Origin of the sequence: Pseudoalteromonas atlantica (assembly GCA_007988745.1) — a bacterium.
In the GTDB taxonomy this organism is placed as follows: domain Bacteria; phylum Pseudomonadota; class Gammaproteobacteria; order Enterobacterales; family Alteromonadaceae; genus Pseudoalteromonas; species Pseudoalteromonas atlantica.
Genome location: BJUT01000007.1, coordinates 1 through 115343 on the forward strand (window position 1 = coordinate 1; position 115343 = coordinate 115343).

Annotated in this window: 106 protein-coding genes and 1 pseudogene (1 of these 107 running past the window's edge); 45 read left to right on the plus strand and 62 right to left on the minus strand. The window is 40.4% G+C overall.

Annotated elements, in window-relative coordinates; translation table 11 throughout:
• The 23 genes from PAT01_RS05170 to tagH form a co-directional block, all read right to left on the minus strand.
• Nucleotides 1–626, minus strand: a 626-nt coding sequence (locus tag PAT01_RS05170; RefSeq protein WP_318299739.1) for a DUF6531 domain-containing protein, incomplete at its 3' end; no start/stop codon positions are given.
• Nucleotides 626–1477, minus strand: coding sequence for a hypothetical protein (locus PAT01_RS05175; RefSeq protein ID WP_154945054.1), 852 nt, complete (start codon nt 1475–1477; stop codon nt 626–628). The genes PAT01_RS05175 and PAT01_RS05170, both read right to left, overlap by 1 nt.
• Nucleotides 1474–2499 (minus strand): hypothetical protein, encoded by a 1026-nt coding sequence (locus PAT01_RS05180; protein WP_154945056.1) that lies wholly within the window; start codon nt 2497–2499, stop codon nt 1474–1476. Before PAT01_RS05180 ends, PAT01_RS05175 begins: the two co-directional genes overlap by 4 nt.
• A gap of 2 nt (nt 2500–2501) precedes the next feature.
• Nucleotides 2502–2792 (minus strand): PAAR domain-containing protein, encoded by a 291-nt coding sequence (locus PAT01_RS05185; protein ID WP_096042749.1) that lies wholly within the window; start codon nt 2790–2792, stop codon nt 2502–2504.
• A gap of 37 nt (nt 2793–2829) precedes the next feature.
• Nucleotides 2830–3186 carry a hypothetical protein gene (locus PAT01_RS05190; RefSeq protein WP_024032868.1) on the minus strand — a complete coding sequence of 119 codons (357 nt, stop codon included), beginning with the start codon at nt 3184–3186 and terminating at the stop codon, nt 2830–2832.
• A gap of 7 nt (nt 3187–3193) precedes the next feature.
• Nucleotides 3194–5071 (minus strand): type VI secretion system Vgr family protein, encoded by a 1878-nt coding sequence (locus tag PAT01_RS05195; RefSeq protein ID WP_154945058.1) that lies wholly within the window; start codon nt 5069–5071, stop codon nt 3194–3196.
• Nucleotides 5072–5145: 74 nt separating this feature from the next.
• Nucleotides 5146–5625 carry an Hcp family type VI secretion system effector gene (locus PAT01_RS05200; RefSeq protein WP_055015742.1) on the minus strand — a complete coding sequence of 160 codons (480 nt, stop codon included), beginning with the start codon at nt 5623–5625 and terminating at the stop codon, nt 5146–5148.
• Nucleotides 5626–5863: 238 nt separating this feature from the next.
• Nucleotides 5864–8467, minus strand: coding sequence for a type VI secretion system ATPase TssH (gene tssH / locus PAT01_RS05205; RefSeq protein ID WP_154945060.1), 2604 nt, complete (start codon nt 8465–8467; stop codon nt 5864–5866).
• Between the two features lie 22 nt (nt 8468–8489).
• Complete coding sequence (gene tssG / locus PAT01_RS05210; RefSeq protein WP_096042746.1) at nt 8490–9479, minus strand: type VI secretion system baseplate subunit TssG; 990 nt, start codon at nt 9477–9479, stop codon at nt 8490–8492.
• Entirely contained in the window at nt 9476–11302 is a 1827-nt protein-coding gene (gene tssF / locus PAT01_RS05215) for a type VI secretion system baseplate subunit TssF (protein WP_138576591.1), read from the minus strand. The genes tssG and tssF overlap by 4 nt, the downstream gene beginning before the upstream one ends.
• On the minus strand, nt 11299–11784 hold the full coding sequence (gene tssE, locus PAT01_RS05220) for a type VI secretion system baseplate subunit TssE (protein ID WP_138576594.1): 486 nt from the start codon (nt 11782–11784) through the stop codon (nt 11299–11301). Before tssE ends, tssF begins: the two co-directional genes overlap by 4 nt.
• A 17-nt stretch (nt 11785–11801) precedes the next feature.
• Entirely contained in the window at nt 11802–12578 is a 777-nt protein-coding gene (locus tag PAT01_RS05225) for a type VI secretion system accessory protein TagJ (protein ID WP_096042743.1), read from the minus strand.
• A 2-nt stretch (nt 12579–12580) separates the two neighbouring features.
• Entirely contained in the window at nt 12581–14107 is a 1527-nt protein-coding gene (gene tssC / locus PAT01_RS05230) for a type VI secretion system contractile sheath large subunit (RefSeq protein ID WP_138576596.1), read from the minus strand.
• A 36-nt stretch (nt 14108–14143) separates the two neighbouring features.
• Entirely contained in the window at nt 14144–15634 is a 1491-nt protein-coding gene (tssC, locus tag PAT01_RS05235; protein WP_055015749.1) for a type VI secretion system contractile sheath large subunit, read from the minus strand.
• A complete protein-coding gene (gene tssB / locus PAT01_RS05240; RefSeq protein WP_055015750.1) occupies nt 15631–16134 on the minus strand; it encodes a type VI secretion system contractile sheath small subunit in 504 nt (167 codons plus the stop codon). Before tssB ends, tssC (PAT01_RS05235) begins: the two co-directional genes overlap by 4 nt.
• 16 nt (nt 16135–16150) lie before the next feature.
• A complete protein-coding gene (gene tssA / locus PAT01_RS05245) occupies nt 16151–17263 on the minus strand; it encodes a type VI secretion system protein TssA (RefSeq protein WP_096042741.1) in 1113 nt (370 codons plus the stop codon).
• 221 nt (nt 17264–17484) lie between these two features.
• Nucleotides 17485–18282, minus strand: coding sequence for a PP2C family protein-serine/threonine phosphatase (locus PAT01_RS05250; protein WP_138576598.1), 798 nt, complete (start codon nt 18280–18282; stop codon nt 17485–17487).
• Nucleotides 18275–19003 (minus strand): type VI secretion system-associated protein TagF, encoded by a 729-nt coding sequence (tagF, locus tag PAT01_RS05255; protein WP_024032881.1) that lies wholly within the window; start codon nt 19001–19003, stop codon nt 18275–18277. The genes PAT01_RS05250 and tagF overlap by 8 nt, the downstream gene beginning before the upstream one ends.
• Entirely contained in the window at nt 18985–22494 is a 3510-nt protein-coding gene (gene tssM, locus PAT01_RS05260) for a type VI secretion system membrane subunit TssM (protein WP_138576600.1), read from the minus strand. The genes tagF and tssM overlap by 19 nt, the downstream gene beginning before the upstream one ends.
• A 10-nt stretch (nt 22495–22504) precedes the next feature.
• The gene (gene tssL / locus PAT01_RS05265) at nt 22505–23785 is read right to left on the minus strand and encodes a type VI secretion system protein TssL, long form (RefSeq protein ID WP_138576602.1); all 1281 of its coding nucleotides are present in this window, start codon (nt 23783–23785) and stop codon (nt 22505–22507) included.
• Nucleotides 23786–23805: 20 nt separating this feature from the next.
• Nucleotides 23806–25134, minus strand: coding sequence for a type VI secretion system baseplate subunit TssK (tssK, locus tag PAT01_RS05270; protein WP_138576604.1), 1329 nt, complete (start codon nt 25132–25134; stop codon nt 23806–23808).
• A 14-nt stretch (nt 25135–25148) separates the two neighbouring features.
• On the minus strand, nt 25149–25613 hold the full coding sequence (gene tssJ, locus PAT01_RS05275; RefSeq protein ID WP_024032885.1) for a type VI secretion system lipoprotein TssJ: 465 nt from the start codon (nt 25611–25613) through the stop codon (nt 25149–25151).
• Between the two features lie 15 nt (nt 25614–25628).
• Complete coding sequence (gene tagH / locus PAT01_RS05280; protein WP_138576606.1) at nt 25629–26903, minus strand: type VI secretion system-associated FHA domain protein TagH; 1275 nt, start codon at nt 26901–26903, stop codon at nt 25629–25631.
• Between the two features lie 495 nt (nt 26904–27398).
• Here tagH and PAT01_RS05285 point away from each other — a divergent pair, with 495 nt between their 5' ends.
• Entirely contained in the window at nt 27399–29372 is a 1974-nt protein-coding gene (locus tag PAT01_RS05285) for a serine/threonine-protein kinase (RefSeq protein WP_138576608.1), read from the plus strand.
• A gap of 134 nt (nt 29373–29506) precedes the next feature.
• Nucleotides 29507–29863, plus strand: coding sequence for a PEGA domain-containing protein (locus tag PAT01_RS05290; RefSeq protein ID WP_024032889.1), 357 nt, complete (start codon nt 29507–29509; stop codon nt 29861–29863).
• 38 nt (nt 29864–29901) lie between these two features.
• Here PAT01_RS05290 and PAT01_RS05295 read toward each other — a convergent pair whose 3' ends face one another.
• On the minus strand, nt 29902–30285 hold the full coding sequence (locus PAT01_RS05295; protein ID WP_154945062.1) for a DUF1294 domain-containing protein: 384 nt from the start codon (nt 30283–30285) through the stop codon (nt 29902–29904).
• 53 nt (nt 30286–30338) lie between these two features.
• On the opposite strand from PAT01_RS05295, the gene PAT01_RS05300 reads away from it, so the two are divergent.
• Entirely contained in the window at nt 30339–30869 is a 531-nt protein-coding gene (locus PAT01_RS05300) for a hypothetical protein (protein WP_154945064.1), read from the plus strand.
• A 63-nt stretch (nt 30870–30932) separates the two neighbouring features.
• Here the strand turns inward: PAT01_RS05300 and PAT01_RS05305 are convergent, their stop codons facing one another.
• Nucleotides 30933–31475, minus strand: coding sequence for a carboxymuconolactone decarboxylase family protein (locus PAT01_RS05305; RefSeq protein WP_029773647.1), 543 nt, complete (start codon nt 31473–31475; stop codon nt 30933–30935).
• A gap of 132 nt (nt 31476–31607) precedes the next feature.
• Here PAT01_RS05305 and PAT01_RS05310 point away from each other — a divergent pair, with 132 nt between their 5' ends.
• Nucleotides 31608–32195: a TetR/AcrR family transcriptional regulator gene (locus PAT01_RS05310; protein ID WP_024032893.1), complete on the plus strand. Its 588-nt coding sequence runs from the start codon at nt 31608–31610 to the stop codon at nt 32193–32195.
• Between the two features lie 96 nt (nt 32196–32291).
• On the opposite strand, the gene PAT01_RS05315 is transcribed toward PAT01_RS05310, so the two are convergent.
• The 5 genes from PAT01_RS05315 to PAT01_RS05335 all read right to left on the minus strand — a co-directional run bounded on the left by PAT01_RS05315 (nt 32292) and on the right by PAT01_RS05335 (nt 38405).
• Nucleotides 32292–34412 (minus strand): methyl-accepting chemotaxis protein, encoded by a 2121-nt coding sequence (locus PAT01_RS05315; RefSeq protein WP_004587028.1) that lies wholly within the window; start codon nt 34410–34412, stop codon nt 32292–32294.
• Nucleotides 34413–34511: 99 nt separating this feature from the next.
• Nucleotides 34512–35729, minus strand: a complete 1218-nt coding sequence (arsJ, locus tag PAT01_RS05320) for an organoarsenical effux MFS transporter ArsJ (protein ID WP_029773649.1) — start codon at nt 35727–35729, stop codon at nt 34512–34514.
• Nucleotides 35730–35760: 31 nt separating this feature from the next.
• The gene (locus PAT01_RS05325; protein WP_024032896.1) at nt 35761–36771 is read right to left on the minus strand and encodes an ArsJ-associated glyceraldehyde-3-phosphate dehydrogenase; all 1011 of its coding nucleotides are present in this window, start codon (nt 36769–36771) and stop codon (nt 35761–35763) included.
• Between the two features lie 38 nt (nt 36772–36809).
• Entirely contained in the window at nt 36810–37163 is a 354-nt protein-coding gene (locus PAT01_RS05330) for a metalloregulator ArsR/SmtB family transcription factor (RefSeq protein ID WP_004587025.1), read from the minus strand.
• 357 nt (nt 37164–37520) lie between these two features.
• A complete protein-coding gene (locus PAT01_RS05335) occupies nt 37521–38405 on the minus strand; it encodes a LysR family transcriptional regulator (RefSeq protein ID WP_154945066.1) in 885 nt (294 codons plus the stop codon).
• A 162-nt stretch (nt 38406–38567) separates the two neighbouring features.
• On the opposite strand from PAT01_RS05335, the gene PAT01_RS05340 reads away from it, so the two are divergent.
• The 3 genes from PAT01_RS05340 (at nt 38568) to PAT01_RS05350 (ending at nt 41963) form a co-directional block, all read left to right on the plus strand.
• Complete coding sequence (locus PAT01_RS05340) at nt 38568–39188, plus strand: glutathione S-transferase family protein (protein ID WP_154945068.1); 621 nt, start codon at nt 38568–38570, stop codon at nt 39186–39188.
• 82 nt (nt 39189–39270) lie between these two features.
• Nucleotides 39271–41406: an FAD-binding oxidoreductase gene (locus PAT01_RS05345; protein ID WP_154945069.1), complete on the plus strand. Its 2136-nt coding sequence runs from the start codon at nt 39271–39273 to the stop codon at nt 41404–41406.
• Between the two features lie 89 nt (nt 41407–41495).
• Entirely contained in the window at nt 41496–41963 is a 468-nt protein-coding gene (locus tag PAT01_RS05350) for a nuclear transport factor 2 family protein (protein ID WP_154945071.1), read from the plus strand.
• A 275-nt stretch (nt 41964–42238) separates the two neighbouring features.
• Here PAT01_RS05350 and PAT01_RS05355 read toward each other — a convergent pair whose 3' ends face one another.
• Nucleotides 42239–42667, minus strand: coding sequence for an organic hydroperoxide resistance protein (locus PAT01_RS05355; RefSeq protein ID WP_154945074.1), 429 nt, complete (start codon nt 42665–42667; stop codon nt 42239–42241).
• 135 nt (nt 42668–42802) lie between these two features.
• Here PAT01_RS05355 and PAT01_RS05360 point away from each other — a divergent pair, with 135 nt between their 5' ends.
• Nucleotides 42803–43261, plus strand: a complete 459-nt coding sequence (locus tag PAT01_RS05360) for a MarR family winged helix-turn-helix transcriptional regulator (RefSeq protein WP_154945076.1) — start codon at nt 42803–42805, stop codon at nt 43259–43261.
• On the opposite strand, the gene PAT01_RS05365 is transcribed toward PAT01_RS05360, so the two are convergent.
• Nucleotides 43250–44149, minus strand: coding sequence for a LysR family transcriptional regulator (locus PAT01_RS05365; RefSeq protein WP_257125177.1), 900 nt, complete (start codon nt 44147–44149; stop codon nt 43250–43252). The two genes, PAT01_RS05360 and PAT01_RS05365, sit on opposite strands and share 12 nt — an antisense overlap.
• Nucleotides 44150–44262: 113 nt before the next feature.
• Here PAT01_RS05365 and PAT01_RS05370 point away from each other — a divergent pair, with 113 nt between their 5' ends.
• The 3 genes from PAT01_RS05370 to astB all read left to right on the plus strand — a co-directional run bounded on the left by PAT01_RS05370 (nt 44263) and on the right by astB (nt 48138).
• On the plus strand, nt 44263–45273 hold the full coding sequence (locus PAT01_RS05370; protein WP_154945078.1) for a zinc-binding alcohol dehydrogenase family protein: 1011 nt from the start codon (nt 44263–44265) through the stop codon (nt 45271–45273).
• Nucleotides 45274–45275: 2 nt separating this feature from the next.
• Nucleotides 45276–46379: an L-dopachrome tautomerase-related protein gene (locus PAT01_RS05375; RefSeq protein WP_154945080.1), complete on the plus strand. Its 1104-nt coding sequence runs from the start codon at nt 45276–45278 to the stop codon at nt 46377–46379.
• Between the two features lie 412 nt (nt 46380–46791).
• The gene (astB, locus tag PAT01_RS05380; protein ID WP_154945082.1) at nt 46792–48138 is read left to right on the plus strand and encodes an N-succinylarginine dihydrolase; all 1347 of its coding nucleotides are present in this window, start codon (nt 46792–46794) and stop codon (nt 48136–48138) included.
• Nucleotides 48139–48223: 85 nt separating this feature from the next.
• On the opposite strand, the gene PAT01_RS05385 is transcribed toward astB, so the two are convergent.
• Nucleotides 48224–49078, minus strand: coding sequence for a mechanosensitive ion channel family protein (locus PAT01_RS05385; RefSeq protein WP_154945084.1), 855 nt, complete (start codon nt 49076–49078; stop codon nt 48224–48226).
• Between the two features lie 346 nt (nt 49079–49424).
• Between PAT01_RS05385 and PAT01_RS05390 the strand changes: the two genes are divergently transcribed.
• Both PAT01_RS05390 and PAT01_RS05395 read left to right on the plus strand, forming a co-directional pair.
• Nucleotides 49425–50423: a DUF4382 domain-containing protein gene (locus PAT01_RS05390; protein WP_154945086.1), complete on the plus strand. Its 999-nt coding sequence runs from the start codon at nt 49425–49427 to the stop codon at nt 50421–50423.
• A gap of 228 nt (nt 50424–50651) precedes the next feature.
• Nucleotides 50652–51332 carry an SDR family oxidoreductase gene (locus PAT01_RS05395; RefSeq protein WP_096042718.1) on the plus strand — a complete coding sequence of 227 codons (681 nt, stop codon included), beginning with the start codon at nt 50652–50654 and terminating at the stop codon, nt 51330–51332.
• 117 nt (nt 51333–51449) lie between these two features.
• On the opposite strand, the gene PAT01_RS05400 is transcribed toward PAT01_RS05395, so the two are convergent.
• Nucleotides 51450–51713: a Txe/YoeB family addiction module toxin gene (locus tag PAT01_RS05400; RefSeq protein ID WP_154945088.1), complete on the minus strand. Its 264-nt coding sequence runs from the start codon at nt 51711–51713 to the stop codon at nt 51450–51452.
• A complete protein-coding gene (locus PAT01_RS05405) occupies nt 51706–51960 on the minus strand; it encodes a type II toxin-antitoxin system Phd/YefM family antitoxin (protein ID WP_064387155.1) in 255 nt (84 codons plus the stop codon). The genes PAT01_RS05400 and PAT01_RS05405 overlap by 8 nt, the downstream gene beginning before the upstream one ends.
• 131 nt (nt 51961–52091) lie before the next feature.
• On the opposite strand from PAT01_RS05405, the pseudogene PAT01_RS05410 reads away from it, so the two are divergent.
• Nucleotides 52092–52314 (plus strand): annotated as a pseudogene (locus tag PAT01_RS05410) (short-chain dehydrogenase); the annotation flags it as partial.
• A gap of 123 nt (nt 52315–52437) precedes the next feature.
• Here the strand turns inward: PAT01_RS05410 and PAT01_RS05415 are convergent.
• Both PAT01_RS05415 and PAT01_RS05420 read right to left on the minus strand, forming a co-directional pair.
• The gene (locus tag PAT01_RS05415; protein WP_138685243.1) at nt 52438–52818 is read right to left on the minus strand and encodes a VOC family protein; all 381 of its coding nucleotides are present in this window, start codon (nt 52816–52818) and stop codon (nt 52438–52440) included.
• Between the two features lie 231 nt (nt 52819–53049).
• Nucleotides 53050–53580 (minus strand): GNAT family N-acetyltransferase, encoded by a 531-nt coding sequence (locus PAT01_RS05420; RefSeq protein WP_154945090.1) that lies wholly within the window; start codon nt 53578–53580, stop codon nt 53050–53052.
• A gap of 236 nt (nt 53581–53816) precedes the next feature.
• On the opposite strand from PAT01_RS05420, the gene PAT01_RS05425 reads away from it, so the two are divergent.
• Entirely contained in the window at nt 53817–55130 is a 1314-nt protein-coding gene (locus PAT01_RS05425) for a M20/M25/M40 family metallo-hydrolase (RefSeq protein WP_154945092.1), read from the plus strand.
• A gap of 15 nt (nt 55131–55145) precedes the next feature.
• Here the strand turns inward: PAT01_RS05425 and PAT01_RS05430 are convergent, their stop codons facing one another.
• Nucleotides 55146–56045, minus strand: a complete 900-nt coding sequence (locus PAT01_RS05430; RefSeq protein WP_064387159.1) for a LysR family transcriptional regulator ArgP — start codon at nt 56043–56045, stop codon at nt 55146–55148.
• Between the two features lie 105 nt (nt 56046–56150).
• On the opposite strand from PAT01_RS05430, the gene PAT01_RS05435 reads away from it, so the two are divergent.
• Nucleotides 56151–56753 carry a LysE/ArgO family amino acid transporter gene (locus tag PAT01_RS05435; RefSeq protein WP_024032917.1) on the plus strand — a complete coding sequence of 201 codons (603 nt, stop codon included), beginning with the start codon at nt 56151–56153 and terminating at the stop codon, nt 56751–56753.
• A gap of 59 nt (nt 56754–56812) precedes the next feature.
• On the opposite strand, the gene PAT01_RS05440 is transcribed toward PAT01_RS05435, so the two are convergent.
• From PAT01_RS05440 to PAT01_RS05450, 3 genes are all read right to left on the minus strand, one after another.
• Nucleotides 56813–57610, minus strand: coding sequence for a response regulator (locus PAT01_RS05440; protein WP_004587007.1), 798 nt, complete (start codon nt 57608–57610; stop codon nt 56813–56815).
• A gap of 121 nt (nt 57611–57731) precedes the next feature.
• Nucleotides 57732–58448, minus strand: a complete 717-nt coding sequence (locus PAT01_RS05445; RefSeq protein ID WP_154945093.1) for an SIR2 family NAD-dependent protein deacylase — start codon at nt 58446–58448, stop codon at nt 57732–57734.
• Entirely contained in the window at nt 58445–59461 is a 1017-nt protein-coding gene (locus PAT01_RS05450; RefSeq protein ID WP_154945095.1) for a Kelch repeat-containing protein, read from the minus strand. The genes PAT01_RS05445 and PAT01_RS05450 overlap by 4 nt, the downstream gene beginning before the upstream one ends.
• A 427-nt stretch (nt 59462–59888) precedes the next feature.
• Here PAT01_RS05450 and PAT01_RS05455 point away from each other — a divergent pair, with 427 nt between their 5' ends.
• The 3 genes from PAT01_RS05455 to PAT01_RS05465 are packed head-to-tail and all read left to right on the plus strand — an operon-like array spanning nt 59889 to nt 64528.
• A complete protein-coding gene (locus PAT01_RS05455) occupies nt 59889–61949 on the plus strand; it encodes a TonB-dependent receptor plug domain-containing protein (protein ID WP_154945097.1) in 2061 nt (686 codons plus the stop codon).
• Between the two features lie 8 nt (nt 61950–61957).
• The gene (locus PAT01_RS05460) at nt 61958–62491 is read left to right on the plus strand and encodes a YfiR family protein (protein ID WP_095206797.1); all 534 of its coding nucleotides are present in this window, start codon (nt 61958–61960) and stop codon (nt 62489–62491) included.
• Between the two features lie 3 nt (nt 62492–62494).
• Nucleotides 62495–64528, plus strand: a complete 2034-nt coding sequence (locus PAT01_RS05465; protein ID WP_154945099.1) for a bifunctional diguanylate cyclase/phosphodiesterase — start codon at nt 62495–62497, stop codon at nt 64526–64528.
• Nucleotide 64529: 1 nt separating this feature from the next.
• Here the strand turns inward: PAT01_RS05465 and PAT01_RS05470 are convergent, their stop codons facing one another.
• From PAT01_RS05470 to trhP, 5 genes are all read right to left on the minus strand, one after another.
• Complete coding sequence (locus PAT01_RS05470; protein ID WP_154945101.1) at nt 64530–65165, minus strand: methyltransferase family protein; 636 nt, start codon at nt 65163–65165, stop codon at nt 64530–64532.
• Nucleotides 65166–65263: 98 nt separating this feature from the next.
• Nucleotides 65264–68191, minus strand: a complete 2928-nt coding sequence (locus PAT01_RS05475; protein WP_154945103.1) for a TonB-dependent receptor — start codon at nt 68189–68191, stop codon at nt 65264–65266.
• Nucleotides 68192–68659: 468 nt separating this feature from the next.
• Nucleotides 68660–69985, minus strand: a complete 1326-nt coding sequence (locus PAT01_RS05480; RefSeq protein ID WP_055255596.1) for a methyl-accepting chemotaxis protein — start codon at nt 69983–69985, stop codon at nt 68660–68662.
• Nucleotides 69986–70116: 131 nt separating this feature from the next.
• Nucleotides 70117–70371, minus strand: coding sequence for a YfhL family 4Fe-4S dicluster ferredoxin (locus tag PAT01_RS05485; RefSeq protein ID WP_154945105.1), 255 nt, complete (start codon nt 70369–70371; stop codon nt 70117–70119).
• 8 nt (nt 70372–70379) lie between these two features.
• Nucleotides 70380–71771, minus strand: coding sequence for a prephenate-dependent tRNA uridine(34) hydroxylase TrhP (trhP, locus tag PAT01_RS05490; protein ID WP_154945106.1), 1392 nt, complete (start codon nt 71769–71771; stop codon nt 70380–70382).
• Nucleotides 71772–71988: 217 nt separating this feature from the next.
• Between trhP and ndk the strand changes: the two genes are divergently transcribed.
• The 9 genes from ndk to der all read left to right on the plus strand — a co-directional run bounded on the left by ndk (nt 71989) and on the right by der (nt 82797).
• Nucleotides 71989–72420 carry a nucleoside-diphosphate kinase gene (ndk, locus tag PAT01_RS05495; RefSeq protein ID WP_004586996.1) on the plus strand — a complete coding sequence of 144 codons (432 nt, stop codon included), beginning with the start codon at nt 71989–71991 and terminating at the stop codon, nt 72418–72420.
• A 184-nt stretch (nt 72421–72604) separates the two neighbouring features.
• On the plus strand, nt 72605–73735 hold the full coding sequence (locus PAT01_RS05500) for a dual-specificity RNA methyltransferase RlmN (protein ID WP_004586995.1): 1131 nt from the start codon (nt 72605–72607) through the stop codon (nt 73733–73735).
• Between the two features lie 126 nt (nt 73736–73861).
• Nucleotides 73862–75733, plus strand: coding sequence for a type IV pilus biogenesis/stability protein PilW (gene pilW / locus PAT01_RS05505; RefSeq protein WP_154945108.1), 1872 nt, complete (start codon nt 73862–73864; stop codon nt 75731–75733).
• Nucleotides 75730–76626 (plus strand): RodZ domain-containing protein, encoded by an 897-nt coding sequence (locus PAT01_RS05510; protein ID WP_154945110.1) that lies wholly within the window; start codon nt 75730–75732, stop codon nt 76624–76626. Before pilW ends, PAT01_RS05510 begins: the two co-directional genes overlap by 4 nt.
• Before the next feature lie 5 nt (nt 76627–76631).
• On the plus strand, nt 76632–77750 hold the full coding sequence (ispG, locus tag PAT01_RS05515) for a flavodoxin-dependent (E)-4-hydroxy-3-methylbut-2-enyl-diphosphate synthase (RefSeq protein ID WP_064385766.1): 1119 nt from the start codon (nt 76632–76634) through the stop codon (nt 77748–77750).
• 396 nt (nt 77751–78146) lie between these two features.
• On the plus strand, nt 78147–79427 hold the full coding sequence (gene hisS, locus PAT01_RS05520; protein WP_154945112.1) for a histidine--tRNA ligase: 1281 nt from the start codon (nt 78147–78149) through the stop codon (nt 79425–79427).
• Nucleotides 79428–79446: 19 nt separating this feature from the next.
• The gene (locus PAT01_RS05525) at nt 79447–80067 is read left to right on the plus strand and encodes a YfgM family protein (protein WP_154945114.1); all 621 of its coding nucleotides are present in this window, start codon (nt 79447–79449) and stop codon (nt 80065–80067) included.
• A gap of 10 nt (nt 80068–80077) precedes the next feature.
• Nucleotides 80078–81256, plus strand: a complete 1179-nt coding sequence (bamB, locus tag PAT01_RS05530) for an outer membrane protein assembly factor BamB (RefSeq protein WP_004586989.1) — start codon at nt 80078–80080, stop codon at nt 81254–81256.
• A 74-nt stretch (nt 81257–81330) separates the two neighbouring features.
• Nucleotides 81331–82797, plus strand: coding sequence for a ribosome biogenesis GTPase Der (gene der / locus PAT01_RS05535; RefSeq protein WP_004586988.1), 1467 nt, complete (start codon nt 81331–81333; stop codon nt 82795–82797).
• Nucleotides 82798–82904: 107 nt separating this feature from the next.
• Here the strand turns inward: der and PAT01_RS05540 are convergent, their stop codons facing one another.
• Both PAT01_RS05540 and PAT01_RS05545 read right to left on the minus strand, forming a co-directional pair.
• Entirely contained in the window at nt 82905–83405 is a 501-nt protein-coding gene (locus tag PAT01_RS05540) for a TFIIB-type zinc ribbon-containing protein (protein WP_138576650.1), read from the minus strand.
• Nucleotides 83406–83438: 33 nt separating this feature from the next.
• Entirely contained in the window at nt 83439–84026 is a 588-nt protein-coding gene (locus PAT01_RS05545) for a DUF4202 domain-containing protein (protein ID WP_138576652.1), read from the minus strand.
• A gap of 217 nt (nt 84027–84243) precedes the next feature.
• Here PAT01_RS05545 and PAT01_RS05550 point away from each other — a divergent pair, with 217 nt between their 5' ends.
• The 4 genes from PAT01_RS05550 to PAT01_RS05565 all read left to right on the plus strand — a co-directional run bounded on the left by PAT01_RS05550 (nt 84244) and on the right by PAT01_RS05565 (nt 88646).
• The gene (locus PAT01_RS05550; RefSeq protein WP_138576654.1) at nt 84244–85971 is read left to right on the plus strand and encodes a DUF885 domain-containing protein; all 1728 of its coding nucleotides are present in this window, start codon (nt 84244–84246) and stop codon (nt 85969–85971) included.
• Between the two features lie 50 nt (nt 85972–86021).
• Nucleotides 86022–86729 (plus strand): winged helix-turn-helix domain-containing protein, encoded by a 708-nt coding sequence (locus PAT01_RS05555; protein WP_154945116.1) that lies wholly within the window; start codon nt 86022–86024, stop codon nt 86727–86729.
• A 155-nt stretch (nt 86730–86884) separates the two neighbouring features.
• Nucleotides 86885–87223, plus strand: a complete 339-nt coding sequence (locus PAT01_RS05560) for a hypothetical protein (RefSeq protein WP_054981643.1) — start codon at nt 86885–86887, stop codon at nt 87221–87223.
• Nucleotides 87224–87338: 115 nt separating this feature from the next.
• Nucleotides 87339–88646, plus strand: coding sequence for a DASH family cryptochrome (locus tag PAT01_RS05565; protein ID WP_138576658.1), 1308 nt, complete (start codon nt 87339–87341; stop codon nt 88644–88646).
• 26 nt (nt 88647–88672) lie between these two features.
• On the opposite strand, the gene PAT01_RS05570 is transcribed toward PAT01_RS05565, so the two are convergent.
• Nucleotides 88673–89749 (minus strand): YeiH family protein, encoded by a 1077-nt coding sequence (locus PAT01_RS05570; protein WP_154945118.1) that lies wholly within the window; start codon nt 89747–89749, stop codon nt 88673–88675.
• Nucleotides 89750–89886: 137 nt separating this feature from the next.
• On the opposite strand from PAT01_RS05570, the gene PAT01_RS05575 reads away from it, so the two are divergent.
• Nucleotides 89887–90765, plus strand: a complete 879-nt coding sequence (locus tag PAT01_RS05575; protein WP_138576662.1) for a LysR family transcriptional regulator — start codon at nt 89887–89889, stop codon at nt 90763–90765.
• Between the two features lie 64 nt (nt 90766–90829).
• Here PAT01_RS05575 and PAT01_RS05580 read toward each other — a convergent pair whose 3' ends face one another.
• The 7 genes from PAT01_RS05580 to PAT01_RS05610 form a co-directional block, all read right to left on the minus strand.
• Nucleotides 90830–91216, minus strand: a complete 387-nt coding sequence (locus tag PAT01_RS05580) for a hypothetical protein (protein WP_104643810.1) — start codon at nt 91214–91216, stop codon at nt 90830–90832.
• 213 nt (nt 91217–91429) lie between these two features.
• Nucleotides 91430–91888, minus strand: a complete 459-nt coding sequence (locus PAT01_RS05585; protein WP_058550506.1) for a thioredoxin family protein — start codon at nt 91886–91888, stop codon at nt 91430–91432.
• A 71-nt stretch (nt 91889–91959) separates the two neighbouring features.
• Nucleotides 91960–93924 (minus strand): hypothetical protein, encoded by a 1965-nt coding sequence (locus PAT01_RS05590; protein WP_138576664.1) that lies wholly within the window; start codon nt 93922–93924, stop codon nt 91960–91962.
• 156 nt (nt 93925–94080) lie between these two features.
• Complete coding sequence (locus tag PAT01_RS05595; RefSeq protein WP_138576666.1) at nt 94081–95715, minus strand: DUF6892 domain-containing protein; 1635 nt, start codon at nt 95713–95715, stop codon at nt 94081–94083.
• A gap of 64 nt (nt 95716–95779) precedes the next feature.
• Nucleotides 95780–96253 carry a hypothetical protein gene (locus PAT01_RS05600; protein WP_104643806.1) on the minus strand — a complete coding sequence of 158 codons (474 nt, stop codon included), beginning with the start codon at nt 96251–96253 and terminating at the stop codon, nt 95780–95782.
• A 69-nt stretch (nt 96254–96322) separates the two neighbouring features.
• Complete coding sequence (locus PAT01_RS05605; protein WP_138576668.1) at nt 96323–96709, minus strand: hypothetical protein; 387 nt, start codon at nt 96707–96709, stop codon at nt 96323–96325.
• A 103-nt stretch (nt 96710–96812) separates the two neighbouring features.
• Complete coding sequence (locus PAT01_RS05610) at nt 96813–97712, minus strand: LysR family transcriptional regulator (RefSeq protein WP_104643804.1); 900 nt, start codon at nt 97710–97712, stop codon at nt 96813–96815.
• A gap of 166 nt (nt 97713–97878) precedes the next feature.
• Here PAT01_RS05610 and PAT01_RS05615 point away from each other — a divergent pair, with 166 nt between their 5' ends.
• From PAT01_RS05615 to PAT01_RS05640, 6 genes are all read left to right on the plus strand, one after another.
• Nucleotides 97879–98556 carry a glutathione S-transferase family protein gene (locus tag PAT01_RS05615; protein ID WP_104643803.1) on the plus strand — a complete coding sequence of 226 codons (678 nt, stop codon included), beginning with the start codon at nt 97879–97881 and terminating at the stop codon, nt 98554–98556.
• Between the two features lie 43 nt (nt 98557–98599).
• Entirely contained in the window at nt 98600–99727 is a 1128-nt protein-coding gene (locus PAT01_RS05620; protein WP_138576670.1) for a zinc-binding dehydrogenase, read from the plus strand.
• A 222-nt stretch (nt 99728–99949) separates the two neighbouring features.
• Nucleotides 99950–102508 carry a CotH kinase family protein gene (locus tag PAT01_RS05625; RefSeq protein ID WP_154945120.1) on the plus strand — a complete coding sequence of 853 codons (2559 nt, stop codon included), beginning with the start codon at nt 99950–99952 and terminating at the stop codon, nt 102506–102508.
• A gap of 77 nt (nt 102509–102585) precedes the next feature.
• On the plus strand, nt 102586–103500 hold the full coding sequence (locus PAT01_RS05630) for a polyphosphate polymerase domain-containing protein (protein WP_138576672.1): 915 nt from the start codon (nt 102586–102588) through the stop codon (nt 103498–103500).
• Nucleotide 103501: 1 nt separating this feature from the next.
• Nucleotides 103502–104089, plus strand: coding sequence for a DUF4956 domain-containing protein (locus tag PAT01_RS05635; RefSeq protein ID WP_039037236.1), 588 nt, complete (start codon nt 103502–103504; stop codon nt 104087–104089).
• A 1-nt stretch (nt 104090) separates the two neighbouring features.
• The gene (locus PAT01_RS05640) at nt 104091–105182 is read left to right on the plus strand and encodes an OprO/OprP family phosphate-selective porin (RefSeq protein ID WP_138576674.1); all 1092 of its coding nucleotides are present in this window, start codon (nt 104091–104093) and stop codon (nt 105180–105182) included.
• 105 nt (nt 105183–105287) lie between these two features.
• On the opposite strand, the gene PAT01_RS05645 is transcribed toward PAT01_RS05640, so the two are convergent.
• Nucleotides 105288–105773, minus strand: coding sequence for a hypothetical protein (locus PAT01_RS05645; RefSeq protein WP_138576676.1), 486 nt, complete (start codon nt 105771–105773; stop codon nt 105288–105290).
• Between the two features lie 200 nt (nt 105774–105973).
• Here PAT01_RS05645 and PAT01_RS05650 point away from each other — a divergent pair, with 200 nt between their 5' ends.
• Nucleotides 105974–106645 (plus strand): alpha/beta fold hydrolase, encoded by a 672-nt coding sequence (locus PAT01_RS05650; protein ID WP_138576678.1) that lies wholly within the window; start codon nt 105974–105976, stop codon nt 106643–106645.
• Nucleotides 106645–106935, plus strand: a complete 291-nt coding sequence (locus PAT01_RS05655; protein WP_138576680.1) for a hypothetical protein — start codon at nt 106645–106647, stop codon at nt 106933–106935. The genes PAT01_RS05650 and PAT01_RS05655 overlap by 1 nt, the downstream gene beginning before the upstream one ends.
• 528 nt (nt 106936–107463) lie before the next feature.
• Here the strand turns inward: PAT01_RS05655 and PAT01_RS05660 are convergent.
• Both PAT01_RS05660 and PAT01_RS05665 read right to left on the minus strand, forming a co-directional pair.
• The gene (locus tag PAT01_RS05660; RefSeq protein ID WP_138576682.1) at nt 107464–107736 is read right to left on the minus strand and encodes a hypothetical protein; all 273 of its coding nucleotides are present in this window, start codon (nt 107734–107736) and stop codon (nt 107464–107466) included.
• A 196-nt stretch (nt 107737–107932) separates the two neighbouring features.
• A complete protein-coding gene (locus PAT01_RS05665) occupies nt 107933–108760 on the minus strand; it encodes a metal-binding protein (protein ID WP_138576684.1) in 828 nt (275 codons plus the stop codon).
• 236 nt (nt 108761–108996) lie between these two features.
• On the opposite strand from PAT01_RS05665, the gene PAT01_RS05670 reads away from it, so the two are divergent.
• The gene (locus tag PAT01_RS05670) at nt 108997–109482 is read left to right on the plus strand and encodes a hypothetical protein (protein WP_029772835.1); all 486 of its coding nucleotides are present in this window, start codon (nt 108997–108999) and stop codon (nt 109480–109482) included.
• A 27-nt stretch (nt 109483–109509) separates the two neighbouring features.
• Here the strand turns inward: PAT01_RS05670 and PAT01_RS05675 are convergent, their stop codons facing one another.
• Entirely contained in the window at nt 109510–110715 is a 1206-nt protein-coding gene (locus PAT01_RS05675; RefSeq protein WP_154945121.1) for an anhydro-N-acetylmuramic acid kinase, read from the minus strand.
• A 147-nt stretch (nt 110716–110862) separates the two neighbouring features.
• Here PAT01_RS05675 and PAT01_RS05680 point away from each other — a divergent pair, with 147 nt between their 5' ends.
• From PAT01_RS05680 to PAT01_RS05690, 3 genes are all read left to right on the plus strand, one after another.
• Nucleotides 110863–111351: a GNAT family N-acetyltransferase gene (locus tag PAT01_RS05680; protein ID WP_154945123.1), complete on the plus strand. Its 489-nt coding sequence runs from the start codon at nt 110863–110865 to the stop codon at nt 111349–111351.
• Between the two features lie 177 nt (nt 111352–111528).
• Nucleotides 111529–112557 (plus strand): NADP-dependent oxidoreductase, encoded by a 1029-nt coding sequence (locus tag PAT01_RS05685; RefSeq protein ID WP_154945125.1) that lies wholly within the window; start codon nt 111529–111531, stop codon nt 112555–112557.
• Nucleotides 112558–112605: 48 nt separating this feature from the next.
• Entirely contained in the window at nt 112606–113223 is a 618-nt protein-coding gene (locus tag PAT01_RS05690) for a glutathione S-transferase family protein (protein ID WP_154945127.1), read from the plus strand.
• 67 nt (nt 113224–113290) lie between these two features.
• On the opposite strand, the gene PAT01_RS05695 is transcribed toward PAT01_RS05690, so the two are convergent.
• Both PAT01_RS05695 and PAT01_RS05700 read right to left on the minus strand, forming a co-directional pair.
• Nucleotides 113291–113599, minus strand: coding sequence for a YkgJ family cysteine cluster protein (locus PAT01_RS05695; protein WP_171036109.1), 309 nt, complete (start codon nt 113597–113599; stop codon nt 113291–113293).
• Nucleotides 113600–113644: 45 nt separating this feature from the next.
• Nucleotides 113645–115343, minus strand: partial view of a RecQ family ATP-dependent DNA helicase gene (locus PAT01_RS05700; RefSeq protein ID WP_154945129.1) — the 3' portion only. It continues 230 nt past the right edge of the window; the window shows 1699 of its 1929 coding nt (coding positions 231–1929); its start codon lies beyond the right edge, outside the window — the gene reads right to left on this strand; the stop codon is at nt 113645–113647.

Genomic DNA, 115343 nt, shown 5'->3' on the forward strand with positions numbered 1-115343 from the left:
CCGTGGCGCCAACCATTACCCATTGTTGTGCATACATCAGCATGAGATGAGCGATACAAACGTCGCCACACTAATTGGCGACTGCCTGCTAGGGTAAAATCGATAAGCGGGAGAATTTCTTCGCCAGAGAGCATTGAAACCGGATCTGAGCGGCACTCTTGATTTGTAATGGGCTCTTCACTTGCGGTGTTATTACTTGCACCACCCGTATTTTTAGCGGGTGCTTGCGATGCGCTTTTACCTGATGCGGTTGAGCTTGATTTATTGCTCGACTTTTTGCCCGCTGAGCCACTATTAGTATTATCGCTTACTTGAATGGCCGACTTTGCTTTTTGGTGGAAACACGTTACTGCGCCACTTACTAAGGCTTGGGTAAGTACGCTTGCGGTTTCGCGAGCTGATGCGCTGCGTGGGCAGTTAACGCCAGCACTATTTAATAAATTAATTACGTCGAGGCGTTTGGCAGCGTCACCTGTTAACGCACCACCAATTTGAGCTATTTGTTGTTTAGCCGTTTCAGGGGTGTTTGCCACACTTGGCGCATAACCTGACGGCGTTTGGCCTTTGCCAGCAACTAGGCAAATGGGGTAACTCGTTCCTTGTAAAACAACCGTATTACTTTGCATTAGTTGTGTACTTCCTCACTTATCCATAAGTATGATGCTGCGGCCTGATATTTTGATTGTTCTTGAGAAATCACTAAAGCGTGTTTAAAGTGATTTACAATAGCCGGGCTTGAGGTCAATTGATATAAATTGACGAGTCCTTCAAGCGCACCAATTTTACCTAATTTGTAATTAGGTAATTCATAATGTGTATGCTCATTAATTAAATTACTGAGCAATTGTAAATTAGTCAGCCATACATCACTTTGCTGATGTATGCCGTTGCCAGGTGCAAATATAAGATCTATATGGTCTTTATTATCCTGTGCGATTTTGGAAAATATACCGCCTAGTTGGTCGTGCTTTATAAAATCTATTGAAGGAGCAAATTCATGACTAGTTTGCATCCAGCCAATTTGAGCCGTTTCAATAGTCGCGAGTGCACCACCTACTCCTAAGTATACCCACTCATTGTTTTTATCGGCTTTATAGGTAGCATCAATGGCTATCACGTTTGCCTTATGCCATTTTTTTTGCACCGCCAACTGCACTAACGTATTAGCACCAACAGCGCCATAAAATAATAAGTGCTCTACATGCTCAGGGAACAACTGTTTAAAACTTTTTGCTAAAAGCTGCTTTAACTCATCTTGGTACGCAAGTGCTGGCAATAACCATACAAGTGGCAAGTTTGAGTCTTCTACTTTTGCAAAAAGTTCTTTCGCTTTTACTATGCAATCATAAATACAGGCATTCCATGATTGCCAAGTAATACCGCTAGGTGGGTTTGGGTTATCTGCATATAGCAGTGTATCTATGTCTTGCGACAAAGGCGTAGAAAAACAGCTTACGTTTACATTAAACGCCTTCATGCTTGCGCCTCTGCTTTTACATTTTTAGCCATCGATTTGTAGTAAGTATACAAATTAAATATTGCTTGGCTATAACAGTCCATTGCCGACATTTCTATTGCGTTTAACCTTTTATTAAGAGATTTTCCAGCTACAAACCTTTGTAAGCAAAGCTCCTCCTCGTATTTAGGCCAGTTTTGCTGTAACTGCTGTTTAAAAGCCACTAGTGCTTGCTGTTCAGCATTAAATGCACTTACTTGAATGTCATAGCTTACGAGTAAATCGAGCTTATCACCGAGCATTCGCCTTATTAAGGCAATAATAGCTGTTGGGTTTTCTACTTGGTTTAACGACATACACGCTAAGGGCACTAGCTTTACATAGCCACTTTGTAATAGCACATGTAACGTGTCATCTACTGTTAAAACATTGCTTGCGTAATTACTTAATGCGTTTACTTGTTCCCAACTTAGTGATAATAAAAAAAGCGACATTAACGGTGAATTAACAAGCTTACTTTTACATAGCTCATCAAACAAATGTTTTAGCACTTGTATGTTTGCATTAGAGTTGAATGCACTGATAAGCGCCACTGTTTCGGCTGATGTTGCCTCTTGTTCGGTGCTATCAGCCAATGCAAAATAAATAGTATTTAAGTCAATTAATGCAATTAAATTAAAGCTGTGTTGCTGTAATAAAACTTTATAAATAACAGCCTTTGCTAAGTCATGCAGGGATGAGCTGTTGAGCAACGAGTTTATAAAAGCCAGGTTAATTGTTTGCGGTAAATTAGCCATAACCTCTATACATGCCTGCGCAGTCACATCAAGGCTTTGCTCACTCGTTACTAACGTATTAATTAAAGTTAAATCGGGTTGTGTAAAGTGTTGAGGAGTATTATTTTTTTTAGCGGTTAGCCACGTTGTTTCTAACAGCTTTTTTTTAAGTGTTTTTACATAACCTACAGAAGTAAACGGGCAGCACTGCGCCTTACTAATACAGAGCAATTGTGCTTGATGATTACTTATGTAAGTAGACAGCAAGGTTAGCCACCTATTAATACAGTAGGGTTACCAACAACAATTTTTCCGCCGTGGGAGCTATCATCACCCATTCGAGCTGCGGGTTTACCGTTAATTTTTACGCTACCAGAGCCTGACTTTATGCTGTCGGGTGGGCCAATACACACTAACATATCGCCTTTACGTGCTGCGGGCATGCTACCTATTAATACATTAGTTGAGCCTACCACAACAGGGCCGCCAACATGCGGGACTGTACCTGTGGTTTTAGGGCATACATGCATATGACCAATTGTAGCTGCGGGCTTACCCATAAAGACTCCTTGTCTTATTTACTTTTTGACAATAAAACTAATCAAATAAAGGAATAATTAATAATTTACTTTGAGAAACTAAACCCGATAAGGTATCAACTAATTCTGCCTTACTATAATCCGAAATTGATACCGGGCTTTGTAATGCGTACTGATATAAAGCAGCTATGGTATCTTCACTATTTAAAGCATTATGTAAATTACTTAAAAACTGATTAGCATAATAACCATCCATAGCTTTTAAATGCGTTAATGCAGGATTTAGCAATGGATCATCTGGCCTATTTATTGGCAAACAAATTAAATACGGCAAACCGTAACGGCAATATACAACGTAACCATTATTATTAATGCCATTTCTATGCCCTGTATAAAAGCTATTTATTATTTCCATAACTGCACTAATTTAATTTAATCATGCCGGCAGATAAAGTAATGGCGCTACCATCAACTTTAACGTTACTGCCTTTAATGTCTATATTAGTGCCTTCTATAGTTATATTACCGCTGCTGCTCATTTTAATTTGTGCAGAGCCTGTTTTAATTACTATTTCGTCACCGGCTTCAATATTAAGTGTTTTACCCACTTTTAACGTGTCGTTTTCACCTATATCGTCACTGCGATTTTTAGCCACTTTTAGTGTTTCATTATTGCCAATATCAACTTTTCGATCGTTGCCAATTTCAATATTATGGTCGTGATCTGTTTTGTCGTTTTGGTCATTTTTTACGTAAAGCTGCTTATCTTTTTCTGCTTGAATATAAACCAGCTCGCTGCCTTTTTTATCCTCAAACCTTAGCTCATTAAAGTTATCGGCTCCGCCTTCTTTAGTAGAGCGTGTTTTAATACCACTTTGTGTTTTTTCGCCAGGCAGTGCATACGGAGGCATTAAATCTGCGTTGTACACTGCTCCGCTAATAATTGGTTGGTCTGGGTCACCATTTATAAAGTCTACAAGTACTTCTTGGCCTACCCGAGGGAAGAAAAACGCTCCCCACTTTTTACCTGCCCAGTTTTGCGCAACACGGATCCAACATGAACTTTTTGAATCTTTTTTACCTTCTCGGTCCCAGTCAAATTGCACTTTTACGCGACCATATTGGTCAATCATTATTTCATCGGCGCTGTCGCCAGTTACGATTGCCGTTTGCACACCGTTTATAACTGGTTTTTTCTTATTTATTTGCGCTCTGTAGGGTATATCTTTGGGTACACATTCAAAATGGTTCGAGTACACTTCTTCAGCACTTGATTGCAATGCACCCGATTGATTAGGTATTGTTATTGACGTCATCATAGAGGTAATGACAAATGTTTTACCTTCAAGACGTGGGTCTTCGTGCTTTTTAAAGCTAAAAAGTTTACCCACAGTGAATGAGCGACAGTCACTGCGACCACTAGAAAGCTTCATGTCTCGCTGTAATGACTCAAGCTGAACAGATGCTAAGTTAGCTGCACGCGGGTGGCACTCTTGCTCGCCAGTATATTCAAAAATTTCTGATACTGATTGCGTCGGGAGCTGTGGGTTTGCTTGCTCTCCGTCTGGGTAGCGTGATGGCTGCTTAAAGTCGTAACCAACGCGTTTAAAGCTGCCAGGTGCAATGCTTAAACCGCCCTGCCAACGCGATACGTGTGATTCGCTTAAATGGCCAGTTGAATAAACAACTTTAGCTTCGTCACATACCTCGTATGCAGTTATATCATCTGCAAGTACCAGTGTGTGGTTGCTATTGGTGTGCTCAAAAAAGTAAAAAATACCTTCTTGCTGAAAAAGTCGTTGAATAAAGTCAAAGTCTGACTCTTGGTACTGAACACAGTACTCGTATTTAGGGTATGTCTTGCTGGTTTTATCACTAAAGGCAACATTATGTTGACCAAATAGGTCAGCAAATATTTCTTTAATAGTTTTCTTTTGGAATATTCGGCTGTTTTTACGATTGCGCATTGATGCTGCGAACGGAACGATAGTTGCCTGATAATCTATATAGTTTTTTTGTTCTTCTACATCAGCTGTGCGGCTACCATTTGATACTAAATGACTTACTATTCCGTGATAGTAACGTTCACCACCGCCTTGAGCATTTTTTACTTTAATAGATACAGGCTTACCTACTAAATCTTCGTGCGCTATTTGTTTACCAATCGTGTACATATTGGCAGACATAACAAATAAATCTGACATTGCCTCTTGGGCAACAAATCGGGTTAAATAGAGGGCATCTTTACCAGCAGGGGTGCTAATTTGAATTACGTTATTATCTTGTGTTGCTTGTTGCATTCCTTGCCTTTCCCATCCTAAAGATCAAAAAAAGCTCTGAGCAAAAGCTCAGAGCCATTATAAGGTAACAAAAATTACATTTGTTGACCTTTAACACCGCTGTAACCGTATACAAGTGGAGCAGTAATGTTATTTTTGTCGTCTGTTGGAGTAACAGTCATCATCATTTCTGTGTAGCTGATAGTGATTGTTTCAATAGGACGATCGTTTTGAACTGATACAGAGTAGCTAGAAATCATTGCATCTGTAAGTTCGATTTTCATGATTTCTTCAACTTTATCACCTTGCTTAGTGATATGGAAAATAGCTGGAAGGCCTTTACCAATAGTTGCTTCTTTGAAAAGATCCGGAGATGCTTTATCTTGAAGTTTAGTGATAGTTACATCGCCAAGACGAGTAGAGCTAGACTCACGGTCCATTGCTGTACCAGTTGCTGCACTAATTTCACGGCTTACATTCCAATCTAAAGATAATACTGTGATTAAATCTTTGAAAGACTCAGCCGTAGTTTCGCCTTTGATTGGACCGTATTTTAAATATGTATTTGCTTGCATTTGATAATGCTCCTTTTAATTAAACAATGTTATCCATTTAGACTGGATTATTTACTTTGGTTTCCCAAAAATTCCTTTGAAATCATTATCTTTAATACAGCAATGAAAAGGCCTTCAGATTCCTTTCCTTAGATGAAGACAATGTCTCAAAAATTCCATGTAGTGAATTAAGGCAACAAAATTATAATACCCTAAAATCAAAGAAACAACCTTAATACAAAGTTAATTTAAATAAACTTTAATTTAACTCAATATTAAATTCATTATCTTTTACAGCCAACTTTATACTATTTATTTTTTTATCATCAATCATACTAGAAAGTAAAACTTCAGATAATAATGGTAATAATTTATTTTGCAAAATAGTGTGTATGTTCCTAGCACCGGACCCTGCATTTTGGCAATTATCAATTATATATTCTATTACGTCATTTTCATATTTAAGCTCAGCATCGTAATGCTTGTTAACGCGTTGAACAATTTTTGCTATTTGTAATGAGGCAATTTCTGAAAGGATATCGTCACTTAGTGGGATGTACGGAATTACATTAATACGACCTAAAAAAGCAGGCTTAAATGAAGCGAGTAAATCATCTTGTAATGCTTTTAATAAGCCTTTAATACTTGGCTTACTTTCTTCGTCTTCAAATAAGCTCATGGTGGTATCAGTACCCACATTTGAGGTCATAATTATAATTGTATTTTTGAAGTCGATATCTCGACCTTCACCGTCTTTTATTGTACCTTTATCAAATACTTGATAAAAAATATCTTGCACACCAGGATGTGCTTTTTCCATTTCATCAAGCAGCACTACGCTGTATGGTTTTCTTCTTACGGCTTCGGTTAATATGCCACCTTCGCCATAACCTACATACCCAGGAGGTGAACCAAGCAGTAGTGATACTTTATGCTCTTCTTTGAACTCAGACATATTAATAATGGTGACATTTTCTTCACTGCCATACACTTCTTGTGCAAGCGAAAGTGCAGTCTCGGTTTTACCTACACCACTTGGACCTGCCAACATAAAAATACCGTTAGGTCGGCTTTCATCTGCTAGTTGGGCGCGAGATGTTTGCACTACCTTAGCGATTAAATCTAACCCATGGTCTTGCCCTACAACACGTTTTTTCATTTGCTGTGCAAGGTTTAAAATGCCATGTATTTCATCTTCGTGCATTTTACCTACAGGTATGCCAGTCCAATCTGATATAACCTGTGCAATAAGCTCTTCATCCACTTGCCAATGAACCATATTATGTTCAAAAGCAGTTAACTTTTCTTTACTCTGCTTAAGATTGGCTAAAATTTCATCTGATGAATTTTCTTGATCTGAGTTAATAGACTCGAGCGCCTTATTAAGCTCAGCAACAATTTCTTTTTCTACTTTAAATTGCTCTGTTAATGGCGCTAACTGCTCTTCAATAGTTACAAGTTCAGTTTTAAGTGTGTCTAGCTGCACTGAATGATCTAAACCTGTTTTCTGTTCACGGTGTAGCATCTGCACTTGTGTTTCTATTTCGCTTAATCGATTTACAAGTTGCTCTATAGTGTTTGGTGTAGAGGCTTGGCTCATTGCCACCCGCGCGCAGGCAGTATCTAATAATGCCACCGCTTTATCGGGTAGTTGCCTTGCCGTAATATAGCGATGCGATAAGTGCACTGCACTTTCGAGTGCTTGTTCAGAAATAAATACTTTGTGGTGTTTTTCCATTACGGGCACTAAACCACGTAACATAGCCACTGCTTTTTCTGGCGTTGGCTCTTCTACTTTTACCACTTGGAAGCGGCGTGTTAGAGCAGCATCTTTTTCAAAAAACTTTTTATATTCAGCCCACGTTGTAGCAGCAATGGTTCTAAGTTCGCCGCGAGCAAGTGCTGGTTTTAATAAGTTAGCAGCATCGTTTTGGCCTGCGGCTCCACCGCTACCAATCATTGTATGAGCTTCATCAATAAATAAAATAACCGGGTTAACTGAATTTTTTACTTCGTTAATTAATGATTTAAGACGATTTTCAAACTCGCCTTTCATACCTGCGCCAGCTTGTAATAGTGCTAAATCTAAGCTGTGAATTTTTACATTCTGCAGCACGGCCGGTACATCTTTTTGTGCAATTCTTAAAGCTAAGCCTTCAACTACGGCTGTTTTACCTACACCCGCTTCACCGGTTAAAATAGGGTTGTTTTGACGGCGTCTGGTCAAAATATCAACCATCTGGCGAATTTCGAAGTCGCGTCCTAAAATAGGATCTATTTTTCCGGCTTTTGCTTGAGCAGTTAAATCAACAGTAAATTGGTCAAGGCTCGGGGTTTTAGAGTTTGTAGCCGATTGGCTAGCCGTGTTTTGTACTGAATGATTACGCTCTTGCGATTGAGCAACTATTTCTGGCCACGCATGAAGCAACTGCCCTGGCTCTATTTTATTAAATAACTTACTGCAACGGGTTACTAAGCTAGATAAGGTATCGTCTTTTACAAGCGTATAAATAACGTAGGCACTGCGAATGTGATTATCTGTAAACTCAATACTGGTACTTAACCAAGATTGCTTTAATAAGCTAGTAACATGTACAGATAAACTAGGTGATGACTCACTACCGGTTTTAAACGCTTCTAAAGATTGATTTAAGTCTTGTTTTACTTTTTCAATATCAATGTCAAAAGAGCCAAAAATAAGTCTAACATCATCTAGTTGTTGCTCAATCATGGCAAGTAACCAGTGTTCAAGCTCCACTGTAAAGTGGCTTCTGCTATTACAAATTGCAACCGCCGCCTCTAGGCTTTTTCTGCAATCAGGGCTTAGTTTTTCAACTAATTTATTGAGTGTCATCGAAGACATACAGTGTTCCTTTTAATTTTAATTATCCCTTAAACGATAACTTAGTAGGGTTAGATTTTGATTTGTTATTTTGTACTGCTAAAAAAGAATTAATTCCAAGTTGGGCTTTATCCTCTAAAAGCTGGGCTGTATCTAAACATGTAAAATCAGCTTCAATTATTAAACGAAACTGAATAGAGTTTCCTATATAATCTTTTGTGATTTTTTTTGCCAATTGAAACAACTCACCCCTTGGTAAAAGTTGTTTGACTTTGCAAGGCTTATTGGGTTTTATATGCACTTCTATGCTAGAAGACACATCCCATACCTGCTTACCTATCACTGAATCAACCCCGAGCCGCGCATGTTGACCCTCATACATAACTTGACTAGCTAAAGCCGTTTGTTCTTGCAACTTTAGCTCATACCACTGACCAACCATCTGATTTATTTTTACTTCACAGCCAAGATAAGAACCAAGCACACTTTGTAAGTCAAAAGCATTGCGAATTTTTCGGCTGTACAAACCTGAAAAGTGCAACTGATGTTCATTATACCCACCACTTAATAGCCCCAACATTTGAGTATACGGGTCTTTTTTTTTGTCGTTATTTATATGATTTAGTGAAGGTTTATATTTTTTCCAAGCTCGGTAATACAAAGAAATCAGGCGATGGTTAAACATGTCATAAAAATCGCGCATGGTTGTGTCTTTATAGCGCAGCCTTTGCATAACCAGTTCGCTATAAAATTGCGGTAATGCACCAGAGCAGCCAGTTAACCCCATAAATGACACCTGTATATTTACTTTATGCAAGCCATCTTCAAAACCAGCTTCTTCAAGCTTAGTAATTGAATTTCCCGGGTAGCCAAACTTTTGTGTTGCCGTAAATTTTATTAATTCTTGTTTTGGGTTGCTATCGTAGCCAACGTGGCGATAATCAAAGCCACGCTTTTTAAGCTGGTTTTCAATTATGAAAACCGCTTTATAAAAATCGACTTGAGAAGCTTGGGCGATCAGTTGCTTTATCATAATAGTGGTCTGTCACCTACGCGCGCAGGCCACTGATAATATATTTGCTCTTGCTCTTTTAAACGCAAGCTCAAACGTGTGTAACTATTTATAGCGGCAAACTGAGCAAAGAAATGATCCAACACTGCGGCAAAAAAGAACATGCCACTGCCCGAAAAATCATCGTTAGCAAAAGTAATTTCTATTTCGCTGCCAGTTACAAAACTTACCCTGCCTTTTTGAATAACACGCGCGGTTGCAGGCTCAATACTAACGCGATATATATTATCTATTAGCCCTTTGGTTTGAGGCGATGCTCTAAAGTCATATAGACGAAGTACTTCTTTTAATTTATTACACGCATCTTCACCGCTAAACGTATCGAGTGTTAAATGATTAACAAGCTGCCAGCGCGTTGCATCGGCTAATACGGGTCTAACTGCATGTGTAAAAGGTGCTAAACAACGAATTTTTTTAATTACATCGCCGCGCTCTGGCATCAGTAATCCAAGCTCATCATCGCCAAATGGCATACTTGCAGGTAAATTACGGTTGCTACACTGTGCGCGTACAGTGAGTACAGAGTTACCTTCACCATATTCCATAGCGCTGTTTTCAAATTTAGCATCTACCAATGACATAAATGTCTCGGTGCCAGACTCTACATAACCGCCCGCCCACGACGCTGTTTCTCTTCTTATATGCCAAAATAGGTCTTCGTGACCTTGATAATTTGGATGAGTTTGACCATAAAATGGCGCAACGACTTGTTTATTACCTTTGTGATCAAACGCTATAACCTCTGAAATACCAATCACTTCAGAAATTTCTGAGTCCATATAACGCGGTGCAAGTTGATACTCGTATTCACTTATCTCAGGGCGAATTGGCTCAAGTTCTTGTTCAAATAAGTTAATTATTGGCGTGCACCCGAGTAAAAACATATCCTCATCAACCTGTTTCTCAAGCTCACTTGACTCAGTATCAAGGTATATATAGATATCACATTTGTTGGCGTTTTTAGGTAATGCGCCGCGTATACCTTCAAGTTCAAAAAAACGAAACTTCTCAGGAAAAGTAAAGTTTTCGACCAATAAACGATAACCGGCAGCAGAGCGCTGAGAGTAAGGCACAACCGCTTCGTGTGTTTCAAACCCGACCGCTTTTAATTGGTTTTTTGATAAGTATTTAATGCCTTCTACGCCATTATCTATGGCTATACCAATGCTGTGTTTGAATAACAGTTCGTACACTTTAAGAGTATGGTGCCACTGCCCGTTTATATATACGCGAAGTTTTTCTAAACCAGTTTCTGCAAGCGAAACGCCCTTGTATTCACCGGTTAGCTCTAACTTAAATATAGACTTTGCCTTTTCATGCCAACGCGGCTTAGGCGCTACAAAAGGGCTGTTATCAAACTGGGCTTTAGTGATTTCAATGGGCCAAAGGTAGGTTTCGTAACAGGTTTGAAACTTACATTGCTTCATAGAATCAACGTTAGTTTCAACTTCACTTGCTCTTGGGATGACAACACCCGCGGTTGAAAGGTTTTCGGCTTCTAATTTTACAATCGACATAGAAGGGATAGGTGCTTGATAATCTGGTAGCATCTGCCCTAATAAAGCATCCGTTAATTCAGGAAAACTGTCATCTAGCTTTTGTCTAATATTGGCTGTTAAAAATGCAAACGATTCAATAAGCCGTGATACATGAGGGTCTTCAACATGATCTTCACTAAGCTTTAAACGCCCAGCTACTTTTGGGTATTTCTCAGCAAAGTCTTTACCTAAATGACGCACAAATGCTAATTCACGATTGTAATATTTTAATAATCCATCGTTCATAATGATGCCTCAATAATCTTCATACCTAAATTTACGGGCTCTACCTCAGAATCAAAGCTTATAAATTCTGGCTCAGGATCAGCGTATAAAAGCGCATTAATACGCAAGTTTAAAACGCGATTAACCGGTACTTCTTCATCAGTAAATACTTCAACTTCTAAAAATCGTGGCTCAAATTTTAAAATAGTGTTTCTAACTGTCTCGCATAGCAGTGCTCGACCTTCGTGAGAACTGACCGACATACTTGAAAAATCGGGTAAACCGTACGATAAACACGACGTTGAAAGCTCACTATATTGTGTAGGCCACGTATGCCACTGGATTCGGGCGTTAAGCAGTGCTTCTATATCTCTTCGCACACTTTTACGTAGCTCACTTATTGTGATCCCCTCTGTACGCGATGGTGCATCTTGAAAGTCAGGTTCATCATCAATGAGCCTGTCTAAAATTGATGCCTGAAGCTGCTGCTTATGTTCTATCATTTTTGCTCAAATATAAATTATGCTGCTTCTACAGCATTAACTTTTAAATTAGGAATTGTGATCGCCTCATCATTAATAAATAGCATTTTCATGCCTTTACCAATAATGAATTCATCTTTGAGTTCAACCCAATCAGAGACCTGACCTAATTTTTCAAGGTCCGATTCAGCATTGGCATAGACAAGGGGTAAGTGTGCTGTACCTGAAGGGCCTTCTTTAATCGTTATTTCAACACGTAGCCAAATACTTTCTAATACTGAACTTACAGGCTCTACCTTTAACGACTCAATTTCATCAAAATTTGCCAAGTAAAATTCACCATTTGTGCCTAGAACTTCTAAATAAGGATTTAATGTATCGTCCAAGTCGCGTGCCACAGACTCTGCATCATTTAACGAACTTACTCTTAAGGTTTCCATTTGTGCAGAAAGCTCAGCGGCTTCGTCTATTTCACCATCTAACAATGCCACATGCATTTTTAAAAACAATGTGTCTATCTCATCAGCATCATGAAATAATTTAGGGATCCCTTTACCTTTGTAAAAGTCTATTCGTGATTGCTGAGCACGGATCAAATGTCTAAGATTTACAGCACCGACAGCAAACTCAGGATTCTTTTGAACCATAAAGTCGAGTTGTTTATCAGCTTTTTCAAGCTCACCATTTATACAAAGTAGCTCAGCGTAGCTACTTCTGATATCAAAATTTAAAGGCTCATCTTGAAGCTCTGCAGCACATAGGCTAAGTGCTTCAGTTAATTTTCCCTCGCGGATTAAGCTGTGTATTTTCTTCATGGTTATTCCTTTATTTTGTGATGAGGACTGAGCTCTGTTATTAATTTAATGCTCGAGACCATTTGATCTAATTGAAAATGGGGTTGTAATTGTAAAACAGAAAAAAAATGACCCGGATTTGCTTTGTTTTCACTTACTTTAATGCGCGCATTGCTCAGTGGGTATTTACTTCTGATTTGCTCTGATGCAGAGTCTGATGCGGTTGTATAGTTATTTATCCACGCTTGTAAATCACGCTCGCATGCATGAGCATTTATGTAAGAGCCCACTCTATCGCGTGCTAATATTTTTAAATAATGTGCAAAGCGTGAAACACATAAAATGTATTGCAACATAGATGAAAGGCGCGCATTAATATTAGCTGCGCTGGATTCGTAATTATTTGCTTTTTGTACCGATGCGTTGCTATAAAAAACGATGTGCTCTGAGTTAGTAACTGATGATGCTGGGATAAATCCAAGTTCAGAAAACTGCTTTTCAAATTTGCTAGTCACCAATAAATCGAGTGGCGGTTTTGCCTCTTTTTGGTAGGTATCGTTTGCAAAACTATCTTTTGCAAGCCCTGTAACTAGTCCTTTTGACACTTTTCCTGGCTCAATACCTCTAATATGCCCAAACCAACCACTATCGCAATAGGCTCTAATTATTGTTGATACAAACTGAAATGCAGCGTTACCCCATAACATATCTGTTTCGGGGCTTTTAATTTGTTCTTTAAAGTAAAAATCTTGATGGCGTTTACCATCGTTAGTGTAAGGTGCTCTGACTAAAACGTGCGGTAACGTTAAACCAACAAAGCGTGCCTCTTCCATTGATCTAAAGCTTTGCCATTTTACATATTCAGGTTGCTCAAATTGATTGAATAAATCTGCGTAGTACCCTAGATCAGAAAAGTTATCTGCGCCAAAAAGGTTTGGAGACGCTGAACATATAAATGGTGAGAATGCAGCAGCTGCAGTGCGCGAGATTTCTTTAATAGTATCAATGTCGTTATAAATAGTGCCATTAGAGGGCATATTACTAATTTCGTAGTCGCCAATTACCACACCAAAAGGCTCGCCACCGGCGCTATCAAATTCACTTTGATAAAGTAATTGAAAAAAGTAACTTTGGTCGAAATCTATTGCTTTATTGACATCTTTAGAGAGGGTTGCCCAATCACAGTTTAGTACCTTTATTTTTACTTTATTTTCTTTGTCAAATTGCTCTGTTTGAAGGGTTAACCAATATAAACTCCGCCAGCTTGCTTCTAACTTTTGAAATCGCGTGTGGTGAATTATATTATTTAGTTGCTGAGAAATTAGTTGGTCAAGTTCTACAATTATTCTTTGTAAATAAGGACCAAGCGATTCTTTGCTCCAAGAAATGGGAGAATCAGAAGAGCCTTCAAGCCACAATAACAGTGCCTTATCTAAGTTTTTTTCATATAGAAAACGCTCTAATAAAGCATCATTATCGCTAATTCTAGACTGCGACTTTTGATGAAAAGCGTAGTTTTGATTTATAAATGAAAACTCTTCGTGATTCATTTTACTGCATTATCCTTAACGCTAAAGATTGGCTAATTAACCAATCTCTGGAATTTTAGCTACAAGGCGTAATGAAGAAGTAAGTTCTTCCATTTGTAGCCAAGGTCTTAACCATGCCACTGCGTTATAAGCACCTGGCTGACCTGGTATTTCTTTAACTGATACTTTCGCATCGGCTAACGGGTAGCGTGCTCTGATATCTTGACCACCACCCTCTGTCGCATTTACGTATGATAAAATCCAACGGTTTAGCCATGACTCAACATCTTCTGCTTCCATAAAGCTACCAATTTTATCACGCGCCATCACTTTTAAGTAATGTGCAAAACGAGATGTGGCCATTAAATAAGGTAAGCGTGCTGAAATTGCAGCATTAGCTGTTGCATCAGGCGTTGAATATACTTGTGGTTTTTGACAGCTTTGCCCACCAAAGAAAACAGCGTAATCAGTATTCTTGTAGTGACATAAAGGTAAGAAACCAAGTTTACTAAGCTCTGCTTCACGACGATCTGTTATGCCAATTTCCGTTGGGCATTTAAGATCCGGATCACCATCATCACTTGTGAAAATATGCGTTGGTAAGCCTTCAACTTTACCGCCACCCTCAGCACCACGAATCGCAGTACAAAAACCGTATTGTGAAAACGCCTTGGTCATATTAGTGGCCATTGCGTAAGCTGCATTACTCCAGCAGTAGTCACTATTTTCGGTACTTACTGAGCGCCCTGCTTTTGGTTCAACTTCAAACTCTTCATAGTTAAACTCTTCTACAGGTTTAGAAGCTGCACCATAAGGTAAACGTGATAAGAAGCGAGGCATAGTTAACGATACAAAACGTGAATCATCGCTGTCTCTGAACGAGCGCCACTTTGTGTACTCTAATGATTCAAACACTTTTTCTAAATCTCGAGGTTTAGTTAACTCTTCCCAGTTATCAAAGCCGAATAAAGAAGGTGACGAAGCTGCAATAAATGGACAGAAACCAGCCGCTGCCACGTTCGACATTAAGCTTAACGTTTCAACATCTTCTGGGTGGTTAGTAAATTCATAGTCGCCCACAATTGTGCCATAAGGTTCTCCGCCTGGTGTACCAAACTCAGATTCGTAAATCTTTTTAAATGTTTGGCTTTGGTCAAACTCAACTGCTTTACTCAAATCTTTATGCAATTCTTTTTTCTTCATGTTTAAAACACGAATTTTAAGCGTTGAGCTCGTTTCAGAATTCATTACAAGGTGGTGTAACCCACGCCAAGAACCTTCTAGCTTTTGAAACTCATCGCTATGCATGACAACACTAAGCTGTTTTGATATTTTTTGATCAATTAATTGAATTGCTTCATTAAATGTCACAGTCATGTTTTTATTCCATTGAACTGTGCCTTTTAATGCCTCTTCAGTTAACGTTTTAAGAAGCTCTTCTGCGCGACTTGCATCAGTTTGCTTAGTAGCACCAATTGCTTGCTCCAATAACGATGAACTTGCCTCAGCTGTTGACTCTAATTCAGTACTTAGTTGCTCTGCACTCATTTTTCAGTCTCCTCTAGCTTAAGTTCCTTAGCGATAGAATCAAGGTTCGAAGTATTACTTAATACTTCTTCTAAAACATTTTCTAGCTCTTCTGAACGGTCAATCTTAGTCATTAGATCGCGTAATTTATTACGCGTTTCCATTAGTTTACGCAATGGTTCAACCTGATTCACAACAGCCGCAGGCTCAAAATCTTCAATCGATTTAAAGTTAAGACTAACATTAAATTGAGAGTCATCTTCACTTAAAGTGTTTTCAACAACTAAATTTAATGAAGGACTCATACGCTTCAAAACATCATCAAAATTATCACGATCAATCTGAATGAAACGTCTATCTTTTAATGGCTTTAAAACTTCAGTGTTATCTCCTGAGAAATCCCCCATTACACCAACAACAAATGGTAATTCTTTTTTTACTGCTGCACCCTCAGTTTCTACATCATAGGTGATGTGAACGCGAGGCTTACGTACTCGTTTTAATTTATCATGGATACTCATAGAGAACTCCTTTTACTTATGTTTCAGTTTCGCTGATCTTAATGCCAGACAACTTAAAGTACCCGGTCCTAGCATCACTATCTGTTATCAATTCATTTAATAATTCAGGCAGCGATAATTCGCTCCATCGAATCACTTGTTCTATCGTGTAAGACATTGGAGAATGCGGTTCGGTTTTTCTAAAAAACGCCGCTATTTCTTTAAGCTTATTTATTGCATTCTCACGTGAATCAATTGCTTGGCTAATGGCCTTTTTAGGCGCCTCAACTGCATCCTGCTCTTCACCGTTTTGAGTGAGTTGCTCTTGTGTTTGCTCTGATATCAACGCCTGTTCAGCTGCAACAAGTTTGTCTGCAGCAATATGGTTAACAGCCGCCAAACTTACCTCAAGCGCTTGTTTAATATTTGAGGTAGGTTGCGGTTGCCCCGTCACTTTATCCATCACGTCACTAAGCTGGGCAAACTCAGAAATCGCCTCTTCAATATCTTGTTTTAATGTTACAAAAAATTCTGTACTTGTCTCTGCAGCACTTTTTTCGATTAATTCAAAATCAACCGCGCCCTGTGCTAGCTTTTTCTCTCTTTTGTCATCATTAAGCCTCGAAATATCATAGCCTTGCTGATACTCCCAAAATGTAAAAGGGTCTAAGCTAACACTGTCGGTTAAAAGTATGCTTTTAATGGGGATAATCAGAGTCCCCTCACCTGCGGAACCATTCAATCCGCCAAGCGCTGATACTTTGTCTGAAATTTCATCGTCTGCATCAAGGGAGGGATATAGCGCGTCAAAATAATTATCTAATAATTGGCTGGCCACTTTAAAGCCAAAAGCAAGTCCTTTAAAACCATGAATTCGACAAAGGGCTTCAATAAACCACGCTAAATACTCAATATCTTTGCTTTCTGTTTTTAGCGCGTTGCTGCATTGTTCTAATAAAGGTAACCAGTCGCGGGCAAGTGATGAAATACCCTCCTCGTCTACTAGCGCGTTTCTTTCTGCGGCACGAAGTTGGTTTCTTAAATCTTTTAAGGCGTAATAAGTCGACGTAGGAGAAACATCCGAGCGCGGGTCTAAGCCTGCGATTTCAGTTTCAGAAATAGGGGAAATATACTCTTCAAATACAAACATTCCGTCGTCCTAATAATTATCCATAAAACTCCAATAAAGCGGAGTGGATTTCATATTACATTCTTTATATTAAAATACAAGCCCAGTTACAATTGAGTTTAAATCTTAATTGTTGTTTTTATAAAAATAATTAAAATATAATATACTTAATCAATCCATGCCGGAAATTAAAGTAAAAACTCTAAATCAAAAAAGATAGTATTCTTTATATTTAAGATTAACTACTTAGTAAAAAGTGGAATTGTAGCTTCATCTTGAATTTTGTATGTTTCCGATTTGCTACTAAAATTTTCATGGCCATATTTAATTATAATAAAGGTAACATTATCGCGTGCACCTCTAACTAAAGAAGAATGCATTAGCGCCATACCTGAATCAATAATACTATTAGGTTCTAATGACAAACATATTTCTTCATCAGACAATTCGCCTGTTAAGCCATCTGAACAAAGTAAGAAAATATCATTAATATTTGCTTCACCTTGTACTACATCTACTTTAACTTCGTCTGTAACGCCGACAGCACGGGTAATCACATTCGAAAGCGGGTGCGTTTTTGCTTCCTCAACTGAAATTACGCCTTCATCGATAAGATCGTTCACTTGGCTATGGTCCCGCGATATTTGCTGTAATTGACCATTTCGTAGCATGTATGCCCGGCTGTCACCTACCCATAAAACGTAATATTGATTATCTTTTATAAATAAAGCAGTTACTGTACTGCCCGCTGTTTTGCTTCCTAAGTACTGAGCACTGTATTCATTTAATTGACGATTTGCATCTTCAATAGCTGAAACAATATGCGAAACGCTAAGCGTAGCTAGTGTCTTTTCTTCAACTTTTGCTCTAATAACATCTACGACTAGTTGGCTTGCAACTTCACCCGCTTCATGTCCACCCATTCCATCAGCTACTACCCATAAGTTATGGCTATTAATTTCAACATGAGAGTCTTCATTTAATTGCCTAACTGCACCGCGATGAGTTATTGCGTAACTTGTACTTAAATTGCTAATCACTATTTTTTACCTGTGTGTAATTCCATTCCCAATGTTTCCATCGGCCATCTAACATAGCAGCAACTTGGTTAACAGGCGGTAGTCCTGAAGTAACAAGCATCATAGGCTTTATATTGCATGAACCGTGTGTCCACCAAACACTATAATCACCATGCTTTTTATATAAAAGTGCATGAAGGGCGTCTTTTAAAACATCACTTGATAGCTCATCACCTGAGAACTCAAATGCTTCACCTTCTTTATTTTTGTCGCTAGAGGGAGAAATACTAAGCTGCTTTTTAGGCGCTATAAGGGTGCTTATCGATTTAGCAACGTCTTTTCGCCAAGTAAAAAGGTCAACAGAGCTATCGAGCACTTTAAGTACTGTGTCTTCGTACTCTAAGGAGAAAACGCCCGAATTTAATACTTCTATCGGCGCAACTTCTAATGTACTGGCCACTGTAAATGGATAATGACGCCCTACTGCATCCATGCTCGGTAACAGAGTTCCCATTACACCTTTATCACCGACAATATTTGGCGATAATGCAAAATGCCATACAGGGCCTGTTAGGTAGTTATCTTGCCAATTGTCACCCAACTGTTCTTTGCTTACAGCAATAGCTGCTTGCAGCCATTGCTCCCAGTGCTCTGAAAATTCTTTCGAAACGCTGTCTTGAACAAAGTCCCCTAAGCTAGGGACTTTGCCAAGGTAGCCTATATTTATAATCGGGTCGGACATGAAAACTTCTCTACACTTTTATTCCAAAATGGATGTCTAATTGATTTTGGCAATAGCTCAACTTTTGCGTTGTTACCCATGAGAGAAAAATGTAACTCTAAATCCTCACGTGTTTTTGCTCTTTTAGCGCTTAACTCATCCAACATGCGATAAAGCGACCATTCACCTTGGTAAGTTGTATTTACAGAGCGGCCTCCATTAGGTGGAGTGAATACAACTCGCGTTTTACTTTGTCCACTTGCGCCTGGCCAAACAAAGTTAGTAACTCTTAAAGGGCCATGGCGGTAAATCATTGATTGACCGTCAATTTCAATCATTAAGCTCGATGTAGTTTTATCCAACGATAGCGGACGTAAGCCAAACTCAATTCTAGGTGTTGCACTTCCACCATCGAAGAATACCATTTGAATTTGATGGGCTAGTTCAAACATGGCTAAAGTATCAGCGCTTATGCCAATGTCTTTTTCAAACTTCCATGGACTCGAACTCATATCCACACTTGGCGCTACATAGTTAGTGAAGAAGCTATCAATAGTGCCATCTGGTCCAAAGAAGCGTGTAAAGTCTTTCATATTCACTTCTTTTTGTGCATAAGGAGAGAAAGGGTATCGGCCCACAATAGCTGCGTTGTACTCACGTAAAACTTGGCTTTTCCAAATCTCATTTAGGTGTCTGTTAGCGCTATTTTTAGTGATATTACTGGTATCTCTGCTTATATCTAATAACCAGCTATTAAATGGGTAAGGTAGATCACGGCTTTGGAACTCAAGCTGGCGAATGAAACTTGGTTTACTTTTTCCACTGATCTGATCTTTTATCGAAGATTTTAATTGATCACCTCTATCAAGCTTAGTGAGATATACATTAAGCTCTCTGAGGTTTTTCTGAATGTTATCTAATTGCTGAGCATCAATATTTATAACATCCTCAAACGCTTCTTCAACCTGATAACCTGGTAGTTTAATGTCAAACTTAGGCGCTTCGTCAGGTAAAAAACGTTTAATTCTGTTAGCTTTAGTTTGCATTGCAATTTCAGCGGCATTAGCGGCAACTTTACCCGCTGCTTTTTGATTCTCTGACACCGGCAGTTTGGTTAGTTGCACATTTTTTTGTACAGCCATAATAATGTTTTTAATCGGTGCTTCTGAGCCTGCAAGTACATCAGTAATATTCACCCCCTCAGCAGGTGAGCTGTACTGATTCAGGCTTAAATCGTCGATAAATGATTGCCAAAAGAAGATATAATCTTGGAAATAACGCTGCTCTAATTTCTTTTCAATTTCTTCTTTAGAAATATCATAGGTGCCCGTAGCTTCCTCGCCATATACCCAGCTGCTTGCCATCAAATTACCAAGCATTTTACTTTTTTCAACATTAAAAATGCCGTGAAAACCGTTAAAGGTATATAAACCAGGAATACTTCGAGTCAGCTCACCGTTGTTTCTGAATGTGAATTTTTGCGCGCTTTCAAAACTAATAATGTCTGTTAATCTAAACGGCGGAATGCTGCTATCAAGAAAATCAGCTTGTAGGCGTTGGTATGCTCTTTCGGCTATTGGTAACTTAGTTAACTCAGCTCTAGCTATACGCACTGCTTGATTATCTATTTTTGTTTGACTAACCCCCAGCTCTAATAAGGCAGCAATGTGGTTCATTAACTGGTCACGAGTTAGCGCATTTTTATCACCTGGTAGGTTTCTTTCAAGGTATGCATTAAACCAAGCCGAAATGTCTTCACTTTCAAAGTACTCAGGTTGGAATAGCATTAAATAGCACTTTAGCGTCTCGTATAAATAGCTAAGGTGCTCTGGATGCGCTTCCATTTCTTTAATTAACGTATTGGCTATATAAGGTTCTAAATACGTTTGTAGAGACCTGTTATAGGCTTGTGTAGATGACTGTTTAATTTCATTAAGCTTATTAAAACCTATCGACTGAGATTCATCGTCATCAACTAACGCAGGATTGTTAGCTGGTAAGTTTCTTAGCGCATTGAGCCTGTCGTTTAATACTAATAAGTTACTTCTATCAAACGAGGCTCCATCTAGCTCCTGATAATTTTCAATGGCTTCATCTGTAGCAGCCATTAAATTATTATTCCATGCAAAGCTAAAGTACCACGAAATAGAAAAACCAATTACCGCAATACTGGCTAAAGAAATACTACCTACTCTCAGCCATTTGTTTTGCTTATCGTGATGTTTGTTAGTACTTGCTAGGTTTTGCTCAGGGAAAATCACACCTTCTAAAACGTTTTTAATAAAGAAGCTTTTCGATTGATTTATATAGCTAGAATCTGCTGAGTTTACATCATTTAAAAAACTAGCTGGCTTCCCTTCTTGAGTTGCACTGGTCAAATACACGCCCCTAAACATAGGGAGTTCTTCATACGCGTTAGGGGTAAAAATTTCTTTTAAAAACGCATCGCCCACACCTTGAAGCACACGAAGTTGTCTCGGAAATTCAAAAATTTTGGCTCGTATTTCTTCATTACGCTCGTTAATCAACCTACGATTAAGCATTTCTGTCAGCTTTGAAATTAACGCGTGAAACTCTTTATTAAACGCTTCAACTTGAGTGTCTTTATCTAGGTCTAACTCAAAAGTAACCCCCCAAACTTGCTCGCATTCCTCTTCTGTAAGCTCGCCAAAAAACTCTCTAAAACCTTCAATTAAATCAACTTTAGAAAGAATGACGTATACCGGAAAAGTCATACCCAACTGATTTTGTAACTCTTGTAAGCGCTGTTTAATTGCGCGGGCATGCAGATTACGCTCTGTTTTAGTTTGACTCATGAGCTCAGAAATACCCATGCTGATCATTACACCATTAATGGGCCGTAGAGGGCGGTATTTGCGTAAGAGCCCTAAAAAGCCTTCCCAGGCGCGCGAGTCATGCTTTGCGTGGCTACTTTGTGTTGTGTATCTTCCTGCGGTATCGATAAGTACGGCTTTATTAGTGAACCACCAATCACAGTTTCGTGTACCACCAACACCATGGACTAAATCAACACCTAACTTATCTTTTAACGGATAGTCTAAGCCTGAGTTATTAATAACTGTTGTTTTACCGGCCCCTGGCGGGCCAATCATAATATACCAAGGTAATTGATATATATTTTTACCTTTAAATAGCTTTACATCTTTGAGTAAATTGATAGCTTCATTCATGCGATTTTTTAACGTGGTGATCTCTTCATTCACCTCGTTACTGCTCGACTCATCGCTTTCAATTAACTCATCGGCCATTTTCTCATCGCGTTTGCTTTGTTGCGTTAAGCTATAAATTTTGGTGATAGCAAACACTAAAATAACAAACAAAATAGTTAATAGCCGTGCTGCTACGCTCTCTAAAGGTATATAGTCGGCAATCGCGATAAGCGGACCACCAAACCAAATTAATAAAGATAACGCCAAAAAGCCGATAATTAACATGGCTGTTTTAGAAGTGAGTACGTAAGTAATTTTTTTTATTTTGTGTGAAAAACTCATGTCAGCCTCATTAAAATAATAAATCGATTTCAATTCGTCGGTTTAGTGACCGAGAAGCTGAATCTGAATTGCTGGCGATAGGCTCTGCTGCACCTTTACCCTCAGGCCATAAACGGCCACTTAGGTTTGTACTTTTAGCCATAGAATTGGCAACTTGCGTTGCACGCGCTAATGATAGATGCCAATTTGATGGATATTTATCGGTACGGATAGGCGTATCATCGGTATGTCCAGTAATTAAAATACGGCCTTTTGTCCCTTCTAAACTACGTGCTAGCTTTTCTAAAATAGGTTGAATGGACGGTAATAATTTCGCATCGCCTTGATTAAATAGACTTTCATTATTTATTGAAATTCGTATACGGTCTAGATTTTTCTTTACTGTAACAATCCCCATCTGAATTTCTGTTTGCAGTAACTGCTCAAGTACTAATAACTGCTTATCTTTTTTATCTACACTTTCGTTTTGCGCTATAGGATGAATAACAGCCAGCTTATCGTTAAGTGAAGTAACGCCATCGTTGAGTTTCATGTTGATAAATAAGTAAACCATTAACAGCACTAAGCCCAGCACTGAAAAAATCACCCAAAGCGGAACTTGATTTCTAAGCTCTACGCCAGCGGCAACACGCTGCTTCCAATTAGGTGAAAGTTTATTGTTCAATGGGCCATCTAATTGATTTAAAAGGTGATACATTTGAGAGCGATATTCTTCTATTTTGGTATCGCCACCGTTGTCTAGCCTGTATTTACCTTTAAAGCCTAAGTTTAAGCAATGGTACTGCAACTCAATAAATTGTTTGTGCTGTTCAGGTTGAGCCAGTGCATTATCAAGCAGGGTGTAAAAGTATTCACCGCCAAACGTTTCTTTATGAAACGTCGATAGTAAACTCTCATCAGCCCACTCCATTGAGCTCCATTTAGAATTTAAAACTGATTCATCTAAAATCGCACACAAGCAGTAACGCGAGTTAGTGATTACATCTTTAGAAAGCCCCTGGTTGCGCACTTCAACTTCAAAGCGCTTTACAGCCTCAACACAGCGATGCTTTAAAGCAGCAATATTTGTCATCTCTTTAGCTTGGCTAATCGAAATTACTATTGAAAAACAATCTGTAGCCGCTTCTAAAAGTGGGTTTTTAAAAATTGAAACTTTAGACGTATTAGCAACACTGCTGGCAACTGGCTCAACAGACATCACTGTTTTATCAGCATCGTTATCAACATTCGGAGTGTTTGAAGTGTCACGCCCTAGTCTACCAGGGCGAGGTTTTATAATGGTTTCATCCATTGAAACTCTTCCTTTAAAAGTTAGGTTCTAATTGCCCAAAGGCTTATTTGTAGCTCTGGGTAATTGCCCGATAAGTGGATAGCGATACCACCACTTGAACGAAGTTTTTCCCAATGTTCACCCTGCTTGTTTAACTCAAAGTAATGAAAACCCGCATGGTATGGGATTTGGCGCGGTGCCGTTGGTAAGTTACTAATGGTAATACCAGGAATTTGGTTATTAACTAAGTCACGTATGGTTTCTACACTACCAATCTTAATTTGTGAGGGCAGTATTTTGCGCAGCTCTTCGTGCGGTACACTTGCTTTGATCGCTAAAACAAATTGTGCCGAGTTAAGTACAGATTTATCTTTTAGTGCGCCAAACGAAATACCAAACTTGCTTTGCTCTAATTTAATTTCTGTCGCAGTTTGTTCAATAACATGACTTAAAGATTGATATAAAAAATTAACTACTTCAGAAAATACTTTGCCCAAATTTTCATGATCGTACTTAGGCAGCTTTGGTACTCTTTTATTCGCAGTACTAAAAGTAGATAGCTCGCCAGCAAGCTCAATAAGGCGGGTATAAAATACATTTGGGTGGAGGTTATTCACGCTAAGTAGATTGTCAAAAACAGCATCGTATTTATTAAGGGTTTGCAGCATGATAAAGTCGGCAACAGAGGTACTCCCTGCATAACCTTGGCATAAACGCACAGAAATACTCTCTGCACGCTGTTTTATCATAGAGCCTATTTCTCTTACTAAACCGAGTAACGGCTTGCATTGACCTACTTTTAAAGAGGCAGGTATGTATTTAGTGTCAAGCTTAATGCTTCCTTCATTGCTTACTTCAATAATGCGCGCCACAGGTAGCAAAATATACCCAGCGAGATCATCAGATGAAAGTACAAGCTTGCTATAAATTTTAGCAACCTGAATTACCTCTTGAGATTGAGCTCCCAAAGAGTCGTCACTAACTGTTAGATCATTTAGCTTATAGCGCGTGACGATATTTTCATCCAGCGCTGAAATATTAATACCACTGTTTTTGATTGCCGGGATAGCAAGGTATACCACCTCATCATACACGTCTTTACTAACCACTAATGGCTCAGGTAAAGGAGTAGACTGTGGCATTTCAATTGGCAGTAAATCAGGCGTAATAGCACTTAAAGACTCAAGGGCAAACTGTCCTGAGTTCAATAATTGTGTGTCTATACTTATATCAATTATGCCCCATGGATCAGATAAATTCCCATTGCATAATTGATTTATTAAGTTAGAAAAATGCTTATCTGATTGTTGAAAATGTTGCGGCCTTAAGAACATCCCTTCAGTCCACGCAACACGAGTGTTATCACCCATTTTACAAATCCTTTTTATCGCTCTCTCATGTATGTTGCAATTGCTTCAACATTCACATCTATATCGTCATAGCCTGTTGGGTCAACCTCTATAACGGCCCTCCACCTTGCTTGGTCGATATCTCTATAGGCCACAACAACACCCACATAACGGGTATTTCTGTTAAGGCTCATTTTGTATTTTTGTACTGAGTTTGGTTGTAGCTCTAACTCATCTTTTTTAAGTAAATCTGGACCCAGTAGCTTTTCAGGCGTTTCGTATAAGCTAAAAAAGTCCTGCGTATCAAAAATTGTTCGTGAACTAAGTTCAAATATTTTCATAACAACTGGCGACGGTCTCTCTGATGTGTCTGGGTTTACATCTTTAGAAACATTAATAATTAAATCAGTTGAAGGCGGCACTATTTTATTTACGGTGGTACACCCAACCGTCAAAAAGAGTAGGCTAATGCTCATAAAAAAGAGCTTAAGTTTAGACATTATTTACTTTCCTTCCTAAAACGTTTCTTGAGTTTTATCATTGTAAGCCTTTAAAAAATCGTCAGATAACGCCATAGCGCCTTTAGCATTAACATCATGCGCTAGCTCTTCATGAAGGCTTTGGTATATCTTCCAACATTTTGCTTCTGACTGGCCTGGAATAATCTTTAATACATTAGAGTTTTCATTTACTTGCTGGGTGATCTGCTGGGGAGAAACCTGCTCTAAAATCCCTTTAAGTACACCATCAGCTCCTGCTAATAAAGCATGTTCATGTCTTCGTGTATCAGTAAAACTTTCTTTAATCGATTCACGAGACGACAGGAAGCTTGCACTATTTCTTATGAATAAATTCTGAATAACATCATCAATATCAGCAGAAAATTTTATAGGGTTATTTTGCTTTGTTTGAAACATGGTTTGATTCAAACGTAATTGATTTTTTACCAATGCTCGTTGTCTTAATGACTCCATCAGCTCGTTTAATAATAAATTTAAACTTTGCCCCATTTCAAACCACAACTCTGGTGTATTGAGGGCATTTTGAAGCTCAGTTTTAACACCTAAACCTTTTAAAAACGCCTCCGATAAAGCGGAATTAGCGCTTGCGGTACTAGCGTGTGTTTGCGCTTGTTTTACTGGCTGCTTAACGGGTTCTGGTGTTTTTTGTGGCTCAACTTTAACGGGTTGTTCTGCCACTGCAACATCATCAAAATGGTTTTGCGGTGAGACTGACACATCAGGGTTCATTAAATGTGATAACCCATCCCAATTTTCAGGAATTTGATTATCAGGCTGTGCCATGTTTTCTTCTTTCATTGAAACAGCAGGCATTGACTCATCTAAAATAGATTCATTTAAAAATAAGTCACTTGAAGAAAAATTATCTATTGCAGGTGCCGGGGCACTATTTCTTAGTGCAAAGTCATCCGTATTTGGGCGTGCTTCATTGTATGCTGTCGTAGATTGAGAATCAGCTAACTCGACCTCAATTTGAAAGTCCCCCACTGTAATCACATCACTGTGTGCTAAACGGTGTTTATTACCTTGACCAAGCGCAGACACGCCAAAATTAACAAACGTTCCGTTAGTAGAGGTATCGTATAAGTAAAACGAATCCCCTTCTTTTTCAATACGGCCGTGTTGGCTAGAAATTATTTTTTCAGGATCAGGCAAGTGCCAATCGCACGCTTCCGAGCGGCCAAAAATAAGAGAGTGTTTAGTTGTTTTAGAAGCTTCAATTTCAGGCGAGAGTCTATGATAACTAGTTATATTTAGTATCAGTTCCATTTGATAAGTTAGTCCCATAAATCTACATTTTTATTAGGATAAAGTAGAAGCGAAACTATTGTCAACATTGAAATTAATATATAAAAATATACACATATATTTAAATTTGAAGACAATGATAAATCTAATAAACCTAAAAACATGAAATCCAATAATTAAATCACCGTTTGAATGTTCCTTTTCCAGCACACTGTAACAAATTTAATCCCAAACAAAATAAAGTGATAAATTACCGATGAATGTACCTTTTACGCCTTTTACAGCGCTTTTACAGCGCTTTTAAGCACGTTATTTTTTAAGTTTAAAAATAAAAACAAATTTTAAGTTAGTTAAAACAGGCGACATAATTAATTTTGTATGAAACTTCTACGCTAGAAAGATTGCTAAAGTAATCTTTTTTTGTAAAAATACTGCCGTTATCAAAGGGAGAATTGATAAAAACGATAAAAATTCACCTTTGCAATTATTTATATATACACAATAAAAGGATTTATAATGAGCGGTATCAATAATTCTAACGATAAAACTCAGATAGCGTCGCTTGATTCAAATCTCAAAAAACCCCAAGCTAAAAATAAGCTCAATCTAATTGGCAAAAAAATATCTGCTCGTTACTTGGTTGAAGAATTAATTGGCCAAGGCGGTATGTGTTATATCTATCGCGCAAGGGATTTATTTTTAGAAAGCCCAAGCCGCCCTGAAGTGTTTGTTGCGATAAAGGTGTTACTCGAAGAGTTTTCACACTCAGAAGAGGCCATCACTCTCCTAAAAGATGAAACCACTAAAACACAACGGTTAGCTCACCCTAATATAGTTAAAGTCTATTCAGCAGGTTCAGATGGCGATCTTCACTATGTAACAATGGAGCTTGTTGAAGGCGAAACACTTGAGCAAATAATAAAAAGAAATAAACCCACTGGCATGGTGTTTAAAAAAGCCAAAGTAATTTTAGAGCAGTTAGCTGATGCACTGATTTACGCGCATGCACGCGGTGTTATCCACAATGATTTAAAGCCATCGAATATTATTTTTGATTCTAACGGCAACTTAAAAGTACTTGATTTTGGGATTGCAAAACATAAAACCATTGAAGATGCCTATGCTGTTCAAAACCAACAAAATGCCGCAGTTGTAGGTGGTTACACCCCCACCTATGCAAGCCCGGAGCAACTTAAAGGTGCAGAAGCATCAGTTAAAGATGATGTATTTTCTTACGCATGTATAGCCCTTGAACTATTAAGCAGCAAACATCCATTTAACCGCGTAGCAGCTGATAAGCTAGCAAAAGAGACATCGGCAAAACGCCCTAGTAACTGCCCATTATGGTTGTGGGGTAGCTTAAATAAAGCAATTGCATTAAACGCTTCTGATAGATTAAGTTCACTCGACCCCATTACTGCTAAATTAAACCATAATTACAAACCAGCTATCGCACTAGTAGCAAGCTTAGTGGTTGCTACAGTATTAGCAGGGCAATATTACTTATCTAACGATAACAATGTAAAACAGCTCGAAGCAAAATTAGATAATGCTCAGGCTATAAATCAGCAAGTAAAAACGTGGATGTCGTGGAGTGGCCCAAGCATACTCGATAAGCTTTCTGAAATACCGCCGCAATACGAAGTTTTAAAGCAAGGCTTATTGCGTGTAAATCAAGAGAGTGTTTTGCAAAGCTTTGATGGTATGGCTAATCAGCTAAATAATAGTGGTGATAAGTTTAAGAACTTCGACGAAACAATAGATGTATACACTCAAGCGCTTGAATACTACCCAGATTCAGAAAAGCTTTCTGTGCAACTGGAAAGCATTTTAAGAGAAAGACAATCTATTATTTTTGATATTACATCGCGAATTAATTTACTTTTAGAGCAATCTCGTTATAACGAAGTTGATAACAATAGTATTCCTCAGTTAATTCTTGATTTACATGAGGTAGATAAAACTTATGTTTATCAAGTATCTCCTACCCACTTCGAAAACTACAAAAAAGCGTTAGAAAACGCAATCGCTAAAGATGATGTAGTCACTCAAAGTTCTTTAATATCCGTTGGTAAAGCCATTTTGGATAAAAAACAGAAATCTGAAGTTAGCTTTGAAAGTTTACTACAAAGAGAGTCTGCAATAATCGCGTTAACTGATTATCAAGATAAACTTAATCAAGGTAAGGAGGTAGTCTTCCCTTCAAATGCTGCTTTAGTGTTTTATGAACAACGCTTCGAACGCTATTCTAAGCAACTAACTGTTATAGATAAATATAAAGATTTAATTGCACTAGAGGAGTTAATTGACTCAGAGTCGACTATTTTGCCCAATGATTTTCCTTTATTAGTATCTATCAGGCAAGAATTGTCAAAGCGCTATATCACAATGGCCAATAGCTTAATGAAAAAAAGAATGTATCGAACAGCTGAAACATTAGTTGAGCGAAGTGAAGCTATAACAAAGTCCTTAGATAGTATTATGCTGTAGCACCATTAGTGTATTTGAAAGTTTTTAAATAATAAATATAAAAGCTATGAATTTAGGAAAGACAAATATTATCTACTTTATTACTTCCTTACTTTCATGGCCCTATTTTAAAATAATAATTTTACGGAGCTCACATGAAAAAAATAACCGCACTTGCAGCATTACTCATCTTAAGTGGCTGTGCAAACACTTCAAATATGAATGAAACTGAACAAAAAGTTGAAGACAATGTTGCCGATGTTCAGGCTGAAGTAGCCGAAGTGGTTGCTCCAATCTCACTTACCGTAATTACTAACCCTAATGACGCTCGCGTACGTATTATGAATATCAAACCGGTATACCAAGACGCGATCGAACTAAAAGAAGGTGAATACGATATTGAGGTAAGCAAACCAGGTTACCAAACTTATCGTAAGTGGGTTGTGGTTGATAAAAAAACCATACTTACAGTAGAGTTAGATGAAGTAGCCAAAACTGAAGCTGCAAACTAAACACCGTGTAAAATTGTATTTATGCCTTTAAATATACATTAATTTAAAGGCATAACTCTCACGTTTTCTGCAAAAAATGTAATAGCCCCTATTACACTCACATTCCCAAAAATACACAGCCATAACACCACTATAAAACGACGTTTTTGCGATTTATGCCTAAGCCATTGCTGTGCAATGAGTGCGCCGGGCCAACCGCCTAGTAACGACAGTAACTGAAGCGTGCGCTCGGGTGTGCGGTTTACTTTTTTATGCGCTGATAGTTTAGCTTGTCGTTTATCCCATGCGTACATTATAAAAGTAAAAAAGCTTAAACCTGTAAAGTAGCTTGGTATATAAATGCTCATATTATAAAGCCAATGAGCTTGCCATACTGCGACCAAAAAAAGCAGTGCAAAGGTGATTAATGTTTTCTTTATCAATTCATGATCGCCTATACTAAAAAGAGTTAAACCAAAATAATAAGAGCCAAATTATGACATACTTTAAAGCCCTATTTTTAGTATTATGCTTATACGCCTTTAATAGTTACGCCACTGATACCCCAAGCAACCTTGATAAAGAACTCGCTGTATTTAAACCTTATTTAGGTACATGGCAGGCCGATTTTGACGTACCTAAAGGTGCAAAACCTGTACAAGATGTTGGCCACTGGGAGCGCGCATTAAATGGTAAAGCTATACATACCAAGCACTCTATTAATGAAGGTGAGTATGGTGGGGAATCAATGATTTTTTACGACAGTAAAAAAGAGTCATTGATGTTTTACTATTTTACTACCGCAGGTTTTTACACAAAAGGCACCATGAAAGTGCTCAGCCCTACCCAATTTGTAGCGTATGAAGAGGTAACAGGCAGTAAAGAAGGTATTACTAAAGTGCGCTCGATCAGCGAGCTAAAAAACGATACGTTTGTAGTTTCAACTTCTTATTTAAAAAAGGGTGAGTGGACTAAGCCCGAGCAGCGTACTTATACACGCAGCACTAAAGCCGTTAAATTTAAATAATGGCCATTCGCTTACAATACAAAAAGGCAGCCTAAGCTGCCTTTGTTATTTATAAAACCGCTATTATTTAGCAAACTTTTTAAATGGTTCGTCAACTGGTGTATCAGCAAGGTGGTTAGTGTAGTTGCTCATTACTTTTTGCGATAAGCCTACAACAATTTCTAGTAGTTGCTGTTTACCGTAACCTGCTGCAAAAAACTTTTCAATTTGCTGATCGCTAATTACGCCGCGATCGCGTGTCATTGCAAGCGTTGTTTCACGCAGTGTTTCAAGTTTTGCATCTGCAAGTGGTGTTTTGTTTACTAGGGCATCAACAATATCTTGGTCTACATTCATTGAAGCGGCAATTGCGCTGTGTGCTGGTACACAGTAATGACACTCGTGCTCAACATTAATTGTTTGCCATACCACAGTTAGCTCTTCTGCGTTAAACGAGGTGTTTTGAAATAACTCGTGCAGTACTTGGTAACCTTTAAGTAGCGTAGGCGCTTCGGCCATTACGGCATGAAGGTTAGGTAACATGCCAAATGCTGCTACTGAATCAGCCATAAGCGATTTTGACTCTTCTGGTGCGTTGTCTTGAGTATATAACGTAAATTCTGCCATATTCTGCTCCAATAAATTAATGTGTTTGAGTAACCTGGTGTCAGGTTAAGTAACTTCGAGACACATACTATTTGATTTTGAGCGACTGTTCAAGTTAAAATTGAGCATACGTTCAAAATAGTTGAGAATAAAATGGCAAACAAAGTTAAATTTGAGCGCGATAATGTAATTCGCGTTGCAAGCCAATTGTTTTGGGAAAAGGGGTTTAACGCCACCTCAACCCGCGATTTACAAGAAGCCATTAACATGCGCCCAGGCAGTATATATGCGGCGTTTGGCTCTAAAGAAGGCCTATACAGCGAGTCTTTAAAAGACTACACAGTACAAATGAAAAGCCAAATTGACGGGTTTTTAGCAAGTTCTGACTCTGTTTTAGGTGGTTTGCGTGCGTTTGTAGAAAACGTAATTATTAAAACCAAAGACTGTAGCCCAAGTGCTATTTGTATGTTGGTAAAAGCAAACAGCGAATTTGCAGAAAAAGACGCCTCGTTATACGAGCTAAGCCTAGATCTATCAGCAAAGTTTGAAGCCTACTTAACCACCTTGTTTGCTCAAGCTATTAAAAATAATGAGCTAAGCAGCAACCTTACCGCGCTTGAATACGCGCAATTTTTTCAGGTGCAATTTACTGGGCTGCGTGGCTATTTTAACCGCCCAGGGGTTGAGCAATTAGCGCAGCCAATGATCAACCAAATGTTTGCCTTGATCAAAAAACTATAACGTTCCGCATTACTAACTTCTAAAAAGTCTCAACTAAAAAAGCGGCTAATTCGTGTGAATTAGCCGCTTTTTATATTTGCTAGGGTTGAGCTTTACTTACGTTTTAAGTTTATTAAGCTCGCTATCTTGCTGCGCTACCAGTGCATTAAGCGCTTCGCTACTATCGCCCGCCTGAGTCGATAAATCAGCAAGTTGCGATGCAGCATCTGAAATAAGCGTAAGGTTACGGTTTATCTCTTCGGTTACTAAGCTTTGTTCCTCAGCTGCGGTGGCAATGTGGGTAATTTGATTAGTAATTTCATCTACTTTTACTACCACACTGTGCAGCGCGTCAAACGCTACTGAGGTTTCGTCTACTGCGCTTTGCGCGCGTACTACGCCTTTTTCAATTACGGTTGATGCATTACCTACTTCTAACAATAAGCTATCTATAAGTTGGCTAATATCATCGGTAGATGAGCGTGTTTTAGACGCCAGTGCACGTACTTCATCGGCAACTACCGCAAAGCCTCTACCGTGCTCGCCAGCGCGTGCTGCCTCAATGGCGGCATTAAGTGCAAGTAAGTTGGTTTGCTCTGAAATGGTTCTGATCACATCTAAAATTTGCGTAATATCTTTACTACGCGAAGCCACTTTTTCAACCGCTTGGTTAGCTTCTTTTATTTCTTCAGACATGGTTTTCACTTGGCTCATAGCCGATGACAAGCTCGACTCACTGCTAACCACTAAACCATTTATTTCATCCGCTTGTTGAGCAGATTGCTCAGAGGCTCTGGCAACTTCAAGTGCGGTGGCGCTCATTTCGTTCATAGCGGTCACTACACTTTCAATTTCTTGAAACTGCGATTGCACGTTATGCTTGGTATCAATAGCAATATGTTGTGCTATTTCGCCTTGCTGTTTTGTTTGCGACGATACATCTTTAAGCTCTGCAATTAGGCCACGTAGCTTAGCTAAAAAGGCATTAAAACCACCCGCAAGCGCAATCAGCTCTGCGTGGGTATCTACATGGAGTGTATGAGTTAAGTCACCTTCTGAGCTGGCAAGGTTATCTACACGTTGTTGAATTTGCTCAAGGGGTGCAACCACAGTGCCTACTACTACTTTCATAATAATAAAAGCGATTAAAGCAATAACAGCACCGGTTATTAAAATAACAACACCGAGCTGATTGGCCGAGTCACTCATGTTTTTAGCTAAGGCATTAGGCCCCTCTAGCGCTAAATTACTTGGCACTTCAATAAGTAGGCTCCACTGAGTGTTAGCCAGCTTAATGTTAATTGGGTAGTTAACTAAATACTCGCTAGGTGTTTTAAAAAGGCCATGTTGCCCTTTAAATTTAACCAGCTCACTGTAAGTATTGCTACTAACTGCCTCTTTAAATGGGCGGCCTAATTTAGATTTATAATGACTGCTGCCTACAATTAAACCTATATCACTTAAAAGTGTTACTTTTGCTTGGCCGTTATAAAGTTCGTTCGAAAGTTTTTCGGTTAAGCCCTGAAACGTAGGGAGCGTTAAATCAACGCCTGCTAAACCAATAAAGCGGCCCGATTTAGTAATAGGTACGGTTAATGAGGTAAGCATAACCGAATCGCCAGAAGGTATTTCGTAAAGGTAAGGTTCCATAATACAGGGCTTAAGTGTATCTTTTGCGCATAAATACCAATGCGCTTCACGAATACCAAATTCGTTTAACGAGGTCAGGTATTTATCGGCAGCGTTAGCTACTTTTTGCTGCTCAATAATGCCGTTTTGGTCACGCGTTATATATACTTCTAACGTGCCATCGCCATTAACTGAGTGTTTATATCCTTGCTTAAATTGCGCGTCTTGCCCATCAAAGGCATTGGCTTCAAACTGCGAATAAATTGACGATAAAAACCGATTTTTTTCAAGTATAGAGCGGTTAATGCTCACTACCGTGTCGCGGTCTAATGTTTGAGTATTAGCCGCATCACCAAGTAATGCAGCTAATGAGTTTGGAATTCGGTAAGCTTCGTTGATAAATCCGGCAATTTTCTCGCCGTAAGCAGCCGCGTTTGCGTTAAGCTTTTGCTCAACTTCGGCCACGATATAATCTTCAGATTCTTTAGCGAGCGCCTCGCTGTTTGATGACATTTGCCACCATAAAACCCCAGAAAGTACTAATACTGTTAAAAATGTACTCCCTACAGTTATCCATAATAACTTTTTTGCTAACGTGAGTTCTCGCACTTAAATTACCTTTTGTTAAAACACCCCTACAGTTTAATATACAAACTGCATCAAGCCATCAATAACATAAAATAATTTAAGTTTTTTGAACAATTAGGCCTAACGCTTGGCCAAAATAGCAGTGGTTATCGTGGCACCTATGAGTAAAGCAACGCTCACCCACAAACACGCTACAAAGCCATAAACCTGAAACACCCACCCCGAAAGCACTGTGCCCAGTAAACGCCCCATGGCATTGGCCATATAATAAAAGCCAACATCAAGCGATACACCATCGCTTTTAGCAAAGCTGACAATTAAGTAACTATGCACAGATGAATTAACGGCAAATACACCGCCAAAAATAAGCAAACCTATAATTAGCGTGGCATGCACGGCCACATCAAGTTGCATAAAAAGAGCTAATAGTGCTGTTACACCACTTAGCAGCAACACCCATAAATAAGCATGTTTAACGGTATCAACGTTTGAGTTACTGGTGCCGGTAATACGCGGCGCTTGCGATTGCACACCACCGTAGCCAATTACCCAAAGTGCCATAAAGCCACTTACCCACCAAAAGTTCCAGTTAAACTGCTGGGCTAAATAAATAGGTAAAGCCACTACAAACCATACATCACGCGCGGCAAACAAACATAATCGTGCTGCACTTAATAAATTTATTGCACGGGATTTAGAAAATAGCTCTTTAAACTTAGGCTTATTTTTAGCCTTGCCCATGTCGCCTTTTAAAAATACAACGCTAATAATCCACGCAATAGTGAGTAATAAAATTAGGGCTTTTAAAGCACCTACAAAACCCAGTACCGTAAGGAGTAAACCACCTAAAAAGAAACCGACCCCTTTTAACGCATTTTTTGAGCCCGTTAAAATAGCCACCCATTTATAGAGCTGGCCTTGGCCGCTTTCTCCCTCGGGCACTAAGTGTTTAATGGCGCTTTTGGCGCTCATTTTATTTAGATCTTTTGCTATGCCGCTAAGCGCTTGCGCCGCCATAACATAAGCCACGGTGAGCCATTCACTTGGCGCACATAACATGGCAAGCGCCATTATTTGCAGCGCCAAGCCAAAGTTCATGGTTTTATTAAGGCCTAAATGAGCCCCTAGCCAACCGCCCACTAAATTGGTGATCACACCAAAAATTTCGTAAAACAAAAACAGCATGGCAATGGCCAGCGCACCATACCCTAACTGATGAAAATGCAGCACCACCAGCATACGTAGTGCGCCATCGGTTAAGGTAAATGCCCAGTAATTACCGGTAATTATTAAATACTGTTTTATTGCTGTAGGTAAATTAGCGAGTTGCTCAAACATGGTTAACGCCCTTAAAACCTTTAATTAATGGTTAAACCAAGTCACTTTTAGCAACTTTAAGCATAAGCTCGGCAGTACGATTAGCGTAGCCCCATTCGTTATCGTACCAAGCGTATAATTTAAGCTGGGTATTATTAATAACCATGGTAGAGAGCGCATCAATAATGCTACTGCGTGGATCGGTTTTGTAATCAATCGATACCAGCGGTTTTTCTTCGTAACCTAATACGCCAGCAAGCTCGTTTTTAGACGCCTGAGCAAACCATTCATTCACCTCAGCGGCAGTTACACCACGCTCAAGCTCAAATACACAGTCAGTAATCGATGCGTTAGTTAAAGGTACGCGCACGGCATGGCCATTTAACTTACCTTTTAGCTCAGGGAATATATGCGTAATGGCTGTTGCACTACCGGTTGTGGTAGGTATTAAACTTGTCCCGCATGAACGAGCACGACGTAAGTCTTTATGTGGCGCATCAATAATAGTTTGGGTATTGGTAATATCGTGAATAGTGGTCATTGAGCCGTGCTTAATGCCTACTTTTTCTTGCAGTACTTTTACAATAGGCGCTAAACAGTTAGTCGTACACGAAGCCGCAGTCACAATTTTGTGCTCATCTGGGTTATATAAATTATCGTTAACGCCCATAACCACATTTAAAATGCCGTCTTCTTTTACCGGTGCGGTTACCACAACGCGCTTAACACCTTGTGCTAAATATTGATTTAACAGCTCAGTGGTTTTCATTTTACCGCTGGCTTCTATCACTACATCGCAATCAGACCAATCAGTATCGCTAATGGTTTTGTTATTGGTAACGGCAATAGTGTGTTTACCCACACTAAAGCTATTCTCGTTTGCTGTAACGCTGTGCGCTAAACGCCCGTGCACTGAGTCAAACTCTAATAAATGGGCATGTGTTTTAGCATCGCCCGCTACATCGTTTACTTTAATAAATTCTACTTCTGGCCACTCTAAAGCTGCGCGCAGTGTTAAACGTCCCATACGGCCAAAGCCGTTAATACCTACTTTAATTGTCATAATAAATACCTTTAGTAAAGTTATATCAATTTGCTTAATTAACAGCAGCTTGCTGCACGCTCTGGGCGATTACCCATTGCATTGAGTCGATTTAAATCGTCGTTATAAAACGCAGAATTTTCGTTTCGTGTTTGCGTTAGTACGCTAAGAGCCCATTGTGGCAGGGCTTTATTAATACTGTAATACACCCATTGATTTTGCTTACGATCGCTCAATAGGCCACATTGCCTAAGTTGCGCTAAATGGCGCGACACTTTAGGTTGGCTCAGTTCCAGCGCAGCAACAAGCTCACACACACATAGCTCTTGCTCATGGCTAATTAATAACATGGCTTTTAAGCGCGTATCGTCGGCTAAGCATTTGTAAAATTGAAGTGGGTTGAGTTGTTCCATAGCATCCTCGTTTAGTTAGTGTGCATACAATAAAACAAAATTAGAATATATGAAATAGTGAATATACGATTTTTCGTATATTTATTTGAAAGCCCGCTTCAATTAATGTGATCTCTAGTAAATTGCAGCGCACAAAAAAGCCCAGTGGCAAACCCCTGGGCTTTTGTAACGTTTTAGTATGAGCATACTTGTTTTATCGCTATTGCCATTTAAAGCCTTATGCTAACAAGGTATTTACGCAGATCTGTGCGATAAAAAGATGCCCTACGCTTTGCTCTATTTCACGAGCAAAGTCTAAATCAATAAGCAGATACGTTATACATTGTGCCTGCACAGTAGCTATTGAGGTAATTACCACTAAGTTGCAAAAGAAAGCGCAAGATGATCAAGTAATGCTCGTATTCTTGCCGGTAAGTGGCGGTTTGAAGCATACACTGCGTTTAATTCCAATATGCTTGCTTCGTAGGGTTCGAACAGTAACTGCAATGAGCCGTCTTTTACGTAAGGCTCTGTCACGTATTGTGGGCCCATGCCTATTCCCAGCCCTTGAGAAGCCATGTGGGTTACTGCTCTGGGAGAGTTAGAAGCAAAATCGCCGCTAACATTAACGGTGAACGTATTGCCATCTTCCTTGAACTTCCAGTTTTCTGGGTCGTTTTGAGAAGTTTGCAATAAACAATTGTGTGTCGCCAGCGCACGGGGATGCCTTGGTTTGCCATTGCGCTTTAAATAATCAGCAGAGGCAAAAAAAACAATACGCATATCCATCAATTTTTTTGCGATCAGCGTTGAATCCTTCAACGGCCCAAACCTCACAGCAACATCCACACCTTCATCGATAATAGCCACATACTGATCAGACAGGTTCAACTCAACATTAATTTTCGGATGCTTGGCTAAAAATGGGGCCAGTGCATCAACTAATTTAGTACTGCCAAATGCGGTAGGTGCGGTTAAGCGAACTGTGCCAGACAGATCAGACTGCCGATGCTGAATGACATCTTCTAGCTCTTCAAATTGTTCCAACAAAGGTACACATCGTGCAAAGTATGCCTTCCCCGTTTCAGTTAAGGTAACACTGCGCGTAGTACGGTGGAACAACAAAGCACCGTGTTTTTGCTCCAGCTGAGCAATGTATTTACTCGCCAGTTTAGTGCTTATGCCTAATTGCTTGGCACCACCTGTAAAAGATTTTTGCTTTGCCACCGCAATAAAGGTGCGCATGCCGTCAATGGTATCCATAAAACCTCGTTTAATATCCCAATCAATTTATGAACATATTGTACATAGTGATTCCATAAATCAATGTATTGTACATAAGAAATTTAGCGCCTATTATTTGTTCGAACGCCAAGATAAGCCCAAACAAGGCCAGTTAACCTTATACCTAACAGAGGATCTATTATGTCAAATGCAGTCAAAATTCATTCGTTCCCACTTTCAGGCCACGCTCAGCGTGTCGAGTTATTTGCGAACATCGCTGGTATCGCCCACCAAGTGATCAATGTTGACTTAGCCAACGGCGAGCACAAAAAAGCCCCCTTTCTAGCCCTAAACCCTGCGGGTCAAGTACCCGTATTAGAAGACGGTGACACGGTTATCAGTGATTCAAATGCCATTCTGGTTTACCTAGCACGTAAATACGCGCCGAACTATTTACCTACCGATGCCGTGCTTGAAGCCCAAGTGCAAAAGTTCTTGTCATTGGCGGCAGGAGAAATTGCTTTTGGCCCGTGCAATGCGCGCTTAGTTACCGTGTTCAACGCAACCTTGGATGCTGACTTTGCGATTGCTACAGCCCACAACGTGTTGAAAAAACTGGATGCACATTTAGAGGATAGAGCGTTTTTGGTAGGAGAAAGCCCGAGCATAGCCGATATCGCTATTTATACGTACACAGCCCATGCTCCTGAGGGTAATGTGTCCTTGGCTGAGTACCCAAATGTTCGTCGCTTTTTAGCAAATGTAGAGGCACTAGATGGGTTTAAGCCAATGGCAACGACTAAAGCAGGTCTCGTTGCCTAACCTATTGACTTACCTTTTTTGACTGGGCGCTAAGCCCAGTCATACCAATCAAGCAAATTAACTTACCCGTATTGGAGGCCCCATGGAACCAAGCAATCGCTATGCTCGATTTCACGATGGTGAACGTCAGTTGCAAGCCAGTGTAGGTGCTCTGGAGCAGATGGACAATATTGGCCGTCGCGCAATCCGCCCATACATGCCAGATCAGCATAGGCAGTTTTTCCAACAACTGCCGTTTATGGTGCTGGGTAGTACAGCAGATAAGGGGCAACTTTGGGCGTCAATTTTACCTGGAAAGCCCGGCTTCGTGCAGTCCCCTTCCCCGACTCAGCTCACAGTAAACACCCCAATTTTATCAGGTGACCCATTAGCTACAGCAATCACACAAGGTGCTCGATTGGGTTTATTGGGACTGGAAATGTCGACCCGGCGTAGAAACCGCGTCAACGCTTGTGTTACCAGCGCAACGAACAACCAGTTTGCTTTAGAGGTTGAGCAATCTTTTGGCAATTGTCCGCAGTATATTCAAACTCGCGACCTTCACTTTATCCGTTCGCCAGATGCGCCATACAAGGCCCCGCGCGCTGAAACGTTTTTTGAACTAAGTGATAGCCTAAAGGCCTTTATCCGCCAAGCGGATACGTTTTTTGTTGCCAGTTCTGCGGGTCACGAACCTTCAAACGAAGTAAACCGTCAGGTATCTGCCCGTAATGCTATGGGGGTTGATGTGTCACACCGTGGTGGCATGCCAGGTTTTATAAAGGTTTACGAAAACACCCTCACCATTCCTGATTATGCAGGAAATAACTTCTTCAATACGCTGGGAAACTTCTTAGTCAACCCCAAGGCAGGGTTATTGTTTGTTGATTTTACCAGCGGCGATGTTTTTATGTTAACCGGCACGGTTACCTTGCTGGCGAGTGACTCACCGATAATTAAAGGGTTTCAAGGTGCGCAGCGCGGCTGGCAATTTACCCTAACCCAAGGGGTTACATTAAAAGCGGCACTGCCATTTCGCGCTCAATTCGACAGCTATTCTCCCAATTCTGAAGCAACGGGTACTTGGTCACAGGCAGAAGCAATCGTTAAAGCACAAGCTAAACGCAACCAGTGGCGAGCATTTACCGTCAGTAAAACCGAAGACGAAAGCAGTACAATCCGCTCATTTTATTTACAGCCTAAAGATGACTCTCCCGTACTGCCATTTTCCCCAGGGCAACATTTAACCCTGCGTATTAAACAGCAAAACTCTGACAGTTGGATTGTGCGCAATTACACTGTATCCAGTGCCCCATCGCAAAGTGCTTATCGTATTTCAGTAAAACGTGAAGAGTATGGTCTGGTATCAAGTACCTTGCATTCTCGAATATCGATTGGTAGTGAAATACAGATTAAAGCACCAAGCGGCCATTTTTTTATCGATAACACACATCAGCGCCCAGCCATTTTAATAGGTGCAGGTGTTGGCATTACACCAATGGTGGCCATGGCAAATGATGCACTTAATGAAGGTATTCGCACTCGCTATATCCGCCCGATGGCAGTTATTCAAGCGGCCAAAAACAGTGAGCAACGCGCTTTTTATGCAGAGCTGAGCAACATTGCAAAGCGCAGCGCTGGGCGTATTCAGTATTATTCTGTATTAAGTCAGGCGCACAGCAATCAAACGCAAAACGCTATTGTGTCGAACGATTACACTTCCCAAGGGCGAATTAGCCAAAGCTTGGTAATGGACGTACTTAATGCAATGGCCACAGAGCATAGCGTCGATTTCCCATCGCTGTTCGACAAAGACTTTTATCTGTGTGGCCCCCAAGGTTTTATGCAAAGTATGTATGACTTACTGATCAGCATTGGGGTAAAAGATGAAGATATTCATGCCGAAGCGTTTGGGCCATCGTCTTTACTTCGCCAATCAGCAGATACCAGCAAGCATGCTGAGCTAGAGGCTGAATCCGCTGTGATAAAATTTGCTCACTCGGGTATTGAACAAAGCTGGAATAAAGGTGATAACCCCTTGCTAGAGGTGGCCGAAAGCAAAGGACTTACGCCACCATACAGTTGCCGCAGCGGCCAATGTGGCTCATGTGCGGTTAAACTAAAAAGTGGTGCTGTAACGTATCGCACCAAGCCAAGTGCGCATATTGACGCATCAGACGTATTGTTATGCTGCGCGGTACCAGCGAAAGATTGCGACACTGTTATATTAGATTTGTAGCTCAATTAATCAGGCTAATATTCAAAGTCACTTATTGATGAAACCTATACAAGTTATTCAACGTTACTTTACCCAAAGAGGATTTAAACATGAGTACACGCCCACCACTGCCCCCTTTTACCCGCGAAAGCGCCATCGAAAAAGTGCGTCTAGCAGAAGATGGCTGGAACAGCCGTAACGCTGAAAAGGTATCACTTGCTTATACAGTGGATACCAAATGGCGTAATCGCAGCTCTTTCGTGAACAGCCGTGAGGAAGCCGCTGCATTTTTAAAAGGTAAATGGAAAAAAGAATTGGAATATAGGCTGATAAAAGAGTTATGGGCTTTCACTGAAAATCGTATTGCCGTGCGTTACGCGTATGAGTGGCACGACGACAGCGGCAACTGGTTTCGCTCCTACGGCAACGAAAACTGGGAATTCGATGAAAACGGCTTAATGCAAAACCGCTTCGCTTGCATCAACGACTTACCCATCAAAGAATCAGAACGCAAATTCCACTGGCCCCAGGGGCGCCGCCCCGACGATCACCCAGGGTTATCGGAGTTAGGGTTGTAAGCACACCCAATACAGGCGATACAGACGATAAAGCCAGCCCTCTATCGGCGTTCTTGCAGAACGCCTTAACCCTTTTCATCCTCCCAACATTTTTCAGCATTAAAGAGCTGCTTACTTAATCACTGCAAGACAAATACAGCTGTGTCAGTTGCTGGTATATGGGTTAATTTAATCATGCTGTTTTCATATATTTATAACGTTATTGAATAAACTTTGCTTACAAAAAAGCCCAGTGGCAAACCACTGGGCTATTACAATGCTAAGTGATCAGTTAATTAAATAACCGAAAGTTCAACTTCAATATTACCGCGTGTAGCGTTTGAGTATGGGCATACTTGGTGTGCTTTATTTACCAGCTCTTGCGCCGCCGCTTTATCTATATCACCGAGTGATACAGCTAATTTAACTGCAATGCCAAAACCGCCTTCAATCGCGCCAATAGATACTTCAGAGTTAATGTGTGTATCACTTGGTAGCGCAATTTTTTCGCTACCGGCTACAAATTTTAGTGCACCAATAAAACACGCTGCATAACCAGCTGCAAATAATTGCTCTGGGTTTGTGCCTTGTCCATCGTCGCCACCTAGCCCTTTTGGGGTTGATAAGTTTACATTTAAACGGCCATCGTCTGATTTAGCTACACCTTCACGACCACCGGTTGCAGTCGCTTTTGCTGTGTAGGCAACGTTTTGTAATACATTCATAGTGAACTCCAAAGTTTATCAATTAATTTAGTTTGCATGCAAAATAATAGGACAAGTAATTAGAGATTGCAAATACTTTGCATGCAAATTAAAATGTTTTGTGAGTTGAAGGTATTAACGCACTAGGAGTTAGGTATGTCATTTGAGCAATTAAAATTAAAAAATCAGCTGTGTCATAGGTTATATATGGCATCAAATAGCATTGCACGTGCTTACCGTGAGCCTTTAGCTGCACTTAATTTAACGTATCCGCAGTATGTAGTAATGATGGCGCTGTGGGAGCAAGACAAAATAACCATAGCGCAGCTAATAGATAAAACCGCTATTGATGGCGGTGCTATGACTCAAATACTCAAAAAAATGACCGAAAAGTCTCTGCTGGCTGTTATTAAAGATGAGCACGATAAGCGTAAGCGCCTAATTCAGCTTACCCAAAGTGGGCAAGCCCTTAAAAACGAAGCTGCTGATATTCCAAAAACTATATTATGTAAGTTTGAAAGTGTAGAGCCCACACAAGCCAAACATCTAATGCAGCTGCTTGATTTAGTAATAAGCGATTTAACAACTAAAAACGATGATGAGTTAGCCAACTAACGCAGTTATTTTTTGTTGAATAAACGCCCTAAATGCGCTGATGACTGGGGTCATTTGGCGCCGATCGGCGTACATCATATAAAGCGGTAGCGGATCACTTTGCCACTCGGGGCATAAATGAACGAGCTGCCCACTTGCTAAATCATCAATTACATCTAAGTACGACTTATACGCAATGCCTTTGCCCTCTAGCGCCCAGCGCCTAACCATTTCGCCATCGTTTACTATGTGTTGGCAATTTAGCTGTACTTTTTGCACTGCGCCATTTTTATAAAATCGCCACTCTTTAAACACCTCGCCAAAGCGCATAAAGGTAATGGTGGTGTGCTGCGTTAAGTTAAGTGGATGTGTAAGCAATCCATTTTTAGCAATATACTCAGCAGAGGCCACTAAAATACGCGCATTATTTAAAAAAAGTGGCGCTGCAATTAACTGCGAATCTTTTGGTACACCAAAGCGCAGTGCAATATCAATTGATTGGCTGTAAATGTCGCTTACTTCGTCACTTAAGTGCAGTTTAAGTTTTACATGCGGGTAGTGTGCTAAAAACTCATTAAGCCATTCACTTAGTTTATTGCGCCCTAAGTCGCACGGGGCCGATACCTGTAGCGTTCCCGTTACTTCGCCCACTGCGGTTTGTACTGCAGCTACCCCTTGTTGAATAAGCGAAAGGGAGTCTTTGGCGTAACTTAAAAACTGCTCCCCTGCCACACTTAAGCGTAAGCTGCGGGTAGAGCGAATAAACAGCACGTTTCCTAAGTCTTTTTCTAGGCGTTTAATAGCAGCACTTACCGCGGCTGGAGTTTGCTCGTTTTGCCGTGCAGCTTCAGAAATACTGGCGCAACTAGCTACATCTATAAAAGTTTGAATATCGTTAAATGATCGCATATTTTCAATTAAAATTTGAAAGTGCTTTAGTTTTTCATGTCTTTTTCTATTTTTCAACTGAGCTATAGTGCTTATAAGTTAAAAACACTTGGTTAAAATCATCAGGAACGCACATGAAAGCATTTGGCTACACCAAAAACACTAAAACGCTTACAGCAAGCTCTATACAAGCAATTGAGCTTGATACCCCAACAGCCAGCGGGCACGACCTACTTATTGAAGTAAATGCTATTTCGGTAAACCCTGTAGATACAAAAATACGTGCAAATGTAGCGCCAGAGCAAGGCTACAAAGTATTAGGCTGGGACGGCGTAGGCGTTGTAAAAGCCGTTGGCGAGTCGGTATCGTTATTTAATGTGGGAGATCGTGTATTTTACGCTGGCGATTTATCGCGCCAAGGCAGTAATGCGCAATTTCAATTAGTTGACGAGCGTATTGTAGGCCGTGCGCCTAAAACATTAACCGACGCACAAGCCGCAGCGCTGCCGCTAACCAGTATTACCGCCTACGAAATGCTATTTGATCGCCTGCAAGTGCCTAAAAATAAGCAAAATACTCAGCAATCTATTTTAGTTATTGGCGCCGCAGGTGGCGTTGGCTCTATTTTAGTACAGCTTGCCAAGCAACTTACTGGGCTAAAGGTGGTAGGTACTGCATCACGCGAGCAAAGCGTAACTTGGCTTAAAGAGTTAGGAGCGGATCATGTACTCAATCATACTAAAAACTTAAACGAGCAGCGCAAAGAACTGGGTTTAGCTGAGTTTGATTACGTTATTAGCTTAACCCATACCGACCAATACCAAGATCAAATAGTTGAGTGTATTAAACCGCAAGGTAAATTTGCGCTAATAGATGACCCTTCATCGTTCGATATTTTAAAGTTTAAGCGTAAATGTATATCGGTGCATTGGGAGTTTATGTTTACCCGCTCGCTATTTACTACCGCCGATATAACAGCGCAGCACACCTTACTTAATGAAATTAGCGAGCTGATAGACTCAGGTATACTTAAAACCACGCTTGGGCAAAATTTAGGCCCAATAAACGCTGCTAATTTATATAAAGCGCATCAAATTTTAGAATCGCACACCTCACGCGGTAAACTTGTTTTAGAAGGCTTTTAAGCATGAACCAGATTAAAAAAATACTTTTAGCAGCAGCCTGCAGCACCGCATTTTTAACCAGCAGTGCATTTGCTAATACCCAACCTACGCACACCGATTTAAAAACAGTTGCTACATTTGATGCACAACACCCACCGGGTAATATTGCTATTACGCCATCGGGTCGTAAGTTTTTATCGGTACATGGTTTTTACGGCCAAAAACAAAAAATTATGGAGCTATTAAGCGATGGCACCACCAAACCCTACCCTAATGAAGAATGGGCATACGCGTACAAAAACGGCAAAGGCTTTTACGACGTACTTGGCATAAATGTATCTGCCGATGGCGTGTTATGGATGCTTGATACATCAGGCCCTGATCATGCTGGGCGTTTAGTCGGTTGGGATACCAACAAAGAGCAGCTGCATAAAATAATTTATTTAGCTAAACCCACCATTACCGACACCTCGTTTTTAAACGATTTAGTTATCGATAATAAACACGGCGTTGTATACATTGCCGACACCGCACAAGGCAGCCAAGCCGCTATTATTACCGTAAATTTAAAAACAGGTGAGGCGCGCAGAGTATTACAAAATAGCCCATACACCACAGCCGAAAACATCGACATGGTCATTGAAGGGCGCACCATGAAACTAGGCGGCCAACCAGCACGTTTAGGCGTAAACCCAATCACACTCGACCCAAGTGAACAGTGGCTTTACTTTGGCTCTATGTCTGGCACATCGGTTTACCGTATTGCCACAAGCGATATTAACAATAAAAGCCTGAGCGCAAGCGCCCTTGAAAGTAAAGTAACGCGTTACGGCACTAAACCAATTTCAGATGGCATTATTGTTGATGGCGGCGGTAATGTGTATGTTACCGACATAACCAACGGCGCAATTGGTGTAGTAAAACCAAGCGGTAAATACCACGTATTATATAAAGACGAGCGCTTAAGCTGGCCTGATGGCTTTAGTTATGGCGCCGATCATAAAATATATTTTACCGTAGATGAGTTACACCGCTCGCCAGTATTAAATAACGGTAAAAATGCCAGCCAAGGAAAATTTAGTGTGCTGTCGTTCGACCCACTAGTAAAGGGTAAAGTAGGGCGCTAAATACAGCGTATAAACCATACGCCACGCACCCGCTGCGTGGCTTTTTGGTGCAACTTTTAAGCCTTTTAGCCCCAAAATGGTGCTAAGCGCTCAAAAGTTATTTTTAGTGTTTTAATAAATATCTGATTTGTATTCATAAAATATTCAATTAACAGTTGGCATAATTCTTCCACAGTACAGATGTGTTCAGTGAAACTTTCAAGGAAAATACCATGGCTAACCTATACCACACCCTTTACCTACTATGGCGTTTAGACATTAGCGTATGGCAGGTAAACGATCCGAGCAATACCCATACCACGTGCGACAAAGAGCGAGTTTACAGCCGATAAATTTCGTATTTATAGGCTTTGCAAGCGCGGCCATTGCGTTGTATTGTTAAGTAACTAAAAACAATATGATTGGAACGTGTATGCACGCCTTAGAAGCAAATTTTGATGGCTTAGTTGGCCCTACTCACAACTATGCGGGTTTATCGTATGGTAACGTTGCCTCGTTAAATAATGCGGCAAGTTTTTCAAACCCTCAAGAAGCTGTGTTACAGGGCCTTGAAAAAATGAAAGCCATGCACGACAAAGGCCTAACACAAGGTGTGTTTGCGCCCCATGCACGCCCCGATTTAAACGTACTACGTCGCTTAGGTTTTACCGGCAACGACTCGCAAGTTATTCATAAAGCATTTAAAGCCGACCCTATTTTATTGCGCGCGTGTTATTCGGCCTCTGCAATGTGGACCGCCAATGCCGCTACTGTTTCTCCATCGCCAGATACCCTCGATGGCAAAGTGCATTTTACCTCAGCTAATTTAAACAATAAGTTTCACCGCTCGCTAGAGCCTGCTACAACTACCCGCTTACTAAAAGCCATGTTTAATAACGATAGCTACTTTGCACATCACACGCATTTACCCGATCAGGGCTTTTTTGGCGACGAAGGCGCGGCTAACCACACCCGCCTTTGCGACAGCCACGGCGAGCAAGGCCTAGAAATGTTTGTATTTGGTGCAAGTGCCTTTAACAGCCAATTACCAAAACCGGCTAAGTTTCCTGCAAGGCAAACACTAGAAGCCTCAGAAGCCATTTGCCGATTACATAATTTAAAAGAATCGAGCCAAATTTTACTGCAGCAAAATCCAGATGTTATAGACCAAGGCGTGTTTCATAACGATGTAATTGCAGTAGGTAACGCAAACGTATTGCTTTGCCACCAGCAAGCATTTTTAAACCAACACGATGCCCTGCAAGAAATTCGCGATGCCTACACCGGCAGTAAACAGCTATACATAATTGAAGTACCTACCGATAAAGTAAGCATTAGCGATGCAGTAAGCAGTTACTTGTTTAATAGCCAATTAGTAAGCCTAGATGATGGCTCAATGCTATTAGTAGCGCCACAAGAGTGCCAACGTAACAGCGCAGTAAACGCCTACATTGAAGAAATGATTTTAGCCGATAACCCAGTAAACCAAGTGCAGTTTTTTGACCTGCGCCAAAGTATGCAAAATGGCGGCGGCCCTGCCTGCCTGCGTTTACGTGTAGCCCTTAACCAACAAGAGCTAAGCGCAGTAAACCCTGAGGTTATTTTAACCGATACTAAATACACACAGCTTTGTGATTGGGCAAAACGAAACTACCGCGATAAGTTAGGCGCAAGCGACTTTGCCGACTCAGCCCTACTTACCGAAAGCTACCAAGCACTGGATGAACTAACCCAGCTACTTAACTTAGGCTCGGTATACGACTTTCAATTAGAAGGGTAATACTCGTCAGCAAAAAGCTGATACAAAAATAGCGAGCCAAGGCTCGCTATTTTATTTGTGTTTGTGCTAATAGTGTTTAAAGGTTTTATTTACCGTTATTAACCGTTATTGCCGATGCCATCGACTCAGATATATGCAGCGTTCGCTGCGGAAACGGAATACTCAGCCCCGCGCCTTCTATGGCCTCTTTAACGCGTTTATTTAAATCCCACACGGTTTGCCAGTAATCGCCATTTACAGCCCATGCACGTAATTGAATATTTACTGCGCTTTCGCCTATTGAAGTAACCATTACTTTAGGCGCGGGCTCTGCGAGTAATCGGCTTTCTGATTCGGCAACTTCTTTAAGTACATTTAAGCCTACATCAATAGAGTCGGCGAACGAAATTCCCACCACTATATCCATACGCCTTTTACCGTTACGGGTAAAGTTTTTAATGTTGCCGCCCCACACTTTACCGTTAGGCGATGCGATATACAGGCCGTCGGTGGTTTTAAAAATGGTCGTAAATAAGTTTATTTCGTTTACTGTGCCAAGCGTGCCGCTCGCATCTACAAAGTCGCCTATTTTAAATGGCCTAAGTATGAGTAGCATAATGCCAGCGGCAATATTACTTAAGGTGTTTTTAAGCGCCAAACCAATCGCTAAACCCGCCGCGCCCATTAGCGCTATTAAGCTTGCCGTATTAACGCCAAAAATATCTAAAATAAACAGCCCAGCAATTATGTAAACTAAATACCCGGCAATGCTCGATAAAAGCGGCAGTAGCGTTTCGTCTACTTTTTTTAATGGCGACTTAGAGTTTTTAATCGCTTTTTTTACTGAACGCGCAATAAGCGCACTCGCAACTAAAATAGCCAAAGCTAATACCACTTTGTAACCTAAAGTGATGATTGTTTCTGAATGGCTTTGCCAAAACGCAATAAGTTTATCTTTCATACATATTCCAACTATGGGCTGATTATCAGCAAGAATTAAATCTATACACTTCAAAAGAAGTGGCGGGAGTATATAGTAAAAATTTTAAAGCGATAGCATTAAAATAAGTGGAAGGTGTGCCTATATCAGCAAATTAATTGGGCAAAGTTTTTCTTTTTTTCGCTTAAATTTTCACACTTAAAACTTTAGTGCTCACAAACTAGTTAACCTATGGCGTACATACTTTTGTTCAAAAATGCGCAAAGTAAAATAAAGATTAATTTCAAGTAACTATTCTAAAAACCAGTTCAATCTAAATTCAGCTTAGCCCTTCTACAATCCGCTTTATAAACTAAAGGAGTAAATCATGAATTTTAAATCAACAATAGTCAGCAGCGCCGTTCTTTTTGCATTAGCCGGGTGTGGCTCTTCAAGTGATGACAATGACACAACACCGCCACAATCTAGCGACAAGTCAACCTTTAGCCTTGGTGTGTCAGATGCGCCGGTTAGTGGTTTAAAAGCGGTTAACGTCGTGTTTGATTCAATCACTATTAAAACACAAGGCGATGAAGAATTTAGTTTTGAAACCCGAAGTGAAACTGACGCATCTCAACCACAAATGGTTAATTTGCTCGATTACACCGGGGACGATGTTTTTGAGCTGCTTGACGATCAAGAAGTGCCAGCAGGCGAATACTCGTGGATCCGCGCTCAGGTTATAAATGGCGATACTAATAACCTTAGTTTTACATCTCACGTAGTATACGAAGACGACAGCATTGCTCCGCTCGTGGTAAAAAGAAAAGGGAATGATGGTGTAGGCGAAATACAACTCGATGGCTTTACACTTAACCAAACTGATAACGACTTTGTTTTAGAATTTGACCTAAAAAAATCGCTGGTCGATCCCCAAAATAATGAGGAGATCTTTTTAAAACCTAGAGGCGTACGATTACAAAATCTTTCTGAGTCACAAGAAATTGAAGGCACAGTAAGCCAAGCGCTTATTAATAACTGTGAAACAGACAATATCGCCACTGCTGCTGCAGATTCAACGTTTGGACACGCCGTATATTTATATTCATCAGATGCTCAAGTACCTAAAGATATATACGAAATAGATGAGCAAACCCCAGAAGATGCTCCACTTGCGACCGCAAATGTTGTATTTTATCAAGACGATAACCAATATGAGTTTGAGCTTGCTTTCATTACACCGGGAGACTACCAACTTGGCTATACGTGCACCGCACATATAGACGATGCAGAGCTAGAAGATACTGATTTCACTGTTTATCAACTTAAGCAAATTAGTGTACCGCAAACTGAGGACCTTTCAGTTAGCTTTGACATAACACAATAAACGTATAGCGCACTTTAAGGTGCGCTTTTTTTATAAAAAGTATAACAAAAACGAACACTCCACCTTTGCAAAAACCCATTAAAGCCACTCATCTAAGATCATCCAAATACTTCATTCGTAAAGTGACCTGCATTCAAGCCCCGTTAACCCAGAACTGGTACAGTTAATAGCACGTATTAGTTAAACCGTTCTTATCATTTTGAATATGTAAACATAGGAGAAATAATCATGGCGAAAGAAAAAGTAGTTCTAATTACAGGTGCCTCTAGTGGCATAGGTGAAGCGAGTGCAAAAACATTGGTTAATAACGGCCATAAAGTCATTCTTACCGCCAGAAGTGAAGATAAATTAGCTGAACTAGTTGAGTCGTTAGGTGAAGATAACGCACTGAGTGTACCCGCAGATGCCACCGACTTTACCGAACTTGAAAACGTAGTAACAAAAGGGCTTAAAAAATTTGGCCGACTAGATGCCGCATTTGCCAACGCAGGTATGGGCGTTTCAACCGCAGGCACTGAAAAAGGCGACCCCGATGAATGGTCAACCATGATAGACGTAAACATTAAAGCCCTGCTGTGGACGGCAAAAGCAACCCTGCCCCATTTACGCCAAAACAAAGGCCACTTTATATTAACCAGCTCAGCCGCTGGCCGTAAGCCAATAAAAGGCTCTATTTACGGTGCAACTAAATGGTTTGCTTACGGGTTTGGGCAAAACTTAGCTGAGGAAATGAGCGAGTGGAACGGCCGCTGTACCACCATAGCCCCTGGCATGGTAAACACCCCATTTTTTGATGAAGCAAAGCCCGATAAGCTCGACCCGCAAGATGTAGCCGACGCCGTACTGTTTGCCATTGAAGCAAACCAGCGCAACAACGTGCGCGAGATTTATTTAATGCCGACTAATTAACGTTGTTTGGTTAAATTTGAGCTGTCAGGTTTAATGCCAATGGCGTTAAACCTGATGGTTTTTTTAATAAATACTGGCTGGATAGAATGAAGAATTTAAGATGGGTGTCTTGTTTATTTAGTAATGGTAACGGCACGAGATAACTGTAATTGCTGTATCATCCACGGCATATACCAAACGATTTGTATCATCTATTCTGCGAGACCAAAAGCCTGAAAGATTTTCTTTGAGGGGTTCCGGTTTTCCAATCCCATCAAATGGAGAAAGCTTAACATCGACAATTAGCTTATTTATACGTTTCAAGGTTTTCTTATCTTGAGTCTGCCAGTAGACGTAACTATTCCAAGCTTCATCAGTCCATGATAATAACCTGTTACTCATCAATAAGTTCTCGTGGAGTCGTTTTGCCCGCTTTAAACTGCGCAATTGAACGGTTTAAATGTTCAGCGTTCGCTGGAGAGCGAAGTAAATGAACAGTTTCCATAAGGCTGTTGTAGTAATCTAATGACATTACAACTGCATCTTCAGCGTCACGGCGAGTGATTACTGTCGTATCTGCATCATTAATTACATTATCCAAAACGGCTTTTAGACTATTTCGGGCTTCGGTAAAAGACACTATTCTCATTTTGCACCTCACTTGTACATTATATAAGACAAGTCTAGCTGGAAATTATTACATGTACAGGATACTGTGCATTACTTTGTTGTGGTAGCAAATTTCTAAATAAAGCGCACAGACATGTGGGCTAAAACAAAGGCCACTTTATATTAACCAGCTCAGCCGCTGGCCGTAAGCCTATTAAAGGCTCTATTTATGGCGCAACTAAATGGTTTGTTTGCTTACGGGTTTGGGCAAAACTTAGTTGAGGAAATGGTGTGTAGAATGGCCGCTGTACCACCATAGCCCCTACACCCCATTTTTGATGAAGCAAACCAGCGCAACAACGTGCGCGAGATATATTTAATGCCGACTAATTAACGCTGATTGGTTAAATTTGAGCTGCCAGGTTTAATGCCAATAGCGTTAAACCTGATGGTTGTTTGTATTTTGAGGTTAGATTTTAATAGCGTAAGGTTGAACACTGCATAATTAAAGGTCTGATTAGCTGCGTACTTCTACACGCCAAGGTGGGTTAACTCTATTAACACCCGCCCAATAGAGCTTAATTTTATGTCCTGACGGATCATGCAGTACGGCCTCTCGCCATAAATAACTCTGGTCTGTAGGTTCTTGTATAAATACAAAACCTTTAACTTTTAAAGCCTCAACCAGTTCATCTAATTGTTCATGTTCAAAATATATTACCGTGCCACAATCAAACTCACCTCGATCTAAAGACAATGAGAAAGTTGAATCCCCATCTGGGCATTCAAAGCGAGCATAATGTGGGGTGTCTACAATTTGGGTAAAACCTAAGTCGCGATAAAATTTAGTCGAAATTTCCATATCCGTAACGGGTAATGTAATTTGATTTAAGTTCATTTAACTTCCCTGTAAAAAATAAAGGTGACAAGTATGCCAGTTGTTTATGCACTGTCATGTAATATTTTGCTTTTTATACAAACAAAAGCCTGAAGCTTAGCCTATCAAAGTGAACACTATAAGTGGTTAATAGTTTAATGGGTTTTATTATGGATCACTCACTACAATGTATTCCCCATTGGGATATGACGGCAGCCTACCTGACACCATGAGCCTGCAGTAGTAAAGCGTCTAATTGAATGAGTTACTAAAGCATCGCCACTGTTTTATGGTTAAGGTGTACTGTTTAACTGCCTTTTTGTGGTACTGGCCCAGCTCAAACACACCAAACCCAAGCTTCTCTAAAACACTAATTGATCCCGTATTTTCAGGCTCCACAATCGCAATTATTTCTGGAATATTTAAGTTAGTGAAAGCATATTCAAGAACTGCACAAACAGCTTCAGTGGCATAGCCCTTATTCCAATGCTCTCTGCCAAGTCTATATCCTAAATTTACGACTAGCTTATCATTATATGTTTCTTTATTTAGGCCTGAAAAGCCAAGCAACTTGTAATTATTTTTATCAATTATTGCCCAAGGCCCGAAGTCATATTCGTCATAGCTTTTTTGACACCATTGGACAAAATTTGATGTTGCGATTTCATCCATGACACCATTTAAAGAATAAAACATAACCTCAGGATCAGATAAAATTAGTGATAAAGGTTTAATATCGTTACTAGTTAATGGACGAAGAAAAAGTCTTTTAGTTTCTAGCAAATTTACTCAACTCCTTTTAATTAAGATGACACCCACTTTATTTAATCTGGCGGCTCACTTAATGCAAAACTTAGGGTGGGTGTCTATTTAATTTTCTTTAGTTTTATAATGCGCACACTCCATAACTTTTAAACTTATAAGTCGTTATTATTTATACAAATCATAAACCACGCCTATTGAATACTCTGTATTTTTACTTCATATTAGCTGAACTACCTTTCAATTATTAGGCTGTTATGTCAGTTTTAAAATTTAGCCAAGCACTTATTTTTACCCTTGCGAGTACCCTACCGCTTACAAGCCACGCGGCGCTTAATAAAAACGAGCGTGAAATAGTAAAACAAGTTGAGCAAAACATGCCGCAAGCGCTCAAAGAAATAGAACAAGCGGTAAACATTAATAGCGGCTCGCTTAATATTGAAGGCGTAAAAAAGGTGGGCGCGCTTGCAAGCGAGCAACTAAAAGCCATTGGTTTTGAGGTTGAGTGGTTAGATGGCAGCGCGTTTAACCGTGCAGGGCATGTATTAGCTGCGCACAAAAGTAAAAACCCCGATGCAATAAAAATACTGATGATCGGCCATCTTGATACGGTGTTTGCCAAACACGATAACTTTACTACCTATAAACAAATTGATGAACACACCGCGAGCGGCCCAGGGGTAGCCGATATGAAAGGTGGTAATACTATTATAATTACCGCGCTTAAAAGCCTACAAGCGCTTAATTTACTTGAAAACGTAAGCGTAAAAGTACTGCTTACCGGCGATGAAGAAAGCAGCGGCCGCCCACTGAGCTTATCTAAACAAGCCATTGTTGATGCAGCAATTTGGGCTGACGTAGCACTAGGTTTTGAGAACGGCGATAACAATATTAAAACCGCTATGGCGGCGCGCCGTGGTTATACCGGCTGGACGTTAAATATAACGGCCAATGCTGCACATTCATCGCAAATATTTAGTGACAATGTGGGCTATGGCGCTATTTACGAGGCGTCGCGTATTTTAAATGACTTTAGAGAGCAACTAGCTACACAACCTAATTTAACCTTTAACCCTGGGCTTATTGTGGGCGGTACAAATGCCGATTACGACAGTGCTAACTCGTCAGCCACGGCGTTTGGTAAAAGTAACGTAATTGCGCAAACCGTGCATGTAGCGGGTGATTTACGAGCGCTTTCGTCAAAGCAGGTAGAAGGCGCTAAAAAAGTGATGCAGCAAATAGTGGCTAAAAGCTTAAATGGCAGCCACGCTGAGCTTATTTTTGAAGACGGCTACCCACCAATGGGGCTCACCAAGGGTAATAAAAAGCTGCTTGCACTGTATAGCCAAGCAAGCCAAGACTTAGGCTATAACAAAGTGGAGGCTGCAAACCCACGTAATGCCGGTGCGGCCGATATTTCGTTTGCTGCAAACCATGTTGATATGGCGCTTGATGGCCTAGGCCTAATGGGCAATGGCGCACACACTAAAAACGAAACCGCCGATTTAACCTCACTTAATAAAAACACCGCTAAAACAGCACTGCTTATTTACAGATTAGGGCAGTTATAAACGCAGGCTTAGCCTTTATGGGTTAATAGGCTCTAACCGTTTGCCTGCTACTTGTAATGCAAACTTACGCAACGTTTTAAGCTGCGGGCTTTCGGTTTGCCAATAGTGCCAATACAAAGGTGTATCAATATAATATTCTGGGAATAAATCGACTAACTCGCCTTTTATCAGCGAGTCTCCTAGCTGTAAGGTAGGTAATAGCCCATAACCTAGGCCTGCTATCATGGCTTGTTTAAATCCCTCTGACGAAGGGTAAATATGGGTAAACAGTGGGGCTGAGCCATTAATATCTTCTAAAAACTGGTGTTGTAGCTTGTCATACTCACTAAATACCAAGCACGGTAAATGCGCTAATTGCGAAAGCTCAGTAAGCTTATGTTGTTTTATAAAATCGGGGCTTGCAATGGCTTTGTAGCGTATGGCGCCAAGTGGGCTAACTAGGCCGCCATTAACGGGCTCGGGGGATGAGCTAATACACACCATAACCTCGCCGTCTTTCATTCTTTTATGGGCAATGGATTGATCTTCACTAATGACTTCAAAGCGTAATTTGCACGCAAGCTCTGTATCTAATACGGCGAGTGCTTCGGGCAGCCAGGTGGCAAGCGAATCCGCATTAGCAGCAAGCTTTACGCTAAGCGGGGTGTTTAAATCTGTGTGCTCGTTAAGTGCCTCTACATTAAGGGCCACTTCTAGCTGTAATACTTGCTGTAAATGATTAAGTAAACGTTTACCAAGTGCCGTGGGCGTTGGCGGCTGGGTTCTTATTAATACGGGCTCGCCTAGTTTGGCCTCAAGCTGATGAATACGCCTACTCACCGCCGATTGGGTAATAAATAATTTTTTTGAGGCCTTTTCAAATCCGCCTTCACTTATAACGGCACTAAGCGCATTGAGTAACTGGTAATCAATCATGAGTTTTACGCATATAACAATAAATATATTCATTGGATTTGTAACAGAATACCCCCTACCCTGCAAGGCATTGGATAACAGGTTTTATTTGAGTGGATTAGAAGTATGTCGTTTTTGTCGGGCGTGATGTTAGGGCTAAGTTTAATTATTGCCATTGGGGCGCAAAATATTTGGATTTTAAGCCAATGTATGGCGGGCGCTAACCGTTTTGTTTTAGCTGCGGTTTGTATTCTTTGCGACGCCACGCTAATTATTGTAGGTGTATTTGCCGCTAATGAGTTAAAGCTATGGCTGCCGGGGTTATTACCGTGGTTAACGTGGGGCGGTATAGCTATGTTACTTTACTTAGCATTTGGCTCTGCGCGCAGTGCAATTAAAGGCACATCGGGGTTAAAAGTAACTCAGGTAATAAAAGTGAGCTGGTGGAAAACGGCCCTTGCGGCCTTTGCTATAAGCTTACTAAATCCACATGTTTATTTAGACACCGTATTGCTGCTTGGCAGCATTGGCGCATTACAACCCGCGCCTATGCACTTTGCTATTGGTGCTTGTGTGGCCTCTGTTATTTGGTTTAGTAGCTTAGTGTTGTTTGCGCCAAAATTAAAAAAGGTTTTAAGCTCCCCGTTTAGATGGCGCGTATTTGATAGCTGTATTGCGGTTATTTTATGTTTTGTAGCGTTTCAGTTATATAACGTGCCAAGCCAATAAGCCAAAACAGCGGTAGTTATGTATTTAACTACCAATGTTGTTAGCCGTTTTTTAAAAGACTAAGACATTATTTTATAAAGTAATTCTCGCACTGTGGCCGGTTCAAACGGTTTATCGCAAATGGCATCAACTCCTGCTTGCGCAATATTAGCTAGGTGAGTGTCGTTTGCCTCTGAGCTCACCATTAAAATAGGAATATGCGAGTAAGCATTTGAGCCACGTACAGTTTCGGTTAGTTCGCGTCCATCCATTTCTGGCATGTTGTAATCGGTAACGATTAAATCGAACGATTGCTCACTAAGGTGCGCTATGGCTTCTTTTCCGTTTTCGGCTTCTACGGGTTCGGGGATCCCCATGCCAGCAAGTACGCGTATTATGTGTTTACGAGCAAAGCGGCTGTCGTCTACTACAAGTACACGAAGTAGCGTTACATCAAAATGATCAAGATCTACTTCTTCTTCGCTTATTATATCGAGGGTTGCTTTGAGTGCGCGAGTAATGGCTTTTGCGCTAAAAGGCTTAGGTAAAATAGCCAACACACCCGACTGGCGTAGTTGCTCAAGGTACTTTTTATTACGCTCGCTCGATATAAGCATAAAAGGTTGATGTTCAGTGGCGGGGTTAAGTCTTATTTTTTGCAATAATGAGTCGGCGGTGCCGTCTGATAAGTACATCGAGCTTATTACTAGGTCTGGGTGGTAACTTTCAAGTAACGATAAAACCTGCGCTTGAGTAGCCGCAGTTTCTACTTGTTTAACACCACTTTCTGCAAGCGATTTTATTATTATTTTTTGCTGAACCTCTGAAGGCTCTACAAGTAAAATGGACAAGTTTGCTATTGCAGTTAGGTCGCTCATTCAAGTCTCTTTAGTATTGTTATAATAAGGATAATAATAACATTATTGACTCGTTAATATTATATAAAGAGATTGTAATATTTAAGAAAACATTAGCAATCTCTTTAAAATATAGCACTTTCTAATTAGATTGGATGTATTCTAATGCATTCATTTTTTTGTACGTTACATTGCTGTGCATTATGTGAACAGGGTTAGGGTCTACCACTTCTACAGGTATGTCGTAATTACGGGCTACTTCTAATGCCATTTGGGTGATATTTACACTAAACGAGGTGCCCATAAATACAATTTTATCGGCGTTGAGCATACGCTGTTGTGCTTCGGTTATTCTGTAAAGCTCGGTGTAAAATTCATCGAACAACAACACAAAAGGCTTAAACGAATAATTAAGCTCAGGTGTTTGGTTTTGTATATTAAATAGCTCAAAAAGAGACTCATGCAGGCGGCTTTCATCTACACTATCCCACGGAGTCATAAGCGGTTTAACGGCTTCGCCTTGCTCATGAAATAGCGTCATTTGATCGAGCCTGCCGTGTATAGCAATGTAATTTTTGTTACCGGCTTTGCCATCAAGGCCATCTATATTTTGGGTTATTAAGTTTTTATCGCTCAGCCAATGGTGTACTTCATTCGGGCCATGGTTACGATAGGCAGCAAAACGATTGTAATACCAAGCTAAAAACTCGCGTGGATTGTTTTGATACATAGCGCGCGTGGCCATTTCCATGGGCGTATAATTTTTACTGCCTATAGTCCAAAAGCCATCTTCGCCTCTAAATGTAGGTATGCCACTGGCCGCGCTTACCCCTGCACCGGTAATATAAAGTGTATTCACTGTGCTACCTCGTACCCTAGTACATCGTTTATTACTTGCTGCTGATTGTTCATGCCGCCAATACGATATAAAGCCCCATTGTGCTCAAGTAGGCCACGGTGATCCATACTGCCAACAGCTACATTAGGTAATACCTGCCACGTGTTTTGCTTTATATTAAAACGCCACACATGGTTGCTCGCCGGGGCGGGCTGTTTATTGTAACCAATACCGTTGTAGTTATAGGGGTTATTAGAGCCGCCCAGCATGTAAATATTGTTATTGTAGCTAGTAGCAGCCATACGGTAATGCGACTCCCCCGTAGGGTGGGGCAAAGTACGCCAATCTATTTTTAGCGGATTGTTGGCATTTATTGTGCCTTTTAAACACTGCGCAACACCTGCAAACGAGCGGCGAGAATCTGAATTTGCTTGGGTTTTAACGCCATCGCAAATAACAATGGTATTACCACTAATAGCAGCCGCTTGGCCAAATACTGGCTCACCTAAAAAAGGCGACGCCTGCTGCCATGTATTGTTTTTAGTATCGTACACTTGTACTAAATTTACGTTGCCATCGTTATGCCAGCCGCTAATAAGGTATATGTAACGCTCTTTGTAGCTTAGCGCTACGCTGTCATCAACTGGTACTGGCATGCTTGCAAGGTGTTTATACGTATTGTTTTTTATATCGAAACGGTACACATCGGGGCTTGAAATTTCAGTATGATCGCTATCTACCGTGTAGCCACCAAATATATAAGCGTATTCACCTAAGCCAACAGCAGTACTGGCTAAGCGCCCCTTTAATGGCAAACTTGAAGGCACACTCGCTTGTTGCTGCCATGCGCTGTCGCCCAGTTTTAGTGAAAATACCTTATTGTGTACATCTGTGTGTTGTTTGTTTTTACCTAGCCCCATAAAACTCAAAAAATAGCGTTGGTTTTCAACAGTAACCTTAGCTACGGCATTGTTTGCAACGGGTTCGGGTAAAGCAGGAAGGCTTGCTAGCGCGATAGAAAAAAGAAGGCTCATAAAAACAAATAATATAAAAGTGACTAATACACTTAGGGTAAATTATTTTACCTGCATGAACCAGCTAACTATAAGTAATTTACCTTATTAATGCGTGTGTTTAGGTGTGCTGCGTTTTACAAACCATCTAATAATTAATGGCGTAGCCAGCGAGCTAAATTAGATAAGCGAATTTACAAGCAGCGCCTAATGTACACTGCCTTATTACTTGATTTTGTAGCTTTATTTGTTAATTTTATTTAAAAACTACAAAACTTTAATAATTTAGCGTTAAGTTTTAAAACATCCTTACTACTTAGTAATTTATGCTAGTTAGCCTAATAAAGTGTACTTTTAGCAATATAAAGTATGCTAATATTTTGTGGTAACAAATGTTTTACAAAAATATATCCTGTTTTTGATTTTTGATCCCTGTGGAGAAACCTAGGTGAAAATACCTAAAAAGTTATTGTGCTCACTTATTATTGCCTCACCAATACTTGCTGCAGAACCATTAAACGACGATGACTTAGACCTTGACGCGTTAATGGGAATGGATGTTCAAGCAACTTCTGCAATGAAACGAGCACAATCGGCCTTTAACACCGCCTCTTCTATTTATGTGCTAAGCAAAGAGCAAATTACAAGCTCGGGCGCTACCTCTATTCCTGAGGCATTAAAAATGGTGCCAGGCCTTGCCGTAAGACAACTTGATAACAATCAATGGGCTATTTCTGCACGCGGTGTTGCTTCACGGTATTCCAGCAAATTATTAGTAATGATAGATGGGCAAAGCCTATATACCCCCAAATTTGCGGCTGTGTATTGGGAGTCGTTGCATGTGCCTTTATACGATATTGAACGCATTGAGGTTATTCGTGGTCAGGGCGGGTTGTTATGGGGTAATAACGCAAATAACGGCGTGATCAATATCATTACTAAAAATAGCTTAGATACACGCAACACTTACGCTAAAGCAATTACAGGTAATCAAATAAATGCCGACATAAGCCTTCGCCATGGTGGTGATATTTCTGATATTGGTAGTTACAGGGGCTACTATAATACTAAAAATACCGCACCTTCTAAAAAAGGCAGCCGCATTAAACCTAATGACTTTACTAAACAGCACGCTGGGGGCTTTAGAGCTGATTTTACGCCAAGCGATGAGTGGTCAATCCTCCTGCAAGGGGATCATACCCACACAGAGCACGGCCAAAACCTTACTGGGGTAGTAGATGCGTCTAACCGCAGTCAGCAGTTTCCAACTATTGCTGATAGGCGCGATACGCGATTAATGACCCGTGTTGAGCATCGTCTTTCAGATAATGCAAACCAAATGCTGCAAATGTCGTGGCTTAAACAACATGGTGAACAACCCTATATAAATGAAGATTTTGAATCGATTGACGTTGATTATCAAATGAACTTTATTACCGGTGCACTCCAGGTAGATTGGGGGCTTAATTATCGATTTAATGATATTTCTTTTCAAGACAGCATTTTTATTAATAGCGATAAAGACTTAGAAGACCTTCATCAATACGGTGCCATGCTGCAAGCGCAATACAGTGTTATTCCAGATACGTTAAACCTCATTGTAGGCACAAAAATAGAGCATAACGATTTAACCGGTTGGGAAAATCAACCCCTTGCCCGCTTTACCTATCAGCCAAATAACGAGCACCTAGCATGGGGAGCAATTTCACGAAGCGTGCGTATTCCTACATTAATTGAATTTAACGATAACTTTAGAGTAAATGGCCAAAAAATCTCAGACGTAATTGGCATGCAGTCGGGTATTGCTGAAATAGATCAATATCATATAGCTACATTTTTAAATGGTAACGATAACGTAAAAGCCGAAAATTATATCTCGTACGAGCTAGGCTACCGTATATCAAAGGCGGAGTGGTCTTTAGATGTTTCTGCATTTAATACGCAAGCGGAGGATGTTGCCGTAATTAGTTTAAACCCCCATGTAGAACAATTTATACCTGCATTAAACTTTTACTTAGCCGGGGAAGTGTCACAAGCATTTGCGGCGCTTCAAACAACAAGCTTAGATTACGACTTTGTTTCGGTAGGTGAAACCACCACAACCGGCGGTGATTTATTGTTCTCGATGCAACTAATGGACGACTTAAGCAGCGAAGTTGGCTACAGCTATACAAAAATAGATTACGACTTACCTAATGCAACGCGCCCTACTATTGGCTACGACTCAGTAAACAGACAATTATTTACTAAACTGAATTACCAATTAACTGAGCAGCATTCTATTTTTGCCACGCTAAGAGCCGAAAACTCAAGTACTTACAATACAGATAACTACACCGCTGTAGACCTTACATGGAACTGGAAAATAAACAATAGCTGGGCCACAGCAGTATCAGGCAAAAATTTATTTGCAGGCTCACACATAGAATACGCCAATACTCGCGAAACATTTACGGTTCCTAATTACATAGACGAGTGTGTTACGTTTTCTGTTAGTGCAACATTTTAAGAGAGCCAATGCTTAAGCCTTTAAATCGATTGCTTTACCTATTTTTTTGCCTTGCGCTTTGTACAAGCTCAAGCGCGTTTGCGGTGCAAAAAGAATATGTGCTTAAAGCAGGCTTTTTATATAACTTTGCCCGCTTAGGGCAATGGCAATCTGCACCCGAAAACGGCTCCGACTTTTTAATTTGTAGCCCCGACAGCCAATTTATAGCAATAGCAAATGCCGCCCTAGAAAACAGAAAAGTACATAAACGCCACTTACGAAATAAACTAACTCCCCTCGAGGCAACTGCACTTGAGGGCTGTGATATAGTATTTATTACCGATAATACCTATAACATGTGGTTAGATGCCCACCCCGCGCTTAATTTAAAAAATACAATGATAGTTGGCGAAACCGATGGCTTTATAGCCGCACAAGGACATATTCGATTTTTCCTTTCAAGTAGTAAGGTGCGCTTTGAAGTTGCCCCAAGCAAGCTTAAAAAAGCAGGCATTACTATGAGCTCAAAAGTGCTGCGCCTAGCACGTGTAGTTGAGGGGTAAACAATGAAAAACTACTTCTCACTCAACTCAATGAGTAAAAAGCTGCTGTTTATTTTAATGAGCGTTGCACTTATTTCTACCGCTACCGTTACTGCTGTTTTTAGCGCCTATGAGCTAAAAACCGCAAAACAAGAACAAACACAAAGCCTAAAATCACTCTCGCAAATATTAGCCCCCAATATTAGTACTGCTTTAATATTTTACGACACCGCCGCAATAAAAGAGCTGATTGAGCCGCTATTAATGCGCTCCGATATTGTATCGGTAGAAGTGATAAACAATTTTAGCCAACAACTTGCAAGCGTAACGTCGCCTAAATACAGCCAAGAAAGCTCAGCCCCGCATACAATAGAAGTAAAAACACCATTAACAATTGACGCTCAACGCTACGGTACGCTGATTGTGCGCGCAGACGACAGTGACCTAAACGACAGAGCCGCTTTTTATGGCCGGTTTATTATTGTATTAATGATTTTTAGCTTTATTTTAAGTTTGCTTGTATCGCTAATGCTCAGAAAACGTTTTTTAAACCCCATTTTATATTTAGCACAAACAGCAGAGCAAATTACCTCATCTAACGACTATAGCTTACGTGCAAAAGAGCTTTCAAAGGACGAAGTGGGTAAGCTAACAAGCTGTTTTAATACCATGCTGCAAACTATAGAACAGCGCGATAACCTGCTAGAAAACCAAGTAAAACGAAGAACAAAAGAGCTCGAAAATGCCAATGTTCAGCTGCATCAATATGCCTATCAAGATGGCTTAACCGACCTACCTAACCGCCGTTATTTTTATGAGCACCTGCAACAGCTTGTAAGCACACCTGAACAACCATTTTCTTTGGTATTTATTGATTTAGACGGCTTTAAAGAGGTAAACGATAGCTTAGGCCACGACTTTGGTGATTTATTACTTCACGAAGTGGCTAAGCGACTTCGCCGATGCTTAAAACAGCAAGACATAGTGGCGCGCTTAGGCGGTGATGAGTTTACCCTAATACTAAAAGGAATAAGCGATACAACAGCGGTTTCGCACATTGCACACGATGTAATGAAAAGCCTGACCCGAACAATAACCATAAAAAACGAACATGTGCAGGTCACCGCGAGTATAGGCGTGGCGTTTTTTCCGCATGACGGCATATCGGTCGAAACCTTAGTTAAACGAGCCGACCAAGCGATGTATTTGTCAAAAAGTAAGGGGCGAAACAGGTTTGAGTTTTTCTCATACGAAATGGAAGAACTGGCGATTGAAAAGCGCCGCCTTATAGAAGAAATACGCATTGGCTTAAATAACAACCAATTTGAACTTTACTATCAGCCAATATGGGACCCCCATTCACGTACGCTAAAAAAAGCAGAAGCGCTGATCCGTTGGAACCACCCAGAGCGAGGCATTATTGGCCCTGTTGAATTTATCGATATAGCAGAGCAAAATGGCTTGATAAAAGAGCTAGGCGAATGGGTTAAATCGCAAGCTGTTCGCGATGCGGTACAGTTTAATAAGCTAAGCTATACACCGGTGCAAATTAGTGTAAATACCTCACCTTTAGAAATTGATCGCGACGGTGTTTGGGTTACCCAATGGGTAGAGGCGTGCAAACTTTATAATTTGCCACCTCATACAATATTAATTGAGATAACTGAAAACAGCTTAATGGACCCCGATAACGCGATTCAGCACCATTTAAAACGCCTTAATGCGCTTGATATAGATATTGCCATTGATGATTTTGGTGTTGGGTACTCATCGCTTGCGTACTTGCAGCAGTTAGACATTGATATACTTAAAATAGATCAATCGTTTATACAAAATATTGAAGCCAACAGCAGCAGTATAGCGCTAATTAAAGCCATAATTACTATGGCGCATAACTTAGGGGTAGAAGTGGTCGCCGAAGGGGTAGAAACACCAACCCAACAAGCACAATTAATCGCGTTGGGCTGTGATTACATTCAAGGCTACTTATATTCTAAACCGCTTTCAAAGCAAGATTTTATAAATAGCCATCTGCAAATAAAAGCAACCGTTGAATAACCTACAACCAGCGCGGTACGGTTTGCTTATATTTTAGGTAGTCATTATTAAAACGCGTTACTAAATGCGCTTCTTCAACAGCTATTTGTCTATAAAGCGCATATAAGCCCACAGCAAGGCAAATTAAGCTAAATAAGCTTGGTAATGCTAAAAAGAACCCCAACTGAGCAGTTGCCACACCAACATACATAGGATTGCGCGAAAAACTATATAACCCTGTAGTTTTAAGCGTTTGAGGCCCATTTGGGTCTATACCCGAGCGCCAAAGTGACGCCATATGAAAATGAACAACCATACTGAGCACAAAGCCCGCCGTGAGCATAATATTGCCAAACATAACACCCGGCCACCCATTTAAGGTATAAAACATACCTAAGTAGTTATCGGTGGCAGGCACAAACACACGCAGCACACACACAAACCATATAGCAGCTCTAAAAAACTTAAACGCCATATGATTCCACCAGCTAGTACAAAACTTAGCGCCAGGAAAAATAACACCCGCAGGCGTTGAACGATTTTTATAAATAATTCTAACGGTGTAAAACCCCGCCACAAACGTATAAAAAAGCGCTAAATACACACGCGTAAACTCGATTAGCGAAGCAGAATCATCTATAAACGGTTGGTAACTCATTAATTTATTTTCTTCATCCTTTTATAATAATTTCATCATAATAGTCATGCTATTCATTAACAAGGTTAGTGTGCTAAAAACGTATAGTGGGCTTTTATTTAAAAACTATAATTTATACCCGCGTAGTAGCGTCTACCTGAGTAACTTGAACTTAATAAACGCGCTTCGCTATCATCACCTAAACGCGTAACAGTTTCCGATTTAGTTAAGTTAATAACAGAGGCTGTTAAACTTAAGCCATCAGAAATATTAATGGCGGCATTTACATCAACTTGCTCGTAAGGGTCTTGGTATACATTTAAACCGCTATTTAAGCCAAGTACTGTTTCGCCGCGTTTATTGTACGACGCGCGAAGAGTAAAGTACTCGCCTTCGTAATAAGCAGAGGTGTTGTACTGGTATTTAGCGCTTCCAATTAATGGCGATTGGCCAAATTCTTCACCATTTACACTTACATCGGCTTTATTGGTTTTGTTATAGGTGTAATTAGCATAAAAACCAAAACCACCTGCAAATGCATGTTGAATAAATACTTCGGCCCCTTTTGATACCGCATCGGTGCCGTTACCCACTGTGCTGTATGGCGCAACGGTAATGAAACCGCGCTCTACTATATTGTCTTTGCCTGCAAACTCTTGCTGCATATCTATTACCAGCGGCACAACAAAGTTATCAACCTTTTTATGAAACAACGCTAACCCCAATGCAGAGCCCTCGGCGTAATAATATTCAATAGATAAATCGGCCTGCACTGATTCAAAAGGTTTTAAATTTTTATTACCGCCACTGCCACTAAAACCTGCAAGTTCGTTGAATGCGGCTCTGTCTTCTGCCCATTCATTTGATACAAACGTAATACGCTGCTGCGAGCCTAAATCGCTGTAATCTGGTCGTGCCATCACTTTAGCAATAGCGCCTCTAATCACTAAATCGTCGGTGGCATCCCACGCTATGTTAAAGCTTGGTAGAATTTGTGTGTCGGTGTTTTTTTGTGTAACCAACTGATAATATTCTACAAAACGCGCATCGCCAGTTACCGGCTCGCCTGTTTCATCATTGGTGTGATCAAGTTGATAAGTATATAAATCGGTAGAAGAGGTTAAGGTTTTAGTTTGTACTACGCGCACACCTAAATTACCTCTTACTTCACTAAATTCAAAATCGCCTTGAATGTAAAACGCTGATATTTTTTCTTCAATATCGTATACAAAGTTATCTTCTATGCGGGTATAAGGCGTGTAGTTGTCGGTTACTAAATCTCGGTATTTATCCCAATCTATGCTGGGCATTTGGTTTATATTAAACCCGCCAACTATATTGGTTTGATTAATAAACACATCCTCGGCAAGTGGCATACCGCCATTCCATTGGTAGCTATCAAATTGCGTGATACCTTGCTCACTCGCTTCACCTGCAGCAATATCAAAGTTAGGATCTAAAAAAAACGTATTACCGGTCTCGCGGTGTAAATTGGCATGGCGATATTTAGCCCCGGTTCTAATCGTTTTTAAAAGCCCCCAATCAACATAAAAGTCGATGTCGGCTTGATAATAATCCTCTTCGAGTTCGCTGCGCACAAAGCTTGAATTTGACGAACCCGCATCACGCCCGCCGCCTAAGCCACTTTGCAAGTTAGCTAATGTGTTGGGATCAATACTCAGCGATACATTATTTTCATTTAAAGACCACGCATCGCTTTGCGATGCGTTTTGAATAACGGTTTCGTTTTCACCGGCATTTGAGCTTTTATAAGCGGCTTCCCAGCTTTCTTCAGGGCCGCCCTCAGATTGGGTGTTACCAATAACAAAGCGGGCTTTAAAGCTATCGCCTTCATAGGTTAAATTAAAATCGATAGTATCGGAGGTAGACTCTTCTCGTACATAGCTGCCACGCATCCACGGAAATTGCATATCGTTTTCAACACCGCTAGCACTGGCATTGTATTGCATACCCGTTGCAATGGTGCCTGTTTCATCCAGGTTTACTGCGCTTAAAAAGTCTGGGTTAAGTGACCACTCAGGAATATCAATGACTGATTCGGTTCTGTCTTGTCCGAGTATAAAACCAAAGTAGTTAAATCCTAGTTCTAAGCGATTAGTCGGGCGCCATTGTGTACTAAATTGAATACCTTCACGCTCACGTTTTTCATTAAGCACAGAGCCACGTACAACTTGCGGAAACCACACGTCATCATAACGATTACCGCTGGCATCACTTATCGTATCCCAACCGTTATTGTTATCAACGGCATTACCATTAATATCAGTAGGTTGACCGCCACCCGTGTAACGCCATACATTTGTATCGGTGCTGCCTGTTAAAGTGCGATTAGTACGCTCTTGATAGGTATAACCCACCAATACGCCAAAGGTGTCGTCGTCATTTTTCCACGAATATAAGCCACTAAATTGCGGCTCGTACTCTTTTGTCACATCGGCGTAAGTAGATTCAACGTTAAATACACCTGAGTTTGCCTCCATGCTTAAAGGCTTGCGGCTATGCATTAATACTGTGCCGCCCACGCCGCCTTCATCTAAACGCGCTTCTGGCGATTTATACACTTCTACGCTTTCTATCATGGCAGAGGGTAGTAAAGTGTAATCGAACGAGCGTGAAGGCTCCCCGGGTGATGAGGCTATAAAATTGCCATTAAGCTGAGTAAATGTGAGCTCAGATGATAAACCACGAATACTCACCGATGCCCCTTCTCCGCCATCGCGTTCAATAACAACGCCAGGTACTCGCTGCAACGAATCCGCTACATTTTTATCAGGAAATTTGCCAATATCTTCGGCTGTAATTGCATCCACCACAGAGCCAGACATACGCTTAACATCTAAGTTCTCAGCCATGCTTGAGCGTATACCCCGTACCTCAATTACTTCCATATTTTTTTTAAGCAGTGTTTTAGCGTTTTGTGAGGCAGCATCATCAGCTAAGCTAAATGGGCTTGAGGTAATAAGTGATGCGCAAAATAAAGATTTGTATACTTTAGATAAAGGGTAATGACGTAGGCAATTAATCATTTTACAGCTATTCCATTTACATTGCTTAGGCTAAGCAAATCAGTGATCCATTAGCGTATTGCAGTACGTAATGGCAAATTGCTGCAAAGTTTACATGGCGAAACTTAATGTATTGTTAACACCTGGCTTAATTTAGTCTCAACTGTGGTTAAAAAATAACTCACACCTCACTATTTAACCTTATTAGGGTTTATGCACCCGTTTTTAAGCTATTTAATGCTACCTAAGGTGAAAATAACACCTTTTAATAAAAATATTACCCGCCGCTTTACTTCACCTGAACTCTGGTTAAGAGACTTACTAACAGATTGAATTCCAGTGATGGTAAAATTTATTTTTTCTAGCCAGAGATAGGTTTATTATCCACAGTTCAAATTACTTAATATGTGCCGGTACGCACTCTTGTTAAAGCAAAAAACCGCTTTCGCGGTTTTATTTTATGTTTGTTGTTTTAACGTATTTACTCAATCAGTTATTAGAGTTTAATTGGCTGGTAAATTGGCCTACTGCATTAACCACTTTTTGGGCTCCATCTTGAATTTCTGCCATAACCTCACCCGACTCTTTAGAAAGCGCTAAACCTTGCTCTGCTTTTTCTTTGCCTTGCTCAATAACCGCTACCGTACTTTGGGTTTGTGACTGATTACGCTGTACCACTTCCACAATTTCTTCTGTTGCTTTTGACGTTCTTGACGCTAAATGCCTTACTTCATCAGCAACCACGGCAAACCCGCGCCCTTGCTCTCCTGCACGCGCAGCCTCTATTGCAGCATTGAGTGCAAGTAAGTTGGTTTGCTCGGCAATACTACTTATGCTTTGCACTATGCTGGCTATTTGTTGTGATTGTTGATCCAGCGCCGAAATTTCGTTAGCTGCTTGCTCCATATTTACAGCCAGCTCGTTCATAACAGATACGGTTTCTTGTAATACGCAGCTGCCACGCTCTGCGGTTTTATCTGTTTCTGTAGAGGTGCCATAGGCTATTTCGGCTGCTTGCGAAATAGCAATTTCACGGTTTACTTGCTCAGTAATTACGGTGGCAAATTTCATTACCTTATAAAGCTGATCCGCATCATTCGAAATAGGGTTGTAGGTGGCTTCTAACCAAATTACATTGCCATATTTATCTATACGTTTAAACCTGTCGGCAATAAATTGGCCTTGCCTAAGCTTGCTCCAAAACTGTTGGTATTCAGCCGAATTAGCTTCTTCGGTTTGACAGAATACCCGGTGATGCTGGCCAATTATTTCTGATTCATTGTACCCCATGGCTGACAAAAACTGATCGTTTGCCGTTAACACATGCCCCTGTAAATCAAACTCAATCACAGCCATAGAGCGATAAATCGCTTTTATTGTGTCGCTTTGTTCACGAGAGGTTGTAATGGTTTTAGTAAGTACGGTGCCAAACACCGAAAAATACAATAACTGATTTTGCTCACCCACCACTGGGTGCACAATTAATCTTAGCCACTCTGCATTGCCATCTTGGCGAACAAATTCAATAGCCCCACTCCAGTGGCCTTCTTTTTGGAATGCTTTTTCAAGCTCTTCGTATTCAGGTGATAACCGCGACTGTTCAGCAATAAAATCGCCTAGCTGATTATTTGTTAAATTATCTTCGTTATAACCTAATGCGTTTAAAAAGTTATCGTTAGCATGCGAAATTCGCCCATCATAAAGTACATTAAGTACCAGCATTTCTTTGTAAAGCCCATCCCACACTTGCTCTAAAGGGTACAACTGAGCTTTTAAAGCGGCTATTTCGTTTTGCTTACCTTTTGAAAAAAACATTAATTTCCCTACCAAAAACACTAAATCAAGTTACTTCCAGTATAGGAGGTATTAATGATAACGCGATAATTAATAAGTAGTTTAAGCTAATTTTTTGCTAAATTTGTAAGCATATGTTCCTTTTTATGTGTTCAGCCTTCACTTTCAACTAGGTTTACATACTTTTGTGCTAGCTGCTCAAGTGACTCCCTATTTAAAGGATCGCTTTTAATGCAATTAATGGGGCACACTATGACACACGTTGGTTTATCGTAATGCCCTACACATTCGGTGCACTTATCAGGGTCTATTTGATAAGTTTTTGACCCCATGAAAATCGCGCTGTTGGGACACTCGTCTACACATACATCGCAGTTAATGCATTTTTTATTTATAAATAGTGCCATGCTAGCGCTTACTCACTTGCTACTTTTTTATAGGGGTTGCGGGTATCTTGGTGCTCATCTAAATTGCGCATTAATATTGCGTGCTCTAAATTAATGCTCTCATCTAATGAGATTTTTACAATATACCCAGAGCCTTTCGCATCACTAATACTTTCGCCCTTTTTGTTTTGCATATATTCAAGCTCAAAAGTAATATTACCTTGTGGGGTCATAAGCTCTAAAGAATGCCCAACGCAGAATTTATTTTTTACCTCTATTTCAACTAAACCATCAGCATAGCGCCCTATTACTTCCCCAACAAATTGCTGCTTAGTTGATACAGAGTGACCGTATTCGTAGTTTTGATAATCTTGATGGGCATGGCGCTTTAAAAAGCCTTCGGTGTAGCCTCTATGTGCTAAGTTCTCAAGTGTTTTGAATAAGTGAGTATCAAATGGTTTACCTGAAGCCGCGTCATCTATTGCTTTTCGATACACTTGTGCGGTGCGCGCTACATAATAAAACGATTTAGTCCGCCCTTCTATTTTTAAACTATGTACACCCATTTTTGTTAACTGCTCTACGTATTGTACGGCGCGTAAATCTTTTGAATTCATAATATACGTACCATGTTCATCCTCAAATGCTGGCATATACTCACCAGAGCGCCCTTGCTCCTCAAGCATGTAAATATTATTTGTTGGCGCACCTTCACCCAGAGTTGGTATAACTTGGTTAGGGTCAATTTTATGCACCATGTCGCCCGATTCGTTTTCAACCCCTGGTTTTACATCGTAACTCCAGCGGCAGGCATTCGTGCAGGTACCTTGGTTTGGGTCGCGCTTATTTATATAACCCGAAAGTAAACAGCGCCCTGAATACGCCATACATAACGCCCCATGTACAAACACCTCAAGCTCAGTATTTGGGCATAGCGTACGTATTTCTTTTATTTCTTCAAGTGATAGCTCGCGGGATAAAATAACTCGCTCAATACCTTGTTTTGCCCAAAATTGAACACTTGCATAATTAACTGCATTTGCTTGCACCGATAGGTGAATAGGCATAGCTGGCCACTTTTCGCGTACCAGCATAATGAGCCCAGGATCTGACATAATCAGCGCATCGGGCCCCATAGCGATCACTGGTTCTATATCACGTAAATACGATTTAACCTTTGCGTTATGCGGAGCAATATTTGAGACCACATAAAACTTTTTATTTTGCGCATGGGCTTCATTAATCCCTATTTGTAATGTCTCTAAATCAAACTCATTATTACGTACCCGCAAACTGTAGCGAGGCTGGCCGGCGTAAACGGCATCGGCCCCATATGCAAAGGCGTAGCGCATGTTTTTTAAGCTCCCCGCAGGGCATAACAGTTCAGGAATAAAAGAAGTTACAGAAGAAACAGCTGGCATATGCGCTCCGTACAGCTAACCGAGTATAAGTCGGTTGCATGATTAATTAATTTACAAGCGCGGCATTATAAATGCGCTAAACATTGTGCTTTTGATCAAGATCATAAAACTGCAACCAAACTGGTTTTTAATAAAATTAGGTTTTTTCAATTAAAACGCGTATAATTCGCGCCCGTAAATATTCACACTTTTATTTAAAAATTATTGGAGCATAAAGATGGCTTTAGAGCGTACTTTCTCAATCGTAAAACCTGATGCAGTAGCAAAAAACCACATCGGCGCAATCTACAACCGTTTCGAAACTGCGGGTCTTAAAATCGTTGCAGCTAAAATGGTTCACCTTTCAAAAGAGAAAGCTGAAGGTTTCTACGCAGAGCACAGCGAGCGTCCTTTCTTCGGTGCTTTAGTATCTTTCATGACATCTGGCCCAGTAATGGTTACCGTTCTTGAAGGCGAAAACGCTGTTCTTAAAAACCGTGAAATCATGGGTGCTACTAACCCTGCTGAAGCACTAGCTGGTACTTTACGTGCAGACTACGCTGATAGCATCGACGAAAACGCTGTTCACGGTTCTGACGCTGTTGAATCTGCTGCTCGCGAAATCGCGTACTTCTTCGCTGACGAAGAGCTTTGCCCACGTACTCGTTAATTCGAGTTTTACAGTTAACGCTGTAATGCAAAGTAAGAAAAGGGCTTTCGAGCCCTTTTTTAGTCATTACGTAAAGTATCCTTAAATGCATTTTTGATATTTTACTTAATGATTAAAGTGGGTGAATTGTGTACAATTCGCCCTTGTAAATTTTATCTCCACCGTCACCGATTGAGGTTGTTTCATGACCGAGCAAAAAAAGATTAACTTATTAGATTTAAACCGAGATGCAATGCGTGAGCTATTTGTATCATTCGGTGAAAAGCCATTTCGTGGCGACCAGGTGATGAAATGGATTTATCATTTTGGCGTTGATAACTTTGACGACATGAGCAACGTTAATAAAAAGCTTAAAGAAAAGCTTAAAAACGAATGCGAAATTGTTGCGCCAGAAATCTCTGTTCGCCAGCAAGCAAGCGACGGCACAATTAAATACGCATTAGTGCTTGATGGCGGCCAAGAAGTTGAAGCTGTATGGATCCCAGAAAAAGACCGCGCCACCTTGTGTGTATCTTCGCAAGTGGGTTGTGCCCTTGAGTGTACGTTTTGTTCAACTGCGCAACAAGGCTTTAACCGTAACCTTAAAGTGTCTGAAATTATTGGCCAAGTTTGGCGTGTAGCTAAAGACATAGGCCTTGATGGCAATAGCGAAAAACGCCCAGTTACCAACGTAGTAATGATGGGTATGGGCGAGCCTCTACTTAATATTAAAAACGTAGTGCCGGCGATGGAACTTATGATGGACGACTGGGGCTTTGGCTTATCTAAGCGCCGCGTAACATTAAGTACCTCAGGGGTTGTACCTGCCCTTGATTTATTAAAAGAAAAAATAGACGTAGCACTTGCTATTTCTCTTCACGCACCCGATAACGCTCTACGTGACGTACTTGTACCAATTAATAAAAAGTACCCAATTGAAGAATTTTTAGCCGCGTGTCGTCGTTATATCGATGGCTCTAAAGCAAATAAAGACGTGACCATTGAATACGTTATGCTAAATGGCGTTAACGACAGCACCGACCAAGCACATGAGCTGGTTAAAACGCTTAAAGGTACACCTTCTAAAGTTAACCTTATTCCGTTTAACCCGTTCCCGGGTAACGAATACACACGCTCTAGCAACAGCCGTATTGACCGTTTTTCTAAGGTTTTACAAGCTGCGGGTATTACGTGTATTGTTCGTCGTACTCGTGGTGACGATATTGACGCCGCCTGTGGGCAATTAGCCGGCGATGTTGTTGACCGTACTAAACGTATGGCGAAAAAGAAAATGCGCGACGATAACGCAATTAGCGTAAATATCCAGCAAGCATAAGCCTGTAACCACCCTGCGTATATTTCCTATGCAGGGTGGTTAAGTTGTTTATTTTTAAATAAATGATGCAACACTAAGGGTTTTAGGTAAGATAGGCGCTATGGATAGAAAAACAGAGACAAGGTAATGCGATCTTTACTTGCTTTAACACTTTCAACACTTGCCCTTACAGGGTGCGTAAGTGAAAGTAGTTATAACGGCAGTGACAAACCCGTCGTCGAAAACAAAATCAATAATGCAGGCGCAGCACGCACACGTATCGCCCTCGCTTTACAATACTTAGAAACTGGCAACAACTCGCAAGCAAAGTATAACCTTGAGCGAGCTATAGAATTTGCCCCAAATCTACCTGAAGTACATTACTCTCTTGCTTATTATTACCAACAAGTAGGCGAAAAAGAGCGTGCCGATAAAGCCTATCAAAAAGCATTAGCAATTAAGCCTGACGATCCGAACACGCTTAATAACTACGGTGTGTTTTTATGTAGTATTGAAGAGTATGACCGCGCGACCGATCAGTTTTTAAAAGCAATTGATATTCCAAGCTATATTCGCGTTGCCGAAAGCTACGAAAACCTTGCATTATGTGCCATAGAATTTAACGACTTTGAAAATGCAGAGAGTTACTTTAAACAAGCACTTAATCACAGCTCGCAACGTACATCGACCCTAATAAGCTTAGCCGCCCTTTTTTATGCTAAAAGCGATTTACATAAAGCCAGCGAAGTATTAAAGCGCCATGACGACACCGGCCGAGTGTCTGCACGTGCTTTATTGCTTGGTTATTTAATTAAGCAGCGCATGGGCAGAATAGAAGAAGCAGAAAAAATTGCCGCCACCATAATGCAAACTTACCCAACAAGTAAGCAAGCCTATGCTATTCGCGATAATCGTACTAAACAAACTGAGTTTGAAATACTGCGCGAAAAATACCGTAAAGCGCAGCTCGAAGAGCTTCAAGAGCAGTATGGCGAAGAGCAAATCAGTGTTGAGCAACCAAAAATTAAAATTATCCGTAAAAAGCGCCCAACTACCGATAATTCGACCAGCTTAATTTCTCCAGGGGTTGAGCCTTCAAGCCCAGTATTAAATGAGACGGCAAAAGCACAGGCAACCATTGCCGCAGCAAACAAACAAAAAACCGTAGCTGAGCAAAATGATGGCGCTGCCACTTTCACGCCAGCGGCTCAACCAACGCAGGCTGAAGTAGTTACAACAACAAAAGCAGTAGTGCCAGCTGCGGCAGCGGCTCCAACCGTAACAAATACTGCCCAAGTAGCAACTACAACTACAACACCTATGCCTGCAGAATCTAATACAGATACCGCAGCGGTGCTTTTGGCTTTAACAACGGATCACCAAGCGCAACAAACGTCTACTCCCACAGCTGAGCCGCCAAAAGCCGTCGCTAAACAAGCAGCCCAAGATGATGACGAAGTAAAAATAATTTCATTTGGTGCGCCAAAACAAGCTAACTTTAACACCCCACAAAATACACGCCCTGCTGCAAATGACCCACAAAATACGGGCTTAAATAATTCGGTAGTATTTTATGAGGCTAAAAAAGACAGTGCGGTATTTAGTAATAACCCATACAGCGACAGTAACGACATTACACTAAAAAACTACCAACCAAGTGTAAAACAAGAGCCTCCCATGCTTAATCCAAAAGTCCCCCCTTTAAAGGTGCCTTTTCATATTATTGAGTTTGGTGAAAACCTATTTAGCATTTCAGTGCGATACAATGTTAAACTACAAAAACTCCTGCAGTGGAATGGTCTAAAGGAGTCGGATCGTGTTATCAACGGAAGTAAAATTTATTTAAACGATCCTAATATTTATTACGAGATTAAAGCTGGCGATACCCTTTACGACATAGCTACCCAGCGGCATGTATTAATTGATGAATTAATGCGATGGAATAAATTAAGTCCAGATATAGAACTTACACCTGGGCACAGACTATTACTAGTGGATCCAAATTCGTACCTATTATGACAGAAGAAACTACGCAACAAAGCGATGAGCCAAGTGTTGGGCAACTATTAAAAGCGCACAGAGAGCAGGCTAATGTAAGCTTAGAGTCACTTACTGGCCCACTTAAGCTTTCTATTTCTCAGCTGCAACGCTTAGAAAGCGATCAGTACCAAACGTTAGGCCCTATTACCTTTGTAAAAGGCTACATTAAAAACTATTGCCGTGAACTACACGTCGATAGCGCCCCTATATTAGCTAAATTGCCAGCACCGCCCGAGCCTACAAAGCCAGCTAACATGCAAAGCTTTTCGCGCCGCACAGAAAAAGAAGCCCATGACAGCCGTCTAATGCTGGTGAGCTACATTATTTTAGCCATTGTTATTGGCTCATCTGCCTTATGGTTTTGGCAAAATGCTACGCCTATCGATGAGCAAACAAGCACAATCAATATTGAAAATTCAATTTTAGATAACCAGCAAAATAACAACGCGCTAAATAACGAAAGCGAGAACACCTCGCAAATGCCAGCAACACAGGCAGTTGAGCGCACACCGGCTGTAATGCCTATAAGTGCTGAACAAGTCCCCTTAAGTGAAGCCGTTAATGCCACGGCGCCTATTGCCGCTAGCACCCAAACAGCCACTAACGAGCCCGACACGCAAAGTAACACCAGTACAATTAACATGGTGTTTAACGATGAGAGCTGGGTAGAAATACACGATGGCGAAGGTGAGCGCATAGCATTTGGCGTAAAAAAAGCAGGCTATAAAATGGCTGTAAGCGGCACCCCGCCTTTTTCAGTTGTGCTGGGTAAGCACGACGTAGTTAGTGTTTCTCTAAACGGCGAGCCAGTTGATATTTCTGGTTATCCTAAAAATCGTTTAGCCAAATTTAAATTACCATTAGCAGAGTAGTCGCTATGTTTTCAGAATCTCCAATTAAACGCAGAAAATCAACCCGCATCAATGTAGGCAACGTGCCTATTGGTGACGGTGCCCCTATTGCCGTGCAGTCGATGACCAATACCGACACCATGGATATAGATGCCACGGTAGCGCAAATCCAAGCAATACAAGATGCCGGCGCCGACATAGTGCGTGTATCTGTACCAACAATGGATGCCGCAGAAGCGTTTAAAAGTATAAAAGAGCAAGTTAGTATACCGCTTGTAGCCGATATTCACTTTGATTACCGCATAGCGTTAAAAGTGGCAAAATACGGCGTAGATTGCCTACGTATAAACCCAGGAAATATAGGCAGTGAGGAGCGTATTAGAGCCGTTGTAGACTCAGCACGCGAGCATAATATCCCTATTCGTATTGGTGTAAATGGCGGCTCATTAGAGCGCGACCTACAAGAAAAATATGGCGAGCCAACTCCCGAAGCATTACTTGAATCAGCAATGCGCCATGTAGATATATTACGCCGCCTTGATTTTGACCAATTTAAAATATCGGTAAAAGCATCAGACGTATTTTTAGCAGTAGGCGCTTATCGTTTACTTGCTAAAGAAATAGAACAACCCCTGCATTTAGGGATCACCGAAGCCGGCGGTATGCGCTCAGGTTCGGTTAAATCGGCTGTAGGCTTAGGCATGTTACTTGCCGAAGGTATTGGCGATACGCTACGTGTATCACTTGCTGCCGACCCAGTTCAAGAAATCAAAGTAGGTTTTGATATTTTAAAATCGCTGCGTATACGCTCTCGCGGTATTAACTTTATTGCCTGCCCTAGCTGCTCACGTCAAGAGTTTGATGTAGTAAGCACCATGAACCAGCTTGAAGAGCGCCTAGAAGATGTTGTTGAGCCAATGTCTGTTTCGGTAATTGGCTGTGTCGTTAACGGCCCAGGCGAAGCCCTAGTTAGTGATATTGGCCTTGCCGGTGCAAACCGCCGCTCAGGTTTATACATTAATGGCGAGCGTCAAAAAGCGCGTATTGATAACAACAACATTGTTGACCAGCTTGAAGGCTACGTGCGCGACTTTATTGCTCAAAAAGAGCAGCAAACACCTATCGATATTAAAATAGTCGAATAAATACCCTATAAAGCGCCAAACCACGCTGTTTGGCGTTTACCTTTATAGCTAGAGGATACCCAAGCGACCCCAAGGTACAGAATTCAGCGTTTCACAGGCTCTTAATATCAAGGCGTTACTTTGCAAGAATGGCAATCCCTTTTAAAAAGTAACAACGATGAGAGGAAGTGTCTGTGAACCGCCCAACGGGTTGGTTTAAAAGCGATTTATACTGCGTTATTGATTTTAACAATAGAACCACTATTACTTTCAATCAATGCCTTGCCTAAATCGCTTTTAATTCAAACGACGCTCGCATCATGGGGTCATTTGGGTATATAATGACGGGTCAATTTTTAGCATTCTTGTTGTGTAAGCATTTTTTTATTACACATAAACAGTAATTAGGATTTATCAGTGGCAAAACAAATTCAGGCAGTTCGCGGTATGAACGATTGTCTGCCGGGCGACACGCAAGTTTGGCAGAAAGTAGAAAACATTTTACGCGAGACAGTAGCATCGTTCGGTTATCAAGAAATTCGTTTTCCTATTGTAGAATCAACCGACTTATTTAAACGCTCTATTGGTGAAGTAACCGATATAGTAGAAAAGGAAATGTACACCTTTGCCGATCGTAACGGCGACATGCTAACCCTTCGCCCAGAAGGCACCGCAGTGTGTGTACGTGCAGGTAACCAAAATGGCTTGCTTTATAACCAAGAGCAGCGCCTGTGGTACATGGGCCCGATGTTTCGTCATGAGCGCCCTCAAAAAGGCCGCTACCGTCAGTTTCACCAATTTGGTTTAGAAACATTTGGTATTGCCACAGCCGACATAGACGCAGAAGTTATTTTGCTTACCGCGCAATTATGGAAAGCATTTGGCATTAACGAACACGTACGTTTAGAGCTTAACTCGTTAGGCTCTAACGAAGCACGTGCTGATTACCGCGATGCACTCGTTGCCTACCTTGAACAGCATACCGACGTGCTTGATGAAGATTCAAAGCGCCGTATGTACTCAAACCCATTGCGTGTACTTGATAGCAAAAACCCAGACGTGCAAGCAATCTTAGTGGATGCGCCTAAATTGTCTGAGCATTTAGATGCTGAATCAAAAGAACATTTTGCAAATTTATGTGAACGTTTAGACGCAGCTGGCGTCATATACACGGTTAATGAAAAGTTAGTACGTGGTTTAGACTACTACAACCGCACAGTATTTGAATGGGTAACAGATAGCCTAGGTGCACAAGGCACAGTGTGTGCTGGCGGACGCTACGATGGCTTAGTTGAGCAACTTGGCGGCAAAGCAACGCCCGCAGTTGGTTTTGCTATGGGTCTAGAGCGCTTAGTACTGTTACTCCAAGCACTTGAGTGTGTAGGTGACATTCGCCGCAATGCTGATGTATATTTAGCGGCAATGGGCGACAAAGCCAGCGTACAAGCCCCTGCCATTGCAGCGCAACTGCGTAGCGACGTACCCGGTTTACGCGTTATGGTGCATGCCGGCGGCGGTAACTTTAAAAAACAACTAAAACGAGCTGATAAAAGCGATGCACTAGTGGCTGTTATTATTGGCGAAGATGAATTAGAAAAAGGCGTTGTGACCATCAAATATTTACGTGAGCGTAAAGAGCAAGTCACACTAGAATTAGAACAAGCTAAAGCGCTATTAGCTGAGCTTATCAAGAGCTAAGCTAACTTAAGAGGTAATAATGGACATTTATTCAACAGAAGAACAACAAGCAGAAGCCATTAAGCGCTTTTTTCGCGAAAACGGTATTTCACTTGCGCTAGGTGTAATTGTAGGTTTAGGCGGCTTATACGGTTGGAAAGCATTCAACCAAAACCAAATTACAACTGCTGAGCAAGCGTCTGACGAATATACAACACTTGTACAAAGTGACGATGTACTTGGCGCAGCCGATACATTCATTAAAAATAACCAAGACACAAGCTATGCAACTTTAGCCGCTTTTGTTGCGGCAAAAGACGCTGTTGATGCAAAAAAATTAGACCTTGCTAGCGAAAAACTTAGTTGGATTGTTACAAACGCCCAAAGCGAAGAGCTTAAAGCCATTGCCATTACGCGTTTAGCACGTATTCAACTTGCGCAAAGTAAATTTGACGAAGCCCTAAGTACATTAAACTCACCCCTACCAGAGGCATATAACGCCAATGTAGCTGAGCTAAAAGGCGATATTTACATTGCACAAGGTAATAAAGATCAAGCTCGCACTGCGTATCAAGCAGCTGCCGATGCAGGCGGTTTAACAACAAACCCTTTATTACAAATTAAATTAGACGACCTAGCAGTAACTAGCCCAGCGGCATAAGGTTTTAGGTATGAAAAAAATAACAACAGCAACTCTCGCACTGTGCATGGCAACGCTAATGGGTTGTTCATCAAGTGATGACGAAGACGAGTTAGTACTTCCTGAAATTGTTAATCAATTTGAAACAGACGTAGTGTGGCAAGAGTCGGTTGGCAGTGGTGTAGAACATTATTTTTCTCGCTTATCGCCTGCTGTATACAAAGACACTATTTATGTAGCTAGCCGCGAAGGCCAAATTGAAGCGCTTTCGCTTACCAATGGCGACACGTTATGGGAAACCGACGTACGTGAAGATTTATCGTTTTGGCCATGGTCAGATAACGGCACAGCAAAATTATCAGGCGGTATATTACAAGCTTATGGTAAAATTTACGTAGGCTCTGAGCACGGATTTATTATTGCCCTTGACCGCGAAACGGGTGAAGAAGTATGGCGTAAAAATGTGCCAGGCGAAGCGTTATCAAAACCAGCTGCGGGCGATGGCCTAATTTTTGTTAATTTAGGCTCGGGTAAACTATTAGCGCTGCACCCAGATACAGGCGAAGAACGCTGGAACTTCGAACAAGAAGTACCACCGCTTACATTGCGTGGCCAAAGCTCACCAACAGTTGCAAACGGTGGTGTGTTAGTAGGCTTAGAAACAGGTAAATTAAGTGTACTCATTTCTGAGAGCGGTTATTCAGCATGGAGTGCAGAAATTGCCGTTGCTAAAGGTGCATCAGAATTTGAGCGTTTGGTTGATGTAGACACACAACCAATTATTAGCGGCCCTTACGCTTATGCTATTGCATACAACGGTAACCTAGCAGCGGTAGATATTCGCTCAGGCAATGTTGTATGGAAACGTGAATATAGCAGCTACCGCGAAATAGCGATGGATGCACAAACTATTTACCTAGTAGATAGCGAAGGCGTAATTTACGCATTAGATAAAAATTCAGGTATTGAACGTTGGAGCCAACCCGCTCTACGTGGTTGGTACCTAACAGGCCCTGCAGTTGCAGGTAGCCACTTAGCTTTAGGTGACCAAGAAGGTAACCTACATTGGCTAAACAAAGACACTGGCGAGTTAGTATCTCGTGAAGAATTTGACAGCTCAGGCTTTTTTGTTGAGCCGGTTGTAGCCGACGACAAGCTAATTTTATACACCCGTGATGGTGAAGTTAGTGTGGTAAACACCCCTAACTAACTAGCTAACACTTAAAGGTTTTTTGTAAGGCTTCGCACTGCGAAGCCTTTTGTTGTTTTTTAAAGAGGTAGTTTATGCTTCCCGTGATCGCTCTAGTTGGGCGACCCAATGTGGGCAAATCCACATTATTTAACCGTTTAACACGTACTCGTGATGCACTCGTAGCCGATTTTCCAGGTTTAACACGAGATAGAAAGTATGGCCAAGCTAATTACGATGGCTATGAATTTATCGTGGTAGACACGGGTGGTATTGATGGCTCTGAAGAAGGCATCGAAACCGAAATGGCCGACCAGTCGTTACTTGCCATTGAAGAAGCCGATATTGTGTTGTTTTTGGTTGATGCCCGCGTAGGCATGACCGTTGCTGACCAAGCAATTGCTAATCACTTGCGCAAGCAAGAGAAAAAAAGCTTTGTGGTTGCCAACAAAACAGATGGTATTGACGCCGACTCAAACTGTGCAGAATTTTATCAATTATCATTAGGTAATATTCACCATATTGCAGCAGCACATGGGCGTGGTATTACACAGCTTTTAGAGCACACTTTACAGCCTGTAATTGCAGAGCTTGCAGCACTAGATGAAGACGTTGCTGATGACGATGAAGAGTTAATCGACCTTTATCAAGAAGCTGAAGGCGACGATACAGACCATCAAGCGTTTGCCGATAAACCAGTAAAACTGGCTATTATTGGTCGCCCTAACGTAGGTAAGTCTACACTTACAAACCGTATACTCGGTGAAGAACGTGTAATTGTATACGATATGCCGGGCACCACTCGCGACTCTATTTATATTCCGATGACCCGTAACGACAAAGAATATATTTTAATAGATACGGCAGGTGTTCGTAAGCGTAAAAAAGTAAGCGACGTAGTTGAAAAGTTCTCAGTAATTAAAACGCTTCAAGCTATTGAAGATGCAAACGTTGTATTACTGGTTGTTGATGCTCGCGATGGTATTTCTGATCAAGACTTAAGCTTATTAGGTTTTGCGCTTAACTCAGGTCGTTCATTGGTTATTGCCGTGAACAAATGGGATGGGCTTGATGATTACGTTAAAGATCGCATTAAAACAGAGCTTGATCGCCGTTTAGGTTTTATTGATTTTGCGCGCTTACACTTTATATCTGCACTTCATGGTACAGGTGTTGGCCACTTATTTGAATCGGTAGATGAAGCGTACGAGTCAGCAACTAAACGTATTAGCACCGCAATGCTACGCCGTATTATGGACATGGCACAGGCCGATCATCAGCCGCCACTTGTTCGTGGTCGTCGTGTTAAGCTTAAATATGCGCATGCCGGTGGTTATAACCCGCCACGTATTGTAATTCACGGTAACCAAGTTCACGATTTACCAGATAGCTACAAACGCTACCTGATGAACTACTACCGTAAAGCACTTAAAATTATGGGCACCCCGATCAAAATTGAATTTAGAGAAGGTGATAACCCATTTGCAGGGCGTACTAACAAAGTAACGCTTTCGCAAAAACGTAAAATACGTGCCTTTGCCAAAGAAAACCGTAATAAATAAATTCGTTAGAGTTAATTTACTACAAAAAAACGGCGTACTTTTTAGTACGCCGTTTTTTATGCTTTATACCAATTAGCTTAATTAAGTGATTTATTTTAGGCTTGGTATTAAAGATTAAGTAATGCCAATTGCACCAGCCGTTCAACGGTGGTGTCTTGGCTATTTTTAGGCGCTTTGGGGTAATTCTTAGATTTTGGTGGCTTAATAGATACAAACCCATGATTGGTGGCCATTTCGTGAGCTAACAGCTTACGCTCTTTGGGTGTTAAATGGTTTTCGTGTATTTTTGCAAGCTCGCCGCTATCAAGCCATATGCCAGCGCAACCTGGGCACTCGTCTATCTCAACCACTTTGAGCGGTGAAAAAAACCGGCGCATCATTACTATGCTTGGGCACTTTGGGCAATTTACTCGCGATGAGACTTCGCCCTCGCCTTCGGTATAATTACTCAAATACTTAAGTAGAACCTGACCATGCTTTAACTCAGGCGAGCTAAACTTAAAAATTTGACTGTTATCAAAAAATACGCCGCCTTGCACTGACGTAAAAACAGTGATCCCGCCAACAAGTAAAGGTTCAAGTGGCGTATTGCTACGAGGACAATACATTTAAAATTCCTTTTTATTTTAAATTTTTATTATTTACTCAAGTGCTTTATGAATAAGCCCAACAAGCGGCGCTGGTAATGTAATATTACCTGCAAGTACAAACTCATGCGCATCGTCTGACATTTTTTGCCATGTACGGCGAATAATACCTATCCATTTTTGCTCATCGTAATCTGGCTTACTATTAGCAAACCCGAGCATGTAATGCTCAATAAATACCAGGCTTGCTACATCTTCTACTAATTGGCTATCTGGGTTACGTTTGATCTTTTTTTTAGCAACTGCATCGTACACTCTGTTTTGCTCAGCATCGCTGTACCCAGCTTGCTGCATAAGCGCAACAACACTACTTGCATGAAATATATAAAGCGCACTGCGCCATTGATGATAGCCCTGCTTATTCATTGCAAAGTCGCTACGCGGCGACTTCCAACGTTGTATATGCTGCCCACGCACTGCAATTTTCATGAGTTCATCGGCATCAGGCTTAAAGCGAGTTAGCATTTCGCTCATACGCTGTGAGTATAAATACTCTTTTGGAACACTCTCCCCATTAAATTGCTCACTGTTTGGGTCTTGGTTGTTTGCTTCATCAATTAAGGCGATTACTTTATTAAACATGACGGTCATTTTTTATAATAAGTTTTAATCATTCTAAACGCTGATAAAACAATAAACTAGTGCGCCACTCAGTTACGCAGTGAAATTTGTTCAATCAAAAAGTAAAGCCTAGAGGTACAAGTTATAAAAGTAAGCGCATTGATTAAGTTAACTTGGTACTATATTGAGCACAAATTAAAATAAAAAAGCGCGACTAACTCGCCAATAACGGATAACTATGTTTAAAAAACGTATTTTAGCTATTTGCTTAGCAGCCACCTCGCTACCAAGCCTTGCCGACAGTAACAGCGATTTAAAAACCATTATTGATAACCATTGGCAAAATGCCAAAGCTGAAAAAATATTTTTTCGGACCGATCCAGACGGTTGGAAACCAAACGGCACATTACCAAATTGGAGCGAGCAAGCCATTGCTAAGCGCCAAGCGTATAACAACAATGTACTAAAAAGCTTAGCCAACATTGATCCAAAAACGCTCAACAAGGATCAGCTAATGAACTACCGCTTATTTAAATATGAGCGAGAAACCGAGCAGCAAAGCTACCTTTATCAAGATAAGTATTTTCCGGTAAATTTTTTAAGTGGCTGGCATACCTACTTTGCAGAAGCACCCGCTAATATGGCTTTTTTAACAGCTGATGATTACAACGCATTTTTAATCAGCCTTGCCGACTACCCGCGCTTTAATCAGCAAAATATTGATTTAATGAAAGAAGGAATAAAAACAGGATTTACCCATTACTGTAAAACCTTTGAAAATTACAGCCAAAGCATTAGCGCGCACATAGTTAAAAACCCCGAAAACAGCGCCCTTTACGAGCCCTTTACGCGTATACCTAATACATTTAATACAGCGCAAAAATCAAACTTAAAACAAAAAGCCCAAGCCGTAATTAAAGATAAAGTAATTCCTGCGTATCAGCATTTTTACGACTTTTTTGAAAATGACTATATGCCACATTGTAGAGCGCAGCCGGGCATAGCAAGCGTTAAAGGCGGGCTTGACTACTACAAGTACACGGTTAATTACTACACCACAACAAACGCCACACCTAAACAAATACATGAGTTAGGCCTTAAAGAAGTCGCGCGTATTAAGGCGCAAATGCAAAATATTATTGATGAAGTAGGCTTTGATGGCACCTATAGTGAGTTTTTAGAATTTTTAGCAACCGATGAGCAATTTTACGCAAAAGACGCGCAAGACTTGCTAGAAAAAACAGCCTTTATAACGCAAAAAATGTATGGCAAATTGCCCACTTACTTTGGCCACTTACCGCGTAACACCTTTACTATTAAGGGCTCAGCAAGTCGTGGGGCGTTTTATATGCCACCGCCAGATAACCGCTCACCAGGCACTTATTTTTTAGCCTCAACACCTAAACTGCAGCCTTTATATAATTTAGAAGCTCTCAGCCTGCATGAAGCAATCCCCGGGCACCATTTACAAAACGCCATTGCTATGGAGCTAAATGTACCCGAATTTAGACGCACACTTAGCCACTCTGCATTTGGCGAAGGTTGGGCACTATACACAGAACGCTTAGGCAAAGAAGCTGGTTTTTATCAAAGCCCGTACAGCGATTTTGGCCGTTTAGGCTACGAAATGTGGCGTGCAGTGAGGCTTATTGTTGATACCGGTATTCATGCCTTTGGTTGGAGCCGCCAAAAAGCAATTGATTACTTAGCCAGTCACACTGCTTTACCACAAAGTGCGGTGGAAGATCAGATAGATCGCTATATTTCATGGCCAGGCCAAGCGCTCTCTTACAAAATGGGCGAAATAAAAATACGTGAACTACGTGCAAAAGCCGAAAAAGAACTCGGCGCTCAATTTGATATACGCAGCTTTCACGACACTGTTATTGGCCAAGGCTCATTGCCTATGGCAGTGCTTGAAGACGTTATAAACGATTGGATAGCAAAACAAAAATTGGCTATTTAACATTAATGAGGACGGTATTATTTTCCGCCTCTTTCTAAACGGACTTTTTAATGAAACACCTACTTATTTTTATATCATTCATTTTATTTAGCAGCCAAGCTAATGCGTTTTGTTTAGAAGCATCAAACTACATAGAGGGCGTAAAATATGGCGTTTGTGGGGAGCAAACAGATTCAATTTCCCTTACGCCTTATTTTATTATATGGATGCTTTTAAATGTGTTATTTGGGCAAATGCTTAATAAACCAAATGTACACGTGGGGTTTAAGTATTTACTTTTCCTTTGTGCATTTCCACTCAGCCCGCTAGTGCTTTTAATGAATTTAACTGGAATGATGGTATCTCGCGTTTATAAAAAATATTCAAACCCAGCAGCAAATAAAACCCAAGCTAACCATGTTTGCGCAGAACCTGTTATTGAAAAGCCGAGTGTTAATCAGCTAACAATTGGCGAGTACACTTTTGACAGTCTGCAGCAGTCCTTAATTAAAGAAGATAACCTCTACACATTAGAGCCTAAATGCATGCAGGTACTTAGCTATTTAATAGAACAACAGCCAAGAATAGTTAGCCTTGAAGAGTTACACAACAATGTATGGGAGAATCAAATAGTAACCGATACCGCAGTTAGACGAGTTATTAGCAAACTACGTGTAGCCCTTAACGATAACGACACAAACAACCCCAAATATATAAAGTCTGTAATGAAGCGAGGTTATCAGCTTATAGCTAAAGTAAAAACACAACCTATTGAATAGTAATGACTTATAAAAGTTATAACCAAGGTAATACCATGGTTATAACTTTATAATAACTAGTTAATGGCTTTGTTATCGTTATTTTTTGCCAATCGTTTTAATTTGTCTAGGCGCTATAGAGCGACCCATAAAATTAAATAGTTAAGGAAGAAAATATGAAACACTTATTACCTCTATTACTAGTATTAATCATAACAGTAATTACATTAAGCCTTATTAACAGCAACGAGTGTATAGAAATAGGTAACGCATCTATTGCCAGTATTTCATTTGGCACGTGTGATTTATCTAACCCTCAATCAAACATATCACCACTTTTAGCTTTATTTTGGTTAGCCATGAGCGTTTGCTTTGCAATTACATTACCTAAATCAACTGTTGCTAATAAGTACAAAATTGCCTTATTTATATTTGGTTTACCACTCACTGTTTTTGTTTATTTAATTGCCTATATATCTGAAAATATACGCCAAGCCACTCAATCTCTTAAGTAAACCTAGATGAGCAAGTCACACTTGCTCATCCTTTCTTAATTAAATACAAGTGAAAATCAATCCCTACCCGCTTTTGCTTCGTAAACTTAATGATTACAAAAACCAGAGCATAAGTATGAGCAAACGCATTTTATATTGGCTACAAAACGATTTACGCCTAACCGATAACCCAATTTTTAGTGACCTTATGTTGCAGCAATGCGCGCTTGATATTGTATTTGTTATTAACCCGCACTGGTTTAAAAATAATAACTACCAACAAAAACCTTACGGCATACATAAGCAGCAGTTTTTAATGCAAAGCTTGTACGAACTACAACAAGCACTTATTGAGCGCGAGCAAACCCTGCATGTGCTTGAGGGCGAACCCGTATCGCTTTTAAAAACGCGTATAAATGAGCAAAATATTGATGAAGTGGTATACAGTGAGCAATTTGGCCTGTACGAGCAACGACAAATAAACTTACTCAAAGCGCATTGCCCAAATACACAATTTACAGTAACGCAGCAAGACACGCTCTTTAAGCAAAATGACCTCCCGTTTGATTTAAACGAATTACCTAAACACTTTACCCCGTTTCGTAAAAAGGTAGAGGCCGCCAATAGCCCCATTACACCAACAACTTTGCCAAACGGTTTGCTGCCTAAGCCAATAACTTTATGCGCAAAAAAACCTATAGAACGTATAACAAATAAAGCCGTAATGCATGGCGGACTTAACAGTGCGCAAGCTCATTTAAAGCAATACTTTGCAGGCGCAATGCCAAGTACTTATAAAACGACTCGCAACGAGCTTGATGGCTTTAACAACACCACCAAATTTAGTACTTGGCTTGCCTTTGGTTGTTTAAGTGCAAAACAAGTATATAAAGCCGTAGAAAATTACGAGCAATGCAATACGGCAAACGAGTCTACTTACTGGATTAAATTTGAATTGCTATGGCGAGAGTATTTTAAATGGCACGCACTTAAAGCAGGTAACAACCTGTTTAGCTTTAAAGGGCAAAAGCAAACTAAACCGCTTACTACTTTTACACCTACACGCTTTGCTGCTTGGTGTAACGGCACAACGCCTTACCCGCTTGTAAATGCCATTATGGAAGAACTAAACACTACGGGTTATATATCAAATAGAGCAAGGCAAATTGCAGCGAGCTGCTTAGTAAACGAGCTTGCCCTTGATTGGCGATACGGCGCAGCCTATTTTGAGCAACAATTGATTGATTACGATGTAGCAGCAAATTGGGGCAACTGGCAGTACATAGCCGGTGTGGGGGTTGACCCACGTGGCGGCCGCCACTTTAATATACAAAAGCAAACGGCGCAGTTTGATCCAAATGGTAATTACACCAATAAATGGCACGGGCACAGTAATAAAACACAGCAGCTCGATCACTTAAACGAAGTAGATTGGCCTATTTAAGCCAATCTCCCTCCACCAGGTTATATTTAAAACAGCTGCGCAATGCCTACATTAATGGCAAAACCAGCTATGGTTAAAAACAAAAATAAACAGCCTGCTAATAACAGAGGCTTTATACCCGCTTGGCGAATAGCGCCAACGTGGGTACGCAGCCCAAGTGCGACCATGGCAATGGTAAGTAGTATATTGTCAAACCATATAATAGCGCTTGTAGTACCTTGCGGAATAACCGATAACGAATGCACGCCACTTGCCACTATAAATAACACTGCAAACCAAGGGATTGTAATACCCGCTTTTTGCTCGCCGCCATGTGCGTTTATGTTTGCATGCTTTTTACTTTGCCAAAACGATAAGCCTACTAAAAATGGCGCAAGCATCATTACGCGTAGCATTTTTTCTATCACGGCGGTGTCGGCCGCATTGGCACTTACCGCAGTCCCTGCTGCTACCACTTGCGCAACTTCATGAATGGTTGAACCAACAAAAATACCGTACGCATGCTCACTCACACCCATATATTCAAACATAATTGGGTAGGCAAACATACTTAACGTGCCAAACACCACAACCGTTGCCACCGCTACAGATACTTTATGCGCTTGTGCTTTTATAACTGGCTCAGTTGCCATTACCGCTGCGGCGCCACAAATAGAGCTACCCGCACCTATTAGTATAGTTGTTTGTTCATCAAGCTTAAAAACGCGCCTACCTAGCTGTACTGCTAATATAAACGTACCAAGCAGCATTACCACATCGGTTAATAGGCCATGCCAGCCTACACCCGCTACTTGTGCAAAAGTAATCCTAAACCCAAATAAAATAACGCCCGCTTTAAGTAATATACTTTTAGCGTAATCAACGCCTACATCTGTACGCGTAGCAATGTGCGCATACACGCTGTTGCCCACAATAATGCCAAGCACAATACCAATTGTTAAGGAGCTAAATTGCGCACTTTGCATTATAGGTAACTTACTTAATGCAACAGATGCCCCCGCTAACACAACCACCAGCAGCATACCTAACCACCAGCGCGTATCGCCGTATTGCTTAGTATTAATACCCAAAGGCTGAAAACTATTTTTAATAGCGCTAAGCATAATATTCCCTCACTTAAACCAAGTTGATGTGTTGACTTAATTGTAAGAAAGCTCAAAATATAACTCCAATATATTAAAATCATGATTTGATAACTTAAAGTTATACAATTTAGAGTTATGCAATTTAAGGTTATACAATGAACTTACATGCGCTTAGGGTGTTTTATACAGTGGCTAAATTGGGTAGCTTTTCAGGCGCAGCCGAAGCGCTTTTTATAAGCCAGCCCGCTGTTTCTAAAGCGCTAAAAGAGCTAGAGCATCAGTTAAACATACAACTTATTGAACGTGCATCTAAGGGTAAAAAGCTCACCTTAAGCGAAGGTGGACAAGCACTTTTTGATCACGCCCGCAGTATTTTTGCTATCGAAAAAGCCGCCATTGAAGATATTAAGTCGCGCACAGGGCTTAAGCGCGGTACATTAGTTATAGGCACCAGCACCACCATTGCCAGTTATTGGCTACCGCCTTATTTAGCCAAATTTTGTGCGCAGTACCCGCATATAAAAGTAGAAGTACAAGTGGCTAATACCGCGCAAATTGAGCACGCATTGCTAGAATGCACTATCGATTTAGCTCTGGTTGAAGGCACACCTACCGAGCCACATATAATAAGTAAGCACTGGCAAAATGATTTAATGAGTGTGGTTATACCGAGCAACTTTAAGCCCACTAAAGACTTAAAAGCATGGTTAAACGAGCAGTTTTGGTTATTACGCGAGCCAGGCTCTGGCACGTTAGAAATGTCGGTAAAGTTATTAGCAGAGCATGGCGTACAAGCAGAGCAAAGTATGCAATTAGGCAGTAACGAAGCCATTGCAAGGGCTGTTGCTCAAGGTATGGGGGTCGCTTTATTGCCAAACGTAGTCACAGAAGATTTAGTGCAGTTAGGCAAATTAACACGCCTGAGCCAAAAAAATAACGAGCAACTCTCTCGGCCTCTTTATCAACTGCATTATAAAGACAGACCGTCTTCGCATGCTGCGCAAGCATTCGAAAAAAGTTTATTTAGTGAATAGTGATTATGTGAGCTGTAAGTCATGTAAGGGAAAGGTTGTGTGACATGAATGGCTTGTTGTGGTGTTACCTTAATTTATTATATATAAGCCAACTAGTTAAACCCATTGAAAGTACCAATAAATGAAGAACCAATGTTTCACGATTAAATTCACTAAAAAGACTAAGTAAAAAAACAGGAAGTATGCTTAAGATTAAAACTACCGGTAATTTAAATAAATTTAACTTTTGGAGTAATAAGCTAATAGGTAATCCGTAAATGAGCATTAAAGGATAAAAATAAAATAAACTTCCCACCCCTATTGATACACCAAAACCAACACCTGAAATTAATGAACTAACAGAAGTATAGTTTTCGATACCCGCATAAAAATAACAAAAACCAAGGACTGGTAATGCAATTAATGGACTAAGAATCGCAGCAATCAAATTTTTACGTAGATCTTTAGACATATTAAGAAATACCACAACGAGCTTGTAGATTAATTCGTTTTTTATTTGTTTTAATTGATATGCAAACCATAGCTGAATTCCTATTTCTGCTCAGCCAAATGGATCAAACCCGTCTTCACGCACTGTAATTTTAAGAGAACACTCATAGCAGTTCACCAGCTACCCATAAATCTATTAGCTAAATCAGTAAGCCCAAATATGATCAAGCTAAACTTACAAACCCTTAGTTAAATCTTGTGCCAATGACCCCGTTGGCTTTTCAATTACGCGTACTAACTCTTTACCATTTTGCTTAACAATAAACGTTGGGGTGTATTGCAAGTCGTGAGCCTTTGCAATGCCTGCATCGTCTTGCTTGTTGTAACCCACGGCCACATAGTCAATGCTTGCAAGTTGTACTTTCGATGCATCAAGTAACTTAATGAGTTTTGGCACTTCGCGCTCACTGTCGTGGCACCAGGTGCCAAATAATACAATAAGCTCTTTGCCTTCTAGTTTTTGCATTAGGGCTATATCTTGTGCTGTTGGGGTATATGCCTTGTATTGTTCGTTAAATTTGTCGTAGTCGCTTAACAGTGATTGCGTACTTATCTCGCCCGAAAATGGCGCTGTAGCAGCGCAGCTTACAAGCGGCATGCTTAAAGCACACAATAAAATTAATTGTTTAAACATGAGGTTACTCTTAATTTAGGTATTAAACGACTATACCCAATATTGAGTGAAGAGTGAACAGCTCTAAAGCGTTACTTTTTATCCATAAAAAAATTAACTTGCGATAAGTTAGTTAAATATTCTCGCCTTACTGCTTTATTCTCGGCTAACTTATCTAAGTCACCAATTAAGGTAACAAGCTTGGTGTGTGAGTGACGGTTTGTTTCTATAAAATCATCTTGCTTGTCATCACTCTCATCGCGCTCTTTTTTATGCATTGAGTAGCTGTTTTCGTTTTCTTCGAGCCAAATATCGTCAATTAAGCGAATGTCGCTTTTACTAACTGTTTGCTCTTGCATCGCCATTTGCAGTTCATATTGGTTAGTTTGCGGGTTAAACGCATACATTTTTGTATCAACATCCACTTCGTGAGACTGATCAAGCCCCACTAGCTCTTTATTTTTAACCGCAGTCCCTACGTTATAACTCTCTTCTTTGTTGTAGTAATCAGGGCGACTGTATTGATAATCAAAATGGCTACTTACATTTTTACTTTGCGTTACACCGCTAAGATCCCCTAATTGGGTTTGATCAGTCGCTTGGCTTAGCTCAATGGTACTTTTAGGCTGATAATCGCCGTTATCCAGCGCATATGAAAAAGTGGCATCAAAATCAGCGAGCTTAGAAATACCCGCTCCTAATGTATTTGGCGCTTTATTACCGAGCCCTTGGTAACGGGCATCGTTTGTAATCATGTTATCAACTAAATCGGCAACCATGGCGCGCCCGTCATTAAATTGCTGATCTGCAAGCGACTCTAAATTGCTATAACGCTCAGCCGCTGACGACATACTCGCAAAAGCGCCTTTAAATAATGCAAAGCCCTGCAGCATTGCTTCGTCACCTTTTCGCCCAAATGCCGACTCTTTATCGTCTTTGGTACTGTTTACTCGGCTATCTTCTAAGCTTTGATCGAGCGACGCTAAATACTGCTGCATTTGCTGCGTGTCTTTAGCGCCAATCGTTGACATATCAAGTGCAAAATCAATGTCGTTTTGCCCACTTGCGGCTTTAAACACAAGTGCTTGCTGGTTTGATGCTTCATCAATGGAGTAACTTAAATCAAGCGTGTTCTCTTTCGAATCAAGATCTTTATTTTGCGTTGTTGAAAACGACACATCAAAGCCTGTTAGCTGCTCACTATTAAACCCTGCTAAAAAATCTAAACTCATGTCTGTTTCGTTTGGCACTATAAGAGGATTAAATGAGTTTTCACTCACTTTAAAAAATTCATCTGCCATTTCGCCAACACCACTGAGCACCTGCGTAAGTGCTTTATGCTCAGCCTCAGATAAATCGCCATTTACTTCGTAACTTATGCCAAAGCCATCTATCGCTTCACCTGTGTTTTCATCGTACCCTTGCGATGAGTTAAAGATAATGTTTATAACATCACCCTCTTTAGTTTTTACCGAGAGCTCAAACAGGTTGTTATCGCCATCCTCGTATTTTGCACGGTTAAGGCTTTCCATGTAAGGATTAAGTGAGCGCTCTACACGTTGCTGGCTTGAGGCTAAAAACGTTTTTTGCTCATGCCCAAGCTGCCCTAAACTCGATAAAATATCGCTGGTATTAGCATAAGCACCCTGAATATTCTTAACCGACGTATTTAATCGCTCAATTAATTGGGTACTGTTTTCGTTTTTTAATAACCCCTCATGCTGAGAGCTTATTACGGTGCGCAGGGCGAGTTCTTCATTGGAGGGTTTATAGTTATTAAGGCTTGGTGTACTCGATATTGTAAATAGTGAGGTTAATTGCTGCTGTAAAACATCCTCAACTTTTTGATTACTGGCTAGGGCTTCGTCAGTAGTTTCGTTATTTAACTGGCTAAGCAGCTCGTCGGTTATTTTAGGCACGTTAGTGTGTAAAGCATTAATAGCTTGAAGGTCACCGTTACTTTTTGGCGCCGCCAAAGAGGTTTGACTCGTATTATTAACTGATTGACCAAGTAAAGCGCTTAAATTGGCGTGGTTGCCAAGAGTGCTGTTGACCATGATTATCCTTAATCGCTAAACTCTATTAAGTATTTTATCGGTCATTTAGCTAAAAGCTTTAGCTACAGTAATAAAATTAAAAGCAGAAAAAATTAATACTTGAATTTAGATATAATCATCTGCTTTTAATCTAAAATTTTGAAGGCGTAATCTAAATTACTCCTCCTCTTCCAACTCAATATTTCGCTCAGCTAAGGCATTTAATAATTTTTTACTCGGCTCGCTATTTTCTAAACCAATTATTTTAGTAAGATTAGGTAATAGAGCTAAATCATCAATTGCCTTATTTGTTACTTTGGGTACTTCATCTCCCATACCGGGATCCCAAAATGGATGCATGTGCTCTAAAAATACAGCTCCACCATTTAAACCACTGTCTTGATAAAGCTGCGTTACTTTTTCGAGTAAAGTCATCGGTATTTCTACGTTTTTAAAGTACTTTTTAACTTCAGCAATGCACTCATATCCATCTTCTTCTCGATCAATTTCGCGTTTTATATACTCTTTGGCAAATAAATCTAAATCAAACTTTGGTAAGAGGATCTCTTGTCGATACATCAGCTCTTCAATAACGAGTAACTTAAAATTAAAATCACGAAATAAAACGGTGGGTTTATTATTAATATTAAACAATTTAGGTGTGTTTTTTAAAGCATCAGCTTCTAAAAGTAACGATTTTAAGTGTGTCACTTTAGCTTTATCGGTAGTGGCTTTAAGTAATATGCCTAAGCTTTTTCGAGTAGGGGCTGAAACGGTAATTCTACGCAGAGCCGTTTTAATATTTTTGTTGTATTTTTCTTGGCTAACTGAATCTATATTATCTAATTTTTGTTGATAATCGTTAATTATACTTTGTTTTGCGCCCTTTGCTTTAATGTGATTTAGGTGTTCTTGAATATGTGCTTGTTGTGTTTTTTTACCTTCAATCCCAAGCGGGCATAGTATTAAATTTTCAATTAAATAATCCATCTCAATATCAGAAAAATCAAAGTCATTAATCAGGCTTTTAAAAATCAGAGGTGCGTTTTTATAAAACACATCTGCAGGCTTTGCAAGCATACTTAGTAGTTCTGAATGCATCCAGCCGTAACTGCTATTTCTAGCATGCCTAACAATGCTCGAATGTAATAGCTGAGTAAACTCGTTTATAACATCTGGGTGAAACTCTTCAAAAATACCCATTATCAAATTACTATCTTCATCTGAAAATGCTCGATAAAAAGAAGGAAGCAATAGCGCTATATCAACTTTATTGAGTTCATACCGCTTGATAAAATCTGGAGTGTAACTGCCTACTGAAAGATAAAAATATAGCTCTATTAAACCTGAAACAACTAAGTTAATTTTTGTATTTTGCTGATGTACCCGTTGGTGTTCAATAAGTTCTTTTATTTTAGTTAGTATAGTTTGGTGATATTTTAATAACACCAAAGCATTTGGCGAATAATCTGAGCTACTTACAATCTCAATAAACGTAGCAAGGTACTCAACCTCAAGTGTGTCAGATAAATCTATGGTTGAAAGCCAATTCATCATTGCGCTGTATATTTCATCTTCAATGCTAAAATCAGCCCTCATTAAACTACGACATTCTGGCCAATCAATGAGCCCTCGATCATATTGCCTTTTAATGGTTGCTTGCTGTTCTTCTATTAATTTTTTCCATTGCGCATGAATGTTTCTTACTGTTGCTTTATTTTTTTTATTAGGTACACCTTTTTGAACAACACCAAAATTAGGGTCACGAATTAAATCTATATTTTTTTGTATCTGAGAATGTATAGTCAACATATTTACTCGGTAGTCCTTACTCGAAAGATATTTTTGTGGGGTTATAGGGTATTCTTTTTATTTATTAGCAAACTGCAGACAACTTAATCGACGAACCATCACCATAATCATCATGAACCATAACTAATACTGGAATAGGATAATCCCAGCCTCCAGCCTTCCACCAGCTCTCAGCCAGCCATTGTTTTGTTAGATTAGCAATTAAGTAACCCGCGTTGAACTCTTCATTGATATAATATTTCTCATCAAAATGAGGTATAGCATAATCACCCGAAAGTAACTCCACTGATTTACCAGAAAATATTGAAGCATCAGTGCTATTTATCTTTTTTTGTTTTCCTTCGTAATATATCCAAGCTGAAGGAGTCTCCATACAATCATCACCTAGAAATATTTGAATCTCAGCACCTAAAACAGATTCGGGAATTGAAACTGTAAACAAATTCTTGAGCTCGCGAATAAAACAAGGTGATATTTTTTCTAATGAAACTAAAAATTTAGCTTTAAACTGCTCTGAACTTAAACCAAATGGCACCATACGTACTTCTCCCAATAACTAAACATTAAGCCAGCTGATACCGCTTAACATACTGATTAAACTTGTCTTTTATAATTTTATTTCAATGTTTTTTTGTAGATCAGGGGTTGACTCTAAGAATAACTTCCACGCGCCAAGAGCTCCTTTAAGCTGCTGCGTAGGTATATTTTGAAAATAGCTATCGTCTAGTAAAGAATATACTCGTGCATTGTGTAGCGTGAATTCAGTTCCCCATCTTTCGCGGTTCCAGTCAAGAAAGCTACATTCACTTGCTAAAACAGAGTTTATTCTCTTTATTCCTTCATCAATCCAAAAAATAGTTTCACTGTAACGTAACCCACCATCATCTAATAAAAGACTTAACAATACACTCTTACCATTACTGTTTACATTTTCACAAGAGCATATTGGTACAATGCGACCAAACTGAATTCGCCAAGAAAAATTTATTTTCATAGCCCACCCTAAATACATTTGAAATTAAACTATTTAGGAATTTTTAACTCCACTTCTATGATATTAAAAGCAATTACTGGAGAACAAAAAATACAAAATTTATCTAGCTTTTTATTCTTTGTACTAAAAAGTCGACCGCCGCTTTCACCTTTGGTACTAAATAGCGCTGTTTTTGATATAACAAATAAACCGCCATAGTCGCATTTTGGCTTATCGCTAATTCATGCTCAAACTTAAGCTCTTGCAACTGGCCAGACTCAAGGTATGAGTCGAGCGCCCACCGAGTAGACATTAAAATACCCTCACCATTACATGCTTTTTTAGCCAGCCACGATCCGTTATTTGAAATAGCGACCGCAGGCCCAGAAACGTCGTGCCATTGATCATCCACTTTACATAACCAAGGCGTTGGCCCCGCTGGCGTTTTAAAATAAAGGCCACTGTGATCCTTTAATTCCATAACATTATTAGGCACGCCGTATTTTTGTAAATAGCAGGGTGACGCGACAGGAATAAAGCCATTATCCATTAGTTTTATTGCTAGCACGCGTTCATTTGGCGCATAACCACCACGAATGGCTATATCAACGTCGTCACGCCCAAGTGTAGACAGCTCATCACTTAAGCTAACATCTAATATAATTTCGGGGTATAGCGCGCTAAATTCATCAAGCAGAGGCAGTAATATTTTATCACCAAAACTCACCATTGAGCTTATACATAATCGCCCCATTGGTGTTGTTTGATAACTGCGCACTGTTTCGTGGCTTTGCTCTAGCTGATTTATTATTTGCTGAACATCGTTATAGTAAATTTGCCCAACTTCGGTCAATTTAACTATACGGGTCGAACGCTTTAAAAGCGTCGCCCCTAGGCTTTTTTCTAAATCAGCAACCCGCCGTGACAACGACGAGGGCGGCACATCAAATGCTTTTGCGGCTTTGGTAAAACTGCCTGTTTCAACCACCTTAATAAAATACCGTATTGCTTTTAGTTGATCCAAGTTGCCTCTCCATTAAATAAAATGCTTTATTGTCTTAAAGACAAAAGTGATTCGCATTTTCCCTTATATATAAGCAAATTAAAACAAGTAATAATAACCTTAACTTATCTACACGCTTTAATTTATTTAACGCCAATAGTTAAAGCTTAAAACCAAAGGCTACATTATGATTACTTTGCACGGCTTCGCAGCTAGTAACTATTACAACTTGGTTAAGCATGTACTTTTACACAAAGAGCTGCCATTTAATGAGCACCTTATATACAACAACGACGAGCAGTTTTTAGCTATAAACCCTATGGGAAAAGTACCGGCTATAACCACCGCTGATAGGCTAAATATTGCAGAGTCGAGCGTTATTTGCGACTACCTTGAAGAAACCTACCCAAGCAACACGCTATACCCTGAAGATTCAGCCGAGCGTGCTTTTGTTCGCCAAATTATGAAAATAAGTGAGCTTTACTTTGAATTGCCAAGCAGACGCTTAATCCCGTATGTATTTACAGGCTCCCCTGCACCTGAACACGTAAAAGACGACATTCGCAAGCTATTAACGCGCGGTGTAAACGCTCTTTGTGAATTAACGCATTTTTCGCCGTGGATAGCTGGCGAACAATTTAGCATGGCAGATATTTACGTTTACTACGTAAATACAGTGGTTAACGCATTCACGCCAAAAGAGCTTAATTGGGATGTACTGGCCGAAATCCCAGGTTTGAAAGAGTGGCAAGCAAAGATGAGTCAATCGACTATTGCTCAGCAAATAGAGGCAGATCGCCAAGCAAATATGCCTGAGTTTATGCAAAAGGTAACAGCACAAATACTGGCAGCTCAAAGCAAGTAATTAAGCTATACGCTACCCATTCTCAATTTATAGGAACACTCTTATGACAGATAAAAATATCCAACTAACTTCAACTATCAGCGAAGACAATAAACTTACACTTGCCTTAAAAAACATCGAGATGCCAAAGCCAAATGCCGATGAAGTAGTTATTCGTATTGAAGCTGCACCATTAAATCCATCAGACTTAGGCGTTTTATTCAGCGCAGCTGATTTGTCTACTGCAAAACAATCGGGTACTGCTGAAGACCCAGTAATTACTGCTGATGTTCCAGCTCAATTTATGCCATCACTTAAAACACGTGTTGGTAAAGCAACACAAGTAGGTAATGAAGGTGCAGGCACCGTAGTGGCTGCAGGCTCATCGCCAGCCGCACAAGCATTAATGGGCAAAACAGTGGCTGTTATTGGTGGCGGTACGTACCGTCAATTTATATGTGCCAATGTACAAAGTTGCCTAGAGTTAAAAGAAGGGACTACCGCTAAAGAAGGTGCATCATCTTTTGTTAACCCACTTACCGCACTCGCCATGGTAGAAACCATGCGCGCTGAAGGCCATAAAGCCATTATTCACGCCGCAGCGGCTTCTAACCTTGGCCAAATGCTAAACCGTATTTGTATTGCCGATGGCGTTGATTTAATTAACATTGTACGCAAACCACAACAAGAAAAGTTACTGCGCGATATGGGTGCTAAATACGTTGTAAACTCAAGCAGCGACACTTTTCTTGCTGACCTAACAGCTGCAATAATTGAAACCGGTGCAACTATCGCATTTGACCCTATTGGTGGCGGCCAACTAACAAGTGACATACTGAACTGTATGGAAGCGGCAGCTGCGCGCGATATGAAAGAGCACAGCCTATATGGCTCAGACACGTTTAAACAAGCATATATTTATGGTGCGTTAGATCGCGGGCCTATTACACTTAATCGTAACTTTGGCTTTGCTTGGGCTGTAAACGGGTTCTTGTTATTTAATGCTTTAGGTAAATTAGGCACAGATACAGTAATGAAAATGCGCAAACGCGTTGCTAATGAAATCACCACTACATTTGCGAGCAACTACACGCACGAAGTGTCATTAGCTGAGGTATTACATTTACAATCAATCGCGGCTTACTCTAAACAAGCTACCGGCGAGAAGTACTTAATTAAACCTCAAGCTTAATTAAATATTCTTCGTTAAAATTAAAAAGCAGATGCTAATTAAGTATCTGCTTTTTTTACGTTTAAATACACGCCCCCTATTATTGTGAGCCTTGCAGTTAACGCGTCCTTAAAGCTCGTCACAAAACCATCATAAAAATGTAATTTACTGAATTTTTACACATTGTTTGCACCTTTTATTCTTATAGTTTATCCACTTTAATAAAATAATAAGCGTGCATACATGAATATAAAACCTTTTATATTTTATTCAGTTATTGCCTCTACTACATTATTGTATGGCTGTGGCGGTACTGAGCAAACAACCGATAGCAGCACAGAGCAAAGTACTGACTCATCATCAACAATCACGTCAACTGGTTTAGTTATTAACGAAATTGTCGCAAGCCCAAGCGATACCACCTACGATTGGATTGAGCTATACGCCACTGAAGATATAGCCGACTTATCGGTATTTTCACTTGTTGATGATAACGCCGACAGAGAGCCTCAAGCTCTGCCCGCAGTATCGCTTTCCCAAGGTGAGTTTATTGTTATTCAAGCCATTGATGAAACCGATACACCGCCCGATAACGGTTATTACGTCACCTTTAAACTAGGGAGCGACGATGCGGTTACGTTATACGAGGACGGCACTGCTATCTCTGTACTTGATTGGGAAGAAGGCGAAGCCGCTGAAGGTTTTAGTTACGGCTTATACACCGATGGCACCGGCACCGCGCAAACACTAACGCCCACAGAAGGCGCAGCTAACCAAACAGCAGATACCTCAACACTTGTTACAACGCTAATTGCTGAAGATGCCCCACTGCGTATAAACGAAGTATTAGCAAAAGACAGCAGCGGCGGCGAGGACTGGATAGAGCTTTATGTAACAAGCAGTAGCGATGTTTATTTAGCAGACTACACCCTAAGTGATGACAATAACGAACAGTTTGCTCTACCTGATATTACGTTATCGCCGGGTGAGTTTTACCGTATTTACGCAAGCACCGATGATTTAGGCGATCTGCCAAGCGTTGCGTTTAAATTAGGCTCAAGCGATACCGTAAGCCTTTACAGTAACAATGTAATTATAGAGCAGTTATCGTGGAATAAAGGCCAAGCGCTGAGTGGTTACAGCTATGGTCGCTACCCTGATGGCAGCGATGCAACTGCGGTACTCACTCCAACAGAGCTTAGCTCAAACAGCCAAGCAACCCACGGGCCACTCGTTATTAACGAAATAGTGGCAAGCGCCGCAGACGATGGCAACGACTGGTTTGAGCTATACAACAACAGCGCAAATACAATTAACTTAGCCAACTACCAAGTTATTGATGAAAGCGACGACATAGACCCCGTTACCCTGCCCGACATAGATTTATACGCGGGTGAATACATAACTATTTATGCCACCGACGAAGACCCAGGCACTTACTACGTCCCGTTTAAACTAGGCAAAGAAGACGAGCTAAGCTTAATACTCAACGATGAAGTAATTGACTACATTGACTGGGATGAAAGTGATGTAGCCACAGGCTTTAGTTACGGCCTAAGTAGCAATACAGGCTTTACTCATGCGTTTTTAACACCTACCCCAAGTAGTGAAAATACAGTTGCAACCGCCTTTACACCCACAGCGGTTAATACGCTTTCTATTACAATTACTGACGAAAACTGGCAAGACATTCTAGATAACCCACTTGATGAGGAATATCACGAAACCGCTATTACCTTTAATGGTGTAACACTTGATAGCGTTGCTATTCGCACTAAAGGCGGCTCAAGCTTAAGCAGTGTTGCCAACTCTAGCAGCGACCGTTACAGCTTTAAGGTTGATATTAACGAATATGTGTCGGGGCAAAAGTTTTTTGGACTAAAAAAATTCACACTACAAAACTCGTTTAACGACCCGTCGTACATGCGTGAAGTAATCGCCTACGAGCTAATGGATGAAATGGGCGTACCAACGCCTGAGCATGCTTACGTTAACTTTTATGTAAACGGCGAACTATTTGGTTTGTATTTAATGGTAGAAGCCGTAGATGGCGAATTTGTTGAAAAACACTTTACCAACAGTAATGGCGATTTATACAAGCCAGATGGCACAGGCAGCGATTTATTATGGCTAGGTGACGACATACAAAGCTACACCGATATAAACCTGCAAACCAACGAAGACACCACAGATAACGGCGCCTTTATTAACTTTGTAGAATCGCTCGATAAAGGCGAAACCAGCGCCATAGAAGTAGACACACTTTTACGTTATATGTCGGTTAGTACTTCACTGTCCAATTTAGATAGCTACCACGGCCCGCTTGCACATAACTATTATATTTACGATGACGATGGCGTATTTAGCATTTTGCCGTGGGATTTTAACGAGTCATTCGGCACATTTAACATGGATTGTAATAACGTAGATGTAAGAGAGCTCTACATTGATGAGCCAGTAAGCGGCGCATTAAGCGAGCGCCCGTTAATTGCTAATGTCTTTGCCGAGCAAAGCAACCTAGACACGTACCACAGTTACTTAACACAGCTTATTAATGGCTCACTTTCAAGTGACACATTTAACGCACGCGTAAATGAAATAGCCGATTTAATTCGTGAGCACGTACAAAACGACCCAACTAGCTTTTATGGCTCAACCTACTTTGAGCAAAACCTTACCTCTACAACGGGGCAGTTTTACGGCTTAACGTCTTTTATGCAGTACCGCGTAGCAAATATGGTCGCGCAGCTTGATGGCACATTGCCCTCAGCGGGTGATGGCAGCGGATTTTGCGCTAGATAAACAGCCCATCCTTTGTGCAGTGCCAGCACGCTGGCACTGCACTCTGTAACTTTGCAATTTAATAATCTGAGAAAATTATGACAATTCAAGCACGTTTTAAGGATGAACTTTTTGAAAAGGATACTTCAATCTTACCAGTAGCAATTACTGCAATAAACTCTAAAAATAAGCAGGCTCAACCTGAAAAGCCAAATGCTGATGGCTCATTATCAACATTAATTAACGAGTTACTCACCCCATTTGAAGGCTACGGGTTAAACGATCTTAATAACGCTAATTTAATGAACCGTGTAGACAGTAAGTTTATGCTACCACTGTCGTTTTTACCTGAGCTACTTACTCATATACAAGGCCAGTACCGTGTACTTGATATACAAGGTAAGCGTTTATTTTCTTACTATAATCAGTACTTTGATACGCCCGAACTTGATTTATATAAAGCCCACCATAACGGTAAGCTTAATCGCTACAAAGTGCGCCAAAGGCGCTACGTAGATACAGCCACCGAATACCTAGAAGTAAAACTAAAAAACAACCAAAGCCGTACGGTTAAAACACGCATCAAGCTCGAAAAAAACAACGAGCAAGCCCATTGTACTGCGTTTATGAAAGAGCAAATGAAAAACAGCTTTGCACATCTAAACGTAACCCAGCAAAGCGGCTATAACCGCATAGCACTAGCCAACGAAGAAAAAGCCGAGCGCTTAACGCTTGATTTTAACCTGTGGTACAACACCCCAAAAGGCGATAACAAAATAACACTACCGGGCTTTTTTATTGCCGAACTTAAGCAACGTAAAAAAACAAAACACTCGCCATTTTATAAGCTTATGAGCAAACACCACATATTCCCTGCCTCGTTTAGTAAATACTGCATTGGCTGTGCTTTGCTTTACCCCGAGCGCTTAAAAGTAAACCGCTTTAAACCTGTTTTAGCCCGCTTAAAACACCTTAACCGCACTAACCCACTATTACCTTTAGAGAATAATTAAAATGACCAAATTAGATCTTATTTTTCTTTCCCGCTTTTTAGTTAACATCCTATCGCTGGCTGTACTTTGCTATGGCTGTTACTTTCGCATAAGTAAAAATGCAGTGGTGGCAGGCTCGTTTATTTTATTTGGCGTAGGCGTTTTTATTATTACCTTTTTGCTGCACGGCGTTGATATGTCGATGGAATTTGCATTTGGCCTATTTGCCGTATTTACCATGCTAAGGTACCGCACTGAGTCTATTTCGATTAAAGAAATGACTTACTTATTTCTCGTTACTGCCATTGCTTTACTGACCTCTGTAGGGCAAATGAGCTTAATTGAGCTAAGCATTCTTAACGGCATAATTTGCTTAATTGCCTTTTTGATTGACTCTAGCGTATTTGTAAAACGCTACGAAGTACAAAGCGTTTGCTACGAGCGCATAGAAAACATAACCCCGCAAAACCAAGCCACACTCATCCATGATTTAAAACAGCGCACAGGGCTAAACGTAGTTGCTGTAGATATAGAACACATCGACTTTTTAAGAGACGTAGCGCAACTAAAAGTAAGTTACTTAGCCGAAAAACAAACAAAGGCAGCCTAACATGACCTCTAAACAAACGATTACTTATGCGGCACTTTCAGCACTTTGCTTTGTAAGTAACGCAAGCTTTGCCAAAATTAACGACGATATAGACCTAAGCGGCTATATCATGCTCGACTACAACAAGTTTGATACCTCATTATTAGAGGGGCAATTCGAAAGCAACGACTCAGAAAGTACCTCAGAAATACGCCGCGCACGCCTAAGTTTTAAATCAGACATCAGCAAAGACTGGAAAAGTAAATTTCAACTTGGCTTTGCCGATGGCGAAACCGAAATAAAAGACGCCTACTTAGAATACTCTGGCTGGAAATATGCCGATTTAACCATAGGCCAACAAAAAGAAGGCTTTGGCCTAGAAAAACTAACCAGCTCTCGTAATTTATTAATGCTCGAACGAAGCATGATAAGCGAAGCGTTTTCGCCAGGCCGTAGCTTAGGTATTAGCCTATCGGGAGACATAGCCTCAGTAAATTGGCAACTAGGTTATTACGAGCCCGATGAAGACGAAGCAACGTCTGCTATTACAGGGCGCGTAGCTTGGGTGCCATGGCAGCAAAACACCAACCTTTTACACCTAGGCGTCGCATTTAGTGAGAGGCAGTACGACGGTAACGAATTTAGAGTGAATGAACCTCTTGAAGTTTATACCGCCGACTCATTAATAGAAGGCGATAAAATTAATGCCGATAGCCTCTCGCAACAAGGCGTAGAGCTACTATGGCTTAAAGATAGATTTACCATGATGGCCGAGTGGCAACAAGCACAAGTAACCAGTATTGAAAATACAACCAATGATTACGAAGGCGGCTATTTGCAATTTGGTTATCAGCTATCGGGCGGATACCGTAAGTATAAAAACGCAAAACTAGGCGCAAGCTCAGAGCCAGGCTGGGAAATTACAGGCCGCTACAGCCTACTTAAGCTCAAGCAAGAAAACCAAGACGCAAAAACCTACGCCCTTGGTGTTAACTACACCGTAAACAAAAGCATAAAGTTTATGGCCGACTATATTAAAGCCGACTACTTTGAAGCAGGCGGTACTATCACATCGGGCAATGCTATCTCATTAAGGCTGCAGTATTCGTTTTAATACGTTTGGTGTTTAGTAGGTTAGCCCAAACCTGTGTTAAACGCTACGTTTAACACAGGGCTTTGTAGTTACTTAGTAAAGAGTATTTAAGTTAGTTTATAAATACTAATTACCAGCGCCTGCAAATTGTATTGGGTAATCCATATTGCCGCTGCGGTTAATACTGTTACACAGCTTTTTATTAAAACTGGCCAGTGATGGGTCGATGGTGTGCTCATTAACTACAATACCATCACTTCGCCTTTTAACCTCAATAGATCCGATTGTTTTAATCGCTGATAAATCATCGCCTACGTTTTTAAATATAAAATACTCTATGTGTTCAGCAATAGATTCCGCGTTTTCGATATCTCCCTTAACGGCAGGCACTTGGTAGTTAACACCATTACACGTTAAATCATAAACCCTTACTAATTCTAGCTCGTCAGCTCCTTGCATATCAGCAATAACTTTAATAGTTGGCTGCGTTGTTGTTTCAAGCAAGTATTGTGTTTCATTCATTTCACTTAAAGAAAATGTATCAACGCTTTTAGCTATAGAACAGCCCGATAATAAAGTAAAAACTAAAAACACGGTTCTATTAAAAAACATCTTTAAACACCTTATTTCTAACTAATTCAGCTAATATTTTATGACGACTGTCGTAACTATTTTTTTAATAAATCAAATAAAAGATCTGTTTTACAAATAATTGAACCAAAATAGGAACTTTGCTATTTTGTATTAAACCAACCTGAACTAAAGATCTACTTTTTACTCAGCCTCTTTTAATTTATACACGGAAGTAAGTAATGAACAAAGCAGAAATTACACAAAGTAATACGACACAAAAATTTGGGCCTCTTAAAGGAATATGTTGTACCCAGCCTGGTGATAAAATTAAAGGCACATACTTTTTCCCTGGAGCAGGAATGGATGGTCGTTACATACAGCCATTAGTTCAATCTCTCTATGAAGCTGGTATAAAAAGCGCGATGTATGTAGATCGTGATAAATGGTCCGGAGGAACAGCATTCGATGCTGGAATTGGCTCAGTATTAGGCCGAGACTATGATCCAAGGTTTCCAATGCTCTTAAGGCACTCAACTTCAAATGCTTCGCAATTTAACTTAATAGGCTACTCTTATGGCTCTATTATTGCGTCTCAATTGGCAGCAAAATACGCTATAAAAGGTACTGTTATTGATAATTTGGTTTTAATTGGGAGTCCTATCAGTATGGAGTTTTTACAGCGATTAAGAAACATAGTCCAAATAAAAAAATTAATTATAATTGATCTAAACGAATATGGAGATCCAATTTTTGCAGGTATGAGCGTTTTTGAACTTTTTTCTAATCTACCTACACTGGCAGGGCAAATGCCAAATTCTGAAGGTCACTTTTATTACGCAGAACCCACAAATATAGGTGATAAACGTCGAAATACATTAGCTAACGAGCTTTATGCTTTAGGTTTACGCTAATGAGTAGAAATCTAATAGCAAATACCCTTCTTTTAGCCGCTATTTTATTAATAGCGACTACAGAAATGTATTTAGTCATTACATTCAAAAGCTTTATTTTAGCCGGTAAAGGAATGGGGATTTACGGAGTGTTCTTATATTTCATTATGCTTATCATCAGCTCTGTTTTATGGTTTTTCTCGTACCGTGTCAGCAAAAATAAACTTCAAGCATTAATATTTTGGCTTTCAGCATTAATGCTTAGTCCTGTCATTATATTTCAGTCTGTATGGTGGTCTGCCCCACTTTAATAAATAAGAAATAAGCTAGACACTCTCTATGAGAACATTTGCAATATTAGGTTTTAAGTAATAAATGCTTTATCTACCACAGCGGATAAATTACAAACCTCGCTATATTCTTTCTCATTTGAGCTTGAAACAGGACTTTATATAAGGCGAGGCTTTGATAAGTGAATTTCCAATAGGAAGTTGGAATATTTCCCATTCAATGCTGGAATTGAGCTTATTTCTCAATTAACGCAGTAAGGGGTCACCCGTACGTTGCTAGCCTCTCAAGTACAGTAAAGGTTTAAGGATATAGTTAATTTGATAGGCTTACTCTGGCAAACTTAGCTGGTGCGACATCAGCAGACACTGGTAAGCCTTGATGTATGAAGTAAAAATTTGTCCCCTTCAACCCTATTACTTTATATACTCAAGCATTGTTAGCTTAACAATCACATTAGCATTGTTATCTGTTGTCTCTATTGTAATTTCTCTATTTTCACCATCCGAAAAACTTGAGCCCACCAGTTTATAACCATTACTATTTAAATATTATTTAAGGTCACTTTTGATTTGAGCTGAGTCTTTTATACTATGGAATATAAAAGAAATTACCATTGGCTTATTACCGTCACTAGAACTATAAATGTAGCGTTCCCCAATAGAATCTGCAGATGACAAGTTTTTAAATAAATTAGGCGCGAGCAAATAATAATCAAGCGAAGATTTAGAAAAATCTCTTCTTTCCGATAAAGATATTATCACATAGTAAGCACCTAGCAATACAATTAACAATACACTGAAAAATATTGATTTCTTTATCACTTATTTTACCTCCCTAAACAATACACCCCAAGTACAGTAAAGGTTTAAGGATATAGTTAATTTGATCGTTGTCTCTTACAAACATTCGCTAATGCTTCATTGAACGGGCGAATAGAAGTTTAATGTATGAAGTCAAGATTTGAACGCTTTAACCCACATCCGCTGTCAATATTAGCTGATAAAGATTTACTGAGGATTACTGCCCAATAGGGTAACTGACTATTGTTTGATAGTCAGCTAAAGCCATCATCTGGTTTCCCTTTAATCCATGAAATGGGAACTCAGCAAACTCGTATCCCCTTGAGTTTAAATCTAAGCATATTTTGCTATCAGTTAACATTAATTTCCGTGCATGAGCTGGATATATACCTTCATTTTTCTTTGTGACCATAAATGCTATTGGAAAAAAGCTTAATAAACTGACAGTGGAAATATTTCCATTGTTATAAAATCCAACACATTTGGCGCTTAAATGTTTATTGTAAGGGTAATACCAATAATATATGTCGTGAGTCTCATCAATAGCGTTATCTTCACCAAGAACAAAGTTTTTTAGTGGCTGAAAATAAGGCGAATCCTGTGGTCTATCTTTACATTCTTTAACCGAAGTTGCTGCTAGAACATGACCGATCATTGCCCTTGAAAATTTTTTAGCATCAATGTTTGTATTGATAAGTGTGTATGGACTGCCACTATGAAAGAAATAATCTTTTATTTGCAAAGTTAGAGATTTACAGACTCTAGCAACTTCATCATCGTTACCACCGAGATGTATATTATTACAGTTATGACAAATAGTCTTGAACTTACTACCGTTTGGTGAAGGTACGCCTTTAACTCTTGACGCTTCAACCTCCATTAATTCTGTGATGTGACGCTGCTCCACCTTTGTTATTGTTATCGCACCTTTTGGAGGTACGTGGTCCTGAGAAAGTCGGCCGTAAACACCGCAAATTAAGCAAAATCCAGCCTGGATTTTAGTATTCTCAAATCGTTTTGATATGCCCTTGCTATATTTTCCCATATATAACGTCCTTGCGTATTGAGTTGATAGTTTCTTGAGTTGGTTTTAACAAACTATGTAGAAGATCGCTAATACTAAGTTTTTAATTACCTCCTTAAAAGTTAAAGATACTAAGAACATTTTTAATCTAAAAACAGCGATTATCCGATTAAGTGCAATTTGTCATAAAACTGCAATCAAAATAGGTGATAATTTAAACTCGAACTGTATTTTTTATAATCTAGAAGTTGAAGTAAATGAGCACACCAATGACGCAACTCACATTTGCGTTACAATCGTTTGAAGATCCTCTCTCTGCGGCTATGGGCCACACAATGGAATACGAGCAGTTAACCTTGCAAGCCAGTGCTATGCATGAAATAACGCTGCAATGCGTATTGCCTGACGACGCCCACGATAACGATATTATTTCGCTGAGCGCAACGTATCCCAGTGCCCGTGATGCGCAATACTTTACTGAAAAAGTACTCACTAACGCCGACTTAGAGCGTGGTTATGTGTATTTAACATTAAGTAAAATTACCCAAAGCCACTGCTTAGTAATGCAATTGATGCTGCATGGCTTAAATGCCACTTTAAAAAATAGTTTACAGTTTGATATGCAAGTAAATGCGTTTGAGGCTGGTTATAAAAATCAGCAAGCCCTTAAAAGCCAAACTAAGCCACACGGCGTTAAAAAATACTTTCGGAATATGAGCTCAAGTTTATTTTCGTTTTTTTAATGTGTTGGTATACAAATTTATAAAAACTTAATCAGCAAAACTCACTTTACCCATAGTGACCCCAGCAATACCCTGCGCAGTATTATTTAGGTGCTGTTGCTCACCTGCTAGGCATTCGTTGGCTAAAATGGCAAATAGTACGGCTTCTTTGGCATCGGGGTTTATGCCCAAATCATCGGTATTTTTAAATGCTTTAATGGTCGGGCACAGCGCATTAAGGTGCGCCATTAATAATGAGTTATGAATACCGCCACCACTTGCGTACACCACACACTCTTTAGCACTTTGCCCGCATTCATTTAACGCATTTGCAATTACCCTTGCGCTAAACATATTTAAAGTTGCCATAACATCTTCATGGCTTAAGTGCTGTGTATTTGTTTGCAGCTGAGCAGCATATAAATAGCCTAAATTAAATACTTCAGGCCCCGTTGTTTTAGGCAGCGCAAGCTCAAAAAAAGTGTTGCTACACATTGCATTTAATAAGGCTGTATTTACCTTGCCCGCTTTTGCTATTTTTGCGCCATCATCAAAGTGCATGCCTTTAAAATGCTGCTGTACGTACGCATCCATAATGGTGTTACCTGGGCCTATGTCGCTACTAAATACGCTATTTGCATCACCGCTTTTAGGTAAAAACGTTAAATTAGCAATACCACCCATGTTTAATAAAATGCGGTTCTCATTGGGGTTTGCAAAAAATAAGTAATCGCCATATACCGCAAGCGGTGCACCTTCCCCTCCTCCGGCTATGTGTTTTTGCCTAAAGTCGCCAATCGTTGTAATACCGGTAGTAACGGCTATTTGGTCGCTATCGCCAATTTGTAATGTGCCATTAGTAAAGCTTTTATGATTATGCTGCGACTGTGGGCAGTGGTAAATTGTTTGCCCGTGACTGGCTATTACATCAATACTTGCTGGATTTACCTGCCAAGTATGTAAGCACTGATTAACCATATCGCCATGGAGTTTACCAACCCATGGATGCAGTAAGGTAACAAGTTCTAAATCACACTCTCGTTTGGCAAATACCTGCTTTATTTTGCTTTTATACTCGTTGTTATAGTCAACGGTGGTAAAGTTCAGCACTTCAATTTGCGTATTAATACCTGCGCCCGTTACCTTACACAGTGCTACATCGAGCCCATCTAAGGAGGTACCACTCATTAAACCTATAATTAAACGGCTTGGTTTTTGGGCACTATTATAAAGGGCTGCTATGTGTGGGTGCATAAAGGTATCTTAAACAGGTATCATATTTTGCTTATATTAGAGTACTTTAAAACAAAGTTATAGGCGTAAACGGTTAATCTTTGTGATTGTGCAATCTCTAATTGCTTGCTAAGTTGACCCGTATACAACAGACACTTTATTAAAACAATGATCACCCTAAGAGACTTTAAACCAAAAGACGCGCCACACATTATTAATACCTTAAATGATGTACAGGTTACGCGCTTTTTATCCTCTAAAATTCCATTCCCGTATACTCAAGCCGACGCCGACTGGTGGATAAACCAAGGCTCTAAAAGTGGAATAGTTAAGGCCATTGTTGTAGATGAGCAATTTGCGGGGTGTATTGGCATCACCCCCGGAGAATTTGAATATAGCCGCAGTGGCGAAATAGGCTATTGGCTTAATAGCCACTTTTGGGGGCAAGGAGTAATGACTCATGCTATTTCGCAAATTTGCGATGACGCATTTAAAAGCTCAAACCTAAATAGAATTTTTGGCGCTGTATTTGCTGGCAATACAGGCTCTGTAAAGGCACTCACTAAATGCGGCTTTAAAGCTGAAGCCGTTCTCAAACAGGCCATTTATAAAAATGGTGTGTTTTACGATAGCCATATTTTTAGCAAGCTAAAATAAACCGTTTAGAATAAATACTCTGCAAAGCTTGAATTACCAGCCTCGCGCCCAAAGCTCGTGTATTAAGGTACAAATTTTTATTTTCGTATAACTTAGCGCGCATTATTGTTTAGGCTCAACTTGGTTTTAAACGCGTAAACATTCGCTAAGTAAATTCACTCTTAAGAGGAGATTTTTATGTCTGCAACTAGTCGTCAACTTACTTTAGCATCACGCCCGCACGGTGCCCCTACCGATGAAAACTTTGAACTTAAAACAGTAGATTTACCAGCGCTTAAAGATGGCGAGGTGCTGCTGCGCACTATTTACCTATCACTTGACCCATACATGCGTGGCCGCATGAGCGATGCAAAGTCGTATGCCGATCCGGTAAATGTGGGCGATGTAATGGTAGGCGCTACCGTATGCCAAGTAGAAGAGTCTAAAAACGATAAATTCAGCGAAGGCGAATGGGTACTTGCTTACACCGGTTGGCAAGATTACGCCATTACTAACGGCGAAGGCCTTATGCAATTAGGTAAAGAGCCAGAAAACCCATCGTACGCACTCGGTATTATGGGTATGCCAGGCTTTACAGCCTACATGGGCTTACTTGATATTGGCGCACCTAAAGAAGGCGAAACCGTTGTGGTAGCCGCAGCAACAGGGCCGGTTGGCGCAACGGTTGGCCAAATAGCTAAAATTAAAGGCTGTAAAGTGGTAGGCGTTGCTGGTGGCAGCGAAAAATGTACACATGCCGTTGAAAATCTGGGCTTTGATGCCTGTATTGATCACAAAGCCGATGACTTTGCAGAGCAGCTAGAAAAAGCCTGTGATAACGGCATAGATGTTTATTACGAAAATGTGGGCGGTAAAGTGTTTGATGCCGTATTACCTCTACTTAATACCGCAGCCCGTGTTCCTCTGTGTGGTTTAGTGTCGCAATATAATTCTACCAGCCTTCCAGATGGGCCTGATCGTATGGGAATGCTAATGGGGCAGTTGCTTACTAAACGTATTAAAATGCAAGGCTTTATAATATTTGACGACTACGGCCACCGCTACGACGAATTTGCACAAGACATGCAAAAATGGCTACAAGATGGCAAAGTACAATACCGCGAACACATGGTAGAAGGTATTGAAAACACCATTAGCGCATTTAACGATATGCTAAATGGTAAAAACTTTGGTAAAACCGTTGTTAAAATTAACGAGCCACTTTAAATTTTACAAAGCGTTACTGCACATGCAGTAACGCCAACAAGGACTGACATGATTAAACTACACCATTTAAATAAATCGCGCTCAAAACGTATTATTTGGCTTTTAGAAGAGCTTGATGTTGATTACGAAATTGTTGCCTACCAGCGCAACACAGAGACCTTTTTAGCGCCTGACGAACTTAAAAAAGTACACCAATTAGGTAAGTCACCAGTAATTGAAGACGATGGCCTAATTGTTACCGAATCTGGCGCGATCACCGATTATTTAATTACTAAATACGGTAACGGTAAATTTGCACCAAAAGCTGGCACTGCCGAATATGTTGAGTATCAACAATGGCTTCACTTTGCCGAAAGCTCTGCTATTTTACCGCTGTTGCTTAAAATGTTTGTTTTAAAAGATGGCGCTAAAACAGAGTTTTTAGAAAATTACGCCGATGCAGAAACCGTAAAAGTAATTAGCTACTTTAACGACCGACTCCAAGGTAAGCGTTATTTAGTCGGCGACACGTTAACCGGTGCCGATATTATGATGTCGTTTATTGTAGAAATAGTTAAAAGCTCAGGCCAACTTGCCCACTTTAAACACCTTGTAAAGTACGATGAGCAATTACAAAGCCACGAGAAGTTTCATACAGCTAATGAGCTAGAAGCTAAATACGATTAATTAAAGTACAAAACACAGATAAACCAAAGGGGCTTTTTGAGCCCCTTTTTTAGTGCATATGTTTTTATTAAATACCCGCTATTTCGCGCTCAGTAATACACTCATTTGAGGCCATTTCAAACTCGCGGCACGTAAGTGGGCGATTTTCGTAAATGGTACACATTAGGGTATTGCGGTCGAGTGCTTGGCACCAGCCGTCGTCTGCGCGTTTCATTACTTCGCTGCCCCATTTGTCGTAATCAATATACTGAAAAGGCACGCCCGTGTCGGTCACTATGCGCACTTCTAATTGGCAGCAACATGCCTGGCAATTAGCGCAGGTTATGGGCTCAGGTGTAGAGGAAATAGTTTTACTTGGAATAACAGTATTAGGCATAGTGACTTACTTTTTTGAATAAGCCACTAGGATACAGTAACTAATTTAACGCGCTAGTAGTTTTGCTTTTATATCGCTGTAACGCATCTGCTCACAAAGCGCAAAACCACTCAGTTGGCGCACTTTATTACGTGCAAATAATGGCACGCTCATGCCCGCTAAAAAGCGGCACTGAGTTTCAATACCTACACTGTGAATACCTTTTGTTGCCATGTGCGCTAAAAACTCATCCACTTTTTGATAAACAACGTCATCGGCAATGTGAGCAGGCTCTATTGAATACTCAAGTTTTACAGCATTACCACGGCATACACTGCAATGCCCGCATTGCGCTGGCGCATTTTGATCGTCAAAATAGCGCGCCAAGTTATAGCTTAAGCAACTTTGTAGCTCAAAAAAGCGTACCAATGCAGCTATACGTTTAATCTCAGCTTGTTCTTTTTCGATAAAATAACTGTGTAATTGTTTTGCAAGTTCAGGGTTATTTATAACCTCACTATGCACTTTGTAAACTTGGGTAATACGTTTGGTTTCAAGGGTTATTAGGTTTTTTTCGGCTAGGTAGTCAAGCGCGGCCACAACCCGTTTCCGATCAACTTGGGCGGCTTGGGTAAGGGTGTCGAAATTAAGCGTGCCCCATATTTTTTTAAAATCGGTGTGGCTAAATATTTGCGTTAAAAAGGCTTGGCGCTGCTCGTCAAACTGGCTAAGTAGCTCGTTTTTATCAACCAAAAACTTGTATTTAAAATCGGCGTAATAGGCGTACTGCGGCGTTATTGCACCTTGCATTTCTAGTTGTACCAGCAAGGTTTTAAGCGCTAATTGGCGAATGTTACTTTCGCTTGAAAGACTGTATTCTTGCATTTCCCATTGCTGCGGCTGCGATTTAATATCGTTAATTACGTATTCAATGCCGCTCAGCTCAGGGGTGTCGCCATACACAAAGTTTTCTACTGTGTTTAGGCCATCTAAATTAGCCAAGGTGTAACAGTTTGATGGGTTGCCATCGCGCCCTGCGCGGCCAATTTCTTGGCTGTAGTTTTCAATTGATTTTGGTAAATCGTAATGAATAACAAAGCGAATATCTGATTTATCAACACCCATACCAAAGGCTATTGTTGCCACAACAACGTTAATTTTACCCGCCATAAAATCATCTTGAATTTGCCACCTTAGTGTATCTTCAAGCCCTGCATGATACGCAACCGCTTGAATACCTTGCGCACTTAGCGTATTAGCCACTTGCTCGGCACTTTGCTGAAGCGTTACATAAACAATACCTGGGCCATTTTGCGCACGCACTATGTTTGTAAGCTCAGTGTTTTTATCAGCCGTTTTTACACTTAGCACACTTAAATCGAGGTTAGCGCGGTAAAAGCCGGTTTGTACAATGCACTCTGGGGCAATATTAAAACGCTCGCTCATGTCGCGTTTTACTTTTTTAGTGGCTGTGGCGGTGAGTAATAGTACCAGTGGAATATTTAGCTCTTCGCGGTATCGCGGTAATTTAAGGTAGTCGGGTCTAAAGTTATGGCCCCATTCAGATATACAGTGCGCTTCGTCTACCACCAGCATAGACAGCGCAACTTGGCTTATAAACTCTCTAAAACGCTCGTTTTTAAAACGCTCAACCGACACCATTAATACTTTAATTTTACCATTTCGCACATCGTTCATTACGGTGCTGCTTTGCATTTGGCCTTGGCTCGAATCAAGGCTTGCCGCGTAAATACCTTTGCTATTT

Bases quoted from the DNA above. Each gene is read 5' to 3' on its own strand.
- tssC (WP_055015749.1), bottom strand. From the start codon at position 15,634: ATGAGTGCAGAGCAACTAAGTACTGAATTAGAGTCAACAGCTGAGGCA.
- PAT01_RS05405 (WP_064387155.1), bottom strand. From the start codon at position 51,960: ATGAGAATAGTGTCTTTTACCGAAGCCCGAAATAGTCTAAAAGCCGTT.
- PAT01_RS05670 (WP_029772835.1), top strand. From the start codon at position 108,997: ATGAGCACACCAATGACGCAACTCACATTTGCGTTACAATCGTTTGAA.
- PAT01_RS05475 (WP_154945103.1), bottom strand. From the start codon at position 68,191: ATGATTAATTGCCTACGTCATTACCCTTTATCTAAAGTATACAAATCT.
- PAT01_RS05575 (WP_138576662.1), top strand. From the start codon at position 89,887: ATGAACTTACATGCGCTTAGGGTGTTTTATACAGTGGCTAAATTGGGT.
- PAT01_RS05425 (WP_154945092.1), top strand. From the start codon at position 53,817: ATGTCAGTTTTAAAATTTAGCCAAGCACTTATTTTTACCCTTGCGAGT.
- PAT01_RS05340 (WP_154945068.1), top strand. From the start codon at position 38,568: ATGTCAAATGCAGTCAAAATTCATTCGTTCCCACTTTCAGGCCACGCT.
- PAT01_RS05195 (WP_154945058.1), bottom strand. From the start codon at position 5,071: ATGCAACAAGCAACACAAGATAATAACGTAATTCAAATTAGCACCCCT.
- PAT01_RS05395 (WP_096042718.1), top strand. From the start codon at position 50,652: ATGGCGAAAGAAAAAGTAGTTCTAATTACAGGTGCCTCTAGTGGCATA.
- PAT01_RS05465 (WP_154945099.1), top strand. From the start codon at position 62,495: ATGAAAAACTACTTCTCACTCAACTCAATGAGTAAAAAGCTGCTGTTT.
- PAT01_RS05310 (WP_024032893.1), top strand. From the start codon at position 31,608: ATGGCAAACAAAGTTAAATTTGAGCGCGATAATGTAATTCGCGTTGCA.
- PAT01_RS05655 (WP_138576680.1), top strand. From the start codon at position 106,645: ATGAGTAGAAATCTAATAGCAAATACCCTTCTTTTAGCCGCTATTTTA.
- PAT01_RS05605 (WP_138576668.1), bottom strand. From the start codon at position 96,709: ATGAAAATAAATTTTTCTTGGCGAATTCAGTTTGGTCGCATTGTACCA.
- PAT01_RS05690 (WP_154945127.1), top strand. From the start codon at position 112,606: ATGATTAAACTACACCATTTAAATAAATCGCGCTCAAAACGTATTATT.
- PAT01_RS05635 (WP_039037236.1), top strand. From the start codon at position 103,502: ATGACCAAATTAGATCTTATTTTTCTTTCCCGCTTTTTAGTTAACATC.
- pilW (WP_154945108.1), top strand. From the start codon at position 73,862: ATGCGATCTTTACTTGCTTTAACACTTTCAACACTTGCCCTTACAGGG.
- PAT01_RS05590 (WP_138576664.1), bottom strand. From the start codon at position 93,924: ATGGTCAACAGCACTCTTGGCAACCACGCCAATTTAAGCGCTTTACTT.
- PAT01_RS05355 (WP_154945074.1), bottom strand. From the start codon at position 42,667: ATGAATGTATTACAAAACGTTGCCTACACAGCAAAAGCGACTGCAACC.
- PAT01_RS05555 (WP_154945116.1), top strand. From the start codon at position 86,022: ATGAAACACCTACTTATTTTTATATCATTCATTTTATTTAGCAGCCAA.
- PAT01_RS05675 (WP_154945121.1), bottom strand. From the start codon at position 110,715: ATGCACCCACACATAGCAGCCCTTTATAATAGTGCCCAAAAACCAAGC.
- tssJ (WP_024032885.1), bottom strand. From the start codon at position 25,613: ATGTCTAAACTTAAGCTCTTTTTTATGAGCATTAGCCTACTCTTTTTG.
- tssF (WP_138576591.1), bottom strand. From the start codon at position 11,302: ATGAACGATGGATTATTAAAATATTACAATCGTGAATTAGCATTTGTG.
- tagH (WP_138576606.1), bottom strand. From the start codon at position 26,903: ATGGAACTGATACTAAATATAACTAGTTATCATAGACTCTCGCCTGAA.
- PAT01_RS05345 (WP_154945069.1), top strand. From the start codon at position 39,271: ATGGAACCAAGCAATCGCTATGCTCGATTTCACGATGGTGAACGTCAG.
- PAT01_RS05545 (WP_138576652.1), bottom strand. From the start codon at position 84,026: ATGTTTAATAAAGTAATCGCCTTAATTGATGAAGCAAACAACCAAGAC.
- PAT01_RS05385 (WP_154945084.1), bottom strand. From the start codon at position 49,078: ATGAAAGATAAACTTATTGCGTTTTGGCAAAGCCATTCAGAAACAATC.
- PAT01_RS05585 (WP_058550506.1), bottom strand. From the start codon at position 91,888: ATGTTTAAACAATTAATTTTATTGTGTGCTTTAAGCATGCCGCTTGTA.
- PAT01_RS05525 (WP_154945114.1), top strand. From the start codon at position 79,447: ATGGACATTTATTCAACAGAAGAACAACAAGCAGAAGCCATTAAGCGC.
- PAT01_RS05350 (WP_154945071.1), top strand. From the start codon at position 41,496: ATGAGTACACGCCCACCACTGCCCCCTTTTACCCGCGAAAGCGCCATC.
- PAT01_RS05435 (WP_024032917.1), top strand. From the start codon at position 56,151: ATGTCGTTTTTGTCGGGCGTGATGTTAGGGCTAAGTTTAATTATTGCC.
- PAT01_RS05665 (WP_138576684.1), bottom strand. From the start codon at position 108,760: ATGGGAAAATATAGCAAGGGCATATCAAAACGATTTGAGAATACTAAA.
- tssA (WP_096042741.1), bottom strand. From the start codon at position 17,263: ATGTTTGTATTTGAAGAGTATATTTCCCCTATTTCTGAAACTGAAATC.
- PAT01_RS05645 (WP_138576676.1), bottom strand. From the start codon at position 105,773: ATGTTTTTTAATAGAACCGTGTTTTTAGTTTTTACTTTATTATCGGGC.
- PAT01_RS05450 (WP_154945095.1), bottom strand. From the start codon at position 59,461: ATGAGCCTTCTTTTTTCTATCGCGCTAGCAAGCCTTCCTGCTTTACCC.
- PAT01_RS05305 (WP_029773647.1), bottom strand. From the start codon at position 31,475: ATGGCAGAATTTACGTTATATACTCAAGACAACGCACCAGAAGAGTCA.
- PAT01_RS05400 (WP_154945088.1), bottom strand. From the start codon at position 51,713: ATGAGTAACAGGTTATTATCATGGACTGATGAAGCTTGGAATAGTTAC.
- tssM (WP_138576600.1), bottom strand. From the start codon at position 22,494: ATGAGTTTTTCACACAAAATAAAAAAAATTACTTACGTACTCACTTCT.
- PAT01_RS05695 (WP_171036109.1), bottom strand. From the start codon at position 113,599: ATGCCTAATACTGTTATTCCAAGTAAAACTATTTCCTCTACACCTGAG.
- der (WP_004586988.1), top strand. From the start codon at position 81,331: ATGCTTCCCGTGATCGCTCTAGTTGGGCGACCCAATGTGGGCAAATCC.
- PAT01_RS05460 (WP_095206797.1), top strand. From the start codon at position 61,958: ATGCTTAAGCCTTTAAATCGATTGCTTTACCTATTTTTTTGCCTTGCG.
- tssH (WP_154945060.1), bottom strand. From the start codon at position 8,467: ATGTCTTCGATGACACTCAATAAATTAGTTGAAAAACTAAGCCCTGAT.
- PAT01_RS05480 (WP_055255596.1), bottom strand. From the start codon at position 69,985: ATGTTTTTTTCAAAAGGTAAGCAAAACGAAATAGCCGCTTTAAAAGCT.
- tssL (WP_138576602.1), bottom strand. From the start codon at position 23,785: ATGGATGAAACCATTATAAAACCTCGCCCTGGTAGACTAGGGCGTGAC.
- PAT01_RS05570 (WP_154945118.1), bottom strand. From the start codon at position 89,749: ATGCTTAGCGCTATTAAAAATAGTTTTCAGCCTTTGGGTATTAATACT.
- PAT01_RS05595 (WP_138576666.1), bottom strand. From the start codon at position 95,715: ATGTTGACTATACATTCTCAGATACAAAAAAATATAGATTTAATTCGT.
- arsJ (WP_029773649.1), bottom strand. From the start codon at position 35,729: ATGTTTGAGCAACTCGCTAATTTACCTACAGCAATAAAACAGTATTTA.
- PAT01_RS05370 (WP_154945078.1), top strand. From the start codon at position 44,263: ATGAAAGCATTTGGCTACACCAAAAACACTAAAACGCTTACAGCAAGC.
- PAT01_RS05560 (WP_054981643.1), top strand. From the start codon at position 86,885: ATGAAACACTTATTACCTCTATTACTAGTATTAATCATAACAGTAATT.
- astB (WP_154945082.1), top strand. From the start codon at position 46,792: ATGCACGCCTTAGAAGCAAATTTTGATGGCTTAGTTGGCCCTACTCAC.
- PAT01_RS05175 (WP_154945054.1), bottom strand. From the start codon at position 1,477: ATGAAGGCGTTTAATGTAAACGTAAGCTGTTTTTCTACGCCTTTGTCG.
- PAT01_RS05500 (WP_004586995.1), top strand. From the start codon at position 72,605: ATGACCGAGCAAAAAAAGATTAACTTATTAGATTTAAACCGAGATGCA.
- PAT01_RS05335 (WP_154945066.1), bottom strand. From the start codon at position 38,405: ATGGATACCATTGACGGCATGCGCACCTTTATTGCGGTGGCAAAGCAA.
- PAT01_RS05440 (WP_004587007.1), bottom strand. From the start codon at position 57,610: ATGAGCGACCTAACTGCAATAGCAAACTTGTCCATTTTACTTGTAGAG.
- ispG (WP_064385766.1), top strand. From the start codon at position 76,632: ATGTTTTCAGAATCTCCAATTAAACGCAGAAAATCAACCCGCATCAAT.
- PAT01_RS05640 (WP_138576674.1), top strand. From the start codon at position 104,091: ATGACCTCTAAACAAACGATTACTTATGCGGCACTTTCAGCACTTTGC.
- PAT01_RS05330 (WP_004587025.1), bottom strand. From the start codon at position 37,163: ATGGAACAACTCAACCCACTTCAATTTTACAAATGCTTAGCCGACGAT.
- PAT01_RS05190 (WP_024032868.1), bottom strand. From the start codon at position 3,186: ATGGAAATAATAAATAGCTTTTATACAGGGCATAGAAATGGCATTAAT.
- PAT01_RS05470 (WP_154945101.1), bottom strand. From the start codon at position 65,165: ATGAGTTACCAACCGTTTATAGATGATTCTGCTTCGCTAATCGAGTTT.
- PAT01_RS05620 (WP_138576670.1), top strand. From the start codon at position 98,600: ATGACAGATAAAAATATCCAACTAACTTCAACTATCAGCGAAGACAAT.
- PAT01_RS05325 (WP_024032896.1), bottom strand. From the start codon at position 36,771: ATGACAATTAAAGTAGGTATTAACGGCTTTGGCCGTATGGGACGTTTA.
- PAT01_RS05625 (WP_154945120.1), top strand. From the start codon at position 99,950: ATGAATATAAAACCTTTTATATTTTATTCAGTTATTGCCTCTACTACA.
- PAT01_RS05580 (WP_104643810.1), bottom strand. From the start codon at position 91,216: ATGTCTAAAGATCTACGTAAAAATTTGATTGCTGCGATTCTTAGTCCA.
- trhP (WP_154945106.1), bottom strand. From the start codon at position 71,771: ATGCCAGCTGTTTCTTCTGTAACTTCTTTTATTCCTGAACTGTTATGC.
- PAT01_RS05360 (WP_154945076.1), top strand. From the start codon at position 42,803: ATGTCATTTGAGCAATTAAAATTAAAAAATCAGCTGTGTCATAGGTTA.
- PAT01_RS05285 (WP_138576608.1), top strand. From the start codon at position 27,399: ATGAGCGGTATCAATAATTCTAACGATAAAACTCAGATAGCGTCGCTT.
- tssC (WP_138576596.1), bottom strand. From the start codon at position 14,107: ATGAATCACGAAGAGTTTTCATTTATAAATCAAAACTACGCTTTTCAT.
- PAT01_RS05685 (WP_154945125.1), top strand. From the start codon at position 111,529: ATGTCTGCAACTAGTCGTCAACTTACTTTAGCATCACGCCCGCACGGT.
- tssB (WP_055015750.1), bottom strand. From the start codon at position 16,134: ATGAGTATCCATGATAAATTAAAACGAGTACGTAAGCCTCGCGTTCAC.
- bamB (WP_004586989.1), top strand. From the start codon at position 80,078: ATGAAAAAAATAACAACAGCAACTCTCGCACTGTGCATGGCAACGCTA.
- PAT01_RS05650 (WP_138576678.1), top strand. From the start codon at position 105,974: ATGAACAAAGCAGAAATTACACAAAGTAATACGACACAAAAATTTGGG.
- ndk (WP_004586996.1), top strand. From the start codon at position 71,989: ATGGCTTTAGAGCGTACTTTCTCAATCGTAAAACCTGATGCAGTAGCA.
- PAT01_RS05510 (WP_154945110.1), top strand. From the start codon at position 75,730: ATGACAGAAGAAACTACGCAACAAAGCGATGAGCCAAGTGTTGGGCAA.
- tssE (WP_138576594.1), bottom strand. From the start codon at position 11,784: ATGATAGAACATAAGCAGCAGCTTCAGGCATCAATTTTAGACAGGCTC.
- PAT01_RS05365 (WP_257125177.1), bottom strand. From the start codon at position 44,149: ATGCGATCATTTAACGATATTCAAACTTTTATAGATGTAGCTAGTTGC.
- PAT01_RS05600 (WP_104643806.1), bottom strand. From the start codon at position 96,253: ATGGTGCCATTTGGTTTAAGTTCAGAGCAGTTTAAAGCTAAATTTTTA.
- tagF (WP_024032881.1), bottom strand. From the start codon at position 19,003: ATGTCCGACCCGATTATAAATATAGGCTACCTTGGCAAAGTCCCTAGC.
- PAT01_RS05415 (WP_138685243.1), bottom strand. From the start codon at position 52,818: ATGAACTTAAATCAAATTACATTACCCGTTACGGATATGGAAATTTCG.
- PAT01_RS05615 (WP_104643803.1), top strand. From the start codon at position 97,879: ATGATTACTTTGCACGGCTTCGCAGCTAGTAACTATTACAACTTGGTT.
- PAT01_RS05200 (WP_055015742.1), bottom strand. From the start codon at position 5,625: ATGCAAGCAAATACATATTTAAAATACGGTCCAATCAAAGGCGAAACT.
- PAT01_RS05630 (WP_138576672.1), top strand. From the start codon at position 102,586: ATGACAATTCAAGCACGTTTTAAGGATGAACTTTTTGAAAAGGATACT.
- PAT01_RS05550 (WP_138576654.1), top strand. From the start codon at position 84,244: ATGTTTAAAAAACGTATTTTAGCTATTTGCTTAGCAGCCACCTCGCTA.
- PAT01_RS05680 (WP_154945123.1), top strand. From the start codon at position 110,863: ATGATCACCCTAAGAGACTTTAAACCAAAAGACGCGCCACACATTATT.
- PAT01_RS05185 (WP_096042749.1), bottom strand. From the start codon at position 2,792: ATGGGTAAGCCCGCAGCTACAATTGGTCATATGCATGTATGCCCTAAA.
- PAT01_RS05565 (WP_138576658.1), top strand. From the start codon at position 87,339: ATGAGCAAACGCATTTTATATTGGCTACAAAACGATTTACGCCTAACC.
- PAT01_RS05485 (WP_154945105.1), bottom strand. From the start codon at position 70,371: ATGGCACTATTTATAAATAAAAAATGCATTAACTGCGATGTATGTGTA.
- tssK (WP_138576604.1), bottom strand. From the start codon at position 25,134: ATGGGTGATAACACTCGTGTTGCGTGGACTGAAGGGATGTTCTTAAGG.
- PAT01_RS05225 (WP_096042743.1), bottom strand. From the start codon at position 12,578: ATGAAGAAAATACACAGCTTAATCCGCGAGGGAAAATTAACTGAAGCA.
- PAT01_RS05290 (WP_024032889.1), top strand. From the start codon at position 29,507: ATGAAAAAAATAACCGCACTTGCAGCATTACTCATCTTAAGTGGCTGT.
- PAT01_RS05390 (WP_154945086.1), top strand. From the start codon at position 49,425: ATGAATTTTAAATCAACAATAGTCAGCAGCGCCGTTCTTTTTGCATTA.
- PAT01_RS05375 (WP_154945080.1), top strand. From the start codon at position 45,276: ATGAACCAGATTAAAAAAATACTTTTAGCAGCAGCCTGCAGCACCGCA.
- PAT01_RS05300 (WP_154945064.1), top strand. From the start codon at position 30,339: ATGACATACTTTAAAGCCCTATTTTTAGTATTATGCTTATACGCCTTT.
- tssG (WP_096042746.1), bottom strand. From the start codon at position 9,479: ATGATAAAGCAACTGATCGCCCAAGCTTCTCAAGTCGATTTTTATAAA.
- PAT01_RS05540 (WP_138576650.1), bottom strand. From the start codon at position 83,405: ATGTATTGTCCTCGTAGCAATACGCCACTTGAACCTTTACTTGTTGGC.
- PAT01_RS05430 (WP_064387159.1), bottom strand. From the start codon at position 56,045: ATGATTGATTACCAGTTACTCAATGCGCTTAGTGCCGTTATAAGTGAA.